Source organism: Acinetobacter puyangensis (assembly GCF_900096995.1).
GTDB classification, from domain to species: domain Bacteria; phylum Pseudomonadota; class Gammaproteobacteria; order Pseudomonadales; family Moraxellaceae; genus Acinetobacter; species Acinetobacter puyangensis.
Genome location: NZ_OANT01000006.1, coordinates 1 through 115,343, shown reverse-complemented (window position 1 = coordinate 115,343; position 115,343 = coordinate 1). Strand labels below are relative to the sequence as shown.

The window sequence follows — 115,343 nt, the reverse complement described above, 5'->3', positions numbered from 1 at the left end:
CTATTATTATTGTCAGTGCTTTATTGCCTTATCAAGCCACCGCAGTCAACGATACGCATGGTTTAAGTCATAGTCCTTTTGTCAGTGTGTTTTCCCGCATTGGTATTCCCTATGCAGAAGATTTAATTCGTTTTGTGATCATTACTGCCCTGCTTTCTGCGGCAAATTCAGGGTTGTTTGCAGCTTCGCGTATGTTATGGTCTTTATCCAGTACACAAAAACTTCCGGCAGTTTTTTCCCGCCTGAGTCGTACTGGTACACCGATGATTGCAATATGTGTCACCATGATGGGTGCCATCCCAGGATTACTTTCCGAGTTTTATGCCCCCGAAGTGATCTTTACCAATTTATTGAATATTGCAGCATTTACCATGGTCATTGTCTGGATTTCCATTTGCGTGAGTCAGTTCAACTTTAGACGACAATGGTATAAATCTGGCCATACTGTTTCGCAACTTAAATTTGCTGCACCGCTTTATCCGCTTACACCGATATTGGGTGGAATATTCTGTGTCTTAACCTGTTTGAGTATGGCAACCGATTCCAATATGCGTGCCAGTTTTATTGGTTGTCTGATGATTGTTGCACTGTGCTATATCAGTTATTTTATTTCTGTGAAAAAAACTAAACACTAAAAATATTGATATATTGCCTAATCAGATTGTAGGTTACGCAATATATCAATTAATTTCCCTTTAACTGTCAGTTATCTTCAGGCAGAATCCTTGATCATTTGCATAGTCTTGTTACCAATATTGCAACTTTATAACATACCATTATTACTTAAAAAACATTTACTTAGCTTGATATGCAATTTATCATTAAGGTTGAATGAATATGCTTGCAATAATGAAGATGTATTTGACAAGTCTATATTTATCCTATCAAACGATAACAGCATGAAATCACCAACACTACTAAGGTGTGTATTATGAGTCTCGATGGACATTCACATGATCATGACCAGCATGATCATAGTCATATCCCTGCCAATAAAAAAGTTCTAATCATTAGTTTCCTGCTGATCAGTATTTTTATGCTGGTAGAATTTGTCGGTGGCTATCTGACCAATAGTTTGGCGCTCATCTCTGACGCTGGTCATATGCTCAGCGATTCGGTGGCACTGGGCATTGCACTGGCTGCGGTTTTTATTGGACAAAAAAATAGTAATACTCAAAAAAGTTTTGGCTATCAACGTTTTGAAATTCTGGCCGCGGCTTTAAATGGTATTACGCTGGTTGCCATAGCAATTTATATTTTTATTGAAGCCATTCTGCGTTTTCAAACACCACAGCATATTGATGTACAAGGTATGTTAAGCATCAGTGTGATTGGATTAATCATTAATATTTTTGTTGCTTGGATGATGTTTAAAGGCAGTGATACCGAACATGATCTGAATATGCGGGGTGCATTTTTACATGTATTAAGTGATTTACTGGGTTCCGTCGGTGCAATTGTTGCGGCCTTATGTATTTTGTTCTTTGGCTGGTTTTGGGCCGATACCGTGGCCAGTATTATCGTAGCAGTTTTGGTATTACGTAGTGGTTACCTCGTTGCGGTAAAAGCCTCGCATGTGCTAATGCAAGGTACACCGGAACAATTCAATCCTGAAAAAATTAAACATGATATTTTGCAGTTGGAGAATATTATCGATGTCCATGATTTACATATCTGGAGCTTAACCAGTAAACGCTATATTTTGTCTTGTCATATTGTGGTGGATGACACTATGCAAATGGCAGATGTGCAAACTCTATTACATCAGATAGAACATAATATGCTGGATCTTGGCATTGAACACATCACCATTCAGACAGAAACAGCTTCACATCATCATGGACATATCCATAACTGTACAATGGAAAACGAGCAGCATGATCATACACCCGATCAACATTCACATGATGGACATATACAGCAGCACCAACATTAAATAAAAAAGGATTAGGCGTTTAGCACCCATCCTTTTTTAATATTATTTGAAAATTAATTTATATACGCTTGTACAATGATGATCAGACCCAGAATAAAAAAGATCGCCGCAGCAATTTTATGAATCAGTGAAATCGGTAAGCGATTTGCCATTTTATCGCCAATAATCACAGCCGGTGCATTGGCAATCATCATACCGGCTGTGGTACCCATAACTACAGCAATCAGATGATCAAAACGGGCAGATAAAGCGACGGTCGCAATTTGCGTTTTATCCCCCATTTCTGCAAGGAAAAATAAAATGAATGTGGTCGCAAACACACCATATTTTTGCCAGCGATTCACACTTTCCGACTCATCGTCTAGCTTATCTGGAATCAGCATCCACATACCCATGGCGATAAATGAGATGGCAAGAATCCACTGCATCACATCAGGACTGACCAGCCCGGTTAGCCATTGACCAACAAGCGCAGCCAATGCGTGATTGACAATAGTAGAAACTAAAATTGCAAGAATAATGGGAACAGGTTTACGGAATTTGGCAGCGAGAAGTAAAGCAAGCAGTTGTGTCTTATCACCCATTTCTGCGAGAGCGACTAGACCTGTGGAGATTAAAAATGCTTCCATAAAATATACTCTGGCTGGCAATTGAAGACAATTGACAACTATTTCTTGCCAGCCAAAAGCTACCATGCAATGGCGAAAAGGCTATGCATCGGTGACGACAAAAATAGTGTCAATGGTCTTGCCAGTCAGGTTGTCAAGTGAATAAAAAATACTCAGATTGACAACAAGATACAAACGCCATGTTTTCACCCATAGAATGAGCTTGAACAAGTATGTTGACGTTTGTCACGTTATAGCGTGCGGCTACTCCCCAAAGATGCGTCTATTATAAATGAGTTTGATCTCTTTTGCCTTATCTTTTTAAGCCAGAAGCGATCATTGCATTAGGGATGTTTATATTTAAGACATTCCCCAAAAGGATTTGACGGAAAACAATTCGCTGATTACCATCAGAAAGTGATTTGGACTCAGTTTCGCTTTGTGAAAAAATAAATCATGGATCATAAATGATAAATCAAGGGTGTCATGTGAATCTCAACTTTAGTATTAAAGCCTTTTTACTCTCCTCTACACTTGTCGTAACAGGTTGTGCCAGCTTAGGTCCGCATGGTGGTCCTGTCGCCAAACGGGCAGATAAATTATCTGCCGGATTACAAAAAGCATATGCAGTACCTCAATATCAGGCGAATCGGCTCTCTCCCATGATTATCAATAGTGCTGATCATTATGATGTTGATCCAAGACTGGTTTCTGCCATTATTCGGCAGGAATCAAACTTTAATAGCAATGCACGTTCATCTACGGGTGCTGTGGGACTGGGCCAGATTATTCCAAGCTACTGGGCAAAAGTGTGTGGTAATGATCTTTATAATGAAAGCACTAATATCCATTGTACTGCGCATATCCTTTCTACCTATCATGCCCAAGGCGGCAGCTGGAAAAAGGCCATTGCTTATTATAATGTTGGACCTACTGGTTATGAATCCAGTTTCTGGACACGATGGAAAGTGAGAAAATACGTTAAATCGGTAAAACACTTTGAAAAAGAACTCAAGCGTAATTTATAAATCATATTGCGCGCAGCTATCGTAAATTTTAAAAAAAAAGAATGCTTTCTTTTCTTGTAATCGTTAATCTATTGTATATTGCTTATGCTAATCGCCATAAAAAACCGATCTTATCAAAGACCGGTTTTTTGATTAAAACAGATGTGGATTAATCACCTGTATAACCTTTTAACTTCAAACGTGCTGCATGCAATAAAGGTTCGGTATAGCCAGAAGGTTGTTCTGCACCTTTAAAGATCAGGTCGGAAGCGGCTTGGAATGCAATCCCATCAAAGTTTGGTCCCATTGGCGTATAAGCAGAATCATTGGCATTTTGTTCATCAACAATTTTCGCCATTTGTTTCAGCACTTCTTCAACCTGTTCAGTCGTTACGATACCGTGACGCAACCAGTTTGCAACGTGTTGCGAAGAAATACGCAAGGTCGCACGGTCTTCCATCAAGCCGACATTGTTAATATCCGGCACTTTAGAACAGCCTACGCCCAGATCTACCCAGCGCACAACATAGCCCAAGATACCCTGACAGTTATTTTCAAGTTCTTTGGTGATTTCGTCTGTTGTCCAGTTGATATCGCTGGCCAAAGGTGGTGTCAGCAAGTCATCAAGCGGTAAAGGCTGAGTTTTCAGCAATTCCTGCTGACGTTCAGACACATTACATTGATGATAATGAATAGCATGAATCACGGCACCAGATGGTGATGGTACCCATGCACAGCTTGCGCCAGCTTCTGGATGTTCAATTTTGGTTTTGTACATATCCAGCAGCATATCCGGTTTTGGCCACATGCCTTTACCGATTTGTGCTTTACCACGCAAGCCTGTTTCCAGACCGATCATAACATTGCGGTTTTCATAAGCCGGGAACCATTTTTGTCCCTTGATCTCACCCTTACGAACAAATGGACCTGCTTCCATAAAGGTATGGATTTCATCACCTGTACGGTCCATAAATCCGGTATTGATAAAGATGGTACGGTCTTTAGCCTGTGCAATACAGTTTTTCAGATTTACTGAGGTACGACGCTCTTCATCCATGATACCGACTTTCAGCGTTTTTGCTGGTAAGCCCAATGCCTGTTCTACACGTTCAAATAACTCAACGGTAAAAGCAACTTCTTCCGGACCATGCATTTTCGGTTTAACGATATACATCGAACCTTTACGTGAGTTTTTATTTTCGTTTTCACCTTTAATGTCAGCGAAACTCAGTAATGAAGTTACTAACGCATCCAGAATACCCTCAAAAATTTCTTGTCCATTAACAAGAATTGCTGGGTTTGTCATCAAATGACCGACATTACGCAGCAACATCAAAGAACGACCGTGTAAAGTGGTGGTGCCACCAATCAGGTTTTTAACAGTGCGGTCTTTATTTAAGGCACGAGTCACTGTTTTACCATTTTTCTCGATTTTTTCTTCGAGTGTGCCCTTCATCAGACCCAGCCAGTTGCGATAGCCTTCAACTTTTTCTTCGGCGTCTACTGCGGCAACTGAATCTTCCAGATCCTGAATGGTGGTGACTGCTGCTTCCAATACCAAATCTTTAACACCAGCTGCATCTGTCTGACCGATTGCACTATTGGCATCAATCTCGATAATGACATGTAAGCCGTTATTTAACAGCACGATTTCTGTTGGACTTGTTTCATCACCATTAAAACCAACAAACTGTGCTTCATGTTGCAACGCAGTTGTTGTACCGTCTTTTAAGCTGACTGCCAATTTATTATTTTCGATGGCGTATTTTGTTGCATCGGCATGAGAACCTTGAGCAAGCGGGAAGGTTTTATCCAGAAAGTCCTTGGCAAAAGCAATAACTTTTGCACCACGAACTGGGTTGTAACCCTTACCTTTTTCTGCACCGCCATCTTCCGGAATGACATCAAAACCGTATAGGGCATCGTATAAAGAACCCCAACGTGCATTGGCAGCGTTTAGGCAGTAACGTGCATTACGCACAGGTACAACCAGCTGTGGACCAGCCAATAAGGCAATTTCTTCATCGACATTTTCAGTGCTAATCTGAAAATCTTCTACTTCGGGTAGTAAGTAACCAATTTCAGTTAAAAATGCTTTGTAAGCATTTAATTCAAATTTGTTGTTACGGTGCCATTCATCAATTTGTTTTTGAATCGCATCACGCTTTTCTAAAAGCGCCTTGTTTTTAGGGCTTAAATCTACAACGACTTGCTCAAAGTTTTTCCAGTATGTTGCACTGTCAATACCCGTACCTGGGAGTGCTTCATTTTCAATAAAATCATAAAGTTCTTTGGCAATTGCAAGTTTGCCTTGTTGAATACGTTCGGTCATTGTGCTTCCTAACTGTTGGCTACTTTAAGTCAAATAGGTTCCTGTTAGTATACCGATGAAAAAACATCTGCATACTTTTATTCCATTTCTAAATAATAAACATGTTGCAAAAAAATAATAGTGATTTTTTTGCAAATTTTGGTGCCAAGACACAACATGTTTATTCTCAGATCACCTTTTGATGCTCTGTATTATTTGACTCAGACAAACGGTGTTCGGTATTCAGGTATTCTTCCGATTGCATCTCTAATAAACGTGAACGGGTACGTTCAATTTCAAATGCCAATTTCTCACCCTGATAAAGATGAAGAATCGAGTCTTCCGAAGTCAAAATCAATTTTACCCGGCGATCATAAAACTCATCGACCAGATAAATAAAACGTCGTGTTCCATCAGATAACTGATCGGTTAAATGCGGAACACTACTCACTAATACGGTATTATATGTATTAGCAATTTCAATAAAATCTGCTGGACTGCGCGGTTTTAGGCACAATTCGGAAAAATCACACCACAGCACATCTTCTGTATGTGCACGATTGGCAACAATACGCTGATTAATTAAAATCGATTCACGAACCACAGTTTGTGTTGACGTTAAGGTATTAAAACGCTCTTCAATCCATGCTTCATTTTCACGATTCAGTGGCGATTTAAACAATTGTGATTGTTTTAATAATCGCAGTCGATAATCAACCCCTGAATCCACATTTAAAACTGTACAATGCTTTTTCACCAGTTCGATGGTCGGTAAAAAACGATCGCGGTGAATACCATTTTTATATAAGCCATCCGGTGCAATATTAGAAGTTGCCACCAGTGTAATACCGCGAGTAAACAGTTTCTGGAATAAATCACCCAGAATCATGGCATCAGTCACATTGGAAACGAAAAACTCGTCAAAACAAATCACCACAGCATCACGATAAATTTGATCTGCCACAATATCCAGCGGATTACGCTGACCTGAGAGTTTATTTAATTCCCGATGCACATGCTGCATAAAATGATGAAAATGCATACGCATTTTACGGCGAAACGGAATCGAATCAAAAAACTGATCCATCAGCCAGGTTTTACCACGACCCACCCCACCCCACATATAGACACCATCCGGTGCAGTTTGGCGGCGGAAACGACGAAACGCCTTTTTGGAAGATTTGTAGCGTTGCATCAGCTCTTGCCATACTTCATCCAAAGTTTGCACTGCTTTTTGCTGTTCAACATCCGGGGTAAATTGTCCGGAATCTAATGCCTGTTGATAACGCATGGCAGGAGATAAAACTTCAGTCGAGTATATATTGTTCATATTGGATAAGTTTTTCATTGGCTGAACATAGCTTGATATTATACGCATTATTTTGTAAAAAGAATCCAACTTTAGTGAAAGCAACTTATATGTCAGGGCAAACCTGTTTTATCGGATTATACCTCATGTGCATGTATCGCCTGAAACTGTTTTGGACTCATCCCATACCAGCGTTTAAAGGCATGGTTGTATGATGCAGTTTCGGCATAGCCAAGTGAACGTGCAATCTCTTCGATGGTATATTGCCCTTCTTTGAGCAAAAGTTCGGCTTTTTGCTTTATCACACTTTGTCTAATCTGTTGAAATGAACTTTGATGCGCTGCCAGCTGATAACGAATAGTACGTTCAGGAATATTCAATGCCCGTGAAATTGCAGTTAGATTCGGCATCACCTCACGTTGCAGCAATAAATAATCATGAACTTGCTCACTTAGACGATCTGTGTCAGATGATGACATATTCATTCTCGTCAACTCTTCTTCACAGCGCTGACGATACACCTCATGCATAATCACATCGGCACTGCTTAAACGATGACTAAGAATCCTGATATCAATCCAAAACTCGGCACAAGACCAGCCAAAACATAGATTTTCGCCATAATAATTGCGATAGGCTTGTAATTGTTCTGTTTGTGTGGGCTGGCTTATTGGCAAATAAACATCAATGTCATAGTTGGGCAAGCCGGACATGGTATAAATATCCCGGATAAACCGATAAGTGCCCGAAATTTCAGAATTCATGCGAAATTGCGAGACCACATCCTGCACATCAAGCGGCTGATAACGTAAGATAAGATGTTGTTTTGTAATCTCATAAGATAGTTTTCCGGATAAGTAGGTTAAGCCTTGATATTGCATTGCCTGATGTAAGACCTGTTCAACATGTTCTGCGGTCATCAGAAACATGAGGAAAGGGCCATAGCCTGCTAGCGTATAGTGCTGTCCGACCTTTAACCCTAAAAAAGGATCAAGTCCTTGAGTAATATGTTGTTGTATCTGCCATTCCAGATCACGATGTATCAGTGCTGTAGGCGTTAATTGATCTGATAAAATTCCGATTTCTTTTAATCGGGATAGCACATTGACACCTGCCGATTGCATGCCTTGTATCAGATACATGAGTCCCATAATTGAACGCTTCATTGCGACCTATCCATTTGCCACTTTTCCATGTTATACACAATTTCTCGACATCACCTTGCCGAAATGATCAACTTTTATGTCAATTCGATCATGGTGGCAAGTGTTTTTTTGTCTTATCCTGCCCGTATATCTTTTCTATGGTAGGTCATCCTATGGCAACTTTGGCTGAAAAACAACAAGTCACATCAGTCTCAAACACCACACGGCAAACAGGAATTGCCATCATTGGTTCCGGTTTTGGTGGTCTGGCAATGGCAATCCGTCTGTTACAAACAGGCTATACAGATTTCATGATTCTGGAAAAATCCAGTGAAGTCGGTGGAACCTGGCGTGAAAATAAATATCCCGGTGCTGCCTGTGATGTGCAATCGCATATGTATTCATTTTCTTTTGCTGCAAAAACCGACTGGTCAAAACGCTATGCCAATTGTCATGAAATTCATGACTATATTTTGGATACTACAGAAAAATTTGGATTACGATCTTATTGCCACTTTAATCAGGAAGTGATTGGTGCATATTATCAGGAACAAAATACCCAGTGGCGACTGGAGATTAAAGACCAATCCCCTATTCTGGCACAGTTTGTGGTGCTGGCTTCCGGACCACTGCATGTTGCACAGATTCCGAAAATAAAAGGCATAGAAAAATTTAAAGGTAAAGTTTTCCATTCTGCACAGTGGGATCATACCTATGATTTGAAAAACAAAACAGTTGCTTCAATTGGCACCGGTGGCAGTGCAATCCAGTATGTTCCAGAAATTGCCACTCTGGTTAAACAACTGTATGTATTTCAGCGTAGTGCGGCTTGGGTGATTCCACGTGATGAGCGTCCATATTCCAATCTAAGCAAAACCTTATTTAACAAAGTGCCATTGCTGCGAAAGATTCATCGTGCCCGCCTGTATTGGAGTAATGAGTCCAGAGTGGTACCTATTTTTAAACCCGAGATCATGAAGTATGGGCAAAAACTGGTCGAGGCATGGATCCGTTATCAGGTCAAAGACAAGGAAATTGCCAGAAAATTAATCCCTGATTATGTTATGGGCTGTAAACGGATTCTGATTTCAAACAAATATTACCCGACCTTTAACCGTAAAAATGTGGAATTGGTGACTGATGGCATTCAGGAAGTCACCGAAGATAGCATTATCAGCAGTGATGGTAAGGCTCGCAAAATTGATTGCATTATTTATGGCACGGGCTTTATCACTGACCCACGTATTTATATGAAAGATTTTCCATGTAAAGGCATAGATGGTCATGATTTGATGCAGGACTGGAAAGACAATGCCGAAAGCTATTATGGTGTATTGACCAAAGGCTTTCCGAATTTATTCCAGCTGGTTGGACCGAATACCGGTTTGGGGCACAATTCGATTATTTTTATGATTGAAGCACAAGTTGAATATATTTTAAAAATACTGAATATTTTGAAAAAACAAGGTGCAGACAGCATTGAAGTCAAGACTGATGTGCAGGATCGTTTTAACCAAAAAGTACAAAAAGATCTCTCCCATACGGTATGGAGTAGCGGTTGTAATAGCTGGTACACCAATGCAGAAGGTAAAAACTTTAGTTTATGGCCGGGTTATACATGGAAATACTGGCTGGAGACCCAAAATCCTGATAAAAAAGCATTTATTTTAAGAAAGGCAAAAACCGCACCACAATTAAATATCGCCTAGCGATATTTGACGTTTTAACCATCAATTAAAAAAAGCATATATCCCTAAAAGATATATGCTTTTTTGATTCAACTACCTTGACACAAATATTCTATATAAATGCTAAGCGCTTATTTCACCAGTTCCTGTTCTACTGTCATATCATGCACATAGGCATATTTGGATTGATCAGCTGCCGGATTTTTTACAGTAAAGCGTTTGGTACGAATGATGGTACGTAACTTTGGATCATGCTGGAAACCTTCAATCTGACCATAAAACAGTTCCCAATTGCCGGTTGCTGTTTTTAATCCCTGCGCATTGTATTTGATTTCCCGTACCTGCAAACATTGCTGTACTGCGACACCAACACATGCCTTGGTTTCTGGTGCAACTTCCAGAAAGACAATCTCGCCTTGTCCTTGATATTTTGTTTCAGGTGTTGCTGTTCCAATAAACTGATATTGCTGACCATCTGCACCGCGAACTGTTAGGAGCGGTTGATCTGGATTTGCTGTATTAAGATTAAGCGTCAATTCACGATTCTGGAATAATGATGCTGCAAATTGTTCCTGTTTCATGCGCTCAGGTTCACAAGCCATTTTAGTGCTGATGACATTACCTGTTTTAAGTGTGTTTTGATTCAGGCTAAAGTCAGTCCCCATGCGGTTACAGCCACTATAAATGCTCATCCGATTATCCTGAAAGTTCAGTACAATAGGTGGCATATTTTGTTGTGGCTGATATGACCAGGTATATCCCTGCAAAGTTTGTTGTAGATGCTGCTTCACATGTATCGCTTCTTTTTGTGATGACGTGGTTGTAGATTGATTGGATTGACAGGCTGTCAATACACCGGCTAAAGACAAGCTAAGCACAGCAATAAGTTTTAATTTCATAACATCGACTCTAATTTATTTAGCCTGTTAAGATATAACCATTGCAGAAAAAAATATAATGCCTTTTTGTTTTGACCAGTTTCTTTTTGTAAAATAAAATTAATATGCGTCATATATTTAGCATTTTTTAACAATAATTATTCGCAAAAAGTTTGGCAAAGAATATAATAGAGATATGATAGAGAATTGCTCATGTACAGCCTTCCCTGCTATACACATCGAGTCTATTAAAAATCAATCAAAACGATATAAATCCATGCCCAGTGTGCCCATACTAAAACTGGAATGCACTACGCTCATACGTTTTCCGGTGCCCATCGCAAAAAATAAGGGACTCAAATGTTCCAAAGACGGATGATTTTTTTGAATATAAGGTAAATTTTTCCAATTTAAGACAGCTTCATAATCACTATTTTGTAATAGACTGGCTACTTTGTTCCGAAACTCACTGGCCCAGAGCGGCACATCACTTTGTTCTTGCCAGCGAAGTTCGGCCAAATTATGGGTAATGCTCCCTGAGCCAATCAATAGCACCTGTTGCTGACGTAGATAAGCCAAAGATTCTGCCAATTGATAAATTTGTCTGGCCGTATAAAATTTTGGCAATGAAATTTGGATTACCGGGATATCTGCTTCCGGATACATATGTAATAACGGCATCCACACCCCATGATCTCGTGGTCGCATGGCATTGGCATGGGCTTCGAATCCTGAGTCCTGGAGACGCTGGATAATTTCTTCTGCCAATTCAGGTTCGCCCGGTGCAGGATATTGCAGTTTATACAGTGCCTCGGGAAAGCCCCTGAAATCATGCCAAGTTTTTGGACGTGTTGCTGTACTAACTTCCAACACAATATCTTCCCAATGTGCGGACATCACCACAATTGCTCTGGGTTTGGGTAGATTATGACTAATCCGCTCAAATGCTGCTCCAACCTGTCCAGGCTGTAAAGCTAACATGGGCGAGCCATGTGATATAAATAAACCGGGCAAAATATTTAGGGACATAAAGGCTTGAACACATCCTGAATTTTAAAAACGTATTACTTAAACATATTTTTGCCGATTTTAAAAATCTATTTGTATCTAAACACATCAACGAATTGTTTATTCATTCTAAAATATATGCTGTAAATACAACATCCGACTACATTGTGCCAATGTCGTAATGGCCTGTTTCATTTTCTCATCTAGAATATGCCCGGCATTCAGACGAATATAATGTTGATGTTTGCCATCTTCACTAAACACCAGTCCCGGTACAATACTGATCTGATGGGCTTTTGCCTGATGATATAACTCGACACTATTAATTTCCGGTCTTAGCTTTAACCAGAGGATATATCCACCCGTAGGCATATGACATTCCAGCAGTAATTCGGCAAAAGTCGCCTGAATATACGCAATATATGCCCTGACCTGCGTTTGAAGGATATGATGCAGATGAGATAAATGTTCCCGATAGGCTTTACTGTAAATAAAATCTGCCAACCCAAGCTGCAAGGGGGTGTTGACCATCTGATTCTGAGTTAATATTTTAGCGCTAAAAGCCATCGCCTGTTTACCAAGACAAAACCAGCCGATACGATAGGCATGGGACAATGATTTTGAAATTGAACCACACCAGATCACATAACCGGCCTGATCCCAATATTTAATGGGCAAAGGACGTTGCACCTGATAACCACATTCTGCAAATACATCATCTTCCAGAATAAAACACTGATATTTTTCGGCCAGCTTTGCAATGTGTTGTTTTTCCTGATGACTGAGACAATAACCCAAAGGATTCTGAAAATTTGCAGTCAATAAACATAATTTCGCCTGCCCCGATTGCATCACCTGTTCCAGTCTCTCAAGATCAATACCCCGTGATGAGGCCGGAATCTCAATAATCTTACGTTTCAGATTGGCAATTAGTTGCAACTGTCCATTAAAAGTTGGGCTGGTAACAATAATACTATCTTTTTCATGGCTTAATACCTGAATCAGTAATGCCAAAGCCGGCATGCAGCCCGAACTGATAAACACCTGTTCGGTCGGGATATAGATACCATCTTCCCGCCACAACTCGACCAATGCTGTACGAAGCTGTATATGTCCCTGTCGATCACAATGTAAAAAATCTTCAGGCTTACAATGCTTGATGGCACGATTGAGTGAACGGCGCAAGTTATCCAGTGGAATCCATTTTGGATCAATCTGAATCGTACCAAGATGAACCTGATCGGCAGAAATTGCTGCTTGCTGGATTTCAACCAATAATTCAAGATTGGAAACCTGACGTGGATAGGATAAAAAATTCGCATTTTTATCAGCCGTCTGATGCGGTTGATATTGTACAAAATAACCTGATTTGGGTTTAACTGAGATTAATCCCTTGGCTTCAAGTAACTGATAGCAGGCTTTGGCCGTATTTAGGCTAATGGCATGTCGTTTGGAAAAATCACGAATTGAACATAATCTGTCGCCATTTTTAAGTTGCCCGCTGGTAATTTGGTGTTCGATGTGTACCGCCAGCTTTTGATATTTAAATCCCTGCTTATGCATCTATCTGTAACCATTATTTAGCGATGATTGTATCTGTATCCTAACATAATTTTATTCTAAGCTAACCCTTCAATACAGAAGTTAAGAAATGGGGAAATTTAGAAATGAAATATCTAATATTAATCAATAGCTTATTTTTAATAACAGCTTGCCATGATGTGAACCCAAAAGCCTTTAAACAGGATCAGATTTGTCGTAGCATGACCAAAAATTATTTATTTGTGAATGGTATAGACAGCTTCCATTTGAGCACAGTCGATGATGCAAAATTTTCAAGCCAACATCTGATTTCCTATCACTATGAACCGAGAAAAAGCAGTATGGATAATCCTGTGACTTCACGATTACAGACCATGCAGGTCGATTGCAAATATCAACAAAAGCAGTTGAACATAGATTTTTCTTATCCTAATACCACGATTAAGCCTGATCATCTTCAATTTGAAGGGATTTAAGTATTAAGGCATTTTTAAATATTAATAATTTTGCTGGATACAACGAATAGACAATAAAAAACCGACAGATAGTTAATCGTCGGTTTTTTATTGAGCAGACCAATTACTTGATCTGCGTATAAATTAGTTTACATATACGGGGAATTTTGCACAGACTGCTGAAACTTTTTCTTTTACATCAGCAATTACTTTTTCATCACCTTTGCTGTCCAGTACATCGGCAATCCAGCCAGCCAGATCACGAACTTCGTTTTCACCGAAACCACGTGTCGTAACCGCAGGTGTACCAATACGAATACCGGAAGTCACAAATGGGGAACGAGGATCATTCGGTACGGCATTTTTATTAACCGTAATGTGCGCTGCACCTAACCATGCATCGGCATCTTTACCAGTCACATCCTGTTTGATCAATGACAATAAGAACAGGTGATTGTCTGTACCACCGGACACGATGTCATAGCCACGTTCGATTAATACCTGTGCCATCGCCTGTGCATTTTTAACCACTTGATGCTGATAGGTTTTGTATTCTGGTGTCATGGCTTCTTTAAAACATACTGCTTTGGCAGCAATGGCATGCATTAAAGGACCACCCTGATTGCCCGGGAATACCGCAGATTGAAGTTTTTTCTCAATTTCTTCATTGGCTTTGGCCAGAATCAAACCGGAACGTGGACCACGTAATGTTTTGTGTGTTGTTGTTGTGGTCACATCTGCAATTTGTACCGGACTTGGGTAAACACCCGCAGCAACCAAACCTGCAACATGTGCCATATCAACAAATAAATACGCGCCAACTTTGTCAGCAATATCACGGAAACGTTGCCAGTCTACAACACGGCTATAGGCAGAGAAACCTGCAACGATCATACGTGGTTTATGCTCAACAGCTAGACGTTCTACTTCTTCGTAATCAATTTCACCAGTTTCCGGGTTCAAGCCATATTGAATGGCATTATAGGTTTTACCTGAAAAGCTGACTTTTGCACCATGCGTTAAATGACCACCATGTGCCAAACTCATACCCAACACAGTATCACCTGCATTTAATAGTGCCAGATATACCGCAGCGTTTGCTTGTGAACCGGCATGTGGTTGTACGTTTGCGTAGTCTGCGCCAAATAATTCTTTTGCACGATCAATCGCTAATTGTTCGATAATATCAACATTTTCACAGCCGCCATAATAGCGTTTGCCAGGATAACCTTCTGCATATTTATTGGTTAACTTGGTTCCCTGAGCTTCCATAACAGCCGGAGAACAATAATTTTCTGAAGCAATTAACTCAATATGCGCTTCTTGACGTTTGTCTTCAGCATCGATAGCTTTAGCTAATACTGGATCAAATTCAGCAAGAGAAATATTGGCAAACATTAGCGATGTTCCTATGTTTTAAGGCATTGATAGCCGTACTTTGATTGGCGCACATTGTAACATGAAGTTGTGATTTGCACAGACTGATATTTATTTAATTCAACATGAAATTCTTTCAGTTTTTAAAAATTGAGTACTAACCTTTTAACTTAAGCACACAATGATATCGTGGCTATAGCAAACATTAGATAAAAGTGGGTTTAAGACAAAAATTTAACACTGTTGTCATGATTGCGTTTAAAAATAAGGCCTAAAACATAAAATGTTTTAGGCCAGACTTAACCAAAGTAACCGATAAGATCACTTCAATTAAAATAATGATTTATTTTTCAACACCAGCAGGCTGACCAGCAAGCTTGGCATTTGCATAATCCCAGTTCACCAAACTTTCAAGGAAAGTTGAGATATATTTTGGACGTGCATTACGATAATCGATGTAATATGCATGTTCCCATACATCAATCGTTAATACAGCAACTTGACCATGTGCAAGTGGTGTATCTGCATTTGAAGTTTTGGTAATGGATAATTTACCGTTTACTTCGTCAGCCACTAACCATGCCCAACCTGAACCGAATTGAGTGGTTGCAGCAGCAGTAAACTCTTCTGCAAATTTTTCGTAAGAACCAAATGCTTCATCAATTTTTGCCGCAATTGCGCCAGTTGGTTTACCACCGCCATTTGGTGCAATAGAGTTCCAGTAAAATGTATGATTCCATACTTGTGCTGCGTTATTGAAAACACCCGCTTTGGACGCATCACCCGCAACAGCTGTGATGATTTCTTCCAGTGTTTTACCTTCTAAATCTGTACCTTTGATCAGGTTATTTAAATTGGTTACGTAAGTTTGATGATGTTTGTCGTGGTGATACTCTAAAGTTTCTTTAGAAATATGCGGTTCAAGTGCATCATAAGCATAAGGTAATGCAGGTAAAGTAATCGTTGTCATTTCAATTTCCTTGCGTATAGCTGGGTAAGTTGATGAGTTGTTTAACGCAGACATTGTAATCTAAAAATTCAACAATTTTTAGCGTGGTTAAATCACAATATACAATAAGTGTATAACATTTAAACATACACCAAGACATTGTCTAATGTGATTTACAATTCTTCAAAATATTGCTGAACAAGTATAAAACCTCAAGTTAAGTTAAGGTCAAGACTTTTTATCTCCAAAAGATTTTCTCTATCCAATACAGTTTAAATTGGATTATTCAGCTCAATATATTGATAGCTTAAATTAAAGGTTTTGGCAACTGCTTCGGCAAGACGCTGAATGCCATAGCGTTCGGTGGCATGATGTCCGGCAGCAAAATAATCCAGATGATATTCCTGTGCTTCATGAAAGGTTCGCTCGCTCACCTCGCCAGATAAATAAGCATCACAGCCTGCTTGTGCAGCTTTATATAAAAAGTCTTGTGCTGCACCGGTACAGAATCCGATGGTCTGGATACTTTCTTTATCGGTTGCAATATGGACAGGTACTTGTCCCAATTTCTGCGCTAACAAACTTGCAAAATCTTGCGGTGATAGGGGTTGCGACAATGTCCCGATGTTACCAATCGGGAACCGCTCTTGTGGATCAAGTGCAGCAGTAATGTGGATACCCAGTAAATCTGCCAGTGCAGCATTATTACCTAATGTAGTATGCGCATCGAGTGGCAGATGATAGGCAATCAAAGATACATCGGCCTGCATCAGTTGTTTGATTCGTTTACCTTTTAATCCTGTCAAAGGGCTTGGCTCGCCTTTCCAGAAATAACCATGATGAACAATTAGCGCATCTGCTTTTAAATCAAGTGTTGCTTCGATTGCTGATAAAGAGGCAGTCACACTACTAACCAAAGTTTCGACTTCTGTGCATCCTTCAATTTGCAAGCCGTTTGGACAATAATCTTTAAATTGATGAGATTGTAAGGTCTGGTCACACCATTTCACTATATCGACTAATTTTGCCATACCACTTTTGCTTCCAAAAAATTAAAAGATTTACAACATGCTAGCATAGACTAGACAGGGTTTTAATGTAAAAGCTGCTGAATTTACCGAGTTTTTCTATGCCCTAATTTTACCAAAGTGTTACAAAATGTGCTTGATCTATCGTGAGAAATTACTGAATTTGGATTAGACTATAACAACTTGTAAACTTTGCTTTTTTATTGACTGCTAAAAGACTTTTGAGGAATTAAGCTGTGCGCCGTATATTTGTGGTGTTACCTTGGATTTTATTGGTATTGGTGATCGCGGGCTTTATTGCTTGGCAAAAACTGCAAGTGCCAAAGCCACCCATTGCCGCTGATGGGATAAAAATGCCCGCAGAAAAAGTTGCGCCCTTGATTGATACCACACGTAGTGGCGGCATTGTTTCTTATAGTGGTGCAGTGAAAGTTGCTGCACCTGCTGTAGTAAACATTTTCACCTTACAAAAAGTCTCACAACAACAAAGCCTACCCATTAATGAACAATTTTTACGAGAATTTTTTGGTGATCAAATTCCCGATCAACTGCAACCAGAAGATCAAAATAGTCTGGGTTCGGGCGTAATTGTGCGTCCAGATGGTTATATTCTAACGAATAACCATGTGATTGCCGGCGCAGATGAAATTATCGTCGGCCTGCATGATGGTCGTAAAGCCAAAGCAACCGTGATTGGTACAGATCCCGAAACCGATCTGGCTGTGATTAAAATCGAATTGGAAAAACTGCCTGTTCTGCCGTTTAAACTTAGCGGTAATGAAGTCGGTGATGTAGTATTGGCAATTGGTAATCCTTTTGGGGTTGGACAAACAGTCACCCAAGGGATTATTTCTGCAACAGGCCGTACCGGTCTAGGCATTAATACCTACGAAGATTTTATCCAGACTGACGCAGCAATTAATCCCGGAAACTCTGGCGGTGCCTTAATTGATGTGGCTGGTAACCTGATTGGGGTCAATACTGCAATTTTTTCAAAAACTGGTGGTTCTCTCGGCATTGGTTTTGCTATTCCTGCACAAATTTGCCAGCAGGTATTAGATTCCATTTTGCAAGATGGACGGGTGGTTCGTGGCTGGCTAGGCATTGAAGTCAAAGGTCTCAACCCAACCGATGAGTTAAATCTGGAGAGTAAAACAGGTGTTCAAGTGATGGGTGTCTTACCAAGTGGTCCGGCTGCTCAGGCAGGGATCAAAAAAGGTGACATTATTATTTCAATTAACGGACATTCTATTAGCAATGCCAATCAATTAATTTCCTATGTGGCCAGTCAGAAACCAAATAGCGAAGTTCCGGCAGTCATTCAACGTGATGGCAAAGAATTGAACATCAAGATTATAATTTCTGAACGCCCAGAAAATAAAAATACCCAGTTCTTGCCTGTCCCACAAAGTCAACGCTAGAACGTCAAACATAAAAAAGCTGAGTCATGATGACTCAGCTTTTTTGTGTATAAAAACAAATTGCTTATAACAATATTGATCTACTGAATATTGTTGTATGGTCAGAATTATGCCAATTCCTCTTTGGACTGATCACGCAGACCAAATTTTGCAAAAATTTTGGCACGACGTTTTGGATAAATATTTGCCTTACTCAAATCACCTTTATAGTGTTCAAATACACGTTTATCCATCATCTTAAACCATAATGGTGGAATCATTGCAGGTAATAACATACTGGCATAACCACTTGGTAATTCAGGTGCTTCATCAAAATGGCGCAATGCTTGAAATGGTCGGGTTGGATAAGCATGATGATCTGAATGACGTTGTAATTGATATAAAAACAGGTTGGTCACAATATTGTTATTGTTCCAGCTATGTTCCGGCATGGTACGCATATAATTACCATCAGGCTTTTTCTGACGCAATAGACCATAGTGTTCAATATAGTTAATGATTTCAAATAAACTGATGCCATAAAATGCTTGTGTGGCAAGAAAAGGAATGGCACGTTTGCCAAAAATCTTAATCATCGTGGCATGGAATGTTGCACTCATTGCCCATCCCTGTAACAACTCATTGTCTGTTGACCAAAATTGCTTACCTTTACGTTTTAAGCGCTGTGTTTCGATTTCTATCGCAGATTTTAATGAACCAAATACCGTTCTTGGCCAAAAGGCATAGAAACTTTCGCCCATTTGTGACGATGCCGGATCTTCCGGAGTTGCAGCACGTTTATGGTGACCATAGGGATGCTCCACGCGGAAGTGATTATAGCCCGTAGGGACTAGTGCCAAATGCGATAGGATATGATCAGTGCGATCTGCTTTGTGGCTCAACTCATGTGCAGTATTGATCGCTATACCACTGATGGCACCGAGGGAAATTCCAAGTAAAATTCGATGGTGCCAAGGTGTTTCTTCACGACTGGCCAAATATGTGCCATAAATGGTTGTGGCATATTGCAATGGAATAAAGGATTTGACCAATTTCATATAATAAGGATCATTTTCCAGCTGCTTGATCGCTTCCGCATCTGGATTACTTGGATCTTTACCAATAATGGTATCAATTGTTGGAATAACGATATGCAGTACAATTGGTCCGCCTAAAGCAAATACAGGCTTTAAAGGTTTTGGCGCAAATCGGTAGCTAAGCATAATGCCCATACCGATTACAGGCAAGGCCGGTCCTAATAGCCATAATTTACGTTTCTTGTCGATATGTTGATTTTTCTCAGTTGTCTGATCCTGTACAACTTTTAAATTCGCTGGAGCATTCATCTTCTGGCTTCCACTCTTGATTTCTACCCTTCTATACTGGCTGATTCCATAGTGTACGAACAGTTTTGATCGTCCAAAAAAACGTTGTGATGCTCTTTTTGGCTTGTAATGCTATGTATTTTTAAATTTTTATTGCTTATTGTGGTTCTATCGTTTATTCCATAATTTGTTGCACAAATCTGTATGAGCCTATGGACGCATTAAGTAAAATTTTTGATGATATTCACTTAAGTCGAGTTGAATATTTTTATTTACAGCCCCGAGGAAATTGGCAATTCCAGATGGCAGAGCAAGATAAGTGTATGATTTATATCTTACTGGTCGGATCTGCTCATTTATGTGTACACACAGACCAGTGTGTAGAGTTAGAGATTGGTGATATTATTATTATCCCAACTGGTAAAGCACATTTCTTTTCTGCTACATCATGTCAAACACTAAACCCAGATTCGCCGGAACTCAGTCACTTATTTTCCGGACATCGTCATGATGTCTTGCATGTAGGCGAGGAAAATCAGCGGACCCGAAATTTATTATTATGTATTCGTTGCCATATGGACAGTATCATGGCACGTCCACTGATGCAGGCCTTACCCAAATTAATGCGTATTCACAATGCCATGGGTACAGGTGCTCCACCATGGTTACAAGTGGGTTTGAGTTTTTTTGCACTGGAAACCGAACGTATTCGTCCAGGACGAGATACCTTGATTGATCGATTGGTAGGCATCTTGCTCATTGAAGGTGTAAGAGACTATATCGAACAGCTCAATGATGATCAAAGCAACTGGCTCAGTGCATTAACCCATCCCGAACTCTCTAATGCACTGGCTGCAATCCATGGCGAACCGGAAAAATCTTGGACCGTTGCAGATCTGGCACAAGTGTCCTGTATGTCACGCTCCAAGTTTGCCGAGACCTTTAGTGTGATTATGGGCGAACCCCCTCTTGCCTATCTGGCTCAACATCGACTGCGCTTGGCCAGTCGCTATTTACGTGAAAGTGCCTTACATATTCATCAAATCGCCGAACGTGTCGGTTACTCATCAGAAACCGCTTTTAGTCAGGCCTTTAAACGCCAGTTTTCATTTAGTCCAACCCAGTACCGTCAACAGCATCTGGATCAGCAATAATACCGATTTTTATCAGATTCGCCTTAAAGCCAATATTATTATTCATTCTATTTCTTTACAGGAGAATTTGACGATTAGAAACGACGTCTTTCATGACTATTGTAGATGTTAGACGTTGTACGCTTGGCATTGCCGCCAGTTTTTCATCATAAAGCTGCTGAAAGTGTTGTAAGTCATACGCCAAGACCTTGAGCAAATAATCAGGATCTCCAAAAAGCCTTTGAGCCTCAATTATTTGTGGAATATCTATCACTGCTTTTTCAAAATTTAGCACTGAATCTTTGTCGCCGTCTTTAAGCGTCACAAAAACAATAGTTGAAAAATTAAAGCCCACCAATGGTAAATCTATTAATGCACAATACCCTTTTATAATTCCAACCTCTTCTAATGCTCTTAATCTTCTGTGACAAGGTGACAAACTAAGCCCTACACGATCAGCTAAATCTGTGAGAGATAAACGGCCATCCATTTGCAGTTCGGCAAGAATCTTCCGATCAATCTTATCCATTTAGAATATTTCACCTTTTTGAAGCATAAATACAAGAATATTTAAAAGCACATTCTATATATTAAAGTATATTCTTTCAAAAATATTTAATCGAATTACATGTGATCTTGTACAGATTAAAAGTCTAGAAATGATCATTTGAGTTGGAAACATGTCACTAAATCTTCTTTTAGCTTTCTGGAGCGTCTCAATACTTTTTGTGATTACCCCAGGTGTCGATTGGGCTTATGCAATTTCGGCAGGAATACGTGGGAAAAAAGTCCCAGCAGCAGTAACAGGATTGTTATTTGGTCATTTTATTGCAACAATTATTGTTGCTGCTGGAGTAGGAACTGTGATTGCTGCTCATCCAATGTTGCTTCTTACCCTTACAATTATTGGCGCATGTTATCTATTGTCGATAGGATATAATTTATTTTTGCATCCTGCCGTTATTACGAGTGATGATCATGGCAGCATTCAATCTAGGCCAACCCAATCATGGTTTATTAAAGGCTTCTGTGTTAGTGCCCTAAATCCAAAAGTTTTTTTATTCTTTCTTGCACTATTGCCACAATTTATTGATTCATCATGCTCTTGGCCTATAGCTTACCAAATTGTACTGTTGGGGCTTATTCATATTTTTAGTTGCGGTGTTGTTTACCTTATTGTTGGCTTTAGTGCCCAAAAGCTTTTAAGTTCTCGTCCTCGTGCGGCACAAATCGTCAGTCGAATCTCAGGTGCATTAATGGTTTTCATTGCCATTATTTTATTAATTGAACAAATCAAATTTTAAACGCCCAAATTTTCGGTTAGGAAAGAATCCATTAAATACACAATTTAAAGGATTCTTTTGAGATAATAACTTTTTTACAGTTGAAGATCAGGAAGTCATGGCTGCTTATTATCAATTATTAAATCGTACCACTGCGAATGGAATTGTAACTGCTCATTATCGTTCCACTATACATTCACAAGGTGCTTGGAATCCTCATGAACAACATATGGCACCAGCCAGTGGAATAATGGCTACTGAGCTAGAACAATTTTTTCCTCGTTCAGATATGCGTATTGGTCGAATGAGTTTCGATATCTTTGGTCTTATCAAGTTTGGTGAGTTCTCTATCAGCACACGAATAATCCGTGGAGGCAAAACAATTGAACTGATTGAATCTGAAATGAAGGCTGATGGTAAGACTTGTATTGTTGCCAGAGTTTGGAGAATGTGTACCCAAGATAGTACCGCTATTGCAGGGCTTGAAGATCAATCGATTTCCCATCCAGACAAATATGCTGTCTGGAATGGAATGCAACGATGGCCAGGTGGTTTTATCCAAAGTATTCAGGCAAGAACTGATGAAAACTACCGGTCTGGTAAAGCGATTGTATGGTTAAATAATGATTTAGAAATGGTTGAAGGACAAACCACCAGCAGTTTCGTTCATTTAATCGGCATGGTAGATGCAGCAAATGGAATCGTTCCAAGACAGGAAGGAAAATTCACATGGGGATTTCCCAATCTGGATCTACAAATTCATTTATACAGATATCCTACTGGTCAATGGCTAGGATTAGAGACTGTTCAGCAATATGGAAATGATGGCATAGGTTTAACCAGTTCAATTTTGCATGATGTTCAAGGTCCATTTGGTCGAAGTGAACAGATCCTAACATTAAGGAAATTAGCTTAGAGAATCAGAGTGTAGCATCACTAATTTTCTATCAAGTTCTTTTCAAAGGTATAATTATGAAAGCAATAACTCTGAATACTTTAAAGTCAATGAAAGAGCAAGGACACAAAATCGCTGTATTAACCTGCTATGATTCGACTTTTGCCAAAGTTGCCAATCAGGCAGGAATTGATGCCCTGCTGGTAGGTGATACATTGGGAATGGTTTTACAGGGACATGATAGTACATTACCTGTTACTGTTGAACAAATGACATACCATACAGCAAGTGTTGCAAGAGGAAATGAGCACGCTTTTCTCATTGCAGATATGCCATTTATGAGCTACTCATCGCCTGAACATGCACTAAAAAATGCAGCAAAACTCATGCAAGCTGGTGCGCATATGGTGAAGCTGGAAGGTGATCTGTGGCTTACAGAGTCAATCAAACAATTAACTCAAAATGGGATTCCGGTTTGTGCTCATATTGGTCTTACTCCACAAGCTGTTCATGTTTTAGGTGGTTTTAAAGTCCAAGGTAAAACAGAAGAACAAGCAAAACATCTGTTAGAAACAGCACAACAATTGGCACAAGCAGGTGCTGCCATGTTATTGCTGGAGTGTGTGCCATCGAATCTAGCAGCAAAAATTTCCAAATCAATTAAGATTCCCGTAATTGGCATTGGCGCAGGGGCCGAAACCGATGCTCAGGTTTTGGTTCTACACGATATGCTCGGTTTAAATGATAAACCTGCAAAGTTTGTTCAAAATTTTATGGTAGATAAAACCAGTATCAAGGAAGCGATTGAAAGTTATGTTGCGGCGGTCAAAGATGGCTCATTTCCTGCCCTGCAACATCAATATATATTTTGATTTTCCTTCCTAAAGCAATAAAAATCTTATGAACAATTGATTTAACTGGAATACAGAAATGATCCCTTTCAAACAAGTTGATGTTTTTACAACAAAACCATATAAAGGAAATCCTGTCGCTGTGGTAATGAATGCGCATGGGCTTTCTACAGCGCAAATGCAAACTATCGCAAACTGGACGAATCTCTCCGAAACAACATTTGTACTCCCTGCACAAGATGCCCGAGCAGATTATCATGTTCGTATTTTTTCGCCAGTCAGTGAATTACCTTTTGCAGGACATCCCACAATTGGTACAGCCTTTGCTTTACTTGAAGCTGGAATTATCTCTGCTAAAAATGGAAGAGTCGTACAAGAATGTGGTGCAGGATTAATTAATTTAACTGTAAACCGTGACGTACAGGAACAATATTCCATTTCATTTGAGTTACCTGAGCCAATCATTACCCCACTTACAACAACACAAGTGGATGATCTGGAAAATATTTTGGGATGCATAATTGAACGTCAACTGACACCAGCTCTTATTGATGTTGGTGCACGCTGGGTTGTTGCACAGACACAAGATGCCAATGCTGTTTTAGAAACCTGTCCAAATTTTTCTAAATTAGCAATTCATGATCGAGAAAAAGGGATTACAGGTATATGTATTTATGGCTTTTATCCTGAAAATCCTAAGACCCATATAGAAGTCCGATCATTTGCACCGGCATGTAGTGTCAATGAAGATCCTGTATGTGGCAGTGGTAATGGTAGTGTGGCTGCATTTATACGCCACTATAGCAAAGAACTTATGGCATATAACTCAATACAATCTACGCAAGGAAGAATATTGGGTCGAGATGGTCATGTAAGCCTACAGATTTTTAAAGATAAAATTCTTGTAGGTGGTAGTGCGGTTACTTGTATTGAAGGCAAAATTAAAATCTAATAATTTCATTTTTTCATAAAGAGCGCTCGCTGTAGTTTTTGCTTTATCTTTCCAGACAAAAAAACCGAAGCATTAAACTTCGGTTTTTTATCTCAAAAGATGATCAATTATTTTTCAGTTTTATTGATCTTTGCAGTCGATTTCAGATATTCAATATAATCATTGAGTTCTTGTTGACCACGTGAATCAAAACGGTTTACAACCTGTGCTTTTTGCTGATCATTTAACTGAAATGCAGGATTCTGACCAATATCAGACACTGCCACAACAAATAAATAATCACCTACACCGACTGTGGTTGCAGACCAGCGATCTTTCTGGGGTGCGGGCACACTATAAATTGCCTTTTCAATCTCAATCGGAACAATCTGACTATAACGTGGAACTGGGCCCATATCCTGAAACTTCAATGAACTTGCAGCCAATGCCTGAGCTGGTGCCTTGGTTTTAAAGTCAGCCAGCAATTGTTTGACACTAGCATTTGCCTGTTTGATCTGTTCTTCACGTTTTAATTTTGCCTGAATTTTGGCTTTGGCCTCTGCAAGCGTTTCTGGACGTTCGGCACGATAAGCAGATACTTTAAACCACAATACAGCATCATCTTTTAGATTAATACCTGTAGAGACATTTTGATCCCCTTGGGCAATTTCAGTCGAAAATAATTTGCTTTTGACCGCAACTTGTGACAGTACAGGACTATTGGTTGCCTGAGTCACATTTTTTTCAGACTGAACCTGAACTTTATATTGATCGGCCAAGGCTTCAAGTGAGTCAGATTGTACTGCCAGATCATTGGCATTATTAACCGCATCCTGAAAAGCATTTTCAAGTTTACGTTTTTTTGCATCAGCCACGACTTGATCACGAATCTGTGTCAATACAGGCGCTTCCTGACCGTCAACTTTATCCAAACGAATCACATGATAACCAAAATCGGTTTTTACTGGTGCAGAGGTCTGACCTTGTTTTAATGCCAATACAGCGTTGTCAAAAGCATCACCAAATGCACCAACTGTGTAGCCATCGACTTTACCCTGTTCTTGTTTAGATACAGGATCTTCGGAATACTGCTGTACCAAGGCATTAAAACTTTCACCGGCTTTTAACTTGGTTTCAATATCCTGTGCAATTTTTAATGCTTGCTCAGGTGTGTGCTTGTCAGTGGTAATCAAGATATGACTGATCTGACGCGTGGCATCCTTGCTTAGACCAGCAACATAGCTTTGATATTGCTGTTGAATATCCTGATCTGTGACTTGTACCTGATCGGCAAATTGTGCCTTGGTTAAAATCACATAATTAACATCAACATTGGCCTGACGAATATAGTCTTTAGCATGCTTGTCAAAATAAGTTTTGCTTTGGGCATCACTTGCAACAAAATTCTGTGCAAACTGATTTAAAGGAATTTCTGCAAGATGGGTGGTTCGCTCCTGACTTAACAGGTTGATCAATTTTTGCGTATCTTTATCGCTATATAAGCCTGTATTTAGAATGCTATTGGTTAATAAAGATAACGAGGTTTGTTTGCTAAAATCCGTCAGTAATTGGTTAATGTTGGATTTTGTCCCCATTAAATAATTATCCAGCAAAGTTTGCGAGAACTTGCCATCTTGCTGAAAGATTTGCTGTTGACGCAACAAGGTACCTAATTGTTCATCACTTAAGGTAATACCCAGCTTTTCAGCTTGTTGTAACAGTAAAGTACGCACAATGGCAGCATCATAGACATGATCTTCAATGACTTTATTGTTGAGTAAAGTTTCATCACCATTGACTGCTTGTAAATACTGGTCTTTTTGTGATTTTATCCAGGTATCTAATTCTTTCTGTGTAATTTTTTCACCATTTACCTTGACGGCAACAGGCTCATTGGAACCCGAGAAATAACCTTCAATACCAACCAAGGCCAAAGGTGCAAGAAACAACACAAGTAATACTTTACCGAGCCAACCTCTAATTAAAGTACGAAAAGCTTCCATATGTTTTCCAATAAATTAATTCACATTCGAATACTAGCCGAAAATCTAGTAATCACAAGCAATATTATGATAATTTGTGTTGATCTAAATAGAAAAAACGCGCCAGTATTAGGCGCGTTTAAGATGCATCAACAGTTACGCAACAGAATCTTTTAAACCCTTACCAGCTTTAAAGCTCGGTACTTTGCTTGCAGGGATTTTCAATTCCTCACCAGTTTTTGGATTGCGTCCTGTACGTGCAGCACGTTCTTTCACGCTGAAAGAACCAAAACCAACTAAAGTTACTGTGTCACCAGATTTTAGTGCGTCGCCGATAGACTCTAAAGTTGCATCTAAAGCTTTTGCTGCATCAACTTTAGTAAGCCCCCCTTTTTGAGCAATCGCATCAATTAATTCTGATTTATTCATGCAAAACATCCTCTGATTTGATAGTTTGAATATTAAAGCCAAAAATCTTCTACTAGCCGTAGAAGCCTTTATAGCAATGCCTTCCCGAGAAGGCAATACTTGAAAGAGGGTTTTGCTTAAAAAAAACGTGATGAAACATATTTTTTACACAAATTGATTATTTTTTATTCTTTTTTAAATACTCGATCTCTTCGATCAACTTTTGATTGGTATTTGCTAACTGATCGACCTTGTCACTTAAGTTGAGCAAAAGTTGTTCAATCAACTGAATATCTTTGGGTGTCACCAGTCCTATACGATTCAGCGTATGATGTGTGCGCTGATCAATCAGTTTTTCAACCTTATCTACAGTATCTGTAACACGCTCAATTGCCTTACCGGTTACTTCACCCACTTTTTCAGCTGTATTATCGGCAATGTCGACTGTTTTTGCTTCTAATTCTTCACCCACCTTGACCAAAGAATCAAATAATTTATTGCCTTCTTCTTCTGCACGTGAAAAAGCACCTAATCCAGCCAACCAGATTTGCTTGGTATAGCGACGCAGTTCTAGCGGACTTTTCCGCTTCGCTGGAATCTTAGTATCTTGCTGTTCAGTCGCAATTTGATCATGGGGTTGATCTTGATGTTCCGTATCAGTCTTAGACATCGATGACGACTCCTAAATTTACTTTATGCTTCACTTTTGACCATCTCTGCAAAATTTTACATTATTATTAGGTTTAATCGCCAATCTTAACAACATTATTACCGCCAACAACATTTTTATGTCTAACAATTACCAATATATTCAAACTTTATATTGACAGCATGCCCTCTTTTAAACTTAAATTCTTAATATTCTAAGGATTGTATTAAGGTTTTTTTTATTTATGAATGATTCGCAACAAAACAAAAATAATCCACATTTGTTGCAATCTCTGGTTTTAATTTTCCTAGAGACCATTTTAACATTTGTACTCAAGCATGACCGTATTGCTCGTGAACATGCAAAACCCTTTATCAAGTCAAAAACTACGATTCAGTTTAATACCTTTTTACCCAGTGAGGTGTTTTATGTCACCTTCGATCAAAAAGGCATATTGTTTGATTTTCATCAACCACAACATATCCAGGCACCCCAATTTATCATTCATGCCTCTGGCCTTGATTTATTTCGGATTTTGTTAACTGGAAGCGAAAGTAGCATTCACAAGATCAGAATGTCAGGTGAAGAACATTTACATGATGAGTTCCGGATACTTTTAAGCAGTCTTAGCTTGCCTGCAGTGACCCGAGACTGGAAAAACTGGCTAGCGTCTGATGATTTTAGTACCAAACTGCCGAAACAAAGCATTGAGCCTTTATTTAAACGTATTGAACAACAACGCTCTCAAATCAATCAATTAACCATTGAGAATAAATCCTATCAATTCGATCTCAAAACCTTAGAGCATAAATATAAATTGATGAGTAGAATTTATGCCGTAATTATTTTTATTTTGGTCGTATCAATTATTACACTACTTTGGTATAATTTTTATAACTAAATAATAAACCAAGAATTATATTACTGAAATAAAGTTGACTAAATTAGTCAGAATTAACTATAATAGCCCTATCGCACCAGCATGCTTATAAGGATCGGATTATGCGCCTCACGACTCGCGGTCGCTATGCCGTGACTGCAATGCTCGATTTAGCACTTCAGCCACTCGACCAAACTATTACGCTTGCAGAAATTGCTGCCAGACAAACGATTTCTGTTGCCTATTTAGAACAACTTTTTTCCAAACTCAAACGTCATCAATTGGTATCAAGCGTTCGAGGCGCAAATGGTGGTTATCATTTGGCACGTGCCGCTAATAGCATCACCGTTCTGGAAATTATTGAAGCCGTCAATGAAACTGTAGACGCAACACGTTGTGATCATCAGGGCAATTGCCAAAATGGTGCTATGTGTCTAACGCATGATCTTTGGGATAATTTGTCAAATCATATCGCAAGTTACCTAGAAAGTATTACGCTTGAGGATCTTGTCGAGCGAGACAATGTACAGACTGTCGCTTTACGCCAATCATCCGTTGATGATCTAGCCTCTTTATCGGTTACAGGAACATTTTAAATGAAACTCCCAATTTATCTTGACTATGCTGCAACTACTCCCGTTCTTCCTGAAGTTGCAGAATCGATGTTAGGATGCTTAACATTTGATGGGAATTTTGGTAACCCTGCGTCCCGTTCACATAGTTATGGATGGCATGCAGAAGAAGCCGTAGAAAATGCTCGTCAACAAGTTGCAGATCTCATTAAAGCAGATCCTCGTGAAATTGTATGGACATCAGGTGCAACCGAATCTGATAATTTGGCATTGATTGGTGTGGCGCAATTTTACAAGAATAAAGGTAAGCATATCATTACCTCTAAAATTGAGCATAAAGCCGTTTTAGATACTCTGCGCTATCTGGAAACAGAAGGTTTTGAAATTACTTATATCGAACCTGAACCACGTACAGGTTTAATCACCCCTGAGAAAGTTGCAGAAGCACTACGCCCAGACACCATTTTAGTTTCATTAATGATGGTGAATAATGAACTGGGAACAGTGACTGATGTTGCAGCAATTGGTGAATTGACCCGTGCCAATAAAACATTTTTTCATGTCGATGCAGCGCAGGCAGCAGGTAAAGTTGAAATTGACCTAAGTACCTTGAAAGTTGATCTGATGAGTTTTTCTGGTCACAAGGTATATGGTCCAAAAGGTATTGGTGCTTTATATGTACGCCGTAGCCCGCGTGTTCGTGTTAAGGCATTAATTCATGGTGGTGGACATGAGCGTGGCATGCGTTCCGGCACACTGGCAACACATCAAATTGTTGGTATGGGTTTGGCTTTTGAAATTGCTGGCAAAACCATGCAGGCAGAACAAGCCCGTATCCGTAAATTACGTGACAGATTATGGTCCGGTTTGAATGACATGGAAGAAGTGTATTTAAATGGTCATCCTACACAAAATGTAGCCAACTATTTAAATGTCAGCTTCAACTTTGTCGAAGGTGAATCCTTGATGATGGCATTGAAAGATGTCGCTGTTTCAAGTGGTTCGGCATGTACTTCAGCAACGCTGGAACCTTCTTATGTACTTCGTGCGCTAGGTCTATCTGATGAATTGGCGCATAGTTCAATCCGCTTTAGCTTTGGTCGATATACTACCGAAGAAGATATTGATTATGTGATCGATATTACCAAGCAAGCTGTTGAAAAATTACGTGAACTCTCACCGCTTTGGGACATGTACAAAGATGGTATAGATTTCTCGAAAGTTGAGTGGGCAGAACATTAATTACTGTCTTGAAAAGTAATTGAACCGCCCACATTTAAATATTGGCTGACCCCGAGGTATGGAGAAGCGTCATGGCATATAGCGAAAAAGTAATAGATCACTACGAAAACCCACGTAATGTTGGTGTTTTGGATAAAAATGCAGAAAATGTCGGTACAGGTATGGTCGGTGCACCAGCCTGTGGTGATGTGATGCGTTTGCAAATTCAGGTCGATGATAATGGCGTGATTGAAGAAGCACGTTTTAAAACATATGGCTGTGGTTCTGCAATTGCGTCAAGTTCATTGGTCACAGAGTGGCTAAAAGGCAAAACACTGGATGAAGCACAATCCATCAAGAATATTGATATTGCACAAGAGCTGGCATTACCGCCAGTAAAAGTGCACTGCTCTGTTCTGGCAGAAGACGCAATCAAAGCTGCGATTGAAGACTATCGTAACAAGAAAGTTAAACAAGGTGCTTAAGCACTTGATTGGCAACTGTTAAGGAGAATTTGATGATTCATTTAACGCAAAGTGCTGCACAACATGTTGCTAATTTTATTGCCAATCGTGGTAAAGGCGAAGGCATCCGTTTAGGCATTAAAACTTCCGGATGTTCTGGTCTAGCTTATGTACTGGAATTTGTTGATGAAGTCGATCCACACGATGAAATCTTCGAAAACCATGGTGTTAAGGTATTTGTTGATCCCAAAAGTCTGGTTTATCTTGATGGTCTTGAGATGGACTATGTCAAAAATGGTTTGAATGAAGGCTTTGAATTTAGCAATCCAAATCAAAAAGGCGAATGTGGTTGCGGTGAATCTTTCACGGTATAATCACAAACCAACATCCTGACAAAGCCAATAAATTCTCGTGTTTTTGTTGGCTTTTCTTTCATTTATCTATCTGTAGCTGGTTATGACTTATTTTGAACTGTTTGACCTCGACCCAAATTTAGACATTGATTTTGATTTATTAAAAGCAAATTTTTTGGCTTTACAGCAAAAATTTCATCCAGATAATAATCAAGACAATATTGAACAGGCAGTTAAACAATCAAGCGAAGTCAATCAGGCTTTTGATACCTTAAAGCATATTGATAGTCGAGCAGCCTATTTACTCAAACTTAAAAAACAGGATTTTGGACTGGAACAGTCCATTCATGATTTTGAGTTTTTACAATCGGCTCTTGAATTACGTGAACAACTGGAAGACGCCACGAGCTCCCCTCAATTACAGCTGCTACGTCAGGAAATTGAACAGTGGGTTGCCAGTCTGATTCGAGAATTCAAAATCGATTTTAATGCACAGGACTGGAGTGAAGCACGGGATACTGTACGAAAATTACGTTTCTTCCGCCACGTCCTGGCCGATATTGATAAAGCTGAAGACAAATTGTTTAACGATGAACAATTTGACGATTTTGATGATCATGATTTTGAGTGATCGCTGAATAATCGCCTCTCATCTTTAAGACGGAATTCTTTATGGCTTTATTGCAAATTGCCGAACCCGGACAATCAAGCAGTCCACACGAACATCGTGTTGGGATTGGGATTGATCTAGGCACAACAAACTCTTTGGTCGCAAGTGTACGTTCATCCACACCGATCATTTTAAAAGATGAACATCAGCATAGTCTGTTACCTTCTATTGTACATTATGGCGAACAAGACACATTTGTAGGTAATCCTGCAAAAGCATTGATTAGCTTGGACCCAAGCAATACCATCGTTTCAGTCAAACGTTTTATGGGGCGTTCCAAAGCTGATATTCGTTTTCAGCATCCGTACCAATTACAAGGTACCGATCAGGAAATGCCCAGTTTTATAACCAGACAAGGCAGTAAAACACCGGTTGAAATTTCTGCACAAATTCTATCAACATTAAAACAACGTGCAGAAAGTTCCCTTGGCCACGAGATTACCGGTGCTGTTATTACTGTACCGGCCTATTTTGATGAAGCCCAGCGCCAGGCAACACGTGATGCAGCCCAACTCATCGGCCTAAATGTACTGCGTTTACTGAATGAGCCGACTGCTGCGGCAATTGCGTATGGCCTTGATCAAAACAGCCAAATTGCTGAAGACCAAAATTTTGCCATTTACGATTTGGGCGGCGGAACATTTGATATTTCAATTCTGCGCTTTAGTAAAGGTGTATTTGAAGTATTGGCAACTGGTGGACACACTGCCCTTGGTGGTGACGATATTGACCGTCTGATTGTCAAATACCTGAAACAGCAATTTTCTCTGGGGACACTTGCTAATCAGCAACATGCAGAATTGATTCAGATTGCCAAGGCTGCCAAAGAGCAACTGACGACTGAAACTAGTGTTGATATTCAGTTTCATGATGCGCATACCACGTTGAATCAAACCCAGTTACAAGACATCATTCAGCCTGTGACGGAACGTACTTTACAGGTTTGTCAAAGAGTATTGCGTGATGCAAAGCTTAAAGCCGAGCAAATTAATTCGGTGATTTTAGTGGGTGGTTCAACCCGCACATTAGCCATTCAGGATGCGGTACGCAATTATTTTCATCAAGAACCATTATGCAGTATCAATCCAGATGAAGTTGTTGCACTCGGTGCGGCCATTACAGCCAACCAGTTGGTCGGTAACAGTCAAGATGGCACACTATTGCTGGATGTCACACCGTTATCACTTGGGCTAGAAACCATGGGTGGACTGGTTGAGCGGATTATTCCACGTAATACGTCTATTCCAGTTTCTCGTCGTCAGGAATTTACCACCTATCAGGATGGCCAAACTGCCATGTTGATTCATGTAGTTCAGGGTGAACGTGATTTAGTTGAACATTGCCGTACCTTGGCAAAATTCGAATTACGTGGTATTCCACCCATGACCGCCGGCGCAGCACGCATAGAAGTGACTTTTCAGGTGGATGCCGATGGTTTACTGAATGTTTCTGCGCTGGAAACCACCTCCAATGTGCAGGCTAAGATAACCATCAAGCCTTCTTATGGCCTGTCAGAAAAAGATACCGAGCGGTTGTTATTGGAAGGTTTTAAGTTTGCCGAACAAGACAAAAAAGATCGTCAGTTACAAGAAACCAAAGTCGAGGCACAGCGTGAAATTGAAGCACTAAAACAGGCGCTTGCTGTCGATCAGCATCTCTTAAGTGCAGAAGAGGCTGAACGTTTACAGAGTACATTGAAGATATTAGAGCATACCTTGCAGGATCAGGACATCGATAAAATTGAGCAAGCTGTAGAAAATCTGAAAATCTATAGTGATTTATTTGCAGCAATGCGTATGAATCGCCATATTGATCATGCGTTAAAAGGTACTCGTGTAGAAGATTGGGCCGCCAATCAACAAGACAAGGATAAATAAGCCATGCCACGTATTAAAGTTTTACCTCATCCTGAAATCTGCCCAAATGGTGCAGAGTTTGAAGTTGAGAAAAAGGCCAATCTTTGCCAGAGCTTATTGGATCATGGGATTAAAATTGAGCATGCTTGCGATATGTCTTGTGCCTGTACAACCTGCCATGTGGTAGTGCGTAAAGGCTTTTATGAGCTTGATGAAATGAGCGATATAGAAGCGGATTTATTAGACCGGGCATGGGGACTTGAAGCAGAATCACGCTTGTCTTGTCAGGTTGAAATTGAAGATGAAGATCTGGAAATCGAGATTCCCAAATATACCATCAATCATGCCTCTGAAAAGCATTAAACGATTATAAAAAAATGTATATTTAATCGATGAGGATAAAACTGGATTACGATTTGGTTTTATCAACTTTATGATCATCATTCGGCAGATGTACAATACTTCTCTCGCTTAGTACCACTACCCCATCATCATCGGTTCTTTTTTGTTGTAATTTTAAACGTTCGATGGTTTGTTCCATTGCATTAATCAGTTGTGGATATTCATATATGGTGGTTTTGTCTAGATTTAACAGTAGATTAAATCCCTTATATTCATAATCATACCAACGTTGATACTTGTCAACTGCTTCATTATAACGTTCAACCACCTGCCAAGACCGAACAAATTCGGTAATACCTTTGAGCTTCATCGGTTGATTTTTAATACATAAAAATTGTTCCTTGACCAAATTAAAGGTTTCTTCGGAAATTAAAATCTGATCCACTTCAGCTGCGGTTTGCAAACGAGATGCTAAATTGGCGTCTCGCCCTACAATGGTATAGGACATCCGATGAATAGTACCATAATTACCCACGTGGCAATATCCCGTTGCAATACCCATACGGATATGCAGTGAAGCATAGCCCATTTTAATCCAACGTTCACGCAAAATACGCATTTGTTGACGCATGGCAACCGCCATATCCAGACAGGCCACCGCATCTTCTTTTACACCACGGCTATTTGGATCACCAAAGAAAATAAGCATGCCATCGCCCATAAACTTATCGATGGTACCCCCATAATTTTTGGCAATTTCGGTCATGTGCTTAAGATAATCATTTAATAAAAAAGCCAGATCATCTGGAATTAATTTTTCGGATAAATCTGTAAATCCTTGAATATCTGAAAAGAAAACTGTCAACTTACGTCGTTTATATTCAACCTTAGCCTCGAGCTCACCTCGCATAATCGATTGCCAGAGCTGCATAGGCGCATAACGTGCCAGTTGATTATTTAACTTGAGATAACGATTAGTTTCTTCTATATAATATTGTTTTTCTTGATTTAATAAATAGGATTGTCTGGTTTGGTAATACATGCCCATAAAAATAAACAGCATAAAGGCAAAAATAGAAAGTACATTCAGCTCTCGGCTGCTTTGCTCTAAATAAGGCTGAAAACCGAACACAAGAAAAGATGAAAGATAAAACAGCAATAAACTAACAATCGGGGAAATGGTCAAAACTAGCTTGTTGATACGTCCAAATACTGCTGCAAAAATCAGTGCCCCAACAATGGTTAATGTTGGAATAAGCAGTGCATGTATTGCCGCAATATACAAAGTCACCAGTGCCACATCAAAAAGAAATTGGACATTTCTGCGGACAGTTTTACCAAAGTGATATTCTACTTTTCTTAAAACCAGCGACTCATACAACAAAACAATGATGACAAACGGAATTAATAATAAATATTTTAATTCAACGTTTATTTCGGTAATACTACTAACAAATAAAATCAGGCTTAAAATGGTATAGCCGACAATCCGTAATATTCGGCTAAAATGATGGGAATCAAAGACATTCTGCATCATTGCCATCGTTTAAATTCCCACGCTTAGGGAAGTTAATCCATACGCCAATCAAAAGGCATATCTCCCTGACCACGCAAAGCGAGCATCAAGGTTTGGCGCATATGATTTAAAACTTCATTGGTATAAGGTGTCGCAGGTGTTCCCCATACTGGTTTTGGCCAAGCGACATCATTTTGATAACGTACCACATGATGAAAATGTAATTGTGGCACAATATTGCCAAGCGCAGCGACATTCATTTTATCGGCACGAAAAACACGGGAAAGTTGACTGGATAACCAGCTTGATTCACGTAAAAATTGTTCCTGATCCGCCTGACTTAATTCATATAATTCACTTACACCAGGCACACGGGGAATCAGAATGAGCCATGGAAATTGCATATCATTCATCAGACGACATGTACACAACGGAAAATCACCTACAAAAAAAGTGTCTTGGGCGAGTTGAGGATGCAAAGTAAACATATCTATTAAATGAAGCAGTTATTACGATGCAGCAATACTATCATAGCTATGCGATAGATATTAAGTTTTTCGACAAATATTTACTTAAGTAGCCATTCCATATCCAATCCCCCAATATTCAGCAAAATCAATGTAAGGCTTGCAATAAACCATCGAGTAATTGCTGTACAAATGCCAGTCTTTTTTCTGATTCTTCCAGATTTACTGTCACTTTTAGACGCTGTCCACCTTGCATACGATAATGGGTCGGATTTTTCTGCATCAATTGAATAATCGTCATGGCTTGTACTGGCGTATCGGGCAAAAAGTCGATGTTACCGCCACCTTTAGCGATATCGATCTTGGCAATACCCAGTGTTTCCGCTTTTAAACGAATGTGATGAACAGCAAATAAATCCTTAACCGCTTGCGGTAAAATTCCAAAACGATCAATTAATTCAACGCGGATATGATCCAGTTTTTCGGCATTGGCTGCATTACTGATGCGCTTATAAAATAACAAACGTTGATGTACATCACCCAAATAATCATCGGGAATCAAGGCAGGCAAATGCAGATTAATATCTGCGGTTAAATTCAATGGCGCATCAAAGTTTGGTGATTTGCCTTTTTGAATGGCTTTGGTGGCTTTTTCCAGCATTTCCATATACAGGCTATAACCAATCGCCTGCATACTGCCGCTTTGCTGCTCACCCAATAAATCCCCTGCACCACGAATTTCTAGATCTTCGGTGGCAAGTACAAAACCTGCACCCAGCGTATTGGCGCGCTGAATCGCATCTAAGCGTTTTTCTGCATCACCTTTAAGATGTTTAATCGATGGTACGAGTAAATAGGCATAGGCCTGATGATGAGAACGACCAACACGACCACGCAACTGATGCAGTTGTGCCAGACCTAGTTTATCCGCACGTTCAATAATAATGGTATTGGCATTCGGCACATCAATCCCAGTTTCAATGATGGTGGAACAGACCAGCACATTATATTGTTTGTGATAAAACTGCTGCATTACATGTTCCAGCTCTTTTTCACGCATTTGACCATGTGCCACGGCAACCCGTGCTTCGGGCAATAAAACCCGTAAATTTTCTGCGGTGCGTTCGATAGTTTCGACTTCGTTATGCAGGAAATACACCTGCCCACCACGTAATAACTCACGGAGTACCGCCTCTTTAATGGTGGCATCAGTATCCTCCATTACGAAGGTTTTTACCGCCAAGCGTCGTGCTGGTGGCGTGGCAATAATGGAAAGATCCCGCATCCCTGAAAATGCCATATTCAAGGTCCGTGGGATTGGTGTTGCGGTTAAAGTCAGCATATCGACATTGGCACGTAATGCTTTAATCCGCTCTTTGTCACGCACACCAAAACGATGTTCCTCATCGACAATCATCAAGCCTAAATCTTTAAACTGTACCGATTCCTGCAAAATTTTGTGCGTACCAATTACGATATCGACTTTTCCCTCAGCAATATCTTCAATGATTTTTTGATGGGTCTTATTGGTTCCAAAACGAGATAGAACTTCGATACGAATCGGTGTATCAGCAAAACGATCCTTAAAGGATTCATAGTGTTGCTGTGCCAACAAGGTGGTCGGCACCAGTACAGCCACCTGTTTGCCATTTTGTGCTGCTACAAATGCCGCACGCATTGCCACTTCGGTTTTACCAAAACCGACATCACCACAGACCAAACGATCCATCGGACGTGCCTGCTGCATATCATGTAAGGTTGCAATAATGGCATTTTGTTGATCGACAGTTTCCTCATAGATAAAACCACTGACAAACTGATGATAGGCAACCTCATCCACGACAAAAGCAAAGCCCGGTTTGGCCTGACGACGGGCATGGATATGCAATAATTCTGCTGCCACATCATGGATTTGTTCCAGTGCCTTGCGTTTGGCTTTATTCCATTGGTCGGTCCCCAGTTTATGTAAAGGTGCTAGATCCGGATCACCACCACTAAAACGACTAATTAAATGCAGATTGGTGACAGGTACATAGACCTTGGCATCATCGGCATAATTGAGTTGTAAAAACTCATGGGTTTGATCATCAATATCCAGCGTTACCAAGCCGGCATAACGCCCGACCCCATAATCAATATGTACCACTGGTGCACCGATCGACAGCTCAGTCAAACTTCTGACCAGAAATTCTTCCGATACTTCTTTCTGATGCTTACGACGACGCTGAATTACCCGTTGTTCATATAATTGATTTTCAGTAATGATGGTCAACTGGTTGGGCAACTGCAAACCACGTTCCAGCGGTGCATCAGTGATCGCCAGATTTAACTTATCCTGAATAAACTGCTGAAAACCTGTCACAACAGGCAATTTATTTAGTTTTAATGACTCTTTTAGCGTTTCACGTCGTCCAGCACTTTCAGCCACAATCAATGTCGGCTGTTTTTGCTGGGCAATAAAATGTTTTAGGCTTGCAAAGGGGTCTTCATTTTTATGATCAACACTTAATTTTGGCGGTTCCAAGCCGGATAGATTGACTGCACCAGCCCGATCTGATGCGCTGTCATTGCCAACAATTAAACGTGCATATTGATTTAAACGCTGGGAAATTTGCACCGGTGGCACAAACAATTGCTCCGGTGGCACAATCGGCTGATCAATATCATGGCGACGATCATGATAACGTCGTTCGACTTCCTGCCAGAAATGATCAACATCCTGCTCCAAATGCTGTTCAGTGACGATTAATGCATCGAGTGGAATATAATCCAAAAATAGACTTTGTTGTAATTGTTCACGCTCAAAAAACAGCGGGAAATAATATTCCAGTCCCGGGCTGGCCAGACCATCCATCACATCCTGATATAAAGGATTACGTTTTGGGTTGGCATTGGGAAAGATCTCGGCATAACGATTACGAAAAGTACTGCGTCCATCTTTTAATGGAAATTCTTTGGCAGGCAAAATCGTAAAATTCTCGACTTTTTCTGTGGTACGCTGGGTTTCCGGATCGAAATAACGCAGGCTTTCCACCTCATCATCGAACAAATCAATTCGTACCGGAAATTCCTGACCCGAGGCAAAAATATCCATCAAGCTGCCTCGTACCGCAAACTCACCATGTTCATAGACGGTATCAACCAGATGGTAACCTGCTGCGATCAATTGCTCCCGTTTTCGCTCTATATCAAATTTTTCACCTTGTTTGATATCAAAATGCTGTCCAAACAACCAGCCAGGTGGCACAACTCGCTGCGCCAACGTGGTCGCTGATAGTAAAACAATTCCGGTCTTGGGAATATTGGTCAGTAAACTCAACCGTTCGGAAATAATATCCTGATGCGGTGATAATCGGTCATATGGCAGCGTTTCCCAGTCCGGAAAAACCTGTGGTTTAACACCGTAAAACTCCAGTTCACTTTCCAACTGCCCCAGATGCTGATTATTTCTTGCGACCATCACCATCAGACGTTTTTCTTGCTGGGCAATTTCGCTCAGCAATAAACTACCAATCGATCCCTGAATTTGTCCGACCCAGCGACGTTCGCCTTTTTTTAACTGTTTTAGATTTAACGTTGAGATGTTGGATTGCAAGAAAGACATCATGTTTGAGAAGGTCGTAGATAAAGATGAATGAGGCTGTAATGCTACCACTTAATCCTCAGACAAAAAAGGCAGCTAAAGCTGCCTTATTATGTATTAAAATTTATACGCGAATGACAAGGTATATGTTCTTGGATCCCCATACGTATTTGCCCATGTATTTAAACGATATTTCTCGTCCGTCACATTGGCAATATTTAGCCCGAGATTTACATTTTGGTTAACTTCATAACGTGCCATGAGATCTACCAAGGTAAAACCTTTTTGTCTGTATGCCTCATAATTTACACCAGTAGTGCTGCGGTCATAAAACTCACTTTGCCAATTAAGGCCAGCTCCAACTGTCAATTTGTTATCTAAAACAGGAAGTTTATACGTTGAAAATAATTTAACTTGCTGTTTTGGAATATCTGTATTGATGCGTGTTCCAGTATTATCTTTTGTTTCTGCTTGTGTATAACCTGCTTGAATATTCCAGCCTGGTAAAACTTCTCCCGCAAGTTCAATTTCAAAACCCTTGGTTTCAGCCCCTTTTACCCCACGGTGATAAGAAGTTCCTACTGTTGTCCAACCATTTAGAACAGCCGCATCATCAGCCGAATATTTCCCGGCCACTTCAGCGACATTATCCATTTTTGCTTGAAAATATGCTGCACTAATATTCAACCGATTATCATAAAATGAAGATTTTAAGCCAGCCTCATAGTTATTCCCTTCTTGAGGATCAAGCACTTTATATGAATAATCACGATTGGTTTGTGGCAAAAAGATATTGGTATAACTTGCATAAGCTGTCAAATATGGCGTGATATCAAATGTTAATCCTGCATATGGTGTTAATTCATTTGATTCATCAACATGTGAGTTAGATACAGTATTTCTTATGGTATTTGTAGAATGTGTTTTTAAATCGTAATTTGAAACACGGCCACCAACGATAATATGTAATGGATCGACAGGATTTAAACGTGTTGCAAGGTAAAACCCGCTTTGTTCATAATCTTTATTGCTTACACCTGTAGCTACGGTTGCCGAAGCTGGTTGAGCAATTGTACCATTCCATGTGTTTAAATCAATTACGCCACTCGCACTGTACCCTGCATACGCATTATTATTACTTTTTAAGTTTTGATAACTTGCTCCCAGCATAAGCTCATGTTCACGGCCAAACAAGTGGTAAGGTCCATTGACTGAAACATCAAGACTATGTTCTTCAGGATTGAAATCATTTTGTGAAGCAGCCAGTGAAGCTGTCATATCTGTATAATTGACCTGAGCAACACCAATAACACCATACAGTGATTCAATATCCTGTTTGGTGTAATTATAATTTGCCTGAATTTTCCATCGATTTGCAAATTCATGTGTTAATTGCGCAAAAAGATTTAATGTGTCAACTTGGCTATAAGCCCAACGTGCACTGGCATTAAATTCCCGATCAAATGGCATAATCTTACCATCCGCGCCATACATATCCAAACCATGTATGCCTTGACCATCCAGACGTGAACGGCTCAACATGGCACCTATAGCCAACGAACTTCGGTCTGATAGATCCGCATCAACAACACCGTATAATAGAGCATTGGATTGATCACCCCAATCTCGCCAAGAATCACTTTGACCATAAGCCGCAACGACACGACCACGGACATCGCCAGATTGTGTTAAGGCTCGCTGTACATCAAATTCTGAGCGTATGGCATTATTTGAACCACCACTTACGCGCACTGTACCAGTTGGACTAACACTAGTCGCATGTTTTCGGTTTAAACCTACGCTTGCACTAGGATATCCTGCACCGTTGGTCAACCCAGCAGCCCCTTTAATTACAGCTACATTTTCATAAACACTAGGGTCTAAATTACTTAGTGATGAACCATTCTTTCCGCTGGTCGCAGGCGATGTCATAACACCATCAACTTGATAATTAAGAATTTGATTTCCTCTGGCATAATAAAGAGTATATTCCCCACCATTACCGATAGCACCTTGTGCGCCAAAACGACGTACATATACTCCAGGAGTTTTTTCCAAAACTTCTTCTACAGTATTTAAATCTTGATCTTCTATCTGTTGTTGGGTAATCACTGTTACTGATTGTGGTGTATCTTTAAGACTCAAATTTAATTTTGTCGCGGCATTACTCTCTTTTACAGTATAAGTATTTTCTTCTTCTGCCTGTACTTCAATCGTAGGCAATTGCTGGACATTATCTGCTGCAAAAATGGTGACACTACATACAGCGGTTAAAGAAAACATTGAGACTTTAATTGCTGTAGCAAGGGGAGATTGATACATCATGAATTTTACCTTAAACACTTAGTAAACTTTAATGATAATTATTATCTTTCTTAAAAGCATAGCAAGTCAACACATTTTTTTACATTTTATTACAATTTGTAAGAGTGTATTATAAATTAACTGTTAATTTTAGAATTTCTAATTTATGTTATTAAATTAAAATATTTTTTAATTGTATCAATATTATATTCCAAAAACTAGAAGGCAGCCGAAGCTGCCTATCGATTTAAGTTCTTAAAATTTAGAAATCAAATGTTACGCCTAGCTTATAATTACGACCTGCACCAACCGTGGTAAAGCCACTGGTGAACACACCATCCCAATACTTTTTGTCAGCAACGTTATCGACATTGACACGGAAAGTTGTATTTACACCGCCAAGTTTAGTCGTATATTTTGCACCTAAATCAACCAAAGTATAATCAGGTAACTTAAGCGTATTGTCCGCAGTTAAATATTGTTCATCGACATAGGTAGCAAACGCATTTACGCTTAACCCTTCAACAAATGGGATTTGATAATCTACACCCACACCTGCTGTGAACTCAGGTGTACCTTCAATGGTTTTACCTGAAAGATTCACACCACTTGAAATCGCTTTTGTATATTCGGTATCAATGTATGCCAAGTTACCGTAAACAATCAAGTCGTTAGTGACTTTACCTGAAAAACCGTATTCAACTCCTTTTGATTCAGTCTTCGCACCATCGGTTGTGATTTGGGTAATTTTTGCATCATTTGAATCACGGTAGGTTGAATCCGTCAGCGTACTTGGCTTTTTAATTTGATAAAGCGCTAAAGTGTGTAACCAACGATCGCCTTGATATTTAGCACCAATTTCATACTGCTTACTTTCAAACGGTGCAAATGTCTTATTGTAATTTGCATCAGTCGCTACGCTTACAGTTGCACCCCTCACTAGGCCTTCAACATAGCTGGCATAGAATGAGGTTTCTTCACCAAAAGGTTTCACAATGATGGCTGCACTTGGAGATAACTTATCATCTTTCAATTTAATATTGGTTGTCAGTGATTTTAAATCCATGTCTTGATAACGTACACCTAAAATAAACTGTAGCTTATCGTCCAACATAGAAATCTGGTCACTTAGACTATAGCTGACATACACATCATCCGCAGTTGGAACAATCTCTGGCCATGTATTTGGCATATGTCCTTCACTGCTTGGATCATAGATATTGGTTGGGAAGTAAACTTCTGCTGCACCTCGCCCTTTATGTTGGCTGTATTTGCGTTTTAGATAATCAGCACGGAATGCCAAAGTGTGGGAAATATCACCCGTGAAAATTTGACCTTCTAGGCCCGCATTAAACGTGGTGTTATGCTCTTTTGAACCAACTCTATAATATTGTGCCAAGGCGTCCCCATTCGCACCAATTAGAGGCTTAGTATTACCTAGACATTGAGTAGCACTCACACAATAATTGGCAGGTAAATCCCGTACAACCATACGTGTCCCAAATAAATGTCCACGGTATTCACGTTCATTGAACCCAGCACCAGCAAATGCTTTTAAATTAGGTAGAAGTTTATATTCACCCGATAAACCCACATAGTTGGCACTTTGCATGCCTTCTAAATGTGGGAAATAATTCAGCTTACCATCTGGCGCGGGTAAAACACGCTTCAAGGTTGAAAAAGAGATCATCGCCGGTGAGCCACCATCACGACTGTCACGTGTGGTGTAGGCATCGAAGTTGATTTTGGCTTGATCGGTCGTATAGTCCAGCGCCAATACGGCCGCGGTATTTTTATCTTCTAAACCTTCAACAATATGTTCGCCTTGTCCATAGGTCGCACTGAGACGTGCGCCAAACTCCTGATTTTCACCAAAACGACGAGCTACATCAAAACCGGATTTGTAATAACCACCATCCTCATACATGGCTGAGACTTGGGTCAAATCTCGATCAGCACGTTTGGTGGTTGCCATCACTACACCACCAATACTACCGCCTGGGGCCATACCAGCAATCAATGCATTCGGTCCTTTTAGTACACTGGCAGAGCTCAAAATATCAGTTGGAGTCCGGCCACTTGGTGACATACCATAAGAACCATTGATGTTGGCATCTTCCCACGTCACAGCAAAACCACGAATCATAAAGTTTTCGTTTAAATGACCACTGTTCGTGGTGGTACGAATACTTGGATCATTTTTAAGAATGCCTGCAATCGAATCTGCCTGCTTATCTTTAATTGCTTGTTCTGTATAAGATTGAATACTAAAGGGCGTATCCAATACTGCTTTCTCGCCAAGAATACCTAAGGTCGCATCTTTTTTAAGTTTGCCCGTCGCATCTGTTTCCTGTGAATCAGCTTTTACAACAATTACTGGGAGTTGCTGTACATTATCTTCAGCAAAAATAGCAGGACTCAGTGTGGCAGCTAAAGAAAATAAAGAGATATTAACTGCTATAGCAAGTGGGGATTGATAAGCCATGAATTTCACCATGATGCCTTAGGATAATTTTAATGAGAACTATTATCTTCTATTGAGAAAACTTTAGTCAACACATTTTTTTACATTCTCTTACAATTTATAAGTCAATATATATGATAGCTAGCTTTGTTTAGTAATTCTAATCTTGATGCTATACATATCGGTTGTACTACATAGGATTTTCATTAAGATTATCTTCTGTTTTTCTAACGAGATTTTGCTAAAATGTTCAACCCACTTTTTTAAATTCTTGCAACATAATGACCCAAGCCTATCAGCAACAACTTGACGATAAAACACAGCGTATCCAAGCACAATTTGCTGAGTTTGATATTCCACCTTTAGAAGTATTTGCTTCACCTGAACAACATTTTCGTATGCGTGCAGAATTTCGTATCTGGCATAGCGAAGATGACATGTTTTATGCCATGTTTGAACGTAGCGAAGATGGTAAAAATAAAACTGTGGTTCGCATTGATGAATTTCCGATTGCAGATCAATCCATTAATGATTTAATGCCAAAATTATTACAGGCCATTAAAAATATTCCGGTATTAGCCAAACGTTTATTTGAAATTGATTTTCTTGCGACTTTAAGCGGTGAGATGCTGGTTTCCCTGATTTATCATCGGAAACTGGATCAAGAGTGGCAAGACCACGCCCTACAATTACAGCAAGATCTGAATATTAAAATTATTGGTCGCAGTCGTGGACAAAAAATTGTTCTTGCTGATGAATTTGTGATAGAAAAATTAACTGTGGGCGAACGTCAGTATATTTATAAACAAATTGAAAATGGTTTTACCCAGCCAAATGCCAAAGTCTGTGAAAAAATGCTGTCGTGGGCATGTGAGGTTGCACAAGGAACTTCCGGTGACTTGCTGGAACTGTATTGTGGCATTGGTAATTTTACCCTGCCCCTTTCGCATTATTTTAAAAAAGTTTTTGCCACAGAAATCGCCAAAAGTTCGGTACATGCTGCGGAATGGAATATGCAGCAAAATCAAATTGATAATATACAGATTGCAAGACTTTCTGCAGAGGAATTTACCGAAGCTTATCAAGGTAAACGTGAATTTCGTCGTTTAAAAGAACAAAATATTGATTTACAACAATATCAATTTGATACTGTGTTTGTCGATCCACCGCGTGCGGGCATTGATGATGATACCTTAAAATTGATTGCCCAATTTCAACGAATTATCTATATTTCCTGTAATCCCGATACCCTGCATGACAATCTCAAGACCTTAACCCAAACGCATCAGATTAAACGCTTTGCCCTATTTGACCAGTTTCCTTACACACATCATGTAGAATCAGGTATATTATTAGAGCGAATTTAATTATTGCTGTATTTAATGTAATTATAAATAAATAGTATGCATTAAAATTAACCATAGTTTATGGTTGATTTTAAGGTGTGGCAAAATTTAGACACCTAAACGTATATTTTCTGCAATGACTTTTAGGTGTAACAATTTAATCTTAAGATCACTGAAAGACTTTTATGAGTATATGTCGATGGAAATTAGTATTAAAAATTTAAATCAGTTGATAGATGAAGCCTTAAAATCTGGGAAAAAACCAGAAAAGCTCCTGATTGGGTATAAAGCGTATGCCGAGTTGATGGACAATCCAAAATTTGCAGATGAAATTATGAATTCAGCAATGACACCCACCAAACGTAAATACAAGAAAATTAAAATCAAAGTCACAACAGATGAATACCAACTCGAAGTTAAAAGTTAAAATAACAATTTTATTTGAAATGGTGCAGTTACCATCTCAAATTCACAAGGTTAGGTACTTAATCCTAGCGAATTTTATGAGCTTAATGTGATGTTATATTTTGATCAGTTAAATGAATCAATTAAAGAAGTTGAAAAATTAAAAAAGCCAGAAAAACTACTGATTGGTTATCGCATGTATTATGAATTGATGCAGGAACGTAAATTTTTTGAAGAAGTCGTCGGCTCTTCAATGAATCCTAATAAACGAAAATATAAACAGATTAAAATCAAGATCACGCAGGATGAGTATCAATTACTGGTGATCTAACTTATTTTTAATATACTACGCCAGCTTAAAATCAATTATCTATCTAATAACAACTTTCCCCCCAAATAAGGGAGGAAGGTCATTTATCTTTTAACTCATTAACCATTAAATGGATGACGCAAGATAATCGTTTCTGCGCGATCTGGACCTGTAGAAACAATATCAATCGGACATTCAATCAATTGTTCAATGCGTTTTACATAAGCAAGCGCATTTTCTGGCAATTGCTGAATATCAGTTAAACCCACTGTAGATTCAGACCAGCCCGGTAATGTTTCGTATATTGGCTTCAAATGTTCAAATGAAAATGCATCCGACGAACCGACACAACCGGAATCTGTATTTTCATAACCCACACAGATTTTTACTTCTTCCAGTCCATCAAGAACATCTAGTTTGGTCAAACAGATACCAGATAACGAATTTACTTCGACTGAACGACGTAAAATCTCTGCATCAAACCAGCCACAGCGACGTTGACGACCTGTTGACGCACCAAACTCACGACCAACTGTACCCAGATGACGACCAATTGCATCACCTGTATCGGTTGCAGCATCATACACCAGCTCAGTTGGGAATGGGCCACTACCCACGCGTGTTGTATAGGCTTTGGTAATTCCGAGGACATAATCCAGATGTAATGGTCCCAGACCAGAACCAGAACTTACACCACCTGCTGTGGTATTTGAACTGGTCACAAATGGATACGTACCATGATCGACATCAAGCAATGAGCCTTGTGCACCTTCAAACATGATCGGTTTACCTGCTTTGCGGTAATCATGCAAAGTTTCAGTCACATCAATCACCAGTGGGGTAATGACTTTACGCCATTCATCACATAAAGCAATAACATCTTCAACTTTAACCGCTTCAACACCATAGTACTGCGTTAACTGAAAATTATGGTATTCAAGTAAGTCTTCAATTTGTTTTTTCAGCGCATCGCCACCACGTACCAGATCTGCAACACGGATAGCACGACGAGCGACTTTATCCTCATAAGCAGGACCAATACCGCGACCAGTCGTACCAATCTTGGCATTACCACGTTTTTTCTCACGTGCCTGATCAAGCGCAATATGGTTTGGCAAAATCAGTGGACAATTGGGCGAAATACGAAGACGTTCTTTTACAGGCACACCTTCCTGTTCAAGAATTGCCATTTCCTTAATCAAGGCTTCTGGAGAAAGCACCACGCCATTACCGATCAGGCACAATACATTATCACGCAAAATACCCGATGGAATGAGGTGTAATACAGTTTTCTTGCCACCCACAACGAGCGTATGTCCAGCATTATGACCACCTTGATAACGTACCACAGCAGCCGCTTGGTCAGTGAGCAGGTCGACGATTTTACCTTTACCTTCGTCGCCCCATTGGGTACCAAGTACCACAACATTTTTGCCCATAATTGCCTCATTACATCTTTTAGAAAATTTAATTTAAAGAAGTTGCTATTGGAGTTTTTCCCTTGACCACTTTTAAAATCAGATATCATTTAAGAGCAGAAAATTTATAGACAACTTCCTCCGCTTTAAATCGTTTGAACTTGCCAGCTCTGATTTGTATTCACAAGCTGATGTGTCGCTTGTGGCACTGAATCAAGCTGATCCTGTCCCAATAATTGTATAACGTGATGCCCTTGCTGACGTAAATTCGCAATTACATCCTGTAAATTCTGTTCACGTCCACTTGGTGCCACAATTAACTCCACCTGAGCAAACTGATTGGCCACCAGACGATATAAATCACAACTAAAACCGGTTGCTGCACGGGCACGGCCGAAATGTTCGCCAATGCCATCATAACGACCGCCTTGTGCCAATGGCATAGCATGATTCGGTGCATATACAGCAAACATCAAGCCAGTATGATAATGATAACTACGCAGCTCGACCACATCGACACCGACACATACCTGCGGCCATCGAGATTTAATTTGCTCGATTGCAGTTTGTAAACTAGTCAATGCCTGATGAAAACTTGCATGATTCAGAATATCCTGAGATAAATGCTGTGCCAACGCATCGAGATCACCGGATAGACGACCTAATTCGTAGAAGTCTGAACCATAATTTAAACTTGCAGTAAAATCTTTTAATTCCGGCAGTGCTTTACGCTGATAAAGTTCAGAAAGTTCAAGTTCCTGGTCTTTATTTAATCCAGCCACTTCAACCAGACTTCGGAATAAACCGACATGTCCAAGATCCAAATGCAGCCCTTGCTGATAACCGGCAACATTCAGCACACCCAGCATGATATCGATCATTTCCAGATCGGCATCCAAGCCATCGTGACCAAATAATTCTGCACCTAACTGTAAGGGCGCACGAGAAGCGGTTAAACCTTGCGGCTTGGTATGTAAAATCGTTCCTGCATAGCAATAACGGGCAACGCCTGAAACCGGACGAACATGCGCATCAATACGTGCAACCTGTGGTGTCATATCGGCACGAACACCCAGTAACCGCCCGGAAATCTGATCAATAATCTTAAAAGTCACCAAATCCAGATCGTGATTGAGTGCACTTAAAGAAGATAAAGATTCCAAATATTCAATAAATGGCGTATAGACCAGCTGATAACCACGCTGTGCAAGGAAATCTAATGCTTGACGACGTAAACGTTCAATTACCTGAGCTTGTTCGGGTAGAACATCTGCTACACCATCAGGTAACAACCATGTCTCTGAAATGGGCATGTGGTAAAACCTAAATTAAATCAATACCGAAGAATCGGTCGCATAAAAAAATCGGGCAATACCCGAATTGCAGCCTATATTATCACGATCTCAAACTCGATGCACCTTTACAAACTCATTCATCAGATAAATTTTACTTAGGAGCTGGTTGTTTATTCTTGACATAATTGAATAAATAAAAAGTCGGGGCAATGTTGCACAAAAAAAGCCTGTTTGGGTGTAGGAATATTGCCTTCGGTGACTGTACCTAAGCGTAGTCGAATGACATTGGGAAGATCTTTTCGATAGGAATACAAAGGACTGCCACAATGTAGACAAAATACCCGTGCCTTGTTTTCTGTATAGAAAAATTCTTTTAATGCCAACTTACCTTGTTCAATGCCAAATTTTTGTTGGTCGATTGGGCTATTAAATGCAAATAAAGAACCTTGTGCTTTTTGACAGTCCAGACAATGACAAATGATTGTTTCTACGATGGGCGCATTGTAAGAATATTTGACTTCGCCACATAAACATTGACCTCTGATCATCTTTCTTCTCCTTGAGAAAGTTTAAATTTTCAATTGTCTGGCATCCTGCATTTGTTTTAAACGCCCTTCTATTTGTGCCTTTAATGCTTCATTGTTTTTCTCTTTACTCAAACGCTGCGCATGTAATAGGCTTTTAATCGCCTCTTCTTCCTGACCATTCCAGAATTGAACTTCTGCACGGTAACGCAACACATTGATCGCACGCACCGGACTGTCCACTCGAAGATCTTCTGCCCGTTGCAACAGTTGCCATACACTAGTGTCCATCGGAAAACGGCTGGATAAGGTGGTTAGAATCTTATTGGCATCATTTGGTTGTTTATTCAAGATATAGATTTCCGCAAGTTTTAATGCCACTGCCCGATTTTCAGGCGCAATACGATATAAGGGTAATATTGTCTGTAAGGCCTGCTCATACTGTCCTTGCGCCATATACCAATCCGACCAAGTCAGACTATATAAAGTTTTTTGAATGGCTGTCGGTTGAATCGTATCCAGTATATCCTTAGCATTCTGATATTGAGAATGTTGTATATAGTAACTCGCCAATGCCAAAGCCGCCGAGGAATTGCGCAGTGCAAGCGACTTTAGCTGATTAAGATTGGCATAACCACCCAATACAGCAGTACGCCATCGAATCAATTCAAACTTTTGTTGTTTCTCAAGGCTATTGTTCGTCTTAATATTATATTGACGTGCTCTTAAACGTGCCTCACTCATTCGTTCGGTGGTCAATGGATGGGTTAACCAGAAATCCGGCAAATAACTTAATTGTGTCGATGAGCGTTGCATCAGTTCAAAAAAATCTGCCATGCTTTCCGGATTATAACCAGCAATCGCCATATATTGCATACCGACACGATCCGCTTCGCGTTCCTGATTACGACTATAAGAGAGTTGTTTATCCAGCATGGCAGCCTGTGTACCCAACATGACTGCTGCACCGGCATCAGACGATTGGGATGCGACCGCAATACCTGCCAATAAACCAGCTAAAGCTAAAAGTCCCTGTCCTTTAAAGGCTTCCTGACTGCGACTGTAATGACGTTGTGTAACATGTGCAATTTCATGTGCCATAACACCCGCAATTTCATCGATATTATGTGATGAAGTAATAGTGCCGGCGTTAATTGCAAATAAACCACCAGGCACGGCAAACGCATTAATTTGTTGATCACGTACCACAACCAATGCAATAGGCTTACCCATATTGGTTTGGCTATAAATACTGGCAAAAATTTGATTTATTTCATCTTCGAGCCAAGCATCCTGAATTTCTGGTAATTGCTGGCGCACCTGACGCAATACTTTTTCACCAATTTGTTTTTCTTGCTGGCGACTAATTAAACCCACCTGACTACCCAAATCGGGAATATCCAGATATTGATTTTTTCCCATAGTCATACTGCTCCAGTCCATATCACCATGTGACCAGGCAATTGAACTAAAGGCCAAATTTGCAGCACAAACTGTCGATAAAAAGAGCGTTTTCAATGTCGGATAAAATTAGAAAATGATGACTACTTATTATCAGAGCGCATCACTTTTCTCAATATAGAAATGTAACCCAGTTTAAAATATTAGATTTAAAATCAGAGACAAAACTGGCCTAAAACCAGCTTTTATGACCTTTTAATGCTTCATCAGCACATTGCAAGACTGTTTGAGTTAACCACCACAAACGATAATCACCAGTAATGTTGCCGGATTTAAAATTATGAATATAGGAAAAACTTAAATTACGTGTAGGATCACACCATGCGCCAGAACCATTATAGCCAATATGACCAAAAGCAGTTGGCACACGCTTACCCAAGGTAAATACCCGATGATAACCCAAGCGCCAATGCATCGGTATCGGCATCACTTTATCTCGAGCATAAGTCTGAATGCTGCTGAGTTCTTCAAATATTTCAGGACGAATCAATTGCTGACCATTCCAGTGCCCTTTATTGGCAAGCATGGCATACATCTTCGCCAAACTATTTGCAGTGAATACTCCATTGGCAGACGGAATAATCGCTTGTAATGCTTCATCACTATAGAAATCAAATTTACCCATACTGCGCGGCACCAGTGCATCATCAGCATCATAAGGATTGATACCGCTTAGGCTAATGACTCGCTCGGTAAAACTTAAAGGCCTGCGTCCTTCAGCTGTTAAAGGTTTACGTGGTTTCTGGATTTGTGCTTGATCTTCCTTGATCTTTTTAAAGGGTTTGGCCACACGCTCAAGCTGATCTTCGGGCACACCAAAATATGCACCATCAAGCGCTAAAGGTTCAACCAGATAGGTCTGCAATAATTCTGCCAGTGGTTTTTGCATAATTTTTTCCAGCGTACCACCGACAAGCCAGCCAAAACTTAAAGCTTGATAGGCTGTCGCAGTTGCAGGCGCAAAACGTGGTGTCGCCTGCTCATATGCCTGTAACATGCCTTGCCAGTCCAGCATTTGCGCAGCACTGGAAATCGTATGTCGAATATCATACAAGCCACTTTGATGGCTAAGTACATGTCTTAAGGTAATTTTTGCCTTATCATTTTGGGCAAATTCCGGCCAATAGTGTGCAATCGGCACATCATAATCCAGCAAATCCTGACTGGCTAAAATATGCGTTAAAGTTGCCAATATTGCTTTGCCGGTTGAATAGCTCAAGGCCATATGTCGCTGATCCCAAGCCTCTTCCGGTTTGGCTTCTCCGGTATAAAGTTCGGCAACCTGCTGCCCCTGAAAATAAACACTAATGGCAGCGCCGCCCAATGTGGTTTCTGGCTGTATCTGACTTAAAACTTGTGCAACAGGCTGAAACTGTTCATCACATTGCCCACGGTAATTGTCTTTTTTCCCCTGGGTAATTTTCTTGATGATTTTCAAACCTTGCATGATCTAGTCCTTGATAAAGATAAATGTATCGCATACTTTGTATTCTAAAGTGAAAATAGCAACACTCAATTGCGAAAATGCCCGATTTTTAATGAAATTTTTGGAGATCAAAAATAATCAAGAAAGTCAGTCAAAAATTCTATATGACCTTTTATTTATTTATTTTTCCCCTTATAATTTAAAAACTTAGATTTAAAAATTCAGCCTTAGACTTTCATCATATTTATTCACAACGTGTTTTTTATTAAAGTCTCAATTAAGACAACTCGGAAAAAAGGAATGAGAAAATGACATCAAATGATAGTATTGACAAAACTGCGGGGCATATAAAAGAGTTGATTGATCAACTTTTTGACATCGAATCGGAAATTAACCAGAAAAAAGGCATTCCGGAATCTTTAGGTGTATCGCTCTGGAATGAATATACCGATGTGAGAAAATATGTCTGGCTTGATGGCGATCATGTGGTCATTATTGGCCGATCCAGCACATTTTACCGAATCTTTCTTGATCAGCTCGGACAACGCACTTGTATCTATCATTTATCGGAAATTGATGATGATAATTTCAAATTACAGGTGCTACGTTCAGGTTCATGGATTGAGCGTTTTGAGCAATATGTCAAAAATCTTCAAGTCCGTCTGGACAATATGAATATTGATCCGACCACGGCAAATAATGCATTCAAACCAATTGATTTTTAATATTAAAGTGTAATACAAAAGCCAGATTTTTTAATCTGGCTTTTTTAGGTCAGGCTAAATTGAATATATGATGAATTCTCATATACTCGATGTTTAAAGTGCTTTTAACTCGCCATTCAGATGCGGTTTATGATTTTTCGCATTACGCAATAGAAAATCTGTTGTTGTATCGACTTGTGCGGTTAAAAACTCAACCTGCGAAGGTAAAAAGATTGGAAGTTTAAACACGACATCTGCTTCATAGGCTGCTGGTAAAGGTGACAGTGCGGCCAATGCCCTTGCTTTACTCCACATACCATGGGCTATCGCCTGTTTAAATCCAAAAGCTTTGGCAGTCAATGCATGAATATGAATCAGGTTAAAATCACCAGAAATCAGGGCGTAGCGACGACCGGTATTTTCTGCCAGTGTCCAAGTATCCTGAAGTTGATAATCCACGACAGGATCATTTTTCGTCTTTTCAGTAGAAACTTTTTTATCGACCTTTTGTCTGGAAAGATAAGTGGTTAAACCTTCAAATACCACTTCATTACCGATTTTTGCGCTAATGATAAAGTCAAATTGTAAACCCTTGTCATGTGGCTGCAATTCGCCGAATTTACATGCAAGTTGAATAGTCTCAGCGGCCTGAATTACACGATACTGTTTGATTTTATTACGGATATGAACTAATCCAAGCAATACAAAAGGAAAAGGTTCACTGGTCATCATATGCATTTGTAAACTTTGTGCCAATACAGCCAGATACATCGCAGGCACAGTACCATCATTTTTAAACTGGCAAATTCGATTATATTTGCTCAGATGCTGAACATTAATCTCAAGTTGATCCACCACATATTCCACCCGTGGCAAAACTTTTTCAGTAGTTTTTGCTTTCTGAATTAAACTCTGAATAACCTTTGGATATACTGTATAAGCCTTAGGCAATGCACTAAAATGACGAGTTCTCATCTATTGTTGAACCTCTTGTGATTAAAAAAGAGGGGGATTACACCACCCTCTTGAATAATTTGATATTTGAATTAGCCTTTGTTTAAGCGCCAAGCAGGCTCTGACCGCAAACCCGTACCACATTGCCATTTAAGCCGGTAGAGGCAGTAGAGGCAAAATATGCAATAGTTTCTGCCACATCAACGGGTAAACCACCTTGGCTCATGGAATTCATACGACGGCCTGCTTCACGAATTGCAAAAGGAATCGCAGCAGTCATTTGAGTTTCAATAAACCCAGGTGCAACGGCATTAATGGTAATTCCGTTTTTCAGGGTTGGTGCTGTAAATTTCACCAGCCCGATAACACCTGCTTTGGATACTGCATAATTGGTTTGACCCAGATTACCTGCAATGCCACTGATGGATGATACACAAATAATACGGCCGTTTTCATTTAAGCCGGCATTATTTAGTAAGTAATCATTAACACGTTCGTTGGCTGCAAGATTGATATTGATCACCAAGTCCCACAATTCGGGTTTCATGTTTGCCAATGTCTTGTCACGTGTAACCCCGGCATTATGCACAATAATATCCAGTCCACCTTGAGTCGCAGCTGCAGCCTTGATTTTCTCACCGGCATCATTTGCTGTAATATCCAATGTGAGAACAGAACCACCAATTTGATTTGCAACACGCTCAAGATCGGCCTGTTGTTGAGGAACATCAAGACAAATCACATGTGCACCATCTCGTGCCAAGACATGTGCAATCGCCTCACCAATACCGCGACTGGCACCTGTCACCACAGCAGTTTTCCCCGCCAATGGCTGTGCCCAATCAACTTCGATTGTTGTTGCATTGGAAACACGAATCACCTGACCAGACACATAGGCAGATCGTGGAGACAACAAAAACCGTAAGGTCGATTCAATATTATCCTGTGCATCCTGATCGACATAGACCAACTCCGCGGCAATACCCTTTTTAAACTCTTTACCGACAGATTTCACAAAACCTTCGAGCGCTCGCTGTGCAATCGCAGCAGCAACACTACTGGCAGTTTCCGGTGAAGTACCGATCACAATGACCCGACCTGATGTCTGGATCTGACGCGCAACCGGATGAAAAAAGTCATACAGTGCTTTTAATTGCTCGGCATTTTCAATACCTGATGCATCAAACACCAATGCTTTAAATTTGGACGCTGTATCACCCTGATTAAAAGCACGAAGATTCAAGCCAACCGAAGCGGCTGCTTGTTGCAGCGCCGTATTATTGCCTGCATACACATCTGCATGAATATTGCTTAGCACTTGACTAATGGAAGCAGTCAAGCGGCTATTTGGTGCAGCGCCAAATAAGACTGCGCCTTGAATCACAGGTTGACCTACCTGAAAACGGTCCAGCTCAATCGGTGACGGCAAACCTAGATTTTTAATGACAAATTTACCGATAGGTGATTTTGCAAATGTTTGATACTGATCAGTCATGACAATTTCTCTTTTTTTGAAGCCAGAAACAATATACTTATCTTCAACTGAAATCTTTTAGCCGAAGCTTTGAAAAATATTCAATCCTTACACTCTGGACACAGAAGAACTTAATTACTCTTGTATGATACTTGAGTCTAAAATCTTAAGACTTGACCTGATTGCCTTATTCTGTGTCACTCTAGTCAATACGAGTATATCCAGTTTGTGCTAATGTTGTCTGTACAAGAAACACTAAAATGCTTGGAAAAGCCTTATGAGCAAACCCACTCAAAAACATTTAGCACAGTCCGATGTGGCCAAAGAAGATGTGTCAGAAACATCAACTAGCACGTCTCAATCCACACAAAAACTGCCTAAACCAAAAGCTGCCAGTCGTAGTCCTAATCGTCGTCAAGTTACGGCAAAATCAACCATCTCTTCTGGTGAAGATGCGGCAGCGCCAAAAAGCTCTGCTAAGATTGCAACTGCAAAAACCACGGCATCGCCACGCCGCAATCGTTCTTCAGCATCCACCACCTCTCCTAAACAACAGGAACAAGCCATGAGCCAAAATTCTATTCGTCGTGTCGCAATTATCGGTGGTAACCGTATTCCCTTTGCTCGTTCAAATGGAAAATACTTTACTTCCTCAAATTCGGATATGCTGACCGCGGCATTGAATGGTCTAATTGAACGTTACAACTTGCAAGGTCAACGTCTGGGCGAGGTTGTGGCCGGTGCTGTATTAAAGCATAGCCGTGATTTTAATATGACACGGGAATGTGTCTTAAGTACAGAACTTGCACCAGAAACGCCTGCATACGATATTCAACAGGCATGTGGTACAGGTTTACAGGCAGCTTTCCTGGTGGCCAACAAGATTGCCTTAGGTCAGATTGAAGTGGGAATTGCAGGTGGTGTTGACACCACTTCTGATGCACCGATTGCCTTTGGTGATGGTTTACGTAAAGCGCTGCTTGAATTAAATATCGCCAAAACTGCAAAAGACCGTTTAAAAGCACTGACCAAAATCAATGTCAAAGATTTACTGGATGCGCCTAAAAATGGCGAACCACGTACTGGACTTGCCATGGGTGATCATGCTGCCATTACTGCACTGGAATGGAATATTGGACGTGAAGATCAGGATGAACTGGCTGCGGCTTCCCATCAAAAAATGGCCAAAGCCTATGAAGAAGGTTTCTTTGATGATCTGATTACGCCATTTTTGGGTCTGGATCGTGACAACAACTTACGTCCGGATTCAACTGCTGAAAAATTGGCAAAGTTAAAGCCTGTTTTTGGTAAAGGCGAACATGCAACCATGACTGCTGGTAACTCTACACCATTGACCGATGGTGCGTCCTGTGTCCTGCTTGCATCAGAAGAATGGGCCAAAGCAAATGGACATGAAGTGTTGGCTTATTTAACCTTCTCTGAAACTGCTGCGGTAGATTTTGTGAATAAAAAAGAAGGTCTGCTCATGGCACCTGCCTATGCTTTACCTCGTATGCTGGAGCGTGCCGGACTTAAACTTCAGGATTTTGATTATTATGAAATTCATGAAGCTTTTGCCTCACAGGTATTGGCAACATTAAAAGCATGGGAAGATCCAGCATTCTGTAAAGAACGTTTGGGTCTTGATGCCCCACTTGGCGCCATTGATCGTACGAAATTGAATGTAAAAGGTTCCTCACTTGCTGCCGGGCATCCATTTGCTGCAACAGGTGGACGCATTATTGCAACCGCAGCAAAACTGTTGAATCAAAAAGGTTCTGGCCGGGTGCTGGTATCAATTTGTGCAGCTGGTGGACAAGGTGTAGTTGCCATCATTGAAAAATAACCACATCATCATTTAACTTTTTAGAGCTGTCTCACAAGAGACAGCTTTTTTATTTGCTTATGATTTATTTGCTTATGATAGTGCGGTATAAAAATTGCTTATTTATTTCATCAGCATTAAAAAAGCTAAATAATGCTAAAAAAGTTTAGAATTTTATATTTTTTTTTAGTAATATGTATCACGATACAATGTAATGACAACGTATAATCATAGTCTAGTATTGATGGGGTTTATTGCGATGGCTAAGACAGAAGTCTATCAAATTCGCCTTGATAGCGAAGAAAAGAAGCAAGCATTTGCAGTATTTAAGCAACTCGGGCTAACGCCTGCGCAAGCAATCCGTATGTTTTTTCGTCAGGTTGTTTTAACACAGTCTATTCCTTTTAACATTGAGAATAAGGTGACTTTTACACCTGTTCCACAACGTGAAAATCTACCTGAAGAAAACCATCAGGATCTATTTCTGGAGTTAGACCAGATCCTGAATTCCAAACAGCAATAATCGTAACTATTTATTTCGTTGCATTTTTTCACAATATGTTGTTTTCATATTAAATTCTTTTTGTATATGCTCGAATAAAACAATGCAAGAATAAGGAATGAATTGATGATTGTACGACAGGCAACGGAAACCGATATCCCTTTATTAACCGTGCTGTTTGATGAGTATCGACAATTTTATGGAAGTTCGAGTAATTTAGAACAAACTCAGCAATTTTTATATAAACGATTTAAAAATAAACAAAGTGTGATTTTTATCAGTCTGAAAGATAACATCATTACTGGGTTTATCGTGCTTTATCTTAGTTTTTCCACCGCCGAATGTGCCGAATATTATATTCTGGATGATACCTATGTTACCCCGAGTTATCGTCGGCAAGGGTCCGCACATCAGTTGATCGATACAGCAATTTTATATGCGCGGCAGCAAAAAGCTTTGCGTATCAGCTTACAAACATCGGGTGACAATCTCGCTGCAAAAATATTGTATGAAAAACTTGGGTTCGTTCTGGATGAAGAATTTGACACTTATCACTGCTTTCTTTAATTGCTGATATTCAACTTGTTTTAGCACATCGCATTTCTTCTGGAGAAAGATAACACCATTCACCCATTGCCAGATCCAGCTGCTCAAGCCTTAATTGACCAATTTGATCACGGTGTAAACGTATCACCTCGTTATCCACAGCATGTAACATGCGCTTAACCTGATGATATACACCCTGATCAATGGCAAAACGCAGTGTATAAGAATCCAGTTGAGTAATAGAATGTGCAGCAAAAATCCCTTTTTCATTTTTCAGGCTAACACCCTGCGCAAGTTTTTCAATCTGCACTTGGGTAATTTCATTTTTAGTTTCAATCACATAGTATTTGGCTACATGTTTTCTCGGGTGCGTCAGCTGATGCAAAAATTGACCATCATCGGTGCATAATAATAAGCCTGTAGTGTCCTGATCCAGTCGCCCTACAGTTTGAATATTTCTGGCCAATAACTCTTCAGGGAAAAAATCAAAGACACTTAAATGCTGTTGTGGCCGATGTGAACATTCATAATTTTGTGGTTTATTTAAGGCAATATATACCTGTTCACGATAAACATAATCCTGTGCCAATACCGAAAAAATTAAATCTGTGGTATCAAATTTTGCCTTAACATCCATGATAACCTGCCCATCAATACGGACATGGCCTTGACGAATTAACAGCTGACAATGTTTGCGTGAACCAATCCCTTGAGATTGTAAGATTTTATCGAGTTGCACAATGATCCTTATACATTTTCATTTTAGTCGTCATTATATAATAAGACAGCATCACAGTTTAGCACTTGACAATGGCGCAGGATAATTTTTAGCATGTATTTTCGATAAACATAGCTGAAATCTATACCATGAAAAAAACACTATACGCATTGATTCTTACTTTTGCCCTTCCCTGTACGGCTTTTGCACAACCAGCAAGCGAACAATCCATTCGTGAATTACTCAAAATCACCAAAACGGCACAACTGATTGATCAATCTTATACTCAACTTGAACCGATCATGAATTCAATTTTTGAACAAACTGTTCAAAATAAAGGCAGTAATACTGACCTAAGCACAAAGAAGGCCTATGAAAATTTTAATAAGAAATATGCACAACTCATCACTCAAGAGCTATCATGGAAAAAACTGGAGCCAGATTTTATCAAGCTATACACAGAAGTATATACACAAGAAGAAATTAACGGCATGATCGACTTTTATAAAACACCTGTTGGTCAATCAACCATTGAAAAGATGCCATTGGTCGCTGATAAAAGTATGCAGTTAATGCAAACTCATCTTACTCAGTTAATTCCGAAACTTAGCAAATTGGCAGAGGAATCGAAACAAGAAGTCAGCAAGTAACTAATAACATAAAAATAGCCACAACAGTGGCTATTTTATTTATCTTTAGAACTTAATTTTTATGACGCATATGCGGGAATAAAATCACATCACGAATACTTGGTGCATCTGCAAAGAGCATGACCAAGCGGTCGATCCCAATGCCTTCACCTGCTGTTGGCGGCAGACCATATTCCAGTGCTTCAATAAAGTCTGCATCGTAATGCATAGCTTCATCATCCCCTGCATCTTTCTCGGCCACTTGTGCCTGAAAACGCTCAGCCTGATCAATCGGATCATTTAATTCGCTAAATCCATTGGCAAGTTCACGCCCACCGATAAAGAATTCAAAACGGTCTGTAATGTGTGGATTTTCATCATTGCGACGCGCAAGTGGTGAAGTTTCCGCAGGATATTCGGTAATAAATGTCGGTTGACGTAATTTGGTTTCTACGGTTTCTTCAAACACGATGGTTTGTAACTTACCTAGACCAAATCCCGGTTTTACCTGTTCCTTGAGTTGTTCGCTGATAAACTTGGCCAAAAACTCACGGTCATTCACATTTTCCGCAGTAAACTCTGGATTATGCTCAAGAATGGCATCAAACATGGAAATTTTCTTGAATGGCCCTTTGAAACTATAGACTTCGCCTTGATATGGTACATCTGTTGTTCCCAGAATATCCAGTGCAAGTTTTTCCAGCATGTTTTCGGTCAGCGTCATCAAATCTTTATAATCTGCATAGGCCTGATAGAATTCAATCATGGTAAATTCAGGATTATGGCGGGTTGAAACACCTTCATTACGGAAGTTACGGTTGATTTCAAACACACGTTCAAATCCACCAACCACCAGACGTTTTAAATAAAGTTCCGGTGCAATACGCAAAAACAATGGCATATCCAGCGCATTATGATGGGTCTCAAACGGACGAGCAGAAGCACCACCAGGAATGACATGCATCATTGGGGTTTCAACTTCCATAAAACGCTCATTGCTTAAATATGTCCGAATCCCGGACACCACTTTGGCACGAATTTCAAATGTTTTGCGTGTTTCTTCATTCACGATCAGATCGAGATAACGCTTACGATATTTCACTTCTGTATCAGTTAAACCATGAAATTTATCTGGCAGTGGACGCAGTGATTTGGTCAAAAGTTCAAAGTGTTCGATATGCACATACAAATCACCTTTGCCAGAACGACCAATATAGCCCTGAATTGCGATAATATCGCCCAAATCCAGACCTTTGATCACATCCAGAACGTCTTTATCCAGCTCTTTACGTGGTACATATAGCTGAATACGACCCGTCATGTCTTGAATCACGATAAATGAACCACGATTCAACATGACACGGCCTGCAACTTTTACATACACATGTTCTGCGGCTTCAATCTCTTCTTTGGATTTATCCTGAAACTGCTGTTGCAAATCCGCTGCATAATTTTCACGTTTAAAGGTATTTGGCCACGGGCTGGTGCCAGTTTCTTTCGCATGTTGCTGAATTTGCTTTAACTTGGCATGACGCTGTGCGATTAAATCGTTTTCAGAAATTTGCTGTTCAGAAGTCGATTGAGCGTTATCTTGCGTCATTCTTTGCCTCGGTTAACTATAAAATTAAAATGAAGTGCAACATTTTATCAGAAAACTATGTATTTTCGCACTGTTAGCTGCAACAAGCCGATAAATATTTCCAACGGGCAATTCACTTATCCAATTTATCAAGATATAAATTGCCCGAACAAGCCAGATATGCTATTTATAAAGGGAGATATACAACGATAAATATGGAGTAAACATATGTCTTATCAGCATATTTTAGTACCGGTTGATGATTCCCCTATTTCTTATGCTGCGGCAGAAGATGCATTATCGCTAGCCAAATTAAGTGGCAGTCAGGTTACCTTGCTCAGTGTTGTAGCAGTTGATCCCTTTGTTGGCGTAGACTTTTATAAAATTGCCCCTGCTATTACAGACTACTTTATGCAAGCAGAATCAGGAGCAAAATCGCGACTGGAAGAATTACAACAATCTTTTGTCAATGATGGTATTGAAGTACAAACAAAAATTTATCATGGTGCGCCCTCAGAAGGCATTCTCTATGTGGCTGATGAAGTCAATGCGGATCTTATCGTCATGGGGTCACATGGTCGTACCGGCGTTAAAAAACTAATGATCGGCAGCGTGGCACAAGCTGTCCTGGCGCAATCGCATATTCCAGTGTTGATTGTAAAACAGTAAATTAAAGATGTACTGATGGTCAGGATATTTTAACATTCGCCATCAGTGCTGTTATTTTGCTTGAATTTACACTTTATCGGCTGTGCAAATATATAAACCACCTTTATTAAAAAACACTCAGCACTGATAAAAATCTTTATGTATCTGGATTAAGTACTTTTTAAAATTTTTTTTTTGCGACGGAAAAATAATGGCATAGATGCGTACTAATTATCATGCGCAGACATAACTTGCACATCCGCCATATTCTGACCAAATGCCAATAATCCATTAAAATAACTTTCGACAACCTTTGCCTGTTCGGCTGTTGATTCAACCTGATACATATTCTGGCGAAATTCATTGCTATTGCGTAACCCTTTTGTATACCAGGCAATATGCTTACGGGCAATTCGACAGCCGGAATACTCACCATAGAACTGATACAGTTCGGCCAGATGTCCAATCAAAACCTCTTTGATTTCTATAATATCCGGTGCAGCAAGATATTCCCCTGTAGCCAAATAATGCTGAATCTCACGAAAAATCCACGGACGACCTTGTGCAGCGCGACCAATCATAATCGCATCAGCACCGGTATAATCCAACACAAAACGGGCTTTTTCAGGCGTGTCAATATCACCATTGGCAATCAATGGAATGGAGATTAAATTTTTGACTTCTTTGATTAAATCATAACGTGCTGTATTTAAATACATGTCTTCGCGGGTACGACCATGCAATGCCAAAGCTGCAATCCCGGATTGCTCTGCCTGTTTGGCAATTCTTAAGATATTTTCTTCACCATTTTTAAAGCCAAGTCTGGTTTTAAGGGTAACTGGTACATCTACTGCCTCAACCACTGCATCCAGAATACGTGCGACCAGATCTTCATCCTGTAATAATGCTGATCCTGCCAGTTTATTGCAGACTTTTTTTGCAGGGCATCCCATATTAATATCAACAATCTGAGCACCATTGGCCACCTGATATCGGGCTGCTTCTGCCAACTCTATAGGATCGGAACCAGCGATTTGAGCCGAAATTGGTGCAATTTCACCATCAAAATTAGCCCGATATAGACTTTTTTTACTCATACGTAAGGTCTTGTCTGCGGTCATCATCTCACTGACTGCATGACCGGCACCAAAGTGTTTACATAAAGTTCTGAATGGACGATCCGTGACCCCGGCCATCGGCGCAACCCAAATCTGGTTACGCTTTGATTTATCGAATAACTCGTCAATTACTTTGTTTTTCATCACATCATCTATGCCCAAAGCTTCGACCATTTTCAATGTTTTTTCGTCATTTGCAAGTATTTGTTAAAATACATTTAGCTCAAAAGAGATTTTGTTTAGACATCGATAGCCAGATATAAAAACAGGCATCGATTCTGATGCCTGTTGTAGATATACCGCCCAATGATTTATTGAGCAGAATAAAGTCCTACGCTATTTTGTATCAGGTAAAGCATAGGCCACCAGATAATCACCCATTTTGGTACCAAATGAGCCATGGCCGCCTGCCATGATCACCACATATTGTTTACCATTGATTTCATAGGTCATCGGTGTGGCCTGTCCACCTGCTGGTAAGCGAGCTTCCCACAGTTTATCGCCATTTGATACATTATAGGCTCGAATATAATTGTCCTGTGTTGCCGCAACAAACATCACATTGCCGGCTGTCGAGATTGAACCACCCAAGCCAGGTACACCAATTTTCAATGGCGGTAACTGCATTAAGTTTGGCAAACTGTCACGAATCGTACCAATACGTTTTTTCCATACTACTTGATGCGTATTTAAATCCACACCGGCCACAAATCCCCAAGATGGTTGTTTACATGGCAAACCAAATGGCGATAAAAAGGCACTGATTTCAACGCCATACGGCACACCATACATGGGTTGTATGCCTTGTTCGGTGCCCGCACCTCGGGCTGTTTTCTGACGATCCGGATTTTCTGGAATCAAGCGTGAAACAAACGGTAAGCCAATGGGATTCATCACAGCAACTTGACGGTCAGGATTAACTGAAATCCCACCCCATTCAAATACGCCTAAATTACCCGGGAATACCAGCGTACCATTTTCAGAAGGTGGCGTATAAATACCATCATAATTCAATTTCTTAAACGAAACGCGGCATATCAACTGATCAAACATAGTTGCACCCCACATGTCTTTATCTGTCAATTTCTGCTGCGGGGCTAGATTAAAATCAGAAAAAGGCTGAGTCGGAGAATAATGTTCACCCTTGGTTTGTGGACCACGTTTGACGGTTTGTGGTACCGCACGCTCGGTAATCGGTACAATGGCACGGCCATCACGACGATCCAATACAAAGACATTCCCGGTTTTGGTGGTCACATAAACTGCTGGCACCATCTGTCCATTTTGATCCTTGATCTCGGCCAGTGTGGGCTGAGATGGTACATCCATATCCCACAAATCATGATGCGTGGTCTGGAAGTGCCAGATCAATTTACCTGTGGTCGCATTCAGCGCAAGCACAGCATTGGCATAACGTTCTTTTAACTCGGTACGGTCGCCACCCCAGATATCAGGTGTTCCCACTCCTGTCGGGATAAATACTACATCGGCTTTGGCATCATAGGCCAAGGGTGCCCATGCATTGGGTGAGTTATGGACAAAAGTCTGACCCGGTGCCGGAATGGCATTCGGATCTTGTGCCCCTGTATCAAATACCCATAATAAATTACCAGTATTGACATCATAGCCACGAATCACACCAGAAGGTTCTTTGCTTGAAAAATTATCCGTTACAGACCCTGCAATAATAATTGTGGTCCCAGTTACAACGGGAGGTGAGGTTGGGTTATAGCCGCCCGGATAAGCAAATGGCATATCTTTTTGCAAATCCACTTCGCCATTTTTACCAAAATCCGCACAGCGCTGGCCATTATCGGCATTGATTGCCACTAAACGACCATCGTTCACCGGTAAAATAATTTTACGTGGACATTGCGTAGATGAAGATTTTTTATGCACTAAACTCTTTGCAAATTCGGCAATATTATTTTCATCATAATAAGATACCCCACGACAAGTCAGATGCTGATAGGTTTTATCCGCTTTTAACTTTGGATCGAAACGCCATTTTTCCTTACCCGTTGCAGGATCAAGCGCAATTAAATACTGATGTGTGGTACACATATACATGTTATTGCCAATCTTGATCGGTGTCACCTGATTGGTGCTTTCACCAGAATCGTGTCCGGTTTTTAAATCACCAGTCCGGAATGTCCAAGCAACTTTTAATCCTTTTACATTCTGATCATTAATCTGGGTTAAAGGTGAATAGCGAACACCCGCCTGTGTACGTCCATAAGCTGGCCAATCCGCAGGGTCAACACCCTCTACTGCCTGTGCAGTTTGTGGCTGTGGATTGGTGATGGTGCCATGGATTTCTTGTGGATCATTAAAAATGGAATAGACCATCACCACAATTGCAATCCCTAATGTACCGGATAATACCGCCTTACCCGAGGTTTTGGTTTGCCCCATATCGCGAGTCACACCGGGAACCAGTAACCATACTCCCAGTAATCCCAAAATATCCAGTCGTGGTGCCAATGCCCAGAAATCGGTACCCACTTCCCAGACTGCCCAAATGACTGTACCAATCATCAATGCAGCATATAACCATAAAGCTGTGATGGAACGACGCATCAAGAAATAAGCACTAAGTAATAAAATCAGTCCGGTAATAATGTAATACCAAGAACCACCTAATGTTGCTAGATAAATACCGCCACCGAGCAAAACCACACCAAACAATGCAAGAATGAATACGGTAAATAAACGTATTCCGGATCTTTGCGCAGGTTGATCCATATATCACCTCTGTCTATAATTTTTCTACAACCACTTAAATATACTGATCTATTCATCGTATTAAAAACTTCAAATGCCGTTTCATTTTTGGTCAATAATACAAAAGTCCTGCATAGCTTAAACCAATATGCTATCAATCAACCACCGGATTTGTATCAAGGAGGAGAAAACTAAAAGGAAAATATGCGCTTTATAAAAGCTAAAAACGATATAAATTTAAAATAAGATATTGTTTTTCATATAATTAAAAAATTATCATTTATAAAGCCCATGTCGATTATATGCTTTTTTATTCAACGATAAGCGTTCCATTGATAATACTGTTTATGGCCCTGTTGTCTAGATGAGTTAACCTAAAGCTAACTCTAGTCATTAGGTAACAAATGAAACTCGCTTAGAGTGATATTTTTGCTCAGTACGCTCAATCATCTCTACCACTTGCCCGGGTGCAATCACCTGTGGCACATGTCCGGTATCAACAGTATAAATTTCTGCCCCCGGACTGAGTTCCTGCATCAAACGCTGCATTTTGATATTTAAAGACTGGTCTTGTAGTGCTTCAATATAAGTACGTGGCACACGGCCATAGTGTTCTGGGCTTAGACGAAGTCGTAAATCACGTCCAGTTTCGGTTTGAACAGTAAAATTTCTCGCTAATCTTGCAGCTTCTAGCACAGGATAATCCTGTAAAAATATTTTGATCACACCCTCTTCAGTTACTTCACTGATTTGACCCGCTTCAGAAAATTTTAAATAAGGCGAAATTCCATCAAAGCTTTGTCCCGGAAATCTAGCCTCGCAAAGTTGTTTTAGTTCTAAAAAAGTCATGCCATTGGGCAGCATCATACCAACCAGATAAATCAGCGCATGAATTCGATCGGGAATCATTTCTGCCACTTGCGAAATCGTAATGCCTCCACCACTATGGCCCAGTAAAAATACTTTTTCTCCCAAATCATGAATGTAATCAGCAACATACTGACTATAAGAGCGCAAAGAAACTTCCACAGTAGGATCCGGATGATGACCATTTCCAGGTAAATCCAGTGCATGCACCTGCCAACCCCGTTCAATGAGCAAAGGCCTAATTAAATCAAATGACCAGCTTCCCTGCCATGCGCCATGTATTAATACAATGTGCTTATCCATAGGTTCTCCGGTACATTTCCTGATGATGTTTTTCGACTGTGGTTACCGGATATTTGGCAAGATTGTCTTCATTTAAACAAGTTTCAATACAACGTATCTCATGTTGTGGATTACCACCGAAAAAGAACGGCACCGAATAACGTTCTACACCAGAGCGATTAATTACACGATGTCGCGTAGATTGATACAAATCATTGGTCCAGCGCGCAATCAGATCACCCAGATTCACCACATAACTGCCCGCAATCGGTTGTGCATCAAGCCAAATGTGTTGCTGATGATCCCAAACCTGCAAGCCACCATTCATATCCTGTAATAATAAAGTTAAACCGCCAAAGTCGGTATGTGCGCCACAACCTTTTTCATTAGGTAAGGGATTTGCAGGCTGTGGTGGATAATGTAACAAGCGTAAGGTAATCATGGCCTGTTGATTGTATTGATCAAAATAATCTTCGTTCAAATCCAGTGATAACGCCAATGCACGCATTAAGCGGATCGATAATGCTTCCACCTCTTGCTGATATTGCATCATGACCTGTTTAAATTGTGGTAAATCTTCCGGCCACTGGTTAGGACCATAATTAAAACGTTTATTTTTGACTTCTTCACTGTCCATTGCATATTCCCGCCCTGCATAAAAACCTTCCTTGAGATCTGGTGGTGCATCTGCCTCCAACGTTTGATTCTTTAAAGGTTCATAACCACGATTAGCAATCGATTTATTTTTATTAATCTGTTCTTTAGCTGGCAGCGGTAAATTAAAAAATTGCTGGCTATATTGAAATACTTGCTGCTGTAAATCTGCACTGATGCCATGATTGATAATATAGAAAAACCCCTTATCCAGACAGGCCTGACGTATTTGTTTTGCCACGGCAATGCGATCTTCAAAATTTGTACTGGATAAAGCAGCCACATCAATAAGAGGAAGTGTTAAAGTCATTACGGCAGATTCCAAAAATTCATTGCATGGTTAAAAAAGCAATTGTTATGCCATTTTGGAACTTCTGTGTTCATATGTTACTCAATGCTGGTGAGCTATTCATCTCCAATTCCACAAATCACACACTAACAAACAGTCAAAGCGTATACAGGAAAACCAATAATACCAAACATTCATAAAAATATTTATTTATCAAAATTATAGCTAAATTAAAACAAGAAAAGTGACTGATTCTTCTGATATATAATATATTCTATTCTAGAGATATTAAATATTTATGCGTATACTTAGGCCATATTCATTTCTCATCTTTTCTAATATGCCCTCTGAAAAAAGCTTTGAAGTCATTCATAAAGGTAATTTAAGCGATAGTGTTTATGATGCCCTGCGTCAAGCACTTATTGATGGACAATATGAACCGGGTGACCGCTTGCGTCCAACCCAGATTGCCAAAGCCATGGGGGTATCCATTACACCAGTCAGGGAGGCGATTTTCCGTTTGGTCAGTGATCAGGCACTACAAATTAAAGCTGCGACATCAATTTATGTTCCCATCCTGACTCATGAACAGTTACAGGAAATTCAGCGTATTCGTTTTTTACTTGAGGGTGAAGCTGCTGCAATGGCAGCAATCAAAATTACCCCGGAAGAACTTCAGGCACTGGAAAACATTCAAGATCAATTTCAGAAAATTGTACCGGTAGATTCAAAAAAAGCAGCTGAACTGAATAAACTGTTTCATTTTGGCGTGATTAATGCTGCACATAGTCCATTGATTTCCAAAACGCTGGAAAATATGTGGATTATGATGGGGCCGATCTTACGCAGTTTTCATGTTAATACACCACGTAAAGAACTGGAAAGTGATCAGCACTATCATTTTTATGTGCTTGATGCACTGCGTAATCACGATGCAGATGCAGCCAGAAAAGCTATACAAGACGATATTGAATGGGGCAAAACCATGCTGAACTGGACAGCTGAGGTTTAAATAATGCGGCACTGTGCCAGTTAAAACATTTAAAGTCTTTTTAATCAAAACAATAAACTGTAAATGTAATGCGCCAGCAGACTATGATTTAAGCGATGCTATAACCACCATCCACTGGCAAAACAGCACCATGAATATAACTGGCATGTGCCGATAATAAAAAGATAATGACCTGTGCAATTTCTGTTGGCTGTGCCCAGCGTGCTAGTGGAATCCTATCAATAATTTTCTGATAACGCTCGGGATCATTTTTGGCGGTTGCACCCATTGCAGTATCAATCCAGCCCGGCGCAATGGCATTTACACGTACACCTTTTGCACCTAGCGCGACAGCAAGTGATCGGGTCAATGCTGCAACACCGGCTTTTGATGCTGCATACGCTGGCGACTGAGCCGAACCAAAAAAACTCCACATTGAGGCAATATGAATAATCGATCCTTTTGCCTGAATCAGTTTATCCTGTAATAAGGTGGTAATCGCAAAGGCCGTATTAAGATTAACCTCCATCACTTTTTCAAAGGTCGGTATTTCCCATTCCTGTTTTTGTTTGATCATACCGGCACAATGAATCAGTGCATCGACCTTGTCTTGGTGATCAAAAATTTTCTTGACCTGATCCAGATCACAAATATCAACCTCATAAAAATGAAATTGATCGGAAATCACCTGCTCACATTGCAGACCCAGAGCAAGTACACGCCAACCCTGCTCAAGCAATAATAAAGCAGTGGCTAATCCAATACCTGTACCGCCACCGGTAATCACAGCTGTTTTTATCTCCATGACTCAATATCCTGCGTTTATATTGGTTGCTTTATCCAGCGAATCACTGAAAAGATGATTGAAAGCATTTCATTTAGGTTGTTCCTTCAAATCATCTTTTGCAGTACCTTCTTACTTCAGGCAATTAAGACTTTTCTGCCTTAAAGGTAGAAGAATTCCCCTGTTTTATTGCATTCAATGTATTCTTTTCATCCATTGCATTTTCTGGCGTATATAAAGAGCGGCCTCTGGTTTCGGGTGAAATATAGATTCCAATTAAACTGAGACTCATGATAAACATCATATAAATCGCCACAGGCAACCAGCTATTGGAGAAAGCTGTTAATAATGCAGAACATACCATTGGACCAATCCCGCCACCAAACACAGCCGACATTTCACGTCCCAGTGTGACGCCGGCATAGCGATATTTGGAACCAAACAATTCGGGGAAATAGGCTGCCTGTGCACTCACTGTACCTTCTGCGGCAAAGATAAAGCCAAAGATAATCACCAACATGATATACAGTGTATTTCCTGTTTCCAGTAACATAAACATTGGAATGGTGGCAAAAAATAATGTGGTATGAATGAAATACATGATTTTCTTGCGGCCATAAATATCCGATGCCCGACCAATCATTACCGAAGTAAATGCAGCAATCGTGGCACCGACCAACAATGTCTTGGGAATAAATGATGCGTTGACTTTGACCACCGATACCAGAAAAGAACCGATAAATGCCTGATAAATATATGAATGACCATTTGCACCTACATTCATTAAGAATACACGGAATATGGTACGTTTACCATCACGGAACACTTCGCGTAATGGAATAGCTTTTTCCTGTTTGGCATGACGTTTTTTCTCGGCAAAAACAGGTGACTCTTTTAAACTGCGACGGATTAGCCATGCTGCAAAGGTAACAAATATCGAACTAAAGAATACCAAACGCCATCCCCAAGCATAAAAATCCGGTTCGGGTAAAAGCTGAACCAGAATCCATGCCAAGGCACCCAGTGCCGTACCGACCGATGCACCGACCCAGACTAGCGAAGCCATTTTCCCTCGCTTATTGGGTAAGGCGGTTTCTGTTAATAGTACCGTTGCACCAGCCATTTCTGCACCAGCACCAAACCCTTGCATAAAACGGCAAATTACCAGTAATAATGGTGCGAAAAAACCGATCTGATCATAAGATGGGATCAACCCCATGGCAAAGGTGGCAAAACCCATCAAATATAAGGTTGCAACCAATACCCATTTTCGTCCCAGTTTTTCACCATATTTGGAAAAGAAAATTCCGCCTAATGGTCGTGCCAAAAAACCCACGGCAAACGTGGAAAAACTCGCCAGATAACCGACTGCCGGAGAAACATTTGGGAAAAAAATATGGTTAAACACCAAGGCTGCTGCTGTACCATAAATAATAAAATCGTATTGTTCTAGTGCTGTACCGACAGCGCCGCCCCATGCCGCAACTTTGCGGTCATGGTCGGTAATTTGAACTGTATTTTCATCCTCGGGAAGCTGCTGTTGAGGATTGTTCGTGGATATCCTATCCATACTATTCTCCGCATCTGATCAGGCATGACCAGATCTATGTCATGATTGATTGAGAAATTCCAAAGCGACGTCCTTGATCCCTTCACTATCCAGACGATAGTGATGATAAAGATGAGTCGGTGGTGCAATCAGGCTATATTCATCATAAATTCCATGGCGTTTTAATTTTCCTGCGTAACCATATTCACTAATGACTTCGGCAACCGCAGCACCCAGTCCACCCAGAACATTATGTTCCTCTACTGTCATCATGCGACTAGACGAAGCGGCTGCCTGTAAAATTGCCTCGGCATCAATGGGCTTAATCGAGGCCATATTGATCACACCGACAGAAAACCCCTGCTGTTGTAACAATTTTGCTGCTGCCAAAGATTCATAGACTGCCATGCCGCAGGCAATAATATTCAGATCACTGCCCAGTTGATGAATTTTGGCCTTGCCAAACTCAAATTCAGGTTCAGATTCATAAACGACAGGATCACGCCCACGGCCAATCCGGAAATAAATCGGCTTGTCATAGTGTGCTGATGCTTTAATCGCAGCTTTTAACTCATTGCCATCGGCAGGTGAAACTACGGCCAGATCGGCAATCGAACGCATGGTTCCAATATCTTCGGTTGCATGATGTGATGTACCATAGAATCCCAGAGAGATACCGGTATGATGACCAATCAAACGAACTGGCAAAGCCGAATAAGCAATATCCATACGAATCTGTTCACAACACAGTAATCCCAAAAATGATGCAAAAGTTGCGACAAAGGGCATCACGCCGGAAGTAGCCATACCTGCCGCGGCAGAAACCATATTCTGTTCGGAAATACCAAAAGCAATATAACGTTCCGGATAAGCAGCCGAAAAACGGTTTAAGCCATTTGAATATTGTAAATCTGCCGAACCGGCAACCACCGGATAGCCCTGTTCAACCAGTTCGATCAGGGCATCAGATAAATAATCCAAACCCGGATTTTTGGCATTCAGTTCACGATATTGCCAAGACTGAGGTGATAACTGATGTGGCTGTTGGGGCGACAATTTTGATGTTGATTGGATGCTCATTTAAATCTCCTTATTCTCTATTTCCTGTAATGCCTTTTCTGCATCTTCCGGCGACAAATAGCCCAAATGCCAGCCCGGTTCGGTTTCCATATAAGAAACACCTTTGCCTTTTAAGGTGTTGGCAATAATACATACTGGCGTTTTTCGGTTTTTGTCTGCTTTTACTTGTCTGAGTAATGTGGTCAATTGTTGAATATTATGTCCATCCACCACATGTGTTTCCCAGCCAAAAGCCTGCCACTTGTCTGCCAGAGGTTCAATATTGATCACATCATTAACTTTGCCATCCAGCTGATAACCATTACGATCCACAATAGCAATCAAACGATTTAACTGGTGATGTGAAGCACTTAATGCCGCTTCCCAAACCTGCCCTTCCTGCATTTCACCATCGCCCAGTAATACAAATACCTCATGCGCAATTCCGGTATAGCGTTGTGCCAGTGTCATACCAACACCTGCGGATAAAGCATGACCAATTGAGCCAGAAGAAAAATCAATTCCTGGGACTTTTTTCATATCGGGGTGGTCGCCCAACGGACTACCTAAGCGGGTATAATCCTCAAGCCATGCTTTGGGAAAGAAATCCAGCTCTGCCAGAATCGGGAATTGCCCTACTGCCGCATGCCCTTTACCCATGAGAAAACGATCTCTTTCAGGCCATTTAGGCTCCCCGACCTTGATATTCATCACGTCATAATATAAAGCAGCAAAAATTTCGGCACATGAAAAGACCGAGGAGTAATGTCCAGTCTTGGCAATTTCAATTAAACGAATGGTTTCCTTGCGAATAAATTTCGCCTTCTCTTTTAAAAATGCAATTTCTTGCGCTGTGGGTTGATATTGCATCTGCTCAGTGTTCCTTACTTGTGCTTGCGAGATCATTTATCTCTCCTGTCTATCCAAATTTTCAATGTTCTGCATGGCAGCAACCAAATCCTGTTGTGTTAGTACACTGGAAAAATTTTTACAATGTGGCGCAGCCAATGTTAAATCTGCAATGGTGTGCAATGTAGCTGTATCAATATGGGTTAATCCCAATTGTTTTAAAGCAACTGGTAATCCAATTTTTTTATAGAAAATAATGAGTTGATCAAGTTCTTCATGTTGCTGATCAAGGTATAGCTGCACCAGTAAACCATAGGCAACTTGTAAACCATGCATTTGCCGTGATGTTTCGGGTATGGCAGTTAATCCCCGAGTCATGGCATGGGCAATGGATAAACCACCACTTTCAAAAGCCAGTCCACTCATCAAAATACTGGCTTCCAGAATCATTTCCAGCGCATCACTGGGTTTTCCTGTTCCGGCAATTGTTAACGCGGCCTGTGCATGTTGCTGAATCTGCTCAAAGCAGGCATCACCAATTGCAACAGCGGTTATTGACGAACGGGTGGCGAACATATTCTTGCCCTGACTTTGCAAACAGGCTCGCGCCTCAAATTTTTTGGAAATTGCATCGCCAATTCCGGCAAGTAAAAACTTTTTCGGTGCTTTGGAAATAATTTGGCTATCAACAATCACTGCCCAGGGACTAAAGTCCAGATGCCCGACATAATCCATTTGATGATGGTCGGTATACACCACATAGTTCTTCGAGGTCGGTGCATCATTTGATGCCACAGTCGGGATGGTAATAAAAGGTAGATTGAACTGATGTGCGAGTGCCTTACCTGCATCAATCGACAGTCCCCCACCAGCAGCCAACACTATATCCGGGATATTCTGTCTGACCTGATCAAACATCTGCTGCAAATGCGTGCGGGTAATCGCTTGATCAAAAACCACAAAATCAATGGCTAAATTTTTTTGTTTGGCTTGTGCCTGTAGCGTCGGCTGAATCAGATCTAAAACAAAGGCGTCTGTCACCACACAAATGTTTTGGTGATTGGGATTAAGCCAGTTCAGCGCTTCATTTAATACGCCCCATCCTTGTATATAACGCATCGGTGCACCAAAGACCAATCTCTCCATATCGTTTATCTTCCCTAACAATGATATTTAATATAAGATATATCATATATTACATGATAAATTCATTTTGCAAATAGATTGTTTGAAAATTTCACGTAATTAACATTTAAGAACATGATTTATCAGTAATTTTAATTCAATGATCAGCACGGATCAGACACTATCAGTCATCACAGGAATAGATAAATATGGACATAAATTCTTTTGCCTTATTCAAACAAGCGGCCTATATCAACGGAAAATGGATTGATTCGGCTTCACAACAAACCATTGAAGTCATTAATCCGGCTACATCTGAAGTACTAGGTCATATCCCTGCATTAACTGTCGCACAAATTGAAGAGAGCATTAATGTCGCCCATCAGGCTTACCAAACATGGAAACAAAGCGCCGTCAAATATCGTGTCGAACTACTCAAAAAATGGTTTGTCCTGATCCTTGAACATAAACAGGAACTGGCCACAATCATGACACTGGAACAAGGAAAACCATTAAAAGAAGCAGAAGGCGAAATCGCTTATGCTGCAAGTTTTATTGAATGGTTTGCCGAAGAAGGTCGCCGCATGTATGGTGATACCATTCCATCACCGAGCGCCGACAAACGCTTGCTGACGATTCGGCAACCTGTCGGTGTTTGTGTGGCAATTACACCTTGGAATTTTCCGGCAGCCATGATTACCCGAAAAGTGGCACCAGCACTTGCTGCGGGTTGCAGCATTATTGTTAAACCTGCACAGGAAACACCATTTACTGCACTAGCCTTTGCAGAACTTGCACATCAGGCTGGTATTCCACCCGGCGTATTAAATATCATTACCGGATATGCACAGGATATTGTGCCACCATTAACCCAAAGTCCCATTGTACAAAAATTAAGTTTTACTGGTTCAACTCCTGTTGGGGCGTTGTTAATGCAACAATGTGCACCGACGATTAAGAAACTTTCCTTAGAATTAGGAGGTAATGCTCCCTTAATCGTATTTGATGATGCCGACCTTGATGTAGCAGTTCAGGGCACTATTGACAGTAAATTCAGAAATGCAGGTCAAACCTGTGTCTGTAGTAACCGGATTTTTGTACATAGCAGCCTGTATGATCAATTTATCGAAAAACTTAAAATGAAGGTGGCCGCATTAAAAGTCGGAAATGGACTGGAACCAGATACCGATATTGGCCCGCTGATTAATCAAAAAGCCGTTCTTAAAGTGCAAAAACATATTCAGGATGCAATTTCACAAGGTGGCGAACTAGTTCTTGGCGGTGAGGTTTCACCTTTAGGCCAGCATTTTTTCCAGCCCACCATTCTTAAACATGCCAATGATGCCATGCTATGCTTTAATGAAGAAACCTTTGCTCCACTTGCCCCAATTTTCAAGTTTGAAGATGAGGATGACGTGATTGAACGAGCCAACGATACCGAATTTGGTCTGGCAGCGTATATTTTTACCCAGAATGTCAATCGACTATTTAAAGTCTCAGAAGCATTGCAATACGGTATGGTCGGTATCAATACCGGTTTAATTTCGACAACCGAAGCACCGTTTGGTGGTGTAAAGTCCTCCGGATTGGGGCGTGAAGGCTCTAAATATGGACTGGAAGAATATACGGAAATCAAATATCTATGTGTTGGAAATCTTTAACCGTGTACAGCTATATTTCAAATATTCTAAGAATGAAATTTTAAACATAAAAAAACCTGTTACTTTTAAACAGGTTTTTAAATTATGACGGGCGTGAATCAGTAAAGTATGTTCATCAGACTGAAACTGTATATGTGGTTAAGTAGGTGATATTGAGTTCATTGCTTTATTGAAGTATTTGATTTGCTGTGTAATGTGCGTTGCTATAAATTCAGCATCTTTTGCTACATCCAGAAAACGTCCTGATCCCCATGTATGTAACCAAGGTAGGCCAATGAAGGTAACATCTGGATCAATGGTGACACCACGATTATGTTGTGGATAGCCTTTCTTATCAAAAATGTCCAAATCAAAACATGAGTAATCAGGTCTAAAACCTATACACCAAATAATTGATCTAATATTTTCTGCTACCAAATCAATTTCTGTTACTTCTGATTCTGGCTGCCATACAGCCTCATATACAGATGCAGACGCATCAGTCTGAATATTATTCTGCAACAGATAGTTATCAATACTTGCGTTAATACGATTGTAAGTTTCGTCGGCCCTATCTAAATTTTTCGCTAAATCTGGACTAAAAATCAGCTTACCATCCTTATAATCTTTAAAACGCCCAAATAAGCGCATACCTTCCAGAGCAAATTTACGCAGGTCAATATCACGACCACCATCTCGTCCTGTCACATAATGGTTGGTACTATTACGCACCTCTTCATTATAACGATGATCTTTAACGGTGGTTTCATAATAACCCATTTCAAATAGCCACTTCACTACATCTTTACCACGATAGAATCTGGCACAACGAGGCGCATCACCTGTAGATAAATAAACTTTTTTGCCTGCAAGATGTAAATCTTCAGCAATTTGTGCACCTGATTGCCCAGAACCAACCACCAAAACATTGCCTTCTGGAATCTGTTCAGGATTAAAATATTGCTCTGAATGAATAACCATTACATTCTCTGGTAACGAAGATGAGAGCTTTGGATAAATTGGTGTATGGTATCCACCTGCCGCCACGACAAGATGTTTGGCAAGCGTCGTACCTTGGTCTGTTTCGATTACAAATTGTTGCTTACCAACTTTTGCAACATGGGTGACATTAATTCCTAAAATAGCAGGTGGATTAAGTTTTTCAATAAAACCATCAAGATATTCAACAATTTCATTTTTCTTCATAAAACCATCAGGTTCAGCTCCAGCGTATGGGTAGTCAGGTAATAAACATTGCCAATTTGGTGTGACCAATGTGAAATTGTCCCAACGTTTGGAACGCCAAGCATGTGTCAGTTCAGCCTCTTTTTCCAATACAACATGATGAATATTTGCTTGCTTAAGATAGTGACTGACGCATAATCCTGCCTGTCCACCTCCAACAATCACCACATCATAATGTGTTGCGAGTTTTGCTTTGTCAATTGTGTTCATGCGGTTCATCTATCCTATTCATTCATGATTTCAATAATTTCAATATAATCTTGGGTGCTAAGTCCCAATATCTTCACTTGACGTTTAATCGTGGCGAGACTATCCATTGCTGCACTACATGCAAAACCATAACGCATACGAACTCGATCCGAGGCTTTATTTAAACCGTTTTCAACCTGTCGAAGAAAATCTTCCAAGCGATAGCTTTGTCCAATATTTAAATATTCATAAATGACTGTGGAGGGTGAGTAATATTGTCCAGTTTCGCCATTTGGCCACTTAACAGTAAAATTTACGCTTGGCATTTAGACTGCTCCTGTACATCAGATCCAATTAAAGATGGAAAAAAATCACACTGTTTCAGCATGGGCAGATAATTCAGCCCAGTAAATGCCTCTTGCTGAAAATCCCAGAAAATACGCTGTTCCGCCTGTAATTGAGTTTCAACTTTTCCCGAATCAGTCACTTCACCAATCACTGCACAATCAATATTTTGTGAGGTAAATAGTTCAATAATATTTTCACATCCCGCCTGATCTGCAGTGAGTAAAAATCCATAGCTAGGAAAAATCTGTAACCATTTTAGCCATTCAATAGTTTGTGGTTTAGGGATTTTATTTAGGTCAATCTTCGCACCTGATCCGGTAGCCTCTAATAACATCAAGAGGCTGCCAAGAATGCCTGCATTACTAATATCCCGTGCAGCATAGGCAAGTCCCTGTTCTGCAATTTCTGGTAAAAGTGCAAGCTGTGTCCGTAAAAGACTTGCTGGCACATTTTCAAAACATTTCCAGTAGGTGGTGTCAGGATGGAATTTGCCTTTTAAATTCAAGGCCACTAGAATTTTTTGTCCTGTTCGCACATGGAAAACAGACAATAATTGTTGAGCTACCCCCTGAATGGCTACAGATAAGGCTGGCTGAAAATTTGCTTGAATATTGGTGTGTCCACCGACCAATTTAACGTTATAGACTTCACATGCTGCCTGAATACCTTGAATTAATTGTTCTGCATTTCCTGCATCTGTGTGCCAATAGCTATTTACAACACTTAATGCTTTGCCGCCCATAGCAGCAATATCACTGACATTCGCCATGACTGCCGACCAACCTGCAAAGTAAGGATGACTAGCAACAAAATTTGGAATCATGCCTTCACAAGCATGTAGCAAATATTGCTGTCCCATACGGATAGCTGCGGTATCATCCGCAGGTAAGGCATATACATCATCTAAGGTATGGATATCTCTTGAGATATGCCTTAAAGCATTATGCGGAATATCCTGTTTGGAACGCATTGCAGGTGTATTCTTTAACGCTGTTAATAAATCTAAAAGTATCATCAGCAAAGCTCCCGATAACTATAAGCCTGCATGATGACGTGCTGTAATGGATATTGCTCAATTTGCGCTTGCATTAACACATGAGGAATATTGGCGACGATGAGTTCTTCAACGCTATCCCAACATAACTTCTGGAAATATCGCTCGTTCTGTTGCTGTACCGTCGCCAAGAAAGTCTGACAGCCTAGATTTTTAGCGGTAGAAACAGCCGCATTAATAAGAGCCTTACCAATAGCGTGATGATGACGATATAAAGGCTCCACACATAAACGACCACCCCACCAGCATTTTTTATTTTCAGGAAATATACGAACTGCACCGATCACTCGATCATGTTCACCAAACATTTGTCCAATCGCTACAATACCCAGTGCTTTAAAATCGTGTTCATCACGATCTTCTTTCAGAATTTTTTGTTCATCACGGAAGATCGCTTCTCGTAGTTGGTAATACTGATAGCGTTCCCAGTCTTCAGTAACAACCTTGATAATGATGTCATCAGTAATAAACTGTTTAAGCTCCTCATTGAGCTCTACTAACCAAGGATGACGGGATAATTCCATCACAACCTCCCTACTCATAAGCTTTTAATGAGGAGCAAGCCCCACATTTAGCACAGCCTGCTTTAGTTTGTTCAGAATTTAGCCCATATTGACGCAACTGATGACCAATTTTAGGGTAAAGCCTTTGCATGAAACTTTGTTCTGGTTTTGGATGATGTTGTAATGCTGTTCCCTGAATCGGAACAAAAGGAACAACAAAGGGATAAACCCCAATTTCTGCCAATCGTTCCGTCATAGTGACAATTTCTTCTTCAGTATCTCCCAAACCAGCCAGAATATACGTACTCACCTGCCCCCGACCAAACACCTGAACAGCAGCAGCAAAAGCAGCAAAATACACATCAAGGGAAACTTCGGCTTTTCCTGGCATAATTTTTTTCCGGACTCGATCACTGACAGCTTCAAGATGCATGCCTATAGATACTGCACCGGCATCTTTGAGTTTCTGAAACCATGTAAAATCATCTGGTGGTTCACATTGCACCTGTATCGGTAGATCAATCTGCGCCTTGATGGCTTTTACCGAGTCATACAAAATTTCGGCACCACGATCAGGTGTATTGGGTGTTCCAGTGGTAATCACCATTTGCGTTACACCGTCCAGTTCTACAGCCGCTTTGGCAACCTCTGCCAATTGTTCAGGGCGTTTCCGGATCAGTGTTCGCCCACCTTTTAAAGACTGATCAATCGAACAGAATTGGCAGGCTGTCGCCTTATCATTCATACGAATACAATGCTGTAATACTGTGGTTGCTAATACATCATGGCTGTGTAAAGTTGCAATCTGTTCATAAGAAATACCATCAGCTGTTGTCAAATCATAAAATCTTGGGCGTGCTGGTGCAGAAAGTGTAGCGACAGGGATCCGATTTTTAAATACGATTACATCTCCAGTTTCAGGATCTTTTTTACCACTGTAAGGAGAATCTTTTGATGCCAGATTCAAAACAGGAATCATTGAGGTCTGACCTTCAAGCGTCAGCGCCTTGTGATCACTTGGACCAGCTCCACCTTTACGGGAAAGTCCAACCTCCCCTTCCCATTTCAGACCGTTACATTGCAAATCACTTAATAACTCAATTGCAGACATAGCATTCTCCTCTTGATTTCATGTCATTTGCTAGATATCTTCTTCTGCAAACTCGGAGATTTTTTCCAATGTTCTTTTCGATATAGTGTCTACTTTAAATTCATGTAATACCTGTGTTGGGCGACGATCAATCAGAAGGCTTAATAACTCTGGACGACTATAATGTCCTACGGAATCCATCATGCGTTTACGTTTATCAATCAAGGAAAAATCCAGATCGGCAATACAATACCCTTCACCTTGTGTAATCGGTTCGGCTAAAAACTTGCCTTCTGGGGAAACAATCGCAGTGAAACATCCACCAGAAATTGGACCTATCTGACAGCCTGTGTCCTGCATAATTTGTTGTTGCTGTTCGGGATACAACCACGCTGTTGCATTCACGACAAAACAACCAGACTCCAAAGCATGGTGTTGAATGGTTGCACTGATTTGATCTGCAAAGATCTGTCCGACCAAAGAACCGGGAAACATTGCAGCATGAATCTGTTCGCCATCAGCCATCAAGGCAAAACGTGCCAATGGATTATAATGCTCCCAGCAAGCCAGTGAACCGATACGTCCAACTGCCGAATCGACTGCACGCAAACCACTGCCATCGCCTTGTCCCCACACCATACGCTCATGATAAGTTGGGGTGATTTTGCGACGATGCTGGATAATTGAACCATCAATATCAAACAATAATTGTGCGTTATAAATCGTGCCGCCTGCTCGTTCATTAATCCCAATCGACACCACCATGTTAGCTTCACGACATGCTGCACCAATCTGATTAGTCGCTTCCGATGGTACAATGACAGACTCTTTAAGTAGCTTTAAATGCTCTTTGCCCATTGCAAATGGTGGTTGAACAAAAGAGAAATAGGGGTAGTAAGGCACCACTGTTTCAGGAAAAACCGCAAACTGCACCCCCTGTTCACCCAGCTCCAAAATCGTGTCACAGATTTTTTTTACTGTACCCGATTGGCTATATAGCACTGGACTACATTGAACTGCTGCGGCTTTAATGATTTGGCTCATATCTTATTTCCCCCCTTATTTTTAGATGTTTATACAGTCCATGTATCAATAATTAATGCATTGTCACGCCGCATTAAAAGTTTTAGATCCATTACATCTAAAGGATTGATTGGGCGAATACCTTCAATTAATGCCTTTTCTGTTTGACCATATAATGCTTGTAATGCAAAGCGACAGGCATAGACCTCACCACCTTCTTGCATAAATGCTTTAAGTTGATTATTTACAGCCAAATGCCCAGGAAATGCTTCTGCTCCTAAAGTTGGAAAACCACGTTGTACGCCAAGTTGTACACCCGGACCATAGAGCAGAATTTTGGTTTCAAAGCCTTTACGCAATAAGCGTTTTGCCTGTAATACATTGACTAAACCAATCGAACCTTCAAAGGCCACTGTATGGAATGTCACCAAAGCCTTCTCACCCGGCTGTGCCTTTACGTCTTCAAACACTTTCTCTTCATAATCAACAAGAAAGTCACCTTCTTTGTATTGCTCAATATCAACTTTTGGCATAGCAGATCCTCTTTTAATACGACTGACAATCAACCATTTATTTGGTTTGTCCTTGTTATTGCGAGAGCTGTGCCAAGTTATTTTTTTAATAAAAAAATATTTATATTTAATTGAAATATAATATCTTATTTTTTATTTAGCGTAATTTTTGCATGATAAAAAACCACTAGGAAATTACGATTTTTCATAGTATTATGATTTTTCATAGTTAAAATTATGAAAGTTCATAGTATGCAAAACACTGATTTTATTTCTGACTGGAATGCCACTGAAGATTCTATTCGTCCACTGGCTTTTGAACACACATCTCAAGCTCTGATCGTGGTTGATCCCCATCAGAATTGTTTTGTTGATGTCAATATCGGTGCTACACAGTTACTCCGTTATAAGCGACATGAATTGATTCAAAAAAGTGTGACCTCAATTTTTGGACACTTCAGCCAGTTACCGCAACTTATTGCTTTTACTGAAGAGGCTTTAACAAAAGGCTGGGCTTGGAATAATGAATTATATGCCTTTGACAAGGATGGTGAAAAAATACAACTAGATGTGAACTCGGTTCTCATCACTTATAAAAATCGGTCATTACTGATTTGGGCACTTGTTGATGTTAAAGATTTAGAGTTACGTCAATTTAATAAAAATGCAGATAAAGTCATTAAAGCAGGCTTAAAGGAATGGCAGGCATTACAGGAACTATTTATTGATTCTGATACCGGTAAACATTTGCTTCTTAGTTCTGTTGGAGATGGTATTTACAGTATTAATAAACAAGGGTTATGTACCTTTATTAATCCTGTGGGCGCAAAAATGCTAGGCTTGGAACCTGAAGCTGTGCTTGGTAAAAATATTCATAAAATCCATCACCATACCCATGAAAATGGTGACCACTATCCAGTAGAACAATGCCCTATATACGCTGCTGTTCAGGATGGAATTGTACATAAAGGTATACAGGAAATTTTCTGGCGAAGAGATGGCAGTTATTTTCCCGTAGAATTTACCAGTACACCTATTATTCGTGATAGTGAAATTGTGGGTGCAGTTGTCGTATTCCGTGATATTACAGACCGTCTGAATACTGAAAAACAACTAACTCATGCCCTAGAAGAACTACAGGAATTAAAAAGTCGCTTAGAGCAACAAAATGAATATTTACAAGAAGAAATTCTACAAGAAAACCAATACCATGAAATTGTAGGGAGTAGTCCAGCAATTTTACAAATTATCGAAAAAATTAAAGTGGTTGCCTCAACTGATGCCAATGTAATGATCTATGGAGAATCAGGTACAGGTAAGGAATTAATTGCTAGAGCAATACACCAGTCAAGCCATCGCAAACAATACCCTTTGATTCGTGTCAATTGTGCCGCCATTCCATCTGAACTTTTTGAAAGTGAATTCTTCGGTCATGTTAAAGGAGCTTTTACAGGTGCAGTTCGTGATCGTGCAGGAAGATTTGAATTGGCAGATCAAGGGACGCTATTTCTTGATGAAATTGGAGAAATTCCCTTAGAATTACAAAGTAAATTACTACGTGTATTACAAGAAGGTACATTCGAGCGAATAGGTGAAGAAAAAACTCGACATGTAGATGTCAGAATTATTGCAGCAACCAATCGCAACCTGAAAGAAGAGGTAAAACTCAAGCATTTCCGTGAAGATTTATATTTCCGACTGAATGTATTTCCAATTTATTCACCAGCTTTACGTGATCGTAAACAAGACATTCCACTATTAGTTTCCCATTTTACCAAACTCATTAGTGATAGTCGGAAAATACAGTATCTACCATTTTCGCAAAAACATATTTTGGAACTACAACAATATGATTGGCCTGGTAATATTCGTGAATTACAAAATGTTATTGAACGAGCCTTAATTACTGCCAAGCAAGGGACTATTTCATTCAAATATCTTCTTGAGTATGACGATATACAGGAGCAAGTACATCAACATAATTACAGTAAAACATTATCAGAACAGGTTCTTACCATTGAACAGCTCAAAGAACTTGAAATCCAGAATCTGACACTGGCAATCAAGCAATGCCAAAATAAAATTTTCGGGGAAAATGGTGCTGCCAAACTATTAAATATTAACCCAACCACATTAATATCAAGGTTGAAGAAATTAAAAATAAAATACTAATTGATCAAATATTGCTATATTTATTCAGCTTTAAATTTCCTTTATAAAGAATATATCAATTTCTTTGATCAGTTGCACAATTCTTTGACTTAGAATAATATTTTTTAATCCTCATAATAATATTGTGCTGTCACAGAAATAGGTTTAGTTACAGAAATAGGTGTAGTTACAGGATAACTTTTAAAGTAATTAAAAAGTGGGAAAAGCTGATAATTAATTATTAAAGTATATTTTTCTGATCGGTAATCCCCCTAAAAATAACAAGCTCACTCCATCTACTCTATTAGTTTCCCTTTTACATACATAGACTATTTGGACAATGCTACTTCAGTATTTTAGTGTTGGTTGGCCAGCAAATAAAATACTTGAACTATTCTAACTTTATCTATAAATTAAAAAGCCAATGCCAACCCCTATAATTGAATAAACAATCATGATGAAAAATACAAACCAAGTTTTGTTTTTACGCTTTAAAAAATTTTTCATAACCAATTTAACCTAATTTAACGACCATACCCAAAATATTTTTCTCATCATCAGTAAAATCAAAAGAGCCTGTAAATTTCTGTTCATCATTGTGACCACTGTAGCCGGTACGATACGACTCAAAACTTTTATCTGATTTTAAGTTAATCTAACACCCCTTGCTTTACAATCAGGACAAAATGGAAAACATGGTACGTATGGAATTGCACCTGAATACTCACCAGCCCAAGCTTGAAGTTCAGGTGCAATATTTTTAAGCTCTACCGATGATTCATCTGCTAATGTTGCATTCTGTGAACTTTTATTTGAACAACCATACGAGATACTGAATACAATAAACGATAAGATCAAAGTTTTTTGCATCTGTATAATCCACCCAACATAGAGGTTCGTTAACAATAAAATTATGATTATTTTATATTATTTTTAAAATATACAAATCTTTCCTAAAATACTATAACAGAATAGTCAGATTTTTTAATTTTACTAGCTATCGCATTATATTACTTTATACCATTCACAATCGTATCAGCAGCATATTCAATATTTTTAGAGTTTAACTCTGCCACACTCAGCGTACCAGCAACAGCTAGCTATAGCTTATTTAGATCGAATTTTGATTTGTTTAGACACTTCAATTTGCAAAGATGATAGAATTTATGTTGATTTATCTATCAAATATAATGCAGCCGTTGCTTTACCAAAGGTAACAGGTACACATCCTGATCGTCCTAAAGCTTCAAAAGAATCACTCTACCTTCACCGACTAGGCAAGCAGACATATTTTTCCTGTGATAAACTTAATTGTTGCTGTGGTATAGATACAATAACCAAATTTGTCTTTTCAAATTGAACTCTTATTTTTTAACTTATCCAGATAGTCTAACCAAATCTGTATCATCACCTTACATTCTTCCAGATAATAGGAAGATTATACATACGCCTGTTGATTACACTGCTCACAAATTCCAATCTTCCTATTCTTACCAACCAGAATGTACTGTAATAATGCCCTAAAAATTCACTTGATCAATTATTTGTGTAGATATAACCATTTCAGAGTTTAAAATATCTGTATAGAAAACCAGATAGTTTGTCTAGACTTATCCAAATTTTCTCATTTTTAGTAATGCAATCAAAGTTTTATATGAAATATTACATGGGTTAAAATTTTAGATATAAAAAAACCTGTTATTCAACAGGTTTTTTTGAATCTTGGCAGAGGATCAATCCGCAAAAGCAACATCCGATATAGTCCAGAAATATATTATAAAACATTTAATATCAGATACTTAATAGAAATAATTATCCGATAGCATCTTGTATGATTTAACTAAATCTGCTACTTTAAGTGGGTTATTATGTGGGACAAAAATTACCTCTTATGCCTAAGAAAGCAAAAGAACTCTCTGCAATGAGTGTAGCAAAACTTAAGGAAAATGGTAGACATGCGGTTGGCGGTGTTGATGGCTTACATTTACGTATTGTCAATAATTCCCGTGCATGGGTATTACGTGTTGTAGTCGGACAACGGGCAAACGATTATGGTGAATTAAAAAATCATCGTCGTGATATTGGTCTGGGATCTTATCCGGAAGTTTCACTTGCAGAAGCACGAGAAAAAGCCCGTGAACTAAAAAAACAAATTCGTGATGGCGTTGATCCATTACATGAAAAACAACAACGATTAAATGAACTGCGTATTCAAAAACAACGAGAAAAAACCTTTCAGGAATGTGCTCAAATTGTCTTTGCAAATAAGGCTCGTGAACTCAGCAATGCAAAACATGCAACCCAGTGGGCCTCCACAATTGAAACTTACGTGTTTCCAACATTAGGCAATCGTATTATTGGAACCATCACCAAGGCTGATATTGCCTCTGTACTGGAACCAATATGGATTAAGAAAAATGAAACGGCCAAACGTATTCGAGGACGTTTGGAAAACATTTTTGATTATGCAAAAGCGATGGAATATGTCTCTGGAGATAATCCTGCTGCATGGAAAGGAAATCTTGAACCTATCCTTGGCAAACTCAAACGTGAAGTGAAATCACTTCCCTCCCTCCCCTATACTGATATCTCAAAATTCATGCAGCATCTACAAACTAAAGGCGGTATTGCTGCAAAAGCACTGGAATTTGCAATTCTGACCGCTTGCCGTTCTGGTGAAATCTTCGGAGCAACATGGGATGAAATAAATTTTGAATCAAAAGTCTGGACTATTCCCAAAGAACGTATGAAAGCTGGAAAAGAGCATCAAGTACCTTTATCTGATCCAGCCATTGCTATACTCAAATCTTTAGAATTAAATAAAAGTTTGGGTAAATATATTTTCGTAGCCCCTCGCGGTGGCATGTTATCTGATATGTCAATTACCTCACTTATCAGACGTATGCACGCAGAACAACTGGAAAAAGATGATATAGGCTATATAGACCCTAAACAAAATCGTATCATCACTACACATGGATTCCGTTCAACATTCCGTGACTGGTCAGCCGATAAGACTGAATATCCTAGAGAGGTCTGTGAGCACGTACTTGCCCATAAACTTCCTGACGATGTCGAGGCTGCTTATTTACGTGGAGCCTATCTTGAAAGAAGGAAAGCATTGATGGCTGATTGGGCAAAATTCTGTACTGGCGAAATTACATTTTATTTATAGTTTTTAGATTTCTATGCTAAAATTTCTCTATACAAAATAGCCTTTATTTGAGTAGACACAATGTTAAATACTTTTGAAAAAAAGAAACAATACATTCAACAAACCCGTTTAAAAAACTATCAAGCAAGTTTGGTACTTGAAGGCTTTCAGGTATCCTCTGTTGATCAACCACTCACCAAAGCACAATTGCTAAAAAAATATCAACAAACCAATAAAGGCTAAAAAAGTCGTGGATAAATATAGTGCTTCTGGCGACCAACTATAATCAAATCACTATTAATCCAATACACCAATTTAAAAAAAGACTATTAAAATTATATACTTATTAAATTATTTTGTATGTATTTTCTCATAATCTGACTATATATGTGTTAAAAATTTATACTGACAGTCTTAAATCAAATATCGGTAACTGTCAAATCAGGTTTAAGTCACTACAAGTTATTGTCCATAATATAATTTTCTCAGATTAACCTTGTAAATTAATATAGATAGGGTTTGGTGGTTCACTGCCAAACAGTTTTTTATCTCGTTTTTTTTGCCATTTTTTACAGCGATTATTAATATCATTCCTGAAACTTTGATAAAAATTTCGGAAAAGAACATTATCCTTTAATAAGGAATATTTCCATTTGTAAAATCTTGAATCTACAATTTTTGTAAGTAAAATCATATATTTCCAAAACTCTTCGTTATCCTCTGTAGATAACATTTTATTAAACCAATATTTAGACCAGATATTTCTTTCATATATATATAAAGATGCTTTGCATGCCTCTCCAATTATCCCATTGTAATCTTTGTATGTATCAAATAGTTCATCAGATAAAGAGTTTTCATCTAAACATCCAGCAACTAGAATTCCTCTAGCAACTTGAGATGGTTCTACACAATTTATTTTTTGATAAATGTAATCGTAAATAATTGTTTCATTATTATTTACTATTGCTGCAAGCACATGGGTGTATATTTGTTGATCTGAGAGTGCTTTATCTAGTAGTTCAAATCGATATGCATCTAAATCTCGATTTGAACTCCCCCAAATTGACATCTGTTTAAGTGGTATTTTTTCCTGACCAATTGTTATATTTGTATAAGAGTCACTATTGCTTATTTTATTCCAAAGAAATTGAGCCTTTTGGGCATCATTATCAGAATAAGTAAACGCCAGCAGTAATATAAAGTTATGAAATTTCGGAACATGAATACTTGGTAAATTAGAAAAAGTGATAAACCATTGATCTTTCAATTCAGGAGCTGAATTTACTATTCTAGCAAATGCTTCTGGTAACATTCCATTTGAGATAAGATCAGCACCTTTTGTCTTTAAATTATTTCGATAATTTTCAAATTTCTGATTTTGATTTTTTTGTCTTATATCAAAATCTTCTCCAGATTCTGAAAGTAACTTTAAGTGTTGTTCTAAGTTAACAGTTTCCTCTTTTCTTTCGATTGAAAATGATGAAGTAACATTTTTTTTAAGTGAAAAATTTTCAGTAATTTCTAAATTTGGAAAATCGATGTTAGCATTAATTAAAACTTTAAAAATAGTATCAATTGAATATGCTATTTTTCGCAACCCTATATTCGAAAGATAATCACCAGCATTACCATAAGCACGAGTATTAATATTTAATACTGCATTTTCATCATCCACTAAATTATTTTTTGCAGATAGTAGCCATAATAATGAGCCATAAAATAACTCATGATCATTAGCATCTGTTGTTAAACCTGACCAATTTATCTTCATGAAATCATTTAATAAATCTTTATCATCATAAATACTTATTGCTCTAAAAACTTGTGTTCTTATAAAGGAATTATCACTACTTAAATGTTCTTTTAAAATTTGCTTATACGTTTTCGTTAGAGCAATTTCCTTGGTATTGGCGTAATAAAGTAAATTTAAAAGTTGATGTTCTTGCAATTTAGTATCAAGAATTTGATCAAACTCTTCAGGAGTTAAAGATTGCATAATTTCAATCAGATTAATAAAAACATTAACGTCTTTATCGAAATTCATTAGAATTTCAATTTGTTGAATTGGTTTAATATGTGGAAGAATTTGCATGACTGAATATTGAGTGACAAAGTTTTTATCATTTTCAGTCAAACCATCAAATAACTCCGAATTTTTATTAATTTTATATAATTCTAATAATTTATCAACATGCTCTTTCATGCACAAAATATTATGTTGATCCACATTTAATATGCCACATCGTAAAGGGTATTTAGTTCGACACAAAATATTAGTAATTAATTCTCGATGTTTTGATATAATCTCTATTGGTCTAAAGCGTGCTAGACTAGTTTTAATATCATGTAGTAAAAGGCTTTTTGAAGTCTGATTTAAATCATTCCAGATTTGACTAACATCTAGTTCATTACATACTTGAATGGCTTTAACTATATTTTCGGGTTCAAGTGATTCAGGATTACATGGATCAGTAGAGCAATAGTTTTCTATTCTTCTCCATTCTCCAGAATAAGCATCATTTCTAAGTTGTTTAGCAAGATGTTCCGCAAATTTGGCATCACTGGACTCACCTGTTGCATAAAGTATTCTTATATAAGCCCATTGCGCCACAATTGAATTGTCTGAAGAATTCAAAATATTTGCTTCATTTAATAATTGCGTCCTTGTATTCTCCCAATCAACAAGGTTGTATCTAATTAAGCTAATAAAGTCTTTGTGTGGGGAATTATAACTTGAATTTAAACTACAGCCGAAGCTCCATTTAGTGAACTCAGGTGCCAAATGGGCTAATGGTTTTCCTGCTAAGATATGGAATGCCGTAATAACTAATGTATCAATATCTTTTTCATTTTCAGTCAATTGAGTAATTAATCTTTTTTCAATTGTTGATATTTTTTTTAATTTTTCAGAAATTTCGGCCTTATTTTTTTCCAATGCAATTAAGCGATCTTTATCGTCCTTTTTCGAAAAATGTGAAAGTTTTTTTTCTGGCGATAATGAATAATATTGTAACCATTTCTTTATAGATTCTTCGAGACATGGCCAAGATTCTGAAGTATGAGAAATACATATAATCGATTGTTGAACCCAATTAAAATTTGGTTGATTGCCCCCATCCAAACATAGTACTTCTAAAATATTTATAAAATCAGAGGTTTTCCTTTCAACAATCGTAGAAAAATAACCAAGGTGTGACTCATCAGTGTTTTGCAGATAAATAAAACATGAAACTAGTGCAGAAAGGACCTCTTTAGAATAATAATTAGGTTCAAAAATTAATATTGTAAGACTAGAGATAATAATATCTGAAGTTTTATCTAATGCATTTATCGGTTCAATAACTTTAGCTAAACCATCATCTAGATTTTTTCCATTTCGCTTCATTCTATTTAGCTGTAGGACGATTTCTAACCCTAATGAAAAACTTAACCCTTCATCTCTTAATTTATATGAATCAAGATCATTTTCCACAACTTCAAAAAAACGACCTTCAGCAACAGCATTTAGATTTCCTTTAAAATAATTCAAGTCATCTCTTTCATCCTTGACTAGCCTATTTATAATTTCCTGTGCATGATTTTGAAGACTTAATAAAAATGCAGAATATGATATATTTTCATAATTCTCTGATTCCATTTGTCTAATGTGTTCTAATAATATTCTATTGACATCCAACTCATCAATTTTCTGAATTTTTTGCATTTCGAATAAATTTAGAGAAATATTTAATAATCTGGGATTCAATAAAGAATATGCTACACTATGTGTAAGTAAAGTAGGATTAATTCCCCTTGAGGCTAAAATTTCGTTTCTTTCTTCTTTAGACCAATCTGTTATTGTTATTATTCCATAATTATCTATAATTTTTCTTTTGATTTTTTCATTAAAAAAGATGATTCTCGATGTAACTAAAATTTTTACTTTCTTTTTTTCAAATAAATGAGAAATTTTATTGATAATAAGAGACCAGTCTATATTTGGTTTTTGGTTTATTCCATCAATAGTTACTAATAGATTTATACGATTTTCATCTGGACCATTCCCCCACTTTTTGAATCTATCTGACCATTTTTTAAATGAGATTTCACTTTCTTCATCATTTGTTTGTTCTATAAGCTTTTTGATTAAAAATAGTTCCAAGTCATTATTACTAAATTGACTAAAATCTTGAGCAGTCAGAAAAATATGTAAAGGTCTATCTTCTAGCGATAGCCAACTTTGTGCGGCAAGCCATGACTTACCAACTCCTTCTTTTCCTAAGATAAAACTAATATTTTCTCTACATAAATTATTATGAATGCTTCTAATTAAATTTTCTCGAGGTAATAGTTTCGATAAACTTGCATCCTTAGGAGCTAAAGATTGACCAAAACTATGTTTTGCTACTCTATTATTGCTGAAAGATTCTAATAACCATCCTTGATTTTTTTGTGATAGAAATTTTAGCTCTTCTAGCTCTATATCTTTTTTTCTATGAAAGACATGACATTCAAAAAAATTATTGATTAAATTAAAGTCTAGTTTTTCAAGATTCTCTGCACCAAAATCGTTATGGTTTTCATTATGAATAATTATTGCTTTTGCAATTTGTTGAGAATGATCTTGATGATAAGTGAAAACGACCGAACCAGATATTCCTTTAAAATTATCTTTTTTTTCTACTAAATTTGGATTTGAACTTGAATGGCGATAAAGAATCAGAGATCCGAAATCTTTAGGTTTATCTAGATCTAAATTAATCCAATCGTTATCCTTTTCATTGAAACCTCTTGCCAGATAAGAGTCAGTATAAATTTCTTCATTAATGATTAATTTATTAGCAACCTTTTTATTAACCTCAATAATCGTAAGGTCTTTATTTTTATCATAAAATATTTTACTAATACTTAGTTTTTCTTGACTTTTCTCCTGTAATAAATCGATGTTTTCTATAGCAAATTCTTTGGGACACGTTCTACAACATCCATCTATTTTATCCTTGTACAGGTCACAATTATCCTTTTGATCACAAATACTATGCTTAGAAGTTATAACAAATGATTTTGCCTCATCATATGATAAAAAAAGATACCCCGTAGATTCCGAATTTAGGGTTATAACTTTGATTAAACTCTCATTATTCATAGTATATTCAATTAGATAAATGTTTGATGAAATTTAATAGCTCTATAAGCTTATGAAACTATAGCTCAAGAGCTCTTCACTTTTTGAAAAAAAGTACTTTGCTGAAGTGCTGCACTTCTTCGATCACCGTGATCAACCAACCAATCAATAATTTTTAAGAATTTTTGTCGTAACTCTATTGGCATAAACTGTTCCTTATCTATAAAAATTTGGATAAGGCAAGATATCCTTTGATATACTTGCTCATTCCAATTCAATTGCTCATCTAATAATAGTAGTTCTAAGATTTGATCAGCATAAATATTTGATGGATAATTTTGGATTGATCGCTCGCACAATTTCAAGAATAGGTGAATAACATATTCAGTCCAACCTACCGCTCGGACATACTTACTAACTAAAGGTAAGATTATATCTATTTCAGACCAATCACCATTCACAAACCTGCTGGCTAAAGGTGCATTTTGATCTAATGATACATACATCAGCGATTTTGCAATCTTAGGTAGAACAAAGCCTGAAATTTGTCCTGCTCTATAACCTTCTTTATCAAAACAGGATGCATGTAAAAAACGTTCCAAGCATAAGTCTAAAACATCTAACGCATTTTTAGGTATGTTCTGTGCATCATAAATATAACGACAAATATAATTTTCAATGAACAAATAAAGCATCTCCCAACAAGCATCTGTTTTAAGGTTAAGAATAGGCATAAGGAATTGTGATTTGATTTCTTCTGTAGGAAATATTCCAACAACCCTAGCTAAGGCACTAGATAAGCTATGATTCCATTCATAAATAATATCTTTATCATCAAACCTCTGACTCTCTTCGAGCCAAGAAGGTTCTTGTTTTTCTATAGTCCATTCTAAGCAACTTTTTAAAAAATCGAGAATATAGGTTTGAGAGGTATCATGAAGTAATTCCTCAGGCAGTAAATGAATAACTTTTTCTGAGAACTGATAATCCCATTGAGTATTTGATTTTACCCACTTTGAATAATTTTTATGAAGACCTAATCTAGGCTTATAGCCCACTCTTTGCTTATTTATTATGTCAGTACTTCTTTTATCTGTTTCTCTTTTCTTTTGAATTGTTTCTTCATCTAGTTCTACCCAAGGAGCATCAGGTATTGGTAATGCACACCACTCATCTTTAGATTTAAAATAGTTGTTTAAATGTTCATACACCTGTTTTAACTCTTGTTGTGCTTCTGGATATTTATCTGATCGATAGATTCGATATTTTAAATGATTTTTACATAGAGCAAATGCAAAATAAATTGCAGACCAAGTCAGTTTAGGATGTTTATCAAATAATTTAAGACATTCTTTTAGTGCCACTAATGAAATTTCGTGAGATGGACTCTCTATAATATTGATTAGATTTTTAAACGTTGAATCATCCATGCTGTCATGAATAATTTCGCTCGATAAAGCCTGTGCAAGAAATTTCTTCGGATGAAAAGTTAAGCAAGCTTGTGGACACCCTACTTCATAAGAACTATATGGTAATCGGACTGCTTGGTTTAAAATATCACGAGCCCATTCTAGATCACTTTCTTTAAGATCTGTTCTAAATACTAAGATCATGGTAGCTAATGCACTAGAAGCGTTTTGTTTCATTCTTCTGGTTACATATGAGTCATCATCTATCTCACAAGAATCAAGAAATAAGCTATCTTCTTCTACAGTTTTTAAGAATTCAATAACTGATTCTATAGTGTAGTTATTTTGAATTATATTAGCTTCTAATGATTTCTCAGCCCAATATGTAATGTTGGAACATATTGAAAATTCATTTAGTTGTTTATGTTCTTCCGATTCAGCTTGCTTTTTATGCTTAGGATGTTCAAAGAAGAAATTAATTTGATTCTCATCAATTTCTTGGTAAAAGTAATTCTTAGTATTGGCATATTCAGCGTAAAAATCAGCCCGCTCTTTTAAAAAATTGATAATAGAGTGATCTTCCTTTTCATGCTCAAAATTAAAAGGAAGATCGGCTTTAAGATTAGATAATTTATCTTTAGTTAAGTCACTAAATTCAGGATTTATAAAGTAATCTAGTAATAATAACTCTAATTTTGATTTGTAATCTTCTTCATTGTAGTGATGAATTACAGTTTCAATATTTTGTTTGAATCGATAATTATCTAATTCTAATATTTTTAAATTAGTAACAAATGGAAATATAGAGTTAGAAATAACTTGCTTGTTTAGAGCTAAAACACTTACTACACCAAGAATTGCTACTGATTCATGCCCTGATGTGATTTTTTGAATGAGTTCATCAAAATCTCTACCCTTTCCAAGCTGATCAAAACCCCATTTTTCTAATGCCATATAGGCCGATGAAATCGCATTATTTATCCAAACAGGTTTTTTCCAGATATATTGCTTTTCATTTCCCCAAAATTCTTGCGCTCCCCAGGGAAATTCAATGATAGTTGGTAGTGGTACTTGTTCAGAAATTTCACATAATTGTTTCCACGCTTGAATAGCATGGTTAGATAGGTCACATATGAGCTGTAATCCATTATCTTCCGAATACTTCAATAATGAAGAAAATGGTTCTTTTAAAGGTGAGCTAGGATAAAAGTGTCTAGATTCATATTTAATTGATAAATTTTCCCAATCCTTACTCTGAATTTGTTGATATGGTGCTTGATGAAAAAATAAGGCACGACGATCAATCCTTAATTGTTCTTCTTCTGATCTTTCTTCTTCAGGTTTAGCCAGTAACTCTTGATAATATTGCTTTGTTCTTTGATAGCTCCTTTCCTCACGTTCTATACGTGCTTTAGGCAGTTCATCTAATAAAAATTTTAGCGTTAAATCAGCAAGTAATTTTGGATGATGTTGTGAAATAAGGGGTGAAGCACCTACTATATGTGCATAAATATCTCTAGATACTTCATTTTCCAAGAGTAGAAAGTTTAAATATCTTTCCATGTAGGATGGATTTGATTGTATTGAAACTAAAATTAAATTAATTAGCCTAGACTTAAAATCTTTTAAGTTAACTATTTGTCCCCAAGTGCTAGATCTCTCTTTTTTAGAAATTTCTAAAAGCCAGTGAATTGATACCTCCAAAAGCATTCCAGACATTTGATTTGAAGGTATATGAATACCTACATACTGCCAAACCTCAAAAACTCTTAATATTTTCGGATATAATTGATGTGGAGTACTTGGTATTGATGTCAAAACATATTCTAAAAGTGTCCGCCATAAGAATGCATCAGATGGCCAAGGGTGTTGAATAGCAAATTGTAATTTATCAGGCTGTTCCAAGAATATTGGATTTGCCTTTGTTTTCTCTGCTTGAAACCATGTTAATAACTTATTAAAAAGATCGAAATCCTTTTCGTATAAAACTTGTGTATATCCTCTACTCAACTCAATGAATTTTGGGTGTCCGATTGGTCCAATCAGCCATGCTCTTAACCATTGTGATCTGAGTTCTTTAAATTTTGGGTTTTCTAAATGATTCACCCACTGATCATCAATAAATTCTCGTTGTGCAAGCAATTCTACAACCCTACTTATATAAGGAGGTTCCCCAAAGGTTTCTATTTTATTCAACCAGTTTAGTTCTTCTTCTAAAAGAAGATAAAATAATGACCACTCATAAAATATGTCATGTGTAAAATCAACAGTAGAACTTTTAGAATTTACATGAACTATCCCGTCTACTACCAAGCTATCTAAAGCGTCGATAGGTTGAATCTCTCTACGCTTGACACTACAGCTAAGGTTTAGAGATTTAAGTTCAGAAAGTCTTTTTAAAAAATCTTGTCGATTATAAATAGATTGACCAGTTGCATTAAATCCGCCCCGTTCCCACCATGCATCTATTAGTTCTAGTTCTGACTCAGGTTCAAAATTATTGGCTTTTAAACTTGTTAAAACTTTAGCAAAAAACGGACGTCTAATGATATCTTTGACTTTATTATTACTAAATAATAACTGCTGAATACTTGGAATTTTTTGAGCTAATGCGTAACACTCATCATCATTTAAAAGTTCTATGTTGATAGTTTGGATATTAGTATTCTTTAAAAGAGCACCGATCCATATTTTTAATGGTTCAAGTCCAGTATCTCTTAAAGTTGTAACAATTTTCCAATTGGTTAAATCAGGATTTTTAAAAATTGTACGAATTAAATCTTCAATAATTGGTTTGCTGTTTTCACTAACTCTGTCTATACCATCAATAAAGACAATAGGAGCCCCCCCAACAACTTCCAAACTTATTAGCCACTCTGAAATTGAAAAACTCGGTAATCCAACTCTAGATAGATATTCTAACCAATTATTACTTCCCGTAAGTTGATCTGATTTAATGAATAAAAATGGTAAATTATTAGCTTTTGACTCAGCGATTTGTCTTAATAGAACTGATTTACCTGTACCTGACAAACCAGTAATTTGTATAAATCTGCCTAAATTTAGTTTATCTTCAAACTCTTTGTGTAATATAGGTCTAGATAACTCTACCCCATCAATCATCTTTGAAACTAATTCTAAACTTTGTTGACTAATATCTTTAATTTTCTGTACTTCTGGAATATATAATCTTTGATCAAAGACCTTACATTCGAAAAAATCATTGATTTCACTAAAATTTAAAGTTTCAAGACCTTCAGCTCCAAAATCATTATGATTTTCATTATGGATGATAAGTGCTTTTGCTGTCGGGTATTTTTCATGTTGTGTAAAAATTAATGAACCTGAAATCCCTTTAAAATTATCTTCTTTTTCTATTAGGTTAGGAGTTGGATCGGAATGTAGATTGTAATAAATGAGTGTATTAACGACTCTGGGCACGTCAAATACTAATGGTGTTACACCAAAATCTCTACTATTAAACCCAAAACTTACATAGTAATCACTAATGTTTTTTTCATTAATAATTAAAGTATCATGAGCTGTTTCAGTTACATTGATAATGACTAAGTCTTTTGCTTTGTCATAATATATTTTTTCTATATGAAGTGAAACATCATTACCATTACTGAGTAATTGAATTTTTTGAGTATCAAACTCTAGTGGACAGGTTCTGCAACAATCTTTAACTGAACTCTCAATAAGATCACAAGTACTTCTGAACTCGCAAATACTATGCTTTGACGTGATGACAAATGATTTATTGTCATCATAGGATTTGAAAAAATATCCACTAGATTCGTTTTGGAGTACTTTAACTTGTATTAGATTACTTGTATTCATAGCAAAGTGTATTCACTCCATTAGTCGGATATGTTTCATTAATACTAAAACCTAGACTTTTAAAATCATCAATTTTTGCCGATAGACTAGGATTATTTGAGCTTAAATGAAGGGTTTGATTTTTATCCAAGCTTAGTATTCTAGCTAAAGTAGTATTATTAGGATGCTTATGATGTGTCTCGTTGTCTGCACATAAGATATATTCTGTCTTACCTAAAAGCTTTAATAATTCAATATTTGTATTTCGTTCACTTCCATGATGAGAAATTTTTACCACATCAAATTGATGATTGCCAAAACCTGCAATTTTAAGACCTTCAATTACATCCTCAGCATGAGCATCCCCTAGAAAAAGCCCTGAGAATCCTCTGTACTCAACAACTAAGCCAATACTTGACTTATTTGTGATAGAAGTATCTTTTGTAAAAACATCTTGATCAGATTGTATTTTTTGTAAAGCATTCGCAGGTTTTATCTCTTCAGTTATCGAACTTGAAATTTGTTTTGGCTTTTTCTTTTTTTCTTCTCTTTCTTTTTTAGCATCAGCGTCTTTTAACATTCGCTCTAGGGTTTCAACTGTTGGTGTTATTGCAATTAATTTAATATCTCTGAATATTAACGGAGTAGAATTTCGTGTCAAACATTGAATTTGAATTCCACGTTCTTCCAATAATTTTTGTCTAAGGATATTATCTTGGTTATATGAAATTTGTTTCTGTGAACTTTTTATAATATCAGGAATATCTTGAAGACTATTAAAAATAATAGTGTTAATTTTGATAGGAGTATCGAGCAAAAATTCAAATCCACCGATGTGGTCATCATCATTATGAGTGACTATCGCTATATCAATAACACTATTTCCACCTAAAATCTTTTCTATATTAGCTAGTACACCTCTACGAGCTTTGAATGATTTTGGACCACAATCGATTAGAATTTTTGAGTGATCGAAATAAAGAAGAATGCAATCCCCATGAGCCGCATCTATTACATGAATCTTTAACATTAATATTTATATAAAAGGTAATATTTTATAGATATTTTATCTATTTTTATGCAGAATGAAACCAGTTTTCAAATTAAGTTCATGAAATTATTTTCTTATATATTTAACAATAAAGCTTAATTTAGTCCTTACACTAAAAATAATTGGCGACCTAGCAACTATATTTCTTCCATCAAATGAAGAATATAGGCTCTTGAACTGTGCTGAACTTTTTACAATACACATTTTTCAGATGAGGACATCGATCTCGGATATGAAAAATATACTTTTGGCTAGCAATCAAATTGGTGTGGTTTCTACTTTTTCTGAACTTGTAAATTTCAATTTTCAAGGAGATAAGAATGCTATTTGCTGGTACAGAAACTTGGTTGGTGATTTTAAAGAGATTGTGGCTAAACTTAAGTTAAATGAGAATATTACAGAAGTTTCCGTTGAGGATCTTTTAGCCCTGCAACTTTCAAAAAAAGGTAACCTAGCAAGGACAGTTATCCTAGAGGATCTACAGCTATTAACTGATTTCGGAGCCTCTCCCTCTCTTAATTTAATTAAAAGTTATGAACGTGATGAAGAACTAGATTTTATTTCAACAGATGTATATTCATATCATGTTGATCGCTCCCCCATCGAAACGGATACTTTTTTATGTACTTATTATGGCGCTACGAGTGATATCCTGCCTAATGCTCAGGTTGAGCAAAAGATTTTAATTCCAGAAATTAGGGAAAAACTTAAAAAATTACATGACGGCCCAGAAGCTGAATTTGAAAATTTTCTAGAAGACTATTTTTTTGATTTACATTATCAGCCTAAACCTAATGCAAAACCTGTAAATTTAGGTTTAGGAAATCTTTGGCGCTTGGCGGTGGATCATTCAACACAACAAGTCTTACCTTGTGTTCACAGAGCACCTGCTGAAAAAGATAGTGAATTTAGACTACTATTAATTTGTTAAATATTTATTCGATTTATAGCGGTTAAAGCTCATAATCAATGTAATTTATATTTTAGGTCGCTATAAACATCACAAACCAAATTTAGATAGTGTTCTCCCCTTTCTCGGAAATTGCTCTGTGGAATTTAAAGCTATTCATTCTTCCAAGTGTTTACAGGCTGACTATGTTATTCTTGTAGGATTAAATAGTGGTAACAGTGCTTTCCCTTCTGAGAAAGAGGACGATCCTCTTTTGAATCTAGTGCTACCTCAACCTGAAACACATGCTTTTGCTGAAGAACGCCGTCTGTTTTATGTAGCCCTAACTCGTGCAAAAGAAAAAGTGTTTCTTATAGGTGAACGCAAATCTATTTTCCTTGAGGAAATTATAAATGATCCAGATTTAAAATCATTTATTTATATTCCTGAAAAGGAGAATGTATCTATCAATCACAGCATACCTCCTGAATGGAGATGTCCGAAATGTAATCAAGGACGTATTTGGAAAAAAACAGGACCGTATGGTGAATTTATGGCTTGTAATCGTTACCCAAGTTGTAACTATAAAAGAAACCTAAGGCGTTATTAAATATCAGTAACTGCCAGATTGGAATTAGTACAGCTCAAAAAATAAAAGAAATTCACTTCATTTAAGCTTCTTCTCGTTTAGCAATCTTCAACTCAAGCCAATCATAAATTTCCTGTGATACCCAACCCACTCGAACCTCTGTTAAACGAACAGGTTTAGGAAAAGTTTCATCGTAATATCTGGATTTGGGATTAATCATTTCATAAATAGTTGAACGACTTAATGCCGTTACTTCAATCACAACTTTAATGTTAAAAATTTTGTATTGATATTCAGTAGATTGCATGGTTCAAACTCCCAGTTGGTGCTTGAGAGGTATTTCTCTCTATACCATACAGGTTGCTGTATTTTTTAACTAAAAGCCCATACTGATAAAACCCATGACAGCCTTGAAATCATTTGATTTGGATTTATATCTATCACCTAGGTGCCTAGATTCCATATAAAACATAAAACTTTAGCCTGTTTTTTCACAATAAATCGTACCATTTCAATTGACTAACTCCCCCCATAAACTTATCATTTCCTTGCTGACCTACATCGTCAGTCGGTTTTGACAGACCGTTCATACAGCGCATCAGAATTATGTTTTTTGAGCATAATTTTCGTGTGAAACCTTCTCGTCCCCCTTTGCGGTAGAACGGGAGGGGGACGCTTCATGCGTGCTGGTTTCTGTATGTCCAGTCTGTCAACCCCCTTTCGTTCTGCCACCATAATCAATTGACAGTGATTCGGTAGAACTTCCTTATACATACAGGAGTTACCACCATGCAAATTCTTGCACCCTCTTTATTCAAAAAATCAGTTCAGCTATTGGCTGTTGCTGCACTATTTTCCACTTCTAGCCTTTATGCTGCCAGCATCACCGTTAAAGTAAAAAACAACATTCAATGGAGTGAAGAAGCTGCTTTTTTTCCAACCAATAAAGGCAACATTTCTATCTATGCTGTTGACCTCACGCCTAAGCAATATCAAAACCTCAAATCCGTTAAAAAAGGCGATTGTATTCAGATCATCGCCAAAGACCAAAAGTTTGAAAGCTATGAAGGCATTACTACCATCATGGAATTTCAGAATGCCAAAAAAGTAACCTGTAAATAAAGGCTTGCTTGCTTTTACTTTAACTTTTTTAGTTATGGTTGCGTCAGTATGTTGATACTTTTGGCTTGAATACTATCCAGCGCTTTATTTTCATTGGGGTTTGTTTAGCCATGGGGCTGGATGAGTTATTTATTACATCCAGAATTAATGACATGAATCATATCTAAAAAAATAATAACGAACGGAGTAACAATGAAAATTTATTTATCTGCCTTGTCACTGGTATTGCTGGGCATGTCAGTGACTGGTTGTACAAGCAAATCTGAACGTGAATTTGTTAAAGGCTGCAAAATGGGCGGTGCTGATAGCTCTACCTGTGAGTGTGTCTATGAAAAAATTGAAGATAAATATGGTTCAGATCGACTAGAGGAAAAGTTTTATATCATTAGCCAAACAGCGGAATTTCAAAATGAAATTGTACGATATGGCATGCAATGTATGAAGGAGTAGGCTTATGCGTATTCTTGCAGGCATTCTGGTTGTGGTGATTGTTGTGGCATTTCTAGGTTTACCATTTATTGGTTTTATGATTCTAGTCGGTCTATTTATGCTGCTGGTTAATTTTACTGTAGGTGGGGATAAAAAATGAAAGACAACATTAAAGCATGGGTGATTGGTGGATATTTTATTATTGGGTTCTTCTTTGCGGTGTATCAGCATTTCTGGGGACAGTATAACGATAAGTCCTTTATGTTTAATTTAGGTCAAGGGCTGGTCTGGCCTGCGGTGATGTTTCCTTCTGTGGGTAAGTTTATTGGTGGTGTACTGATTTTACTCATCATCGGTACGCTGATTTTACGTTCCAAATAATTCACAAATTTATATTCTCCTCAAGGAAAAACTGATGAAAAAATTAATCACAGCAACACTTCTTATCATTGCAGCGACACCGGCGATCTGTGCAGCTCAAGTACCTTTTAAAATTAATCAAAAAACTGGTTTTATTACCTATGGTAGTTGTCATATGGATTCATGCTCATGGGCAAAGGCCGTTTCAACTTCAATTGTCCAAAACACGCCTAATCAAGTCATTTTAGATGTGCGAATTCTGGGTGGTGATTCGCCGAATGTTTCCAATGCTTCGAAAAAAATTTCATGGGCTAAGAAACCCCATAAAATCACGCTTGTTTGTTCATACCAACAACCCTCAATAAGTGTGGGTGGTCAGTTAGATGTGTTGCCTTTAAATGACTTTGGTGTTCCTCGAGTTTTGGAAAGTAGTGCCAATCTATATTTTGCCTATTGTCATTCATTTAACGGTGAGATAGATGATGGAATTAAAAAGTATGGTTATCAAGTTCAACCTTACTAGTAAAAAGGCTGGCATTGTCTGGGATAATCAATAAATGCAATGCTAGCTCAATTTAATAATCTATTTTGGCTTGAAAGAATCAAAAATAGGCGAAGAAATTTCTTTTGACGACTCTAAATCTTCACAAAAATAATCCATAAACGTAACTTTAGCAAAGAAAGTCTCAAAGATAATTATCTTAAGTGTAATCCGGAATCCTGCACCTTCCTGTGGATCGATAAAATCTAAATAAACAATAGAATAATCTTGATGATGCTCAACTTTTTCTTCAATCCCCTGCCATGCTGAATAAGCTGTAGGAAAACTTTCGACGAGTTTATCTATACTTGATTCTGCAAACTGTTGTCTCGTTTGGATATCTTGATCAATGGCTGCTTAACCTCTACTTTTAACTTCGGTTATTTATGGGAGGATTACCGTATAAAATTATTGATCGCTTTATTTGCTAAGGTTGGATTATCCAGTTGTTTGGTTGACATCAATACTTCTTTATGTGCAGATCAATATATTATAAAGATAAACCGATAATTCAAATTTTAGAATCATCGGCTTAACCAAGTTTCGGGTCAAATAACCATACCACTTATTTTTATCATAAACTTACTCCACAGCTCTATTTCAATAGTTATTTTATAAGAAGAATTGAATATCATCTTAATAATTTGCTTATTTTCTTCAAAATAAAACTCTTCGAGTTTTTCCATATAAATATCGTTCACTATGGTAGAATTTTTATTTAAAATTATTCTAACACTATCATCTACAAGCCCAATATATATATTCAGCTCACTTGCATCTTCATCTAAAAATCCTATTTTCTGAGTATAATTTTCATCTATACTACAATCGCACCCAAACATAGAAACCAAGTCATCACATGATGGAATTAAAATTTTTGACATTACTTTCCTCCTTTAATAATCATAGTAGAAAATCTACGTTGGCCATCTGGCATAATCTCAAATGTTGATTCAACTTTTCTCACTCCCATAGAACCAAAAAGAAGAGAATCCCTAACTTCATATTTCATATCAACACCATTCACTTTCTTGGTAAAAGTTTGGGAAATATTATCTGAACGATTTATTGTATCTGCTAAATGTCTAATAATACGATTCCGCCCCTGGACATTATCAAAGATACCCACAGAAGCCAGTTGTTCTTTATTCTGTATACTCCTTGGTGTGTTATGAGGATCAAAAGCCGCTTTTCCAAAAAGGTATTTGAACTTGTCTTCATGAAAAGACAAATTTTCCTTAGGAAAACTTTTTCCTGTGATCTTCTTATCTTTAATTAAAGCATCAACATTCTTACCTGCTTTTAAATCAACCCCAATCACTAAGTCAATTGCAGCAAAGGCTTTATCACCTATACTTGCAGCAGGATTAATCAGTGTCGCAATATTGTCACCTATATCAACAATACCTTGTACACCTTCTTTCTTAAACATCTCGACAACATCAGCCGAGTTTAGTTTTTGTCCTTTTGCTTGAGCTTCTTTAATTTGCTTAGCAACTTTATAAGCAATCTTGCCTCCGGTCGTTGCCAATTTAGCTAAACTATTATTCTCCACCGCAATATTGGCACTATTGGCAGCTGTATTTACATCATATCCTGTAAATGCTGCAACTGTTCCTGCAAGAATTTTTGTGGTGTCTTTGATCTTAGTCCGCTCAGCATCGGTTAAGTCCAGCGATGTTTTTCCATTTGGAATCATCAACTCTGCAACAATTTCCCCTACACCCGCCCCTATCGCCCCAGCTTCACAACTTGCTTTAGTCGCTGCCGCTGCTGCACATCCAGCCGCTGCATGGGCTATTTTATGGATCGTATATTCCAATACATTGGGATCAACTTTATCTAGACTTGTACCAATCTGGCTTGCAAGTTCTCCTTGTAATGCGCCTGCTAACCTTGCCAATAACGCTTTTTCCAAATTATCTGATAAATTACCGCCATTAATTGCTGTCTGTACCAGCGTCAATCCAACCGAAGTTGCAAAGTTATTCATCAGTCGGTCTGGAAAATACGTGCTATCCGGCCGTTCAATCCCATAGGGATTGAACGAGATAAAAATTAATCATCCTCTAATTTAAGTTCATACAAAGAATTAAGAAATTCATCTAAACTATTTGCAATAAAAGAAATATTATCCATGCTAACTTCTTCCCCTGCTTCGGTATCTGCTTCTAACTCATGATCCCAAAACCAAATCGAGCCCCCAGTTAAATGTATCAAAATAGCATTTCCAAATGGGTCTGGTGCTATCGCTAAGAAGTTTTTTGGTATACGCCTTTGCATCAGATCATAATACCAATAGAGTGAGTAATAATATTCCTTTCGAGGATGAACATTAAGTCCAAGAAAATAACGAATTCTACTATCGCTTTTTTCATTATTTTCTAAAAAATCAAAACAATCAGGAAAAATCATACATACATTATATTGTAATAAAAATATACGATATTCATGAGGTAATTTTAATGTAATTAAATTTTCAAATTCAATAACATCATTTTCACTGATTGGATATCCTTTTGATTCAATTTGATACATTTCTCTTACCTCCAATCATTTTTGGTTTTTTGCAAACCCACCACTATGATATACATAATTATGCAACTCCTCTGGAACTAATTGCATTCTTCCGCTCTCTTGATGATGATGCCATGTATACTTTTCAGGGGTTGTTCTATATCCTGCTGCTAGATTTGCTCTATTCTCATCTATGCTTCTGCTCTTACTTGGTTGAATTCGTACATCTTTTAAAGCATATCGTTTAAAATCTGGAAATCCTTGAACCGTAAAAGCAATACCATCAGGATATTGTCCTCTAAGTGTCGTAGGTAATTTCGATGCTGGATAAACCTTTCCTGCATACGCAGCATTTATCGGCATACGTCCATTTATAGCTTTTACACCAATACTTTGAATAATGATTTTTTGATCCTGAAGCAAATTATCAACCTTTTTCCCAGCTTTTAGATCAATGCCTATTGCTAAATCTAGGATTGCTAATGATTTATCAAAAGCACTCGCTCTAGGATCTAATATTGTTTTAACACTATCCAATCCATTATCTATTTCACCTTTAACGACATCTTTTAGAATTTCTTTCAAATTCACATTTTTCCCAGCATCCAATGCTTCTTTTATTGCCTTTCCTGCTTTCCATGCCGATTTTGCAACAGCTGAGGCAGCTTTAAAACTGTTATTCTCCACTGCAACAGTAGCACTATTTGCAGCCGTATTTACATCATAACCAGCATAGGCGGATACTACGCCAGCAAGTATTTTACTTGTATCTTTTATCTTGATTCTTTCTGCATCGGTTAAGTCCAGCGATGTTTTTCCATTTGGAATCATCAACTCTGCGACAATTTCCCCTACACCAGCTCCTATCGCCCCAGCTTCACAACTTGCTTTAGTCGCTGCCGCTGCTGCACATCCAACCGCTGCATGCGCTATTTTATGGATTGTATATTCAAATACAGTTGGATCAACTTTATCCAGATTTGTACCAATCTGGCTTGCAAGTTCTCCTTGCAGTGCACCTGCCAACCCTGCTAGCAATGCTGTCTTTAGATTATCTTCAAGGTTTCCGCCATTGATCGCTGTCTGTACCAGCGTCGATCCAACCGAAGTTGCAAAGTTATTCATCAGTCGGTCTGGAAAATACGCGCTATCTGGCTTTAAATTTAAGGCTGTGCCAACTTGACTGAGTAAGCCGGCTGTCGCAACAGAAGCAACTAGATTCTTGACTGAGCTTTTACTGCCTAAATCTTTTAATGTTTTGCTTAAATCCCCTCCATTGTTGACCAGACTCACACTCGCTTGTGATGCAAGTGAGGTGACAAATGCATTTGCCATTGCTGTTGTCGTCGTCGTCGTTGTTCCAAATAGTGCTGCTCCGGCTCCGGCCGTACCTGTCCCCATGGTAACAACTGTTATGATGATAACTAATATCGCTGCGCCTGCTCCTGTCAGCCCTTGCGATTTATAATCCCAATCCTTCTGCGTCAACAAAACTTGTTGCCAATCTACATCTGTACGATTTACAAAATCTTTGAGATAAGTATTTCCCGGTTGATTTGCAAGCTTTAGAATCTCATCCCGTAGTTCTTTTTTATTAGCGTCTTTTTCTCCAACAGGAACCTGTACGACTAGCCCACCTGCTGCTTTAAAGGTAGGATTAATTGGTCCATTAAAACTTGGCAATTTGGCTGTTTCTGTAATCGAACCTTTGTCCTGCATACTTTGCCACACAACACTATTCGATTCTTTTTTCAGTAAATCGGTAATCGTGGTTTTCGCTGCAATAAGTTCCAGTTTACCTCCAGATACGATCTCTGCTCCCTTTAAATATTCAAACTCTGTTCCTACCAACCGAGTATCAAAACCAGATTTAGTACCGATATAATCCGCTTTTAATTTGGCTGGGAGTTCTGTTACCTGTGTTCGGGTCGCATTGGTTTTGGATTTGTTATATTTGATACCGGCAAAAGAGGATTTCTTGGTGACATCGACATTACTACTGGAAGATTCTTCTACGGTATAAAAATTTAGATTTCCCCCTGCTTTTATCGAAATATTGCCACCTTCCGCTGTAAATTTACCCGAATATATATCAATACTTACATCTTTATTCTGATCTTTACTTTCTATGCTGATGTTTTTACCGTTGATATCAACAGAAGCTGCATCAGCAGTATTGTTCTCAGTCACTGTAGTCACTGTTTTTTTCTTAAGACCACCCCATGACTTTTTCTTATAACTTGTGGTGCTACGATCATAACTTTGCTCAATCGCAGCATCAAACAGAATATTTTTATTTGATTCTATTTTGACATCGCCATTTGTAGCAGTAATACCTGTCGCCTGCATCACCAGATTATCACCCGTGGTTTTGCCGACTGTTTTAATATTAACGCCTTTATCTGCGCTGATGATTGTTGGGCTAACCAATGTACGCATACTGTAATTGGCATCAGTTTCTTGACCTTTGTCATAGAAATTAGTATGACCATCAATAATCATACTGGCAGCAAGTATTTTGCTCTGGTTGTTTGTATCCGTGGTTGTAGACGTATATTGCTCCGCCAATACACCGCGAGATTCAAGATTGATTTGTCCAGCTTTGGCAGTGAGTTCACCACCACTAATGGATAAACCTTTATTTGAGATAATGTTGATATTACCAGTATTAGATGTTAAATTGGTCTCAGAATGTTCGTAGCCATTGATATTGCTATTGAAGTAATCTTTATATGATTCAGCATCTTTTACTTCATTTTCATGTTGTTGTTTAAGCAATAAAATCTCTTTAACATTATAGTCAGTTTCAAGTTGTTTTTGTTTTAAAAAGGCTAGTTGCATAAAATGATTAAATGCCGACATATTTCCATTCGCTCTTGTTTCTAATGCAAAGTTTCTCATTTTTGTAATTTCAGTAAATTCAATATCAAATTTTTTATAATCCTCATTATTTAAGAAATCATTTAGCTGTTTTTGTTTTAATTCATATAGTGCAACATACTTTTGAAAAGTTTTCTTTGATTGAATATTGCTCAGTACATTCTTTACTCCATCAATTAATATATCCTCTTTATTCGAGATGATATTAATATCTTTTTGTGCAGTCAGTTGTGCCCCCTGAATATCAACCTTGGTACCTTCCAAGCGAATTCCACCTCCAGTAGTATTTAATTTTATCACCTGTTCCGAACCATTACCCGCTGTCCCACCATCGCCTTTTAAAGTTAATGCCGAATTTTTAGAAATCAGTTCAATATCTCCAATCGCATTGAGCTTATGGATTTTTGGATCAAGGGTTAAAGCTGCATTGGTCTGAATGGTCAAATCACCATTAGAGTCTTTTAGTTTGGCATCACTTTTTAAAAAAGCACTGTCTACAGCATTAAAGGTAAGTGTGGTACTGGCTGGTGTAAGCAGCGCATTACTGGCTTCAAGTGAAATCGCCCCACCGGTATAGCTGGTATTTTGCGTCACATGATCAACACTGGTCATGGACAAAATACCCTTAGCTGTCAATTTACTCTGACTATTCGGTGTCCAGACAGTCGATGTCACATAGTCACTGTTAATATAAATATTCTTTTTACTATTCAGTGCCATATGTTTATCGCTACTCGCGGTTACATTCTGTAAGCTTAAATGATCTTTGGCAAATAGTTCGATATTGCCTTTGGCATTTAAGGTACTGGCTTTAATGGTATTTTTGCCTTCACTGTTGAGTTGAATACGATCAGTTGCCGTAAGCGTGGTATTTTCAACCAGTAAATTACCTGTGTTGTTTTGCAGTAATATATTTTGCCCGTTTAATGTATTGCCAATAATAACATCTCTACCCATGTCATCATTATGAACCGCCACATCGGTATTCGTTAATAAATTCAGACCATTTCCACCTACCAACTGAATATCACCCTGATTTGCGCTGAGATCAACTGATTTTATATTTACACTACCCTCACCAATAGAACCTAATGTAATTCCTTTTGCACCGTTAATACTGGTTTTATTAGTTGTCTTGAGTTCATAGGAATACATACCATTGGTGGTTTGTAATGAATTAATTGTCAGATTTTTATTGGCAAGGATAGAAATTTTACCTGCTGTCGAGCTGGCTTTTAAGCTGTTGCTGGTGATTGACCCTGCTAATGCCGTAATATCAATATCCCCCTGTGCGGTCAAGGCCTGATTTAAAACCAAATCTTTTAATTCCACACTCAGATGAATTGCTTTTTGTGAGGTCAATGCACTATTTAAAGTCAGTTGGCCGGCTTGAAGCTGGATATTATCTTTGGCCGATAGCTGGCTGGAGCTAAGCGTCAAATTGTTCTCTGCATCAAGCAGCACTTTCCCGCTGATTTGTGGCAAGACCTTTGCGGTATTATTCCAGATCAGATTACGACCACTATAGCCATTGATATTTTTAACAGTGCTACTGCCATTGCTTAAGGTAAAATTCAGGTTACTGAGGTTTAGATCACCACTACTATATAGATTAAGGTCTTGACCGGCATTTAAAGTTGCACCCTGCAATGTGGTATTGCTTTTACTCACATCACTGTTACTTGTTTGCAGATTGATATTGCCGCCAGTTGCGGTCAGGTTGCTTTCTGTTGCGGTGAGTTTATTTTGTGCCGCAAGATTAAGATCGTTACCAGCAGTCAATACGCTGGCTTTACCTGTGCTGATATTTTCTGTCGCAGAAAGTGAAATATTGCCGGTTGAGCTGATGCTGGCTTGATCGGCTGCACTAATATTTTTAGCATCAATATAAATATCACCTTGTCCACTGGTGGCATTTATGCCTAGATTGCGAATTTGTGCAGTTGAGGCAATATTAAGGTTGCCTTGTGCCGATAAAATCAAGGGGGATACCACACCATTGTCGATACGAACCTGATTACCGGTGATATTTAAATCGTTAGCAGCATCGATGCTTAGCATGCTTTTACTGTTGATTAAACCACTGGAATTAATATTACCATTTGCTCCGCTTTGCGTAGTTTGTACACTGACCAAACCCTGTGTCGCACTGGTCGATTGTAGTGTGCCACTATTTTCGATCTTTCCGGCACTGGTCACCACCAGATTATTGACTGCTTTGATGGTTCCGGCATTGCTCACACCCAGACCTTTTTCGGTTCCCATCAAATAAATGTTATTCGCATACATGCCGCCCAGTGCTTTGACATCAACAGCTAAAGTCGGTGCTGTACCAGTGCCGGTTGTTGCGCTAGTATCCTGTAAATCCCCACTGACTGTATTGGCACCAGCAATTACCTGAATATCATTCTTGGCATGTAATTGCGCATTCAGTTCCACGGCACGGGCATAGACATCAACATAATTGGCATTATTGTTATTACCACCCAACCCTAACGTACTGTTGGTTGGTGCAGAAACCGTCACTTTTCCCTGATTGACTGTAAACTGCTGGATACTGCCATCGGCATTGAGCTGTGGTTTGCCTGTGGTAAAAATGGCTTTATTGGCATTGATAAAACCACCGCCTTTAATATTAATCCCCGATGGATTGGCAATAATCACATCGGCCATTTGACCGGCCACTTCCAGATTACCTTCAAAACGTGATGCTACAGTCGAATTGACTTCATTGAGAATAACCCGAGCTTCACCCGTTGCCAGAAACGGATTGGCAGCGACTGCACCAACGGTTTTGCTATTCGCCCCGGTTCGGCTATTATTTAAAACAGCACCTTCTGCAAGCACATCAAACTGTTTATAGATATTGTGCGATACACCGTTTTTAGGCGTTTGAATATTCACCACCGGAACTGTGGTACCTGCTGCATTTTTCCCCGCAGCAATCACCGGCCTATTGGCTGCATTAGCAGCACTATCTGCCTGTATTTGTGCATAAACCGGTGCCAATGGCATCCATATGCTCATACTGGCAAGCAAGGCTTTCACCTGCCAAAGCTGTGCAAAAGCTTTTTCCTCAGTGCTATCTGTAGAAGAGGCGAATTGCCCTGCTTTAATCCCTGAACTTTGTCCAGAAGCCTTACTTTGACTTTTGGCATTTTCAGCAACAGCCATAAACATGCAACGGGCTTTATTATAAATAATACGGTAACGGTTCTTGTTCATTACTATAATCTCTTGTTGATCAGTTTAATTAATATCAATCGTTGTTTAGGTTTTAAAATTAGTAGGAAAGATTCAGACTAAAGCCTGTCATCCAGTCTTTTTTAATGCTTTCAGGTGCAATTAAGCCTCGCCCGCCAAACACGTCCAGATAAAAGCTATTTTGGTAACTGCGTAGGCCAAGCACACTGCCCATCAGGTAACGCTGTCCAGGTAAACTATGGTTGCCATTGACCCAACCCTGATCAATCCCCAGATAAAACTGGGTATTGGGCCATGCACTATTTAGGTTAATTTCCTGTTGTAAATAATGACCATGATCGCCGGACAACATCAGATCACCGTCAAAGCCACGCACGCTATAACGACCACCAATATAAAAACGGTCATTGGGCACCAAGAGTTTTGGTGCATATTGTCCATGCCAGTTCAGACGGTATTGGGCAGCTTGATCCAATAACAAAAATGGCAGGCTTAAGCGTAAATCTGCCTGCCAGATGGGAGCACGGGAATAGCCCTCGGCTGGGAGGCGGTTGTTATAAATATCTTCAATCTTCTCTTCCGGTGCCAGTAAGGCATTAAATGCACCAGTACCATGGCGATAATCCAGACTGGCATCTACAACCGCAGCGCCCAAGTAGTGTCGATGTTGGAGACCGACATGCCATCCTGAAGTTTGACGGCGCTGTACACCCACCTCAATCTCATCAATGAAGTTTTTATTTTCCTTATGATACAACTTGCCATACAGGCTGGTTTTATGCTCTCCACTACGGCTAATCACACGGGACAGATTGATCTGTGTTTGCGCACTATCACCCCGATATAAAATCGGTCCGTTATATCCCAGCACACTTTGATCGTAGCGATATTGACTAAAACTGGCAGCCACATCGAGATAACCAAACGGAATCTGGTAATTGACATATAGGTTTTTATTACGATTCTGATGTAAGTCATCCAGTGAATGACTAAAATTCAAAGATAAAATATCGTTGAGTCGGAGCGGATCATTGAAGCTTATTCCCAAACTTCCGATATATTTGCCGGTGCTGTCACTGCCGGAATTATCAACCGTCAAATTAAAATTTACGTTCTGTTGCGGTTGTAACTGAATCAGTAAATCGCTATAGCCGGCAAGCTCCTGTTCCGCCTCAAGTGCTGGGACAATCTGAATATCAACCGTAAAAACACGTTTTAGATTTTCCAGTCCCTGATCCAGCTGTTTTAAATTAACAATATCCCCTTGCCGAAACGGTAAAGCGGTTTTAATTTGCCAAGATGATGCCTGTTCACCCTGCACTTTGATCTGATGCAAACGCCCAATCTGAATCCCTAACGCTAATTCACCTTGATTCAAATCCTGTGGATTAACCACCACTTGACTGGTAATAAATCCAGCTTTAATCAATTCGTTCTGGGCAAAATTCACCAGATTGTGCAGGCTTTGGCTACCCATACATTGTCCAATGATGTGTTGTGGATGCTTTTTAATAGCCGTCAGGATGAATTGAAATTGATTTAAATCAGCTGCCTGTTGCCCATCAAGTGCTACCAGCTGAATCCTGTCAATTTGAACACAGGGCTGTTCCACCACGATAATCTGTTGCAAATTTGCTGTTGAGGTTACAACCTGTGGCGCCAGTTGCGGCAACTGTTCCTGAAGATGCTGACCCAACTCTTTTAAGCGTTGTTCCTGACGAATCCGCTCAGGGAGTGAGACATCATCAAGCGCATACGCACAAAGACTAAGGCAATACAGCAAGGGAGAAAAATAAAATATTTTAGGCATGAATTATGAATTATCTGAAAATTATGTAAAGTAACAAAAACAAACATAATCTACACTATTTATCCTATGTTAACAATATTATTATTAAATAATTCTCATTTAAATAAAAAATAAAGGGAGTGACCTCCCTTTATTTTTCCTCCCGTTGGGCGATCTTCAATTCCAGCCAATCGTAGATTTCCTGTGATACCCAGCCAATACGGATTTCTGTTAAACGTACTGGTTTGGGGAAACTGGCATCGTAATATGGTGATGTGGGTTTGATCATCTCATAAATGGTAGAACGACTCAGCGCAGTCACTTCAATCACGGTTTTGATGTTAAAGATACGGTATTGATATTCAGTCGATGGGTTCATGTTGTTACTCCAAATTGTTAATCGAGAGCGGTTTCTCTCGATACAAGTCGGTGTTCTGTATTTTTTAACATTGAGCCATGATTCAGGATTAATTCACTGCTTTAACACTTTGCCGTAATCCCTGTTTTAACTGCATCACTTGATTAAGATCAGGTTGGGGATTAGTGTTTTGTGTCTGCTGTAACTGTTGTGTCCCTACACTACCAACTTGCTCAATCATCTCAGGATAAAACTCCTCGGCAATCTGCATGCCTTCCTCCTCCTGTAGTTCAAATACCGCATTGTTAAAACCCACTCTGGCAATATAATCCAGTGCATCCTGTTCAAAGCCCGCAGCTTTACTTTGTTGATCCAGTTCTTTTGCCATCTGAATGGCGTCTTTCAGGCTAATCCCATCCTTTAAAGTTAAATCCACGTAATACACCGGAGTACGATAACTCTGGGTGGTGGATTTACCTCTTAAAGTCAGTTGCAACGGTAAACACGACAATAGCCCACAGGAGGCCGCATGGTAATAACTGAGCCGTGCTGCTAAAGTGCGGATACTGTTATAGCCAGTGGTACGAAATATAAAAGTACCTAATTCATCACTGTCATCCAGATTGACATGTAAACGGCCATAGGGCTTACAATGTCCACCTTGTGCCAAAGGACATAAATCAGGCGATGGACAGGGTAATTGTTCAACACCCTGTTGGGTGAGTCGCTGGCAGGTTTCACCATTACCGACACAGACCGGTCGTCCCGTTTGTCGGTCAAACAGGGTGTATTCTGCTCTTAAATTCAGTTCGGGATCATTAAAGATCATACGCACTGGTATGCTTCTGAGTTTGCCATTTTGTGCTTTGGCTCGAAGCTGTTCATCCAGTGGATGCTTGACCCAACCATCTTTATTTTGAATCTGGCTGGTAATCGTGAATTGATCATCCTTTTCAGGAATGCGCTTGCCGTTCTTTTCGACTATTTTACCGATACTGATACGCCCCAATAGTGGTGGGGTAATTGCTAAACCTTTAATCATGATGATGGTCCTTGATGCATTTGTTTACGGTTTTCCCATATCGATTGAATGCACGGCTCCCTCAACCACAACAAGTGATGAAATAAAAAAATTGATGTTGTTGCGTATAAGTATTGAGGCACGGGAGACATAAATGTGCGATATGCAAGAATGCAAAGCTGCGCCAACGCCCTTTCTTCATGACTGAAGGAGGGGCAAATGGGGTGGCTTTGCAGATATTTGAAATTTGGGAAATAAAACAGTTAAAGTTAGAGGTAGTAAAAAATGTGATGCATGGGTCAAGATAGATGCTTTATGCCTTTGCAGGATAAACATTAAAACGTCGACTACCCTGACGTTGCTGTGGATATTGTTGCAGTAGTTCAGGCTGTTGTTTCAGTAACTGCTTTTGATCCAGTACAATGCTATCTCTGGATTTTTTCCATGTCACACTGCCTTTACTAAAAATAGCCCGTTCGGCATCTTTCATTAAGGCTTGAA

General features: G+C 38.7%; 95 protein-coding genes, 4 pseudogenes and 1 riboswitch (1 of these 100 running past the window's edge). Of the genes and pseudogenes, 40 read left to right on the top strand and 59 right to left on the bottom strand.

Annotated elements, in window-relative coordinates; translation table 11 throughout:
- Together CRO21_RS12355 and CRO21_RS12350 are read left to right on the top strand one after the other, a co-directional pair.
- Positions 1-635 (top strand): annotated as a pseudogene (locus tag CRO21_RS12355) (amino acid permease) (it extends 762 nt beyond the left edge of the window).
- A 296-nt stretch (positions 636-931) separates the two neighbouring features.
- Positions 932-1,936, top strand: coding sequence for a cation diffusion facilitator family transporter (locus CRO21_RS12350; protein ID WP_097079619.1), 1,005 nt, complete (start codon positions 932-934; stop codon positions 1,934-1,936).
- Between the two features lie 53 nt (positions 1,937-1,989).
- Here the strand turns inward: CRO21_RS12350 and CRO21_RS12345 are convergent, their stop codons facing one another.
- On the bottom strand, positions 1,990-2,565 hold the full coding sequence (locus CRO21_RS12345) for a TMEM165/GDT1 family protein (RefSeq protein ID WP_097079618.1): 576 nt from the start codon (positions 2,563-2,565) through the stop codon (positions 1,990-1,992).
- 114 nt (positions 2,566-2,679) lie between these two features.
- Positions 2,680-2,829: riboswitch (yybP-ykoY riboswitch) on the bottom strand.
- A gap of 182 nt (positions 2,830-3,011) precedes the next feature.
- On the opposite strand from CRO21_RS12345, the gene CRO21_RS12340 reads away from it, so the two are divergent.
- Positions 3,012-3,572: a lytic transglycosylase domain-containing protein gene (locus CRO21_RS12340; RefSeq protein WP_097079617.1), complete on the top strand. Its 561-nt coding sequence runs from the start codon at positions 3,012-3,014 to the stop codon at positions 3,570-3,572.
- Positions 3,573-3,720: 148 nt separating this feature from the next.
- Here the strand turns inward: CRO21_RS12340 and CRO21_RS12335 are convergent, their stop codons facing one another.
- From CRO21_RS12335 to CRO21_RS12325, 3 genes are all read right to left on the bottom strand, one after another.
- Positions 3,721-5,883 carry a malate synthase G gene (locus CRO21_RS12335; protein WP_097079616.1) on the bottom strand — a complete coding sequence of 721 codons (2,163 nt, stop codon included), beginning with the start codon at positions 5,881-5,883 and terminating at the stop codon, positions 3,721-3,723.
- A gap of 166 nt (positions 5,884-6,049) precedes the next feature.
- Positions 6,050-7,192 (bottom strand): cell division protein ZapE, encoded by a 1,143-nt coding sequence (zapE, locus tag CRO21_RS12330; protein ID WP_228150439.1) that lies wholly within the window; start codon positions 7,190-7,192, stop codon positions 6,050-6,052.
- A gap of 116 nt (positions 7,193-7,308) precedes the next feature.
- Positions 7,309-8,337 (bottom strand): helix-turn-helix domain-containing protein, encoded by a 1,029-nt coding sequence (locus tag CRO21_RS12325; protein WP_097079614.1) that lies wholly within the window; start codon positions 8,335-8,337, stop codon positions 7,309-7,311.
- A 152-nt stretch (positions 8,338-8,489) separates the two neighbouring features.
- On the opposite strand from CRO21_RS12325, the gene CRO21_RS12320 reads away from it, so the two are divergent.
- Positions 8,490-10,025: a flavin-containing monooxygenase gene (locus CRO21_RS12320; RefSeq protein ID WP_097079613.1), complete on the top strand. Its 1,536-nt coding sequence runs from the start codon at positions 8,490-8,492 to the stop codon at positions 10,023-10,025.
- A gap of 110 nt (positions 10,026-10,135) precedes the next feature.
- Here CRO21_RS12320 and CRO21_RS12315 read toward each other — a convergent pair whose 3' ends face one another.
- The 3 genes from CRO21_RS12315 to CRO21_RS12305 all read right to left on the bottom strand — a co-directional run bounded on the left by CRO21_RS12315 (position 10,136) and on the right by CRO21_RS12305 (position 13,453).
- Complete coding sequence (locus CRO21_RS12315) at positions 10,136-10,903, bottom strand: META and DUF4377 domain-containing protein (RefSeq protein ID WP_097079612.1); 768 nt, start codon at positions 10,901-10,903, stop codon at positions 10,136-10,138.
- A gap of 234 nt (positions 10,904-11,137) precedes the next feature.
- Positions 11,138-11,911 (bottom strand): DODA-type extradiol aromatic ring-opening family dioxygenase, encoded by a 774-nt coding sequence (locus tag CRO21_RS12310; protein ID WP_097079611.1) that lies wholly within the window; start codon positions 11,909-11,911, stop codon positions 11,138-11,140.
- Positions 11,912-12,019: 108 nt separating this feature from the next.
- Positions 12,020-13,453: an aminotransferase-like domain-containing protein gene (locus CRO21_RS12305; protein WP_097079610.1), complete on the bottom strand. Its 1,434-nt coding sequence runs from the start codon at positions 13,451-13,453 to the stop codon at positions 12,020-12,022.
- 104 nt (positions 13,454-13,557) lie between these two features.
- On the opposite strand from CRO21_RS12305, the gene CRO21_RS12300 reads away from it, so the two are divergent.
- Complete coding sequence (locus CRO21_RS12300) at positions 13,558-13,908, top strand: hypothetical protein (RefSeq protein WP_097079609.1); 351 nt, start codon at positions 13,558-13,560, stop codon at positions 13,906-13,908.
- Positions 13,909-14,031: 123 nt separating this feature from the next.
- Here the strand turns inward: CRO21_RS12300 and glyA are convergent, their stop codons facing one another.
- The 3 genes from glyA to CRO21_RS12285 form a co-directional block, all read right to left on the bottom strand.
- Positions 14,032-15,285 (bottom strand): serine hydroxymethyltransferase, encoded by a 1,254-nt coding sequence (gene glyA, locus CRO21_RS12295; RefSeq protein ID WP_097079608.1) that lies wholly within the window; start codon positions 15,283-15,285, stop codon positions 14,032-14,034.
- A 322-nt stretch (positions 15,286-15,607) separates the two neighbouring features.
- Positions 15,608-16,234, bottom strand: coding sequence for a superoxide dismutase (locus CRO21_RS12290; protein WP_097079607.1), 627 nt, complete (start codon positions 16,232-16,234; stop codon positions 15,608-15,610).
- A gap of 251 nt (positions 16,235-16,485) precedes the next feature.
- Positions 16,486-17,244, bottom strand: coding sequence for a Nif3-like dinuclear metal center hexameric protein (locus tag CRO21_RS12285; RefSeq protein ID WP_097079606.1), 759 nt, complete (start codon positions 17,242-17,244; stop codon positions 16,486-16,488).
- Between the two features lie 233 nt (positions 17,245-17,477).
- Here CRO21_RS12285 and CRO21_RS12280 point away from each other — a divergent pair, with 233 nt between their 5' ends.
- Positions 17,478-18,662, top strand: a complete 1,185-nt coding sequence (locus tag CRO21_RS12280; protein ID WP_097079605.1) for a S1C family serine protease — start codon at positions 17,478-17,480, stop codon at positions 18,660-18,662.
- Positions 18,663-18,769: 107 nt separating this feature from the next.
- Here CRO21_RS12280 and CRO21_RS12275 read toward each other — a convergent pair whose 3' ends face one another.
- Complete coding sequence (locus tag CRO21_RS12275) at positions 18,770-19,987, bottom strand: alkane 1-monooxygenase (RefSeq protein ID WP_097079604.1); 1,218 nt, start codon at positions 19,985-19,987, stop codon at positions 18,770-18,772.
- Between the two features lie 191 nt (positions 19,988-20,178).
- Here CRO21_RS12275 and CRO21_RS12270 point away from each other — a divergent pair, with 191 nt between their 5' ends.
- Entirely contained in the window at positions 20,179-21,120 is a 942-nt protein-coding gene (locus CRO21_RS12270) for an AraC family transcriptional regulator (RefSeq protein ID WP_097079603.1), read from the top strand.
- A 55-nt stretch (positions 21,121-21,175) separates the two neighbouring features.
- Here CRO21_RS12270 and CRO21_RS12265 read toward each other — a convergent pair whose 3' ends face one another.
- A complete protein-coding gene (locus CRO21_RS12265; protein WP_097079602.1) occupies positions 21,176-21,628 on the bottom strand; it encodes an Lrp/AsnC family transcriptional regulator in 453 nt (150 codons plus the stop codon).
- Between the two features lie 151 nt (positions 21,629-21,779).
- On the opposite strand from CRO21_RS12265, the gene CRO21_RS12260 reads away from it, so the two are divergent.
- The 4 genes from CRO21_RS12260 to CRO21_RS12245 all read left to right on the top strand — a co-directional run bounded on the left by CRO21_RS12260 (position 21,780) and on the right by CRO21_RS12245 (position 25,080).
- Positions 21,780-22,403 carry a LysE family translocator gene (locus CRO21_RS12260; RefSeq protein ID WP_097079601.1) on the top strand — a complete coding sequence of 208 codons (624 nt, stop codon included), beginning with the start codon at positions 21,780-21,782 and terminating at the stop codon, positions 22,401-22,403.
- A gap of 97 nt (positions 22,404-22,500) precedes the next feature.
- Positions 22,501-23,298 carry a thioesterase family protein gene (locus tag CRO21_RS12255; protein ID WP_097079600.1) on the top strand — a complete coding sequence of 266 codons (798 nt, stop codon included), beginning with the start codon at positions 22,501-22,503 and terminating at the stop codon, positions 23,296-23,298.
- Between the two features lie 56 nt (positions 23,299-23,354).
- Positions 23,355-24,149, top strand: a complete 795-nt coding sequence (panB, locus tag CRO21_RS12250; RefSeq protein WP_097079599.1) for a 3-methyl-2-oxobutanoate hydroxymethyltransferase — start codon at positions 23,355-23,357, stop codon at positions 24,147-24,149.
- A 58-nt stretch (positions 24,150-24,207) separates the two neighbouring features.
- Positions 24,208-25,080: a PhzF family phenazine biosynthesis protein gene (locus CRO21_RS12245; protein WP_097079598.1), complete on the top strand. Its 873-nt coding sequence runs from the start codon at positions 24,208-24,210 to the stop codon at positions 25,078-25,080.
- Between the two features lie 107 nt (positions 25,081-25,187).
- Here CRO21_RS12245 and CRO21_RS12240 read toward each other — a convergent pair whose 3' ends face one another.
- From CRO21_RS12240 to CRO21_RS12230, 3 genes are all read right to left on the bottom strand, one after another.
- A complete protein-coding gene (locus CRO21_RS12240; protein WP_097079597.1) occupies positions 25,188-27,062 on the bottom strand; it encodes a SurA N-terminal domain-containing protein in 1,875 nt (624 codons plus the stop codon).
- Between the two features lie 135 nt (positions 27,063-27,197).
- On the bottom strand, positions 27,198-27,470 hold the full coding sequence (locus CRO21_RS12235) for an HU family DNA-binding protein (protein WP_087619931.1): 273 nt from the start codon (positions 27,468-27,470) through the stop codon (positions 27,198-27,200).
- Between the two features lie 157 nt (positions 27,471-27,627).
- On the bottom strand, positions 27,628-28,119 hold the full coding sequence (locus CRO21_RS12230; RefSeq protein WP_097079596.1) for a phasin family protein: 492 nt from the start codon (positions 28,117-28,119) through the stop codon (positions 27,628-27,630).
- Between the two features lie 223 nt (positions 28,120-28,342).
- On the opposite strand from CRO21_RS12230, the gene CRO21_RS12225 reads away from it, so the two are divergent.
- The 8 genes from CRO21_RS12225 to fdx all read left to right on the top strand — a co-directional run bounded on the left by CRO21_RS12225 (position 28,343) and on the right by fdx (position 34,477).
- Positions 28,343-28,999: a hypothetical protein gene (locus CRO21_RS12225; protein WP_097079595.1), complete on the top strand. Its 657-nt coding sequence runs from the start codon at positions 28,343-28,345 to the stop codon at positions 28,997-28,999.
- 101 nt (positions 29,000-29,100) lie between these two features.
- On the top strand, positions 29,101-29,574 hold the full coding sequence (locus CRO21_RS12220; RefSeq protein WP_097079594.1) for an Rrf2 family transcriptional regulator: 474 nt from the start codon (positions 29,101-29,103) through the stop codon (positions 29,572-29,574).
- Positions 29,575-30,792 carry an IscS subfamily cysteine desulfurase gene (locus CRO21_RS12215; protein WP_097079593.1) on the top strand — a complete coding sequence of 406 codons (1,218 nt, stop codon included), beginning with the start codon at positions 29,575-29,577 and terminating at the stop codon, positions 30,790-30,792.
- 71 nt (positions 30,793-30,863) lie between these two features.
- The gene (iscU, locus tag CRO21_RS12210) at positions 30,864-31,256 is read left to right on the top strand and encodes a Fe-S cluster assembly scaffold IscU (RefSeq protein WP_097079592.1); all 393 of its coding nucleotides are present in this window, start codon (positions 30,864-30,866) and stop codon (positions 31,254-31,256) included.
- A gap of 32 nt (positions 31,257-31,288) precedes the next feature.
- Positions 31,289-31,609 carry an iron-sulfur cluster assembly protein IscA gene (gene iscA / locus CRO21_RS12205; protein ID WP_097079591.1) on the top strand — a complete coding sequence of 107 codons (321 nt, stop codon included), beginning with the start codon at positions 31,289-31,291 and terminating at the stop codon, positions 31,607-31,609.
- 82 nt (positions 31,610-31,691) lie between these two features.
- A complete protein-coding gene (gene hscB / locus CRO21_RS12200) occupies positions 31,692-32,219 on the top strand; it encodes a Fe-S protein assembly co-chaperone HscB (protein WP_097079590.1) in 528 nt (175 codons plus the stop codon).
- A 41-nt stretch (positions 32,220-32,260) separates the two neighbouring features.
- Positions 32,261-34,135, top strand: coding sequence for a Fe-S protein assembly chaperone HscA (gene hscA, locus CRO21_RS12195; protein WP_097079589.1), 1,875 nt, complete (start codon positions 32,261-32,263; stop codon positions 34,133-34,135).
- A 3-nt stretch (positions 34,136-34,138) separates the two neighbouring features.
- Positions 34,139-34,477: an ISC system 2Fe-2S type ferredoxin gene (gene fdx / locus CRO21_RS12190; protein WP_097079588.1), complete on the top strand. Its 339-nt coding sequence runs from the start codon at positions 34,139-34,141 to the stop codon at positions 34,475-34,477.
- A gap of 46 nt (positions 34,478-34,523) precedes the next feature.
- Here the strand turns inward: fdx and CRO21_RS12185 are convergent, their stop codons facing one another.
- The 5 genes from CRO21_RS12185 to CRO21_RS12165 all read right to left on the bottom strand — a co-directional run bounded on the left by CRO21_RS12185 (position 34,524) and on the right by CRO21_RS12165 (position 44,811).
- On the bottom strand, positions 34,524-35,999 hold the full coding sequence (locus tag CRO21_RS12185; RefSeq protein ID WP_097079587.1) for an adenylate/guanylate cyclase domain-containing protein: 1,476 nt from the start codon (positions 35,997-35,999) through the stop codon (positions 34,524-34,526).
- A gap of 26 nt (positions 36,000-36,025) precedes the next feature.
- Positions 36,026-36,460, bottom strand: a complete 435-nt coding sequence (locus CRO21_RS12180) for an HIT domain-containing protein (protein ID WP_097079586.1) — start codon at positions 36,458-36,460, stop codon at positions 36,026-36,028.
- Between the two features lie 127 nt (positions 36,461-36,587).
- Complete coding sequence (gene mfd / locus CRO21_RS12175) at positions 36,588-40,046, bottom strand: transcription-repair coupling factor (RefSeq protein ID WP_378234947.1); 3,459 nt, start codon at positions 40,044-40,046, stop codon at positions 36,588-36,590.
- Positions 40,047-40,139: 93 nt separating this feature from the next.
- Complete coding sequence (locus CRO21_RS12170; protein ID WP_097079669.1) at positions 40,140-42,344, bottom strand: TonB-dependent siderophore receptor; 2,205 nt, start codon at positions 42,342-42,344, stop codon at positions 40,140-40,142.
- A gap of 244 nt (positions 42,345-42,588) precedes the next feature.
- Positions 42,589-44,811 (bottom strand): TonB-dependent receptor, encoded by a 2,223-nt coding sequence (locus CRO21_RS12165; protein ID WP_228150436.1) that lies wholly within the window; start codon positions 44,809-44,811, stop codon positions 42,589-42,591.
- 260 nt (positions 44,812-45,071) lie between these two features.
- On the opposite strand from CRO21_RS12165, the gene trmA reads away from it, so the two are divergent.
- From trmA to CRO21_RS12150, 3 genes are all read left to right on the top strand, one after another.
- Positions 45,072-46,157 carry a tRNA (uridine(54)-C5)-methyltransferase TrmA gene (trmA, locus tag CRO21_RS12160; RefSeq protein ID WP_097079584.1) on the top strand — a complete coding sequence of 362 codons (1,086 nt, stop codon included), beginning with the start codon at positions 45,072-45,074 and terminating at the stop codon, positions 46,155-46,157.
- 178 nt (positions 46,158-46,335) lie between these two features.
- A complete protein-coding gene (locus tag CRO21_RS12155; protein WP_378234946.1) occupies positions 46,336-46,563 on the top strand; it encodes a hypothetical protein in 228 nt (75 codons plus the stop codon).
- Between the two features lie 90 nt (positions 46,564-46,653).
- A complete protein-coding gene (locus tag CRO21_RS12150; RefSeq protein ID WP_097079582.1) occupies positions 46,654-46,872 on the top strand; it encodes a hypothetical protein in 219 nt (72 codons plus the stop codon).
- Between the two features lie 98 nt (positions 46,873-46,970).
- Here CRO21_RS12150 and CRO21_RS12145 read toward each other — a convergent pair whose 3' ends face one another.
- From CRO21_RS12145 to CRO21_RS12125, 5 genes are all read right to left on the bottom strand, one after another.
- Complete coding sequence (locus CRO21_RS12145) at positions 46,971-48,290, bottom strand: adenylosuccinate synthase (RefSeq protein WP_097079581.1); 1,320 nt, start codon at positions 48,288-48,290, stop codon at positions 46,971-46,973.
- Between the two features lie 125 nt (positions 48,291-48,415).
- The gene (locus tag CRO21_RS12140; protein ID WP_097079580.1) at positions 48,416-49,582 is read right to left on the bottom strand and encodes an ATP phosphoribosyltransferase regulatory subunit; all 1,167 of its coding nucleotides are present in this window, start codon (positions 49,580-49,582) and stop codon (positions 48,416-48,418) included.
- A gap of 152 nt (positions 49,583-49,734) precedes the next feature.
- A complete protein-coding gene (locus tag CRO21_RS12135) occupies positions 49,735-50,112 on the bottom strand; it encodes a GFA family protein (RefSeq protein ID WP_097079579.1) in 378 nt (125 codons plus the stop codon).
- Positions 50,113-50,133: 21 nt separating this feature from the next.
- The gene (locus CRO21_RS12130) at positions 50,134-51,531 is read right to left on the bottom strand and encodes a M48 family metalloprotease (protein WP_097079667.1); all 1,398 of its coding nucleotides are present in this window, start codon (positions 51,529-51,531) and stop codon (positions 50,134-50,136) included.
- Positions 51,532-51,721: 190 nt separating this feature from the next.
- Positions 51,722-52,981 (bottom strand): serine hydrolase domain-containing protein, encoded by a 1,260-nt coding sequence (locus CRO21_RS12125; RefSeq protein WP_378234955.1) that lies wholly within the window; start codon positions 52,979-52,981, stop codon positions 51,722-51,724.
- Positions 52,982-53,283: 302 nt separating this feature from the next.
- Between CRO21_RS12125 and CRO21_RS12120 the strand changes: the two genes are divergently transcribed.
- On the top strand, positions 53,284-53,700 hold the full coding sequence (locus tag CRO21_RS12120) for a hypothetical protein (protein ID WP_097079577.1): 417 nt from the start codon (positions 53,284-53,286) through the stop codon (positions 53,698-53,700).
- Positions 53,701-53,793: 93 nt separating this feature from the next.
- Here CRO21_RS12120 and CRO21_RS12115 read toward each other — a convergent pair whose 3' ends face one another.
- Entirely contained in the window at positions 53,794-54,654 is an 861-nt protein-coding gene (locus CRO21_RS12115) for a MaoC family dehydratase (RefSeq protein ID WP_097079576.1), read from the bottom strand.
- Positions 54,655-54,736: 82 nt separating this feature from the next.
- Complete coding sequence (locus CRO21_RS12110) at positions 54,737-56,128, bottom strand: 3-oxoacyl-ACP reductase (protein WP_097079575.1); 1,392 nt, start codon at positions 56,126-56,128, stop codon at positions 54,737-54,739.
- Positions 56,129-56,384: 256 nt separating this feature from the next.
- Between CRO21_RS12110 and CRO21_RS12105 the strand changes: the two genes are divergently transcribed.
- The 3 genes from CRO21_RS12105 (at position 56,385) to CRO21_RS12095 (ending at position 59,001) form a co-directional block, all read left to right on the top strand.
- Positions 56,385-57,953 carry an acetyl-CoA C-acetyltransferase gene (locus CRO21_RS12105; protein WP_097079574.1) on the top strand — a complete coding sequence of 523 codons (1,569 nt, stop codon included), beginning with the start codon at positions 56,385-56,387 and terminating at the stop codon, positions 57,951-57,953.
- A 238-nt stretch (positions 57,954-58,191) separates the two neighbouring features.
- Positions 58,192-58,455: a type II toxin-antitoxin system RelB/DinJ family antitoxin gene (locus CRO21_RS12100; protein WP_097079666.1), complete on the top strand. Its 264-nt coding sequence runs from the start codon at positions 58,192-58,194 to the stop codon at positions 58,453-58,455.
- Positions 58,456-58,560: 105 nt separating this feature from the next.
- Positions 58,561-59,001, top strand: a complete 441-nt coding sequence (locus CRO21_RS12095; RefSeq protein ID WP_097079573.1) for a GNAT family N-acetyltransferase — start codon at positions 58,561-58,563, stop codon at positions 58,999-59,001.
- Between the two features lie 10 nt (positions 59,002-59,011).
- On the opposite strand, the gene CRO21_RS12090 is transcribed toward CRO21_RS12095, so the two are convergent.
- The gene (locus CRO21_RS12090; RefSeq protein WP_097079572.1) at positions 59,012-59,719 is read right to left on the bottom strand and encodes a pseudouridine synthase; all 708 of its coding nucleotides are present in this window, start codon (positions 59,717-59,719) and stop codon (positions 59,012-59,014) included.
- A gap of 128 nt (positions 59,720-59,847) precedes the next feature.
- On the opposite strand from CRO21_RS12090, the gene CRO21_RS12085 reads away from it, so the two are divergent.
- Entirely contained in the window at positions 59,848-60,348 is a 501-nt protein-coding gene (locus tag CRO21_RS12085) for a DUF2059 domain-containing protein (RefSeq protein ID WP_097079571.1), read from the top strand.
- Positions 60,349-60,400: 52 nt separating this feature from the next.
- On the opposite strand, the gene lysS is transcribed toward CRO21_RS12085, so the two are convergent.
- Positions 60,401-61,927, bottom strand: a complete 1,527-nt coding sequence (gene lysS / locus CRO21_RS12080; protein WP_097079570.1) for a lysine--tRNA ligase — start codon at positions 61,925-61,927, stop codon at positions 60,401-60,403.
- A gap of 207 nt (positions 61,928-62,134) precedes the next feature.
- Here lysS and CRO21_RS12075 point away from each other — a divergent pair, with 207 nt between their 5' ends.
- Complete coding sequence (locus tag CRO21_RS12075; protein ID WP_097079569.1) at positions 62,135-62,575, top strand: universal stress protein; 441 nt, start codon at positions 62,135-62,137, stop codon at positions 62,573-62,575.
- Positions 62,576-62,781: 206 nt separating this feature from the next.
- Here CRO21_RS12075 and dusB read toward each other — a convergent pair whose 3' ends face one another.
- The 4 genes from dusB to CRO21_RS12055 all read right to left on the bottom strand — a co-directional run bounded on the left by dusB (position 62,782) and on the right by CRO21_RS12055 (position 68,509).
- Entirely contained in the window at positions 62,782-63,816 is a 1,035-nt protein-coding gene (gene dusB, locus CRO21_RS12070; RefSeq protein WP_171294049.1) for a tRNA dihydrouridine synthase DusB, read from the bottom strand.
- 192 nt (positions 63,817-64,008) lie between these two features.
- The gene (locus CRO21_RS12065) at positions 64,009-66,417 is read right to left on the bottom strand and encodes a glucose/quinate/shikimate family membrane-bound PQQ-dependent dehydrogenase (RefSeq protein ID WP_097079568.1); all 2,409 of its coding nucleotides are present in this window, start codon (positions 66,415-66,417) and stop codon (positions 64,009-64,011) included.
- 372 nt (positions 66,418-66,789) lie between these two features.
- Positions 66,790-67,566 carry an alpha/beta fold hydrolase gene (locus tag CRO21_RS12060; RefSeq protein WP_097079567.1) on the bottom strand — a complete coding sequence of 259 codons (777 nt, stop codon included), beginning with the start codon at positions 67,564-67,566 and terminating at the stop codon, positions 66,790-66,792.
- Positions 67,559-68,509, bottom strand: coding sequence for an isopenicillin N synthase family dioxygenase (locus CRO21_RS12055; protein WP_097079566.1), 951 nt, complete (start codon positions 68,507-68,509; stop codon positions 67,559-67,561). The genes CRO21_RS12060 and CRO21_RS12055 overlap by 8 nt, the downstream gene beginning before the upstream one ends.
- A 319-nt stretch (positions 68,510-68,828) precedes the next feature.
- On the opposite strand from CRO21_RS12055, the gene CRO21_RS12050 reads away from it, so the two are divergent.
- Positions 68,829-69,500 (top strand): GntR family transcriptional regulator, encoded by a 672-nt coding sequence (locus CRO21_RS12050; protein ID WP_097079565.1) that lies wholly within the window; start codon positions 68,829-68,831, stop codon positions 69,498-69,500.
- Between the two features lie 88 nt (positions 69,501-69,588).
- On the opposite strand, the gene CRO21_RS12045 is transcribed toward CRO21_RS12050, so the two are convergent.
- From CRO21_RS12045 to CRO21_RS12025, 5 genes are all read right to left on the bottom strand, one after another.
- Entirely contained in the window at positions 69,589-70,284 is a 696-nt protein-coding gene (locus CRO21_RS12045) for an SDR family NAD(P)-dependent oxidoreductase (RefSeq protein ID WP_097079564.1), read from the bottom strand.
- A 124-nt stretch (positions 70,285-70,408) separates the two neighbouring features.
- Positions 70,409-71,833 carry an MFS transporter gene (locus CRO21_RS12040; protein ID WP_097079563.1) on the bottom strand — a complete coding sequence of 475 codons (1,425 nt, stop codon included), beginning with the start codon at positions 71,831-71,833 and terminating at the stop codon, positions 70,409-70,411.
- Positions 71,834-71,872: 39 nt separating this feature from the next.
- Positions 71,873-72,892, bottom strand: coding sequence for a transketolase family protein (locus CRO21_RS12035; RefSeq protein WP_097079562.1), 1,020 nt, complete (start codon positions 72,890-72,892; stop codon positions 71,873-71,875).
- A complete protein-coding gene (locus tag CRO21_RS12030) occupies positions 72,893-73,777 on the bottom strand; it encodes a transketolase (RefSeq protein WP_213064424.1) in 885 nt (294 codons plus the stop codon).
- On the bottom strand, positions 73,778-74,866 hold the full coding sequence (locus CRO21_RS12025) for a glycerol dehydrogenase (RefSeq protein WP_097079561.1): 1,089 nt from the start codon (positions 74,864-74,866) through the stop codon (positions 73,778-73,780).
- Positions 74,867-75,054: 188 nt separating this feature from the next.
- Here CRO21_RS12025 and CRO21_RS12020 point away from each other — a divergent pair, with 188 nt between their 5' ends.
- Complete coding sequence (locus CRO21_RS12020; RefSeq protein ID WP_097079560.1) at positions 75,055-76,506, top strand: NAD-dependent succinate-semialdehyde dehydrogenase; 1,452 nt, start codon at positions 75,055-75,057, stop codon at positions 76,504-76,506.
- A gap of 138 nt (positions 76,507-76,644) precedes the next feature.
- Here the strand turns inward: CRO21_RS12020 and CRO21_RS12015 are convergent, their stop codons facing one another.
- From CRO21_RS12015 to CRO21_RS11985, 7 genes are read right to left on the bottom strand one after another with little or no spacing between them, the layout of a single operon-like run.
- Positions 76,645-77,940 carry an MSMEG_0569 family flavin-dependent oxidoreductase gene (locus tag CRO21_RS12015; RefSeq protein WP_097079559.1) on the bottom strand — a complete coding sequence of 432 codons (1,296 nt, stop codon included), beginning with the start codon at positions 77,938-77,940 and terminating at the stop codon, positions 76,645-76,647.
- Between the two features lie 14 nt (positions 77,941-77,954).
- Positions 77,955-78,245: an MSMEG_0570 family nitrogen starvation response protein gene (locus CRO21_RS12010; protein ID WP_097079558.1), complete on the bottom strand. Its 291-nt coding sequence runs from the start codon at positions 78,243-78,245 to the stop codon at positions 77,955-77,957.
- Entirely contained in the window at positions 78,233-79,282 is a 1,050-nt protein-coding gene (locus CRO21_RS12005; protein WP_097079557.1) for a sll0787 family AIR synthase-like protein, read from the bottom strand. Before CRO21_RS12005 ends, CRO21_RS12010 begins: the two co-directional genes overlap by 13 nt.
- The gene (locus tag CRO21_RS12000) at positions 79,282-79,845 is read right to left on the bottom strand and encodes an MSMEG_0567/Sll0786 family nitrogen starvation N-acetyltransferase (protein ID WP_097079556.1); all 564 of its coding nucleotides are present in this window, start codon (positions 79,843-79,845) and stop codon (positions 79,282-79,284) included. Before CRO21_RS12000 ends, CRO21_RS12005 begins: the two co-directional genes overlap by 1 nt.
- A gap of 10 nt (positions 79,846-79,855) precedes the next feature.
- Entirely contained in the window at positions 79,856-80,935 is a 1,080-nt protein-coding gene (locus CRO21_RS11995) for an MSMEG_0568 family radical SAM protein (RefSeq protein ID WP_097079555.1), read from the bottom strand.
- A gap of 30 nt (positions 80,936-80,965) precedes the next feature.
- Positions 80,966-81,958 (bottom strand): Nit6803 family nitrilase, encoded by a 993-nt coding sequence (locus tag CRO21_RS11990; protein ID WP_097079554.1) that lies wholly within the window; start codon positions 81,956-81,958, stop codon positions 80,966-80,968.
- Positions 81,959-81,987: 29 nt separating this feature from the next.
- Positions 81,988-82,470: an MSMEG_0572/Sll0783 family nitrogen starvation response protein gene (locus CRO21_RS11985; protein ID WP_072618497.1), complete on the bottom strand. Its 483-nt coding sequence runs from the start codon at positions 82,468-82,470 to the stop codon at positions 81,988-81,990.
- Positions 82,471-82,686: 216 nt separating this feature from the next.
- On the opposite strand from CRO21_RS11985, the gene CRO21_RS11980 reads away from it, so the two are divergent.
- The gene (locus tag CRO21_RS11980; RefSeq protein ID WP_097079553.1) at positions 82,687-84,621 is read left to right on the top strand and encodes a sigma 54-interacting transcriptional regulator; all 1,935 of its coding nucleotides are present in this window, start codon (positions 82,687-82,689) and stop codon (positions 84,619-84,621) included.
- A 381-nt stretch (positions 84,622-85,002) separates the two neighbouring features.
- Here CRO21_RS11980 and CRO21_RS17720 read toward each other — a convergent pair whose 3' ends face one another.
- Complete coding sequence (locus CRO21_RS17720; protein WP_228150433.1) at positions 85,003-85,107, bottom strand: hypothetical protein; 105 nt, start codon at positions 85,105-85,107, stop codon at positions 85,003-85,005.
- 138 nt (positions 85,108-85,245) lie between these two features.
- Positions 85,246-85,470, bottom strand: coding sequence for a hypothetical protein (locus CRO21_RS11975; protein ID WP_097079552.1), 225 nt, complete (start codon positions 85,468-85,470; stop codon positions 85,246-85,248).
- 1,021 nt (positions 85,471-86,491) lie between these two features.
- Between CRO21_RS11975 and CRO21_RS11970 the strand changes: the two genes are divergently transcribed.
- Positions 86,492-87,775: a tyrosine-type recombinase/integrase gene (locus tag CRO21_RS11970; RefSeq protein ID WP_097079663.1), complete on the top strand. Its 1,284-nt coding sequence runs from the start codon at positions 86,492-86,494 to the stop codon at positions 87,773-87,775.
- Between the two features lie 60 nt (positions 87,776-87,835).
- The gene (locus CRO21_RS11965; RefSeq protein ID WP_097079551.1) at positions 87,836-87,997 is read left to right on the top strand and encodes a YhfG family protein; all 162 of its coding nucleotides are present in this window, start codon (positions 87,836-87,838) and stop codon (positions 87,995-87,997) included.
- Between the two features lie 247 nt (positions 87,998-88,244).
- On the opposite strand, the gene CRO21_RS11960 is transcribed toward CRO21_RS11965, so the two are convergent.
- From CRO21_RS11960 to CRO21_RS11950, 3 genes are all read right to left on the bottom strand, one after another.
- Complete coding sequence (locus CRO21_RS11960) at positions 88,245-92,882, bottom strand: hypothetical protein (protein WP_097079550.1); 4,638 nt, start codon at positions 92,880-92,882, stop codon at positions 88,245-88,247.
- 65 nt (positions 92,883-92,947) lie between these two features.
- The gene (locus CRO21_RS11955; RefSeq protein ID WP_228150432.1) at positions 92,948-98,113 is read right to left on the bottom strand and encodes an NACHT domain-containing protein; all 5,166 of its coding nucleotides are present in this window, start codon (positions 98,111-98,113) and stop codon (positions 92,948-92,950) included.
- A complete protein-coding gene (locus CRO21_RS11950) occupies positions 98,100-99,122 on the bottom strand; it encodes a ComEC/Rec2 family competence protein (RefSeq protein WP_097079549.1) in 1,023 nt (340 codons plus the stop codon). Before CRO21_RS11950 ends, CRO21_RS11955 begins: the two co-directional genes overlap by 14 nt.
- Before the next feature lie 253 nt (positions 99,123-99,375).
- Here CRO21_RS11950 and CRO21_RS11945 point away from each other — a divergent pair, with 253 nt between their 5' ends.
- Positions 99,376-100,074, top strand: coding sequence for a DUF1826 domain-containing protein (locus CRO21_RS11945; RefSeq protein WP_097079548.1), 699 nt, complete (start codon positions 99,376-99,378; stop codon positions 100,072-100,074).
- Between the two features lie 43 nt (positions 100,075-100,117).
- A pseudogene (locus tag CRO21_RS11940) lies at positions 100,118-100,642 on the top strand (3'-5' exonuclease); the annotation flags it as partial.
- A gap of 61 nt (positions 100,643-100,703) precedes the next feature.
- Here the strand turns inward: CRO21_RS11940 and CRO21_RS11935 are convergent.
- The gene (locus CRO21_RS11935; RefSeq protein WP_097079547.1) at positions 100,704-100,928 is read right to left on the bottom strand and encodes a helix-turn-helix transcriptional regulator; all 225 of its coding nucleotides are present in this window, start codon (positions 100,926-100,928) and stop codon (positions 100,704-100,706) included.
- Positions 100,929-101,410: 482 nt separating this feature from the next.
- Here CRO21_RS11935 and CRO21_RS11925 point away from each other — a divergent pair, with 482 nt between their 5' ends.
- The 5 genes from CRO21_RS11925 to CRO21_RS11910 all read left to right on the top strand — a co-directional run bounded on the left by CRO21_RS11925 (position 101,411) and on the right by CRO21_RS11910 (position 103,055).
- Positions 101,411-101,743 carry a hypothetical protein gene (locus tag CRO21_RS11925; protein WP_097079545.1) on the top strand — a complete coding sequence of 111 codons (333 nt, stop codon included), beginning with the start codon at positions 101,411-101,413 and terminating at the stop codon, positions 101,741-101,743.
- Positions 101,744-101,935: 192 nt separating this feature from the next.
- On the top strand, positions 101,936-102,193 hold the full coding sequence (locus CRO21_RS11920; RefSeq protein WP_097079544.1) for a hypothetical protein: 258 nt from the start codon (positions 101,936-101,938) through the stop codon (positions 102,191-102,193).
- A gap of 4 nt (positions 102,194-102,197) precedes the next feature.
- On the top strand, positions 102,198-102,332 hold the full coding sequence (locus CRO21_RS17810) for a hypothetical protein (protein WP_265734864.1): 135 nt from the start codon (positions 102,198-102,200) through the stop codon (positions 102,330-102,332).
- On the top strand, positions 102,329-102,553 hold the full coding sequence (locus tag CRO21_RS11915) for a hypothetical protein (RefSeq protein WP_097079543.1): 225 nt from the start codon (positions 102,329-102,331) through the stop codon (positions 102,551-102,553). Before CRO21_RS17810 ends, CRO21_RS11915 begins: the two co-directional genes overlap by 4 nt.
- A gap of 34 nt (positions 102,554-102,587) precedes the next feature.
- Complete coding sequence (locus CRO21_RS11910) at positions 102,588-103,055, top strand: hypothetical protein (RefSeq protein WP_097079542.1); 468 nt, start codon at positions 102,588-102,590, stop codon at positions 103,053-103,055.
- Between the two features lie 566 nt (positions 103,056-103,621).
- Here CRO21_RS11910 and CRO21_RS11905 read toward each other — a convergent pair.
- The 8 genes and pseudogenes from CRO21_RS11905 to CRO21_RS11870 all read right to left on the bottom strand — a co-directional run.
- Positions 103,622-103,957: a hypothetical protein gene (locus CRO21_RS11905; RefSeq protein ID WP_097079541.1), complete on the bottom strand. Its 336-nt coding sequence runs from the start codon at positions 103,955-103,957 to the stop codon at positions 103,622-103,624.
- Positions 103,957-105,099 (bottom strand): annotated as a pseudogene (locus CRO21_RS11900) (DUF637 domain-containing protein); the annotation flags it as partial. The gene CRO21_RS11905 and the pseudogene CRO21_RS11900, both read right to left, overlap by 1 nt.
- Positions 105,100-105,131: 32 nt before the next feature.
- Positions 105,132-105,611, bottom strand: a complete 480-nt coding sequence (locus tag CRO21_RS11895) for an SMI1/KNR4 family protein (protein ID WP_097079539.1) — start codon at positions 105,609-105,611, stop codon at positions 105,132-105,134.
- Positions 105,612-105,626: 15 nt separating this feature from the next.
- The gene (locus CRO21_RS11890; RefSeq protein ID WP_097079538.1) at positions 105,627-111,695 is read right to left on the bottom strand and encodes a two-partner secretion domain-containing protein; all 6,069 of its coding nucleotides are present in this window, start codon (positions 111,693-111,695) and stop codon (positions 105,627-105,629) included.
- Between the two features lie 58 nt (positions 111,696-111,753).
- The gene (locus CRO21_RS11885) at positions 111,754-113,484 is read right to left on the bottom strand and encodes a ShlB/FhaC/HecB family hemolysin secretion/activation protein (protein WP_097079537.1); all 1,731 of its coding nucleotides are present in this window, start codon (positions 113,482-113,484) and stop codon (positions 111,754-111,756) included.
- A 130-nt stretch (positions 113,485-113,614) separates the two neighbouring features.
- Complete coding sequence (locus CRO21_RS11880) at positions 113,615-113,842, bottom strand: AlpA family phage regulatory protein (RefSeq protein WP_097079536.1); 228 nt, start codon at positions 113,840-113,842, stop codon at positions 113,615-113,617.
- A gap of 88 nt (positions 113,843-113,930) precedes the next feature.
- Complete coding sequence (locus CRO21_RS11875; protein WP_097079535.1) at positions 113,931-114,863, bottom strand: recombination directionality factor; 933 nt, start codon at positions 114,861-114,863, stop codon at positions 113,931-113,933.
- 292 nt (positions 114,864-115,155) lie between these two features.
- Positions 115,156-115,343: pseudogene (locus CRO21_RS11870) on the bottom strand (YqaJ viral recombinase family protein); the annotation flags it as partial.

Bases quoted from the DNA above. Each gene is read 5' to 3' on its own strand.
- CRO21_RS12350 (WP_097079619.1), top strand. From the start codon at position 932: ATGAGTCTCGATGGACATTCACATGATCATGACCAGCATGATCATAGT.
- CRO21_RS12345 (WP_097079618.1), bottom strand. From the start codon at position 2,565: ATGGAAGCATTTTTAATCTCCACAGGTCTAGTCGCTCTCGCAGAAATG.
- CRO21_RS12340 (WP_097079617.1), top strand. From the start codon at position 3,012: ATGATAAATCAAGGGTGTCATGTGAATCTCAACTTTAGTATTAAAGCC.
- CRO21_RS12335 (WP_097079616.1), bottom strand. From the start codon at position 5,883: ATGACCGAACGTATTCAACAAGGCAAACTTGCAATTGCCAAAGAACTT.
- zapE (WP_228150439.1), bottom strand. From the start codon at position 7,192: ATGAACAATATATACTCGACTGAAGTTTTATCTCCTGCCATGCGTTAT.
- CRO21_RS12325 (WP_097079614.1), bottom strand. From the start codon at position 8,337: ATGAAGCGTTCAATTATGGGACTCATGTATCTGATACAAGGCATGCAA.
- CRO21_RS12320 (WP_097079613.1), top strand. From the start codon at position 8,490: ATGGCAACTTTGGCTGAAAAACAACAAGTCACATCAGTCTCAAACACC.
- CRO21_RS12315 (WP_097079612.1), bottom strand. From the start codon at position 10,903: ATGAAATTAAAACTTATTGCTGTGCTTAGCTTGTCTTTAGCCGGTGTA.
- CRO21_RS12310 (WP_097079611.1), bottom strand. From the start codon at position 11,911: ATGTCCCTAAATATTTTGCCCGGTTTATTTATATCACATGGCTCGCCC.
- CRO21_RS12305 (WP_097079610.1), bottom strand. From the start codon at position 13,453: ATGCATAAGCAGGGATTTAAATATCAAAAGCTGGCGGTACACATCGAA.
- CRO21_RS12300 (WP_097079609.1), top strand. From the start codon at position 13,558: ATGAAATATCTAATATTAATCAATAGCTTATTTTTAATAACAGCTTGC.
- glyA (WP_097079608.1), bottom strand. From the start codon at position 15,285: ATGTTTGCCAATATTTCTCTTGCTGAATTTGATCCAGTATTAGCTAAA.
- CRO21_RS12290 (WP_097079607.1), bottom strand. From the start codon at position 16,234: ATGACAACGATTACTTTACCTGCATTACCTTATGCTTATGATGCACTT.
- CRO21_RS12285 (WP_097079606.1), bottom strand. From the start codon at position 17,244: ATGGCAAAATTAGTCGATATAGTGAAATGGTGTGACCAGACCTTACAA.
- CRO21_RS12275 (WP_097079604.1), bottom strand. From the start codon at position 19,987: ATGAATGCTCCAGCGAATTTAAAAGTTGTACAGGATCAGACAACTGAG.
- CRO21_RS12270 (WP_097079603.1), top strand. From the start codon at position 20,179: ATGGACGCATTAAGTAAAATTTTTGATGATATTCACTTAAGTCGAGTT.
- CRO21_RS12265 (WP_097079602.1), bottom strand. From the start codon at position 21,628: ATGGATAAGATTGATCGGAAGATTCTTGCCGAACTGCAAATGGATGGC.
- CRO21_RS12260 (WP_097079601.1), top strand. From the start codon at position 21,780: ATGTCACTAAATCTTCTTTTAGCTTTCTGGAGCGTCTCAATACTTTTT.
- CRO21_RS12255 (WP_097079600.1), top strand. From the start codon at position 22,501: ATGGCTGCTTATTATCAATTATTAAATCGTACCACTGCGAATGGAATT.
- panB (WP_097079599.1), top strand. From the start codon at position 23,355: ATGAAAGCAATAACTCTGAATACTTTAAAGTCAATGAAAGAGCAAGGA.
- CRO21_RS12245 (WP_097079598.1), top strand. From the start codon at position 24,208: ATGATCCCTTTCAAACAAGTTGATGTTTTTACAACAAAACCATATAAA.
- CRO21_RS12240 (WP_097079597.1), bottom strand. From the start codon at position 27,062: ATGGAAGCTTTTCGTACTTTAATTAGAGGTTGGCTCGGTAAAGTATTA.
- CRO21_RS12235 (WP_087619931.1), bottom strand. From the start codon at position 27,470: ATGAATAAATCAGAATTAATTGATGCGATTGCTCAAAAAGGGGGGCTT.
- CRO21_RS12230 (WP_097079596.1), bottom strand. From the start codon at position 28,119: ATGTCTAAGACTGATACGGAACATCAAGATCAACCCCATGATCAAATT.
- CRO21_RS12225 (WP_097079595.1), top strand. From the start codon at position 28,343: ATGAATGATTCGCAACAAAACAAAAATAATCCACATTTGTTGCAATCT.
- CRO21_RS12220 (WP_097079594.1), top strand. From the start codon at position 29,101: ATGCGCCTCACGACTCGCGGTCGCTATGCCGTGACTGCAATGCTCGAT.
- CRO21_RS12215 (WP_097079593.1), top strand. From the start codon at position 29,575: ATGAAACTCCCAATTTATCTTGACTATGCTGCAACTACTCCCGTTCTT.
- iscU (WP_097079592.1), top strand. From the start codon at position 30,864: ATGGCATATAGCGAAAAAGTAATAGATCACTACGAAAACCCACGTAAT.
- iscA (WP_097079591.1), top strand. From the start codon at position 31,289: ATGATTCATTTAACGCAAAGTGCTGCACAACATGTTGCTAATTTTATT.
- hscB (WP_097079590.1), top strand. From the start codon at position 31,692: ATGACTTATTTTGAACTGTTTGACCTCGACCCAAATTTAGACATTGAT.
- hscA (WP_097079589.1), top strand. From the start codon at position 32,261: ATGGCTTTATTGCAAATTGCCGAACCCGGACAATCAAGCAGTCCACAC.
- fdx (WP_097079588.1), top strand. From the start codon at position 34,139: ATGCCACGTATTAAAGTTTTACCTCATCCTGAAATCTGCCCAAATGGT.
- CRO21_RS12185 (WP_097079587.1), bottom strand. From the start codon at position 35,999: ATGGCAATGATGCAGAATGTCTTTGATTCCCATCATTTTAGCCGAATA.
- CRO21_RS12180 (WP_097079586.1), bottom strand. From the start codon at position 36,460: ATGTTTACTTTGCATCCTCAACTCGCCCAAGACACTTTTTTTGTAGGT.
- mfd (WP_378234947.1), bottom strand. From the start codon at position 40,046: ATGATGTCTTTCTTGCAATCCAACATCTCAACGTTAAATCTAAAACAG.
- CRO21_RS12170 (WP_097079669.1), bottom strand. From the start codon at position 42,344: ATGTATCAATCTCCCCTTGCTACAGCAATTAAAGTCTCAATGTTTTCT.
- CRO21_RS12165 (WP_228150436.1), bottom strand. From the start codon at position 44,811: ATGGCTTATCAATCCCCACTTGCTATAGCAGTTAATATCTCTTTATTT.
- trmA (WP_097079584.1), top strand. From the start codon at position 45,072: ATGACCCAAGCCTATCAGCAACAACTTGACGATAAAACACAGCGTATC.
- CRO21_RS12155 (WP_378234946.1), top strand. From the start codon at position 46,336: ATGGAAATTAGTATTAAAAATTTAAATCAGTTGATAGATGAAGCCTTA.
- CRO21_RS12150 (WP_097079582.1), top strand. From the start codon at position 46,654: ATGTTATATTTTGATCAGTTAAATGAATCAATTAAAGAAGTTGAAAAA.
- CRO21_RS12145 (WP_097079581.1), bottom strand. From the start codon at position 48,290: ATGGGCAAAAATGTTGTGGTACTTGGTACCCAATGGGGCGACGAAGGT.
- CRO21_RS12140 (WP_097079580.1), bottom strand. From the start codon at position 49,582: ATGCCCATTTCAGAGACATGGTTGTTACCTGATGGTGTAGCAGATGTT.
- CRO21_RS12135 (WP_097079579.1), bottom strand. From the start codon at position 50,112: ATGATCAGAGGTCAATGTTTATGTGGCGAAGTCAAATATTCTTACAAT.
- CRO21_RS12130 (WP_097079667.1), bottom strand. From the start codon at position 51,531: ATGGACTGGAGCAGTATGACTATGGGAAAAAATCAATATCTGGATATT.
- CRO21_RS12120 (WP_097079577.1), top strand. From the start codon at position 53,284: ATGACATCAAATGATAGTATTGACAAAACTGCGGGGCATATAAAAGAG.
- CRO21_RS12115 (WP_097079576.1), bottom strand. From the start codon at position 54,654: ATGAGAACTCGTCATTTTAGTGCATTGCCTAAGGCTTATACAGTATAT.
- CRO21_RS12110 (WP_097079575.1), bottom strand. From the start codon at position 56,128: ATGACTGATCAGTATCAAACATTTGCAAAATCACCTATCGGTAAATTT.
- CRO21_RS12105 (WP_097079574.1), top strand. From the start codon at position 56,385: ATGAGCAAACCCACTCAAAAACATTTAGCACAGTCCGATGTGGCCAAA.
- CRO21_RS12100 (WP_097079666.1), top strand. From the start codon at position 58,192: ATGGCTAAGACAGAAGTCTATCAAATTCGCCTTGATAGCGAAGAAAAG.
- CRO21_RS12095 (WP_097079573.1), top strand. From the start codon at position 58,561: ATGATTGTACGACAGGCAACGGAAACCGATATCCCTTTATTAACCGTG.
- CRO21_RS12085 (WP_097079571.1), top strand. From the start codon at position 59,848: ATGAAAAAAACACTATACGCATTGATTCTTACTTTTGCCCTTCCCTGT.
- lysS (WP_097079570.1), bottom strand. From the start codon at position 61,927: ATGACGCAAGATAACGCTCAATCGACTTCTGAACAGCAAATTTCTGAA.
- CRO21_RS12075 (WP_097079569.1), top strand. From the start codon at position 62,135: ATGTCTTATCAGCATATTTTAGTACCGGTTGATGATTCCCCTATTTCT.
- dusB (WP_171294049.1), bottom strand. From the start codon at position 63,816: ATGAAAAACAAAGTAATTGACGAGTTATTCGATAAATCAAAGCGTAAC.
- CRO21_RS12065 (WP_097079568.1), bottom strand. From the start codon at position 66,417: ATGGATCAACCTGCGCAAAGATCCGGAATACGTTTATTTACCGTATTC.
- CRO21_RS12060 (WP_097079567.1), bottom strand. From the start codon at position 67,566: ATGGATAAGCACATTGTATTAATACATGGCGCATGGCAGGGAAGCTGG.
- CRO21_RS12055 (WP_097079566.1), bottom strand. From the start codon at position 68,509: ATGACTTTAACACTTCCTCTTATTGATGTGGCTGCTTTATCCAGTACA.
- CRO21_RS12050 (WP_097079565.1), top strand. From the start codon at position 68,829: ATGCCCTCTGAAAAAAGCTTTGAAGTCATTCATAAAGGTAATTTAAGC.
- CRO21_RS12045 (WP_097079564.1), bottom strand. From the start codon at position 70,284: ATGGAGATAAAAACAGCTGTGATTACCGGTGGCGGTACAGGTATTGGA.
- CRO21_RS12040 (WP_097079563.1), bottom strand. From the start codon at position 71,833: ATGGATAGGATATCCACGAACAATCCTCAACAGCAGCTTCCCGAGGAT.
- CRO21_RS12035 (WP_097079562.1), bottom strand. From the start codon at position 72,892: ATGAGCATCCAATCAACATCAAAATTGTCGCCCCAACAGCCACATCAG.
- CRO21_RS12030 (WP_213064424.1), bottom strand. From the start codon at position 73,777: ATGATCTCGCAAGCACAAGTAAGGAACACTGAGCAGATGCAATATCAA.
- CRO21_RS12025 (WP_097079561.1), bottom strand. From the start codon at position 74,866: ATGGAGAGATTGGTCTTTGGTGCACCGATGCGTTATATACAAGGATGG.
- CRO21_RS12020 (WP_097079560.1), top strand. From the start codon at position 75,055: ATGGACATAAATTCTTTTGCCTTATTCAAACAAGCGGCCTATATCAAC.
- CRO21_RS12015 (WP_097079559.1), bottom strand. From the start codon at position 77,940: ATGAACACAATTGACAAAGCAAAACTCGCAACACATTATGATGTGGTG.
- CRO21_RS12010 (WP_097079558.1), bottom strand. From the start codon at position 78,245: ATGCCAAGCGTAAATTTTACTGTTAAGTGGCCAAATGGCGAAACTGGA.
- CRO21_RS12005 (WP_097079557.1), bottom strand. From the start codon at position 79,282: ATGATACTTTTAGATTTATTAACAGCGTTAAAGAATACACCTGCAATG.
- CRO21_RS12000 (WP_097079556.1), bottom strand. From the start codon at position 79,845: ATGGAATTATCCCGTCATCCTTGGTTAGTAGAGCTCAATGAGGAGCTT.
- CRO21_RS11995 (WP_097079555.1), bottom strand. From the start codon at position 80,935: ATGTCTGCAATTGAGTTATTAAGTGATTTGCAATGTAACGGTCTGAAA.
- CRO21_RS11990 (WP_097079554.1), bottom strand. From the start codon at position 81,958: ATGAGCCAAATCATTAAAGCCGCAGCAGTTCAATGTAGTCCAGTGCTA.
- CRO21_RS11985 (WP_072618497.1), bottom strand. From the start codon at position 82,470: ATGCCAAAAGTTGATATTGAGCAATACAAAGAAGGTGACTTTCTTGTT.
- CRO21_RS11980 (WP_097079553.1), top strand. From the start codon at position 82,687: ATGAAAGTTCATAGTATGCAAAACACTGATTTTATTTCTGACTGGAAT.
- CRO21_RS17720 (WP_228150433.1), bottom strand. From the start codon at position 85,107: ATGAAAAATTTTTTAAAGCGTAAAAACAAAACTTGGTTTGTATTTTTC.
- CRO21_RS11975 (WP_097079552.1), bottom strand. From the start codon at position 85,470: ATGCAAAAAACTTTGATCTTATCGTTTATTGTATTCAGTATCTCGTAT.
- CRO21_RS11970 (WP_097079663.1), top strand. From the start codon at position 86,492: ATGCCTAAGAAAGCAAAAGAACTCTCTGCAATGAGTGTAGCAAAACTT.
- CRO21_RS11965 (WP_097079551.1), top strand. From the start codon at position 87,836: ATGTTAAATACTTTTGAAAAAAAGAAACAATACATTCAACAAACCCGT.
- CRO21_RS11960 (WP_097079550.1), bottom strand. From the start codon at position 92,882: ATGAATAATGAGAGTTTAATCAAAGTTATAACCCTAAATTCGGAATCT.
- CRO21_RS11955 (WP_228150432.1), bottom strand. From the start codon at position 98,113: ATGAATACAAGTAATCTAATACAAGTTAAAGTACTCCAAAACGAATCT.
- CRO21_RS11950 (WP_097079549.1), bottom strand. From the start codon at position 99,122: ATGTTAAAGATTCATGTAATAGATGCGGCTCATGGGGATTGCATTCTT.
- CRO21_RS11945 (WP_097079548.1), top strand. From the start codon at position 99,376: ATGAAAAATATACTTTTGGCTAGCAATCAAATTGGTGTGGTTTCTACT.
- CRO21_RS11935 (WP_097079547.1), bottom strand. From the start codon at position 100,928: ATGCAATCTACTGAATATCAATACAAAATTTTTAACATTAAAGTTGTG.
- CRO21_RS11925 (WP_097079545.1), top strand. From the start codon at position 101,411: ATGCAAATTCTTGCACCCTCTTTATTCAAAAAATCAGTTCAGCTATTG.
- CRO21_RS11920 (WP_097079544.1), top strand. From the start codon at position 101,936: ATGAAAATTTATTTATCTGCCTTGTCACTGGTATTGCTGGGCATGTCA.
- CRO21_RS17810 (WP_265734864.1), top strand. From the start codon at position 102,198: ATGCGTATTCTTGCAGGCATTCTGGTTGTGGTGATTGTTGTGGCATTT.
- CRO21_RS11915 (WP_097079543.1), top strand. From the start codon at position 102,329: ATGAAAGACAACATTAAAGCATGGGTGATTGGTGGATATTTTATTATT.
- CRO21_RS11910 (WP_097079542.1), top strand. From the start codon at position 102,588: ATGAAAAAATTAATCACAGCAACACTTCTTATCATTGCAGCGACACCG.
- CRO21_RS11905 (WP_097079541.1), bottom strand. From the start codon at position 103,957: ATGTCAAAAATTTTAATTCCATCATGTGATGACTTGGTTTCTATGTTT.
- CRO21_RS11895 (WP_097079539.1), bottom strand. From the start codon at position 105,611: ATGTATCAAATTGAATCAAAAGGATATCCAATCAGTGAAAATGATGTT.
- CRO21_RS11890 (WP_097079538.1), bottom strand. From the start codon at position 111,695: ATGAACAAGAACCGTTACCGTATTATTTATAATAAAGCCCGTTGCATG.
- CRO21_RS11885 (WP_097079537.1), bottom strand. From the start codon at position 113,484: ATGCCTAAAATATTTTATTTTTCTCCCTTGCTGTATTGCCTTAGTCTT.
- CRO21_RS11880 (WP_097079536.1), bottom strand. From the start codon at position 113,842: ATGAACCCATCGACTGAATATCAATACCGTATCTTTAACATCAAAACC.
- CRO21_RS11875 (WP_097079535.1), bottom strand. From the start codon at position 114,863: ATGATTAAAGGTTTAGCAATTACCCCACCACTATTGGGGCGTATCAGT.